The organism is Caballeronia sp. LZ003 (assembly GCF_031451465.1).
Taxonomy (GTDB): domain Bacteria; phylum Pseudomonadota; class Gammaproteobacteria; order Burkholderiales; family Burkholderiaceae; genus Caballeronia.
The window spans coordinates 1-113,415 of the sequence record NZ_JARUXJ010000001.1 but is presented as its reverse complement, the minus strand read 5'-3'; the positions used below and the strand labels follow the sequence as shown (position 1 = coordinate 113,415).

General features: G+C 62.0%; 104 protein-coding genes and 2 tRNA genes (1 of these 106 only partly in view). 60 read left to right on the top strand and 46 right to left on the bottom strand.

The genetic code is table 11. The features are described from left to right. The 4 genes in view from QCE79_RS00530 to bioB are tightly spaced (at most 4 nt apart) and all read left to right on the top strand, a layout consistent with a single transcriptional unit that may run on beyond the window. Positions 1-1,067 carry the 3' portion of an adenosylmethionine--8-amino-7-oxononanoate transaminase gene (locus QCE79_RS00530; RefSeq protein ID WP_309841120.1) on the top strand. The gene continues 247 nt to the left of window position 1, outside the view, so the window shows 1,067 of its 1,314 coding nt (coding positions 248-1,314); its start codon lies off the left edge, out of view; it ends in the stop codon at positions 1,065-1,067. Continuing rightward, the gene (bioF, locus tag QCE79_RS00525; RefSeq protein ID WP_309841118.1) at positions 1,064-2,269 is read left to right on the top strand and encodes an 8-amino-7-oxononanoate synthase; all 1,206 of its coding nucleotides are present in this window, start codon (positions 1,064-1,066) and stop codon (positions 2,267-2,269) included. Before QCE79_RS00530 ends, bioF begins: the two co-directional genes overlap by 4 nt. Continuing rightward, the gene (gene bioD, locus QCE79_RS00520; protein WP_250508471.1) at positions 2,266-2,967 is read left to right on the top strand and encodes a dethiobiotin synthase; all 702 of its coding nucleotides are present in this window, start codon (positions 2,266-2,268) and stop codon (positions 2,965-2,967) included. Before bioF ends, bioD begins: the two co-directional genes overlap by 4 nt. A 4-nt stretch (positions 2,968-2,971) precedes the next feature. Further along, positions 2,972-4,021 (top strand): biotin synthase BioB, encoded by a 1,050-nt coding sequence (gene bioB / locus QCE79_RS00515; protein ID WP_309841117.1) that lies wholly within the window; start codon positions 2,972-2,974, stop codon positions 4,019-4,021. 46 nt (positions 4,022-4,067) lie between these two features. On the opposite strand, the gene QCE79_RS00510 is transcribed toward bioB, so the two are convergent. Then, positions 4,068-5,045: a sulfate ABC transporter substrate-binding protein gene (locus tag QCE79_RS00510; RefSeq protein WP_250491775.1), complete on the bottom strand. Its 978-nt coding sequence runs from the start codon at positions 5,043-5,045 to the stop codon at positions 4,068-4,070. Positions 5,046-5,155: 110 nt separating this feature from the next. After that, a complete protein-coding gene (locus tag QCE79_RS00505) occupies positions 5,156-5,755 on the bottom strand; it encodes an alpha/beta hydrolase (RefSeq protein ID WP_244826782.1) in 600 nt (199 codons plus the stop codon). Between the two features lie 150 nt (positions 5,756-5,905). Between QCE79_RS00505 and QCE79_RS00500 the strand changes: the two genes are divergently transcribed. Further along, positions 5,906-6,847, top strand: a complete 942-nt coding sequence (locus tag QCE79_RS00500; RefSeq protein WP_309841116.1) for a glyoxylate/hydroxypyruvate reductase A — start codon at positions 5,906-5,908, stop codon at positions 6,845-6,847. Positions 6,848-6,903: 56 nt separating this feature from the next. Here the strand turns inward: QCE79_RS00500 and QCE79_RS00495 are convergent, their stop codons facing one another. After that, positions 6,904-14,172 (bottom strand): non-ribosomal peptide synthetase, encoded by a 7,269-nt coding sequence (locus QCE79_RS00495; RefSeq protein WP_309841115.1) that lies wholly within the window; start codon positions 14,170-14,172, stop codon positions 6,904-6,906. A gap of 293 nt (positions 14,173-14,465) precedes the next feature. Between QCE79_RS00495 and QCE79_RS00490 the strand changes: the two genes are divergently transcribed. From QCE79_RS00490 to QCE79_RS00465, 6 genes are all read left to right on the top strand, one after another. Next, a complete protein-coding gene (locus tag QCE79_RS00490; protein WP_309841114.1) occupies positions 14,466-15,389 on the top strand; it encodes a hydroxymethylglutaryl-CoA lyase in 924 nt (307 codons plus the stop codon). Between the two features lie 30 nt (positions 15,390-15,419). Beyond that, entirely contained in the window at positions 15,420-15,923 is a 504-nt protein-coding gene (locus QCE79_RS00485; RefSeq protein WP_309841113.1) for a YbaK/EbsC family protein, read from the top strand. 38 nt (positions 15,924-15,961) lie between these two features. Then, on the top strand, positions 15,962-16,516 hold the full coding sequence (locus QCE79_RS00480) for a MaoC family dehydratase N-terminal domain-containing protein (RefSeq protein ID WP_244828155.1): 555 nt from the start codon (positions 15,962-15,964) through the stop codon (positions 16,514-16,516). After that, complete coding sequence (locus QCE79_RS00475) at positions 16,513-17,424, top strand: MBL fold metallo-hydrolase (RefSeq protein ID WP_309841111.1); 912 nt, start codon at positions 16,513-16,515, stop codon at positions 17,422-17,424. The genes QCE79_RS00480 and QCE79_RS00475 overlap by 4 nt, the downstream gene beginning before the upstream one ends. Before the next feature lie 454 nt (positions 17,425-17,878). Continuing rightward, positions 17,879-18,361 (top strand): hypothetical protein, encoded by a 483-nt coding sequence (locus QCE79_RS00470; protein WP_250508463.1) that lies wholly within the window; start codon positions 17,879-17,881, stop codon positions 18,359-18,361. Between the two features lie 81 nt (positions 18,362-18,442). Further along, positions 18,443-19,345: a hypothetical protein gene (locus QCE79_RS00465; protein WP_309841108.1), complete on the top strand. Its 903-nt coding sequence runs from the start codon at positions 18,443-18,445 to the stop codon at positions 19,343-19,345. A gap of 31 nt (positions 19,346-19,376) precedes the next feature. On the opposite strand, the gene QCE79_RS00460 is transcribed toward QCE79_RS00465, so the two are convergent. Continuing rightward, complete coding sequence (locus QCE79_RS00460; protein ID WP_309841106.1) at positions 19,377-20,267, bottom strand: alpha/beta hydrolase; 891 nt, start codon at positions 20,265-20,267, stop codon at positions 19,377-19,379. 226 nt (positions 20,268-20,493) lie between these two features. On the opposite strand from QCE79_RS00460, the gene QCE79_RS00455 reads away from it, so the two are divergent. Then, positions 20,494-21,456: a nitronate monooxygenase family protein gene (locus tag QCE79_RS00455; protein WP_309841104.1), complete on the top strand. Its 963-nt coding sequence runs from the start codon at positions 20,494-20,496 to the stop codon at positions 21,454-21,456. An 83-nt stretch (positions 21,457-21,539) separates the two neighbouring features. Here the strand turns inward: QCE79_RS00455 and QCE79_RS00450 are convergent, their stop codons facing one another. Together QCE79_RS00450 and QCE79_RS00445 are read right to left on the bottom strand one after the other, a co-directional pair. Beyond that, complete coding sequence (locus QCE79_RS00450; RefSeq protein ID WP_309841101.1) at positions 21,540-22,634, bottom strand: porin; 1,095 nt, start codon at positions 22,632-22,634, stop codon at positions 21,540-21,542. 512 nt (positions 22,635-23,146) lie between these two features. Then, positions 23,147-23,545: a hypothetical protein gene (locus QCE79_RS00445; RefSeq protein WP_309841100.1), complete on the bottom strand. Its 399-nt coding sequence runs from the start codon at positions 23,543-23,545 to the stop codon at positions 23,147-23,149. 477 nt (positions 23,546-24,022) lie between these two features. Here QCE79_RS00445 and QCE79_RS00440 point away from each other — a divergent pair, with 477 nt between their 5' ends. The 9 genes from QCE79_RS00440 to QCE79_RS00400 all read left to right on the top strand — a co-directional run bounded on the left by QCE79_RS00440 (position 24,023) and on the right by QCE79_RS00400 (position 31,705). Continuing rightward, the gene (locus tag QCE79_RS00440; RefSeq protein WP_250508459.1) at positions 24,023-25,042 is read left to right on the top strand and encodes a bile acid:sodium symporter family protein; all 1,020 of its coding nucleotides are present in this window, start codon (positions 24,023-24,025) and stop codon (positions 25,040-25,042) included. Positions 25,043-25,313: 271 nt separating this feature from the next. Then, entirely contained in the window at positions 25,314-26,360 is a 1,047-nt protein-coding gene (locus tag QCE79_RS00435; protein WP_309841097.1) for an acyl-CoA dehydrogenase, read from the top strand. Next, the gene (locus tag QCE79_RS00430; RefSeq protein ID WP_244826769.1) at positions 26,348-27,154 is read left to right on the top strand and encodes a PIG-L deacetylase family protein; all 807 of its coding nucleotides are present in this window, start codon (positions 26,348-26,350) and stop codon (positions 27,152-27,154) included. The genes QCE79_RS00435 and QCE79_RS00430 overlap by 13 nt, the downstream gene beginning before the upstream one ends. Next, positions 27,151-27,759: a class I SAM-dependent methyltransferase gene (locus tag QCE79_RS00425; RefSeq protein ID WP_244826768.1), complete on the top strand. Its 609-nt coding sequence runs from the start codon at positions 27,151-27,153 to the stop codon at positions 27,757-27,759. Before QCE79_RS00430 ends, QCE79_RS00425 begins: the two co-directional genes overlap by 4 nt. Positions 27,760-27,953: 194 nt before the next feature. After that, positions 27,954-28,955: a LacI family DNA-binding transcriptional regulator gene (locus tag QCE79_RS00420; protein WP_244826767.1), complete on the top strand. Its 1,002-nt coding sequence runs from the start codon at positions 27,954-27,956 to the stop codon at positions 28,953-28,955. Positions 28,956-28,967: 12 nt separating this feature from the next. Further along, positions 28,968-30,212 carry an AGE family epimerase/isomerase gene (locus QCE79_RS00415; RefSeq protein WP_309841092.1) on the top strand — a complete coding sequence of 415 codons (1,245 nt, stop codon included), beginning with the start codon at positions 28,968-28,970 and terminating at the stop codon, positions 30,210-30,212. A gap of 5 nt (positions 30,213-30,217) precedes the next feature. Continuing rightward, positions 30,218-31,135 carry a carbohydrate kinase gene (locus QCE79_RS00410; RefSeq protein WP_244826765.1) on the top strand — a complete coding sequence of 306 codons (918 nt, stop codon included), beginning with the start codon at positions 30,218-30,220 and terminating at the stop codon, positions 31,133-31,135. A 63-nt stretch (positions 31,136-31,198) separates the two neighbouring features. Next, complete coding sequence (locus QCE79_RS00405) at positions 31,199-31,420, top strand: hypothetical protein (protein WP_244828154.1); 222 nt, start codon at positions 31,199-31,201, stop codon at positions 31,418-31,420. A gap of 42 nt (positions 31,421-31,462) precedes the next feature. After that, the gene (locus QCE79_RS00400; RefSeq protein WP_244826764.1) at positions 31,463-31,705 is read left to right on the top strand and encodes a hypothetical protein; all 243 of its coding nucleotides are present in this window, start codon (positions 31,463-31,465) and stop codon (positions 31,703-31,705) included. Positions 31,706-31,711: 6 nt separating this feature from the next. Here QCE79_RS00400 and QCE79_RS00395 read toward each other — a convergent pair whose 3' ends face one another. Then, a complete protein-coding gene (locus QCE79_RS00395; protein WP_309841089.1) occupies positions 31,712-32,359 on the bottom strand; it encodes a glutathione S-transferase family protein in 648 nt (215 codons plus the stop codon). Between the two features lie 234 nt (positions 32,360-32,593). Between QCE79_RS00395 and QCE79_RS00390 the strand changes: the two genes are divergently transcribed. Then, entirely contained in the window at positions 32,594-36,169 is a 3,576-nt protein-coding gene (locus QCE79_RS00390; RefSeq protein ID WP_309841087.1) for an indolepyruvate ferredoxin oxidoreductase family protein, read from the top strand. Positions 36,170-36,193: 24 nt separating this feature from the next. Here QCE79_RS00390 and QCE79_RS00385 read toward each other — a convergent pair whose 3' ends face one another. Continuing rightward, positions 36,194-37,513, bottom strand: a complete 1,320-nt coding sequence (locus QCE79_RS00385; RefSeq protein WP_244826761.1) for an EAL domain-containing protein — start codon at positions 37,511-37,513, stop codon at positions 36,194-36,196. 364 nt (positions 37,514-37,877) lie between these two features. Here QCE79_RS00385 and QCE79_RS00380 point away from each other — a divergent pair, with 364 nt between their 5' ends. After that, a complete protein-coding gene (locus QCE79_RS00380) occupies positions 37,878-39,542 on the top strand; it encodes a Na+/H+ antiporter (RefSeq protein WP_244828152.1) in 1,665 nt (554 codons plus the stop codon). Positions 39,543-39,597: 55 nt separating this feature from the next. Here the strand turns inward: QCE79_RS00380 and QCE79_RS00375 are convergent, their stop codons facing one another. From QCE79_RS00375 to QCE79_RS00355, 5 genes are all read right to left on the bottom strand, one after another. Then, entirely contained in the window at positions 39,598-40,899 is a 1,302-nt protein-coding gene (locus QCE79_RS00375; protein ID WP_250462612.1) for a solute carrier family 23 protein, read from the bottom strand. Between the two features lie 293 nt (positions 40,900-41,192). Further along, a complete protein-coding gene (locus QCE79_RS00370) occupies positions 41,193-42,752 on the bottom strand; it encodes a methyl-accepting chemotaxis protein (protein WP_309841083.1) in 1,560 nt (519 codons plus the stop codon). A gap of 484 nt (positions 42,753-43,236) precedes the next feature. Next, positions 43,237-43,779, bottom strand: coding sequence for a response regulator transcription factor (locus QCE79_RS00365; protein ID WP_244826758.1), 543 nt, complete (start codon positions 43,777-43,779; stop codon positions 43,237-43,239). A gap of 32 nt (positions 43,780-43,811) precedes the next feature. Continuing rightward, positions 43,812-45,104 (bottom strand): ATP-binding protein, encoded by a 1,293-nt coding sequence (locus tag QCE79_RS00360; protein ID WP_250462609.1) that lies wholly within the window; start codon positions 45,102-45,104, stop codon positions 43,812-43,814. Positions 45,105-45,194: 90 nt separating this feature from the next. Beyond that, positions 45,195-45,398, bottom strand: a complete 204-nt coding sequence (locus tag QCE79_RS00355; protein ID WP_309845093.1) for a cysteine-rich CWC family protein — start codon at positions 45,396-45,398, stop codon at positions 45,195-45,197. A gap of 148 nt (positions 45,399-45,546) precedes the next feature. On the opposite strand from QCE79_RS00355, the gene argB reads away from it, so the two are divergent. Then, positions 45,547-46,446, top strand: coding sequence for an acetylglutamate kinase (argB, locus tag QCE79_RS00350; protein WP_244826756.1), 900 nt, complete (start codon positions 45,547-45,549; stop codon positions 46,444-46,446). Positions 46,447-46,522: 76 nt separating this feature from the next. Further along, positions 46,523-47,293, top strand: a complete 771-nt coding sequence (locus QCE79_RS00345; protein ID WP_250491657.1) for a pyrimidine 5'-nucleotidase — start codon at positions 46,523-46,525, stop codon at positions 47,291-47,293. On the opposite strand, the gene QCE79_RS00340 is transcribed toward QCE79_RS00345, so the two are convergent. Continuing rightward, positions 47,283-47,603, bottom strand: a complete 321-nt coding sequence (locus QCE79_RS00340) for a type II toxin-antitoxin system RelE/ParE family toxin (protein WP_244826754.1) — start codon at positions 47,601-47,603, stop codon at positions 47,283-47,285. The two genes, QCE79_RS00345 and QCE79_RS00340, sit on opposite strands and share 11 nt — an antisense overlap. Further along, positions 47,600-47,881 (bottom strand): type II toxin-antitoxin system Phd/YefM family antitoxin, encoded by a 282-nt coding sequence (locus QCE79_RS00335; protein ID WP_309841079.1) that lies wholly within the window; start codon positions 47,879-47,881, stop codon positions 47,600-47,602. The genes QCE79_RS00340 and QCE79_RS00335 overlap by 4 nt, the downstream gene beginning before the upstream one ends. Before the next feature lie 293 nt (positions 47,882-48,174). Here QCE79_RS00335 and QCE79_RS00330 point away from each other — a divergent pair, with 293 nt between their 5' ends. Genes QCE79_RS00330 through QCE79_RS00315 form a run of 4 tightly spaced genes read left to right on the top strand, consistent with a single transcriptional unit; the run spans position 48,175 to position 52,191 of the window. Next, positions 48,175-49,320 carry a homoserine O-acetyltransferase gene (locus tag QCE79_RS00330; RefSeq protein ID WP_250508448.1) on the top strand — a complete coding sequence of 382 codons (1,146 nt, stop codon included), beginning with the start codon at positions 48,175-48,177 and terminating at the stop codon, positions 49,318-49,320. Continuing rightward, complete coding sequence (metW, locus tag QCE79_RS00325; RefSeq protein ID WP_309841075.1) at positions 49,317-49,925, top strand: methionine biosynthesis protein MetW; 609 nt, start codon at positions 49,317-49,319, stop codon at positions 49,923-49,925. The genes QCE79_RS00330 and metW overlap by 4 nt, the downstream gene beginning before the upstream one ends. A gap of 59 nt (positions 49,926-49,984) precedes the next feature. Beyond that, a complete protein-coding gene (locus QCE79_RS00320; RefSeq protein ID WP_250462597.1) occupies positions 49,985-51,271 on the top strand; it encodes an AmpG family muropeptide MFS transporter in 1,287 nt (428 codons plus the stop codon). Next, entirely contained in the window at positions 51,253-52,191 is a 939-nt protein-coding gene (locus tag QCE79_RS00315; protein ID WP_309841074.1) for a M48 family metallopeptidase, read from the top strand. Before QCE79_RS00320 ends, QCE79_RS00315 begins: the two co-directional genes overlap by 19 nt. 1 nt (position 52,192) lies before the next feature. Here QCE79_RS00315 and QCE79_RS00310 read toward each other — a convergent pair whose 3' ends face one another. The 5 genes from QCE79_RS00310 to gatC form a co-directional block, all read right to left on the bottom strand. Continuing rightward, complete coding sequence (locus QCE79_RS00310; RefSeq protein WP_244826749.1) at positions 52,193-52,975, bottom strand: exodeoxyribonuclease III; 783 nt, start codon at positions 52,973-52,975, stop codon at positions 52,193-52,195. Between the two features lie 19 nt (positions 52,976-52,994). Beyond that, positions 52,995-53,834 (bottom strand): PPK2 family polyphosphate kinase, encoded by an 840-nt coding sequence (locus QCE79_RS00305; RefSeq protein ID WP_250462594.1) that lies wholly within the window; start codon positions 53,832-53,834, stop codon positions 52,995-52,997. A gap of 138 nt (positions 53,835-53,972) precedes the next feature. Continuing rightward, positions 53,973-55,448 carry an Asp-tRNA(Asn)/Glu-tRNA(Gln) amidotransferase subunit GatB gene (gene gatB / locus QCE79_RS00300; RefSeq protein ID WP_250525272.1) on the bottom strand — a complete coding sequence of 492 codons (1,476 nt, stop codon included), beginning with the start codon at positions 55,446-55,448 and terminating at the stop codon, positions 53,973-53,975. After that, entirely contained in the window at positions 55,445-56,938 is a 1,494-nt protein-coding gene (gene gatA / locus QCE79_RS00295) for an Asp-tRNA(Asn)/Glu-tRNA(Gln) amidotransferase subunit GatA (protein WP_309841071.1), read from the bottom strand. Before gatA ends, gatB begins: the two co-directional genes overlap by 4 nt. A 90-nt stretch (positions 56,939-57,028) precedes the next feature. Further along, positions 57,029-57,328 (bottom strand): Asp-tRNA(Asn)/Glu-tRNA(Gln) amidotransferase subunit GatC, encoded by a 300-nt coding sequence (gene gatC, locus QCE79_RS00290; RefSeq protein WP_244826745.1) that lies wholly within the window; start codon positions 57,326-57,328, stop codon positions 57,029-57,031. 388 nt (positions 57,329-57,716) lie between these two features. Here gatC and QCE79_RS00285 point away from each other — a divergent pair, with 388 nt between their 5' ends. From QCE79_RS00285 to rodA, 5 genes are all read left to right on the top strand, one after another. Continuing rightward, positions 57,717-58,760 (top strand): rod shape-determining protein, encoded by a 1,044-nt coding sequence (locus tag QCE79_RS00285; RefSeq protein WP_004189550.1) that lies wholly within the window; start codon positions 57,717-57,719, stop codon positions 58,758-58,760. Between the two features lie 196 nt (positions 58,761-58,956). Next, entirely contained in the window at positions 58,957-60,075 is a 1,119-nt protein-coding gene (gene mreC / locus QCE79_RS00280) for a rod shape-determining protein MreC (protein ID WP_309841069.1), read from the top strand. Continuing rightward, positions 60,072-60,584, top strand: coding sequence for a rod shape-determining protein MreD (gene mreD, locus QCE79_RS00275; protein ID WP_309841067.1), 513 nt, complete (start codon positions 60,072-60,074; stop codon positions 60,582-60,584). The genes mreC and mreD overlap by 4 nt, the downstream gene beginning before the upstream one ends. Positions 60,585-60,661: 77 nt before the next feature. Continuing rightward, positions 60,662-62,983: a penicillin-binding protein 2 gene (mrdA, locus tag QCE79_RS00270; RefSeq protein ID WP_250508444.1), complete on the top strand. Its 2,322-nt coding sequence runs from the start codon at positions 60,662-60,664 to the stop codon at positions 62,981-62,983. Between the two features lie 12 nt (positions 62,984-62,995). Further along, positions 62,996-64,150 carry a rod shape-determining protein RodA gene (rodA, locus tag QCE79_RS00265; protein ID WP_244826741.1) on the top strand — a complete coding sequence of 385 codons (1,155 nt, stop codon included), beginning with the start codon at positions 62,996-62,998 and terminating at the stop codon, positions 64,148-64,150. A gap of 39 nt (positions 64,151-64,189) precedes the next feature. Here the strand turns inward: rodA and QCE79_RS00260 are convergent, their stop codons facing one another. From QCE79_RS00260 to queC, 5 genes are all read right to left on the bottom strand, one after another. After that, positions 64,190-64,879, bottom strand: a complete 690-nt coding sequence (locus QCE79_RS00260; RefSeq protein ID WP_244826740.1) for a tetratricopeptide repeat protein — start codon at positions 64,877-64,879, stop codon at positions 64,190-64,192. Then, positions 64,876-65,658 (bottom strand): HpcH/HpaI aldolase/citrate lyase family protein, encoded by a 783-nt coding sequence (locus QCE79_RS00255; protein ID WP_244826739.1) that lies wholly within the window; start codon positions 65,656-65,658, stop codon positions 64,876-64,878. The genes QCE79_RS00260 and QCE79_RS00255 overlap by 4 nt, the downstream gene beginning before the upstream one ends. Before the next feature lie 159 nt (positions 65,659-65,817). Next, positions 65,818-66,264, bottom strand: a complete 447-nt coding sequence (queD, locus tag QCE79_RS00250; RefSeq protein WP_244826738.1) for a 6-carboxytetrahydropterin synthase QueD — start codon at positions 66,262-66,264, stop codon at positions 65,818-65,820. 17 nt (positions 66,265-66,281) lie between these two features. Then, entirely contained in the window at positions 66,282-66,914 is a 633-nt protein-coding gene (queE, locus tag QCE79_RS00245; protein ID WP_244826737.1) for a 7-carboxy-7-deazaguanine synthase, read from the bottom strand. Positions 66,915-66,938: 24 nt separating this feature from the next. Further along, on the bottom strand, positions 66,939-67,673 hold the full coding sequence (gene queC / locus QCE79_RS00240; RefSeq protein ID WP_309841058.1) for a 7-cyano-7-deazaguanine synthase QueC: 735 nt from the start codon (positions 67,671-67,673) through the stop codon (positions 66,939-66,941). Between the two features lie 1,495 nt (positions 67,674-69,168). On the opposite strand from queC, the gene QCE79_RS00235 reads away from it, so the two are divergent. Then, complete coding sequence (locus QCE79_RS00235) at positions 69,169-70,080, top strand: lipopolysaccharide biosynthesis protein (protein WP_250508730.1); 912 nt, start codon at positions 69,169-69,171, stop codon at positions 70,078-70,080. A 175-nt stretch (positions 70,081-70,255) separates the two neighbouring features. Here the strand turns inward: QCE79_RS00235 and QCE79_RS00230 are convergent. The 9 genes from QCE79_RS00230 to def all read right to left on the bottom strand — a co-directional run bounded on the left by QCE79_RS00230 (position 70,256) and on the right by def (position 79,068). Further along, positions 70,256-70,331 (bottom strand) — tRNA-Phe (locus tag QCE79_RS00230). 95 nt (positions 70,332-70,426) lie between these two features. After that, positions 70,427-71,140 (bottom strand): response regulator transcription factor EsaR, encoded by a 714-nt coding sequence (gene esaR / locus QCE79_RS00225; protein WP_250462569.1) that lies wholly within the window; start codon positions 71,138-71,140, stop codon positions 70,427-70,429. Next, positions 71,141-73,570 (bottom strand): PAS domain-containing sensor histidine kinase, encoded by a 2,430-nt coding sequence (locus tag QCE79_RS00220; protein ID WP_309841055.1) that lies wholly within the window; start codon positions 73,568-73,570, stop codon positions 71,141-71,143. It lies immediately after the preceding gene. A 22-nt stretch (positions 73,571-73,592) separates the two neighbouring features. Further along, positions 73,593-74,189 carry a DUF4390 domain-containing protein gene (locus tag QCE79_RS00215; protein ID WP_250462564.1) on the bottom strand — a complete coding sequence of 199 codons (597 nt, stop codon included), beginning with the start codon at positions 74,187-74,189 and terminating at the stop codon, positions 73,593-73,595. Further along, positions 74,186-75,646: a 16S rRNA (cytosine(967)-C(5))-methyltransferase RsmB gene (gene rsmB, locus QCE79_RS00210; RefSeq protein WP_309841052.1), complete on the bottom strand. Its 1,461-nt coding sequence runs from the start codon at positions 75,644-75,646 to the stop codon at positions 74,186-74,188. The genes QCE79_RS00215 and rsmB overlap by 4 nt, the downstream gene beginning before the upstream one ends. A gap of 164 nt (positions 75,647-75,810) precedes the next feature. After that, positions 75,811-76,665 carry a zinc metalloprotease HtpX gene (gene htpX / locus QCE79_RS00205; RefSeq protein ID WP_309841049.1) on the bottom strand — a complete coding sequence of 285 codons (855 nt, stop codon included), beginning with the start codon at positions 76,663-76,665 and terminating at the stop codon, positions 75,811-75,813. Positions 76,666-76,794: 129 nt separating this feature from the next. Then, the gene (locus tag QCE79_RS00200) at positions 76,795-77,442 is read right to left on the bottom strand and encodes a LysE family translocator (RefSeq protein WP_309841047.1); all 648 of its coding nucleotides are present in this window, start codon (positions 77,440-77,442) and stop codon (positions 76,795-76,797) included. A gap of 94 nt (positions 77,443-77,536) precedes the next feature. After that, positions 77,537-78,529 carry a methionyl-tRNA formyltransferase gene (gene fmt, locus QCE79_RS00195; RefSeq protein ID WP_309841046.1) on the bottom strand — a complete coding sequence of 331 codons (993 nt, stop codon included), beginning with the start codon at positions 78,527-78,529 and terminating at the stop codon, positions 77,537-77,539. Between the two features lie 35 nt (positions 78,530-78,564). Further along, a complete protein-coding gene (gene def / locus QCE79_RS00190) occupies positions 78,565-79,068 on the bottom strand; it encodes a peptide deformylase (RefSeq protein WP_244826728.1) in 504 nt (167 codons plus the stop codon). A 201-nt stretch (positions 79,069-79,269) separates the two neighbouring features. On the opposite strand from def, the gene dprA reads away from it, so the two are divergent. From dprA to QCE79_RS00175, 3 genes are all read left to right on the top strand, one after another. Further along, complete coding sequence (dprA, locus tag QCE79_RS00185; protein WP_309841045.1) at positions 79,270-80,478, top strand: DNA-processing protein DprA; 1,209 nt, start codon at positions 79,270-79,272, stop codon at positions 80,476-80,478. A 72-nt stretch (positions 80,479-80,550) separates the two neighbouring features. Further along, the gene (locus tag QCE79_RS00180; protein ID WP_244826726.1) at positions 80,551-80,928 is read left to right on the top strand and encodes a thioredoxin family protein; all 378 of its coding nucleotides are present in this window, start codon (positions 80,551-80,553) and stop codon (positions 80,926-80,928) included. Between the two features lie 158 nt (positions 80,929-81,086). After that, on the top strand, positions 81,087-83,744 hold the full coding sequence (locus QCE79_RS00175) for a DNA topoisomerase III (protein WP_309841044.1): 2,658 nt from the start codon (positions 81,087-81,089) through the stop codon (positions 83,742-83,744). A 76-nt stretch (positions 83,745-83,820) separates the two neighbouring features. Here QCE79_RS00175 and QCE79_RS00170 read toward each other — a convergent pair whose 3' ends face one another. Further along, positions 83,821-84,906, bottom strand: coding sequence for a LysR family transcriptional regulator (locus tag QCE79_RS00170; RefSeq protein WP_244826724.1), 1,086 nt, complete (start codon positions 84,904-84,906; stop codon positions 83,821-83,823). Between the two features lie 335 nt (positions 84,907-85,241). Beyond that, positions 85,242-87,110, bottom strand: a complete 1,869-nt coding sequence (locus QCE79_RS00165; protein ID WP_309841043.1) for a phosphoenolpyruvate carboxykinase (GTP) — start codon at positions 87,108-87,110, stop codon at positions 85,242-85,244. A gap of 473 nt (positions 87,111-87,583) precedes the next feature. Here QCE79_RS00165 and QCE79_RS00160 point away from each other — a divergent pair, with 473 nt between their 5' ends. Continuing rightward, on the top strand, positions 87,584-88,600 hold the full coding sequence (locus QCE79_RS00160; protein ID WP_244826722.1) for a D-2-hydroxyacid dehydrogenase family protein: 1,017 nt from the start codon (positions 87,584-87,586) through the stop codon (positions 88,598-88,600). Positions 88,601-88,630: 30 nt separating this feature from the next. Here QCE79_RS00160 and QCE79_RS00155 read toward each other — a convergent pair whose 3' ends face one another. Genes QCE79_RS00155 through QCE79_RS00145 form a run of 3 tightly spaced genes read right to left on the bottom strand, consistent with a single transcriptional unit; the run spans position 88,631 to position 90,428 of the window. Continuing rightward, complete coding sequence (locus QCE79_RS00155; protein ID WP_309841041.1) at positions 88,631-89,107, bottom strand: OsmC family protein; 477 nt, start codon at positions 89,105-89,107, stop codon at positions 88,631-88,633. A gap of 16 nt (positions 89,108-89,123) precedes the next feature. After that, positions 89,124-89,993, bottom strand: coding sequence for a patatin-like phospholipase family protein (locus QCE79_RS00150; RefSeq protein WP_250462542.1), 870 nt, complete (start codon positions 89,991-89,993; stop codon positions 89,124-89,126). Positions 89,994-90,002: 9 nt separating this feature from the next. Beyond that, positions 90,003-90,428 carry a PaaI family thioesterase gene (locus tag QCE79_RS00145; RefSeq protein ID WP_309841039.1) on the bottom strand — a complete coding sequence of 142 codons (426 nt, stop codon included), beginning with the start codon at positions 90,426-90,428 and terminating at the stop codon, positions 90,003-90,005. A gap of 146 nt (positions 90,429-90,574) precedes the next feature. Between QCE79_RS00145 and QCE79_RS00140 the strand changes: the two genes are divergently transcribed. The 4 genes from QCE79_RS00140 to QCE79_RS00125 all read left to right on the top strand — a co-directional run bounded on the left by QCE79_RS00140 (position 90,575) and on the right by QCE79_RS00125 (position 92,730). Continuing rightward, positions 90,575-90,650 (top strand) — tRNA-Lys (locus QCE79_RS00140). A gap of 330 nt (positions 90,651-90,980) precedes the next feature. Continuing rightward, positions 90,981-91,658, top strand: coding sequence for a CsgG/HfaB family protein (locus QCE79_RS00135; RefSeq protein ID WP_309845090.1), 678 nt, complete (start codon positions 90,981-90,983; stop codon positions 91,656-91,658). A 25-nt stretch (positions 91,659-91,683) separates the two neighbouring features. Next, positions 91,684-92,049, top strand: coding sequence for a DUF4810 domain-containing protein (locus tag QCE79_RS00130; RefSeq protein WP_250491634.1), 366 nt, complete (start codon positions 91,684-91,686; stop codon positions 92,047-92,049). Positions 92,050-92,058: 9 nt separating this feature from the next. Then, positions 92,059-92,730, top strand: a complete 672-nt coding sequence (locus tag QCE79_RS00125) for a DUF799 domain-containing protein (RefSeq protein WP_309841036.1) — start codon at positions 92,059-92,061, stop codon at positions 92,728-92,730. A 35-nt stretch (positions 92,731-92,765) separates the two neighbouring features. Here the strand turns inward: QCE79_RS00125 and QCE79_RS00120 are convergent, their stop codons facing one another. Further along, on the bottom strand, positions 92,766-93,152 hold the full coding sequence (locus QCE79_RS00120) for a DUF488 family protein (protein ID WP_309841034.1): 387 nt from the start codon (positions 93,150-93,152) through the stop codon (positions 92,766-92,768). A 218-nt stretch (positions 93,153-93,370) separates the two neighbouring features. Between QCE79_RS00120 and QCE79_RS00115 the strand changes: the two genes are divergently transcribed. Beyond that, positions 93,371-94,756, top strand: a complete 1,386-nt coding sequence (locus QCE79_RS00115; RefSeq protein ID WP_250462446.1) for an MFS transporter — start codon at positions 93,371-93,373, stop codon at positions 94,754-94,756. 211 nt (positions 94,757-94,967) lie between these two features. On the opposite strand, the gene dbpA is transcribed toward QCE79_RS00115, so the two are convergent. The 5 genes from dbpA to dnaA all read right to left on the bottom strand — a co-directional run bounded on the left by dbpA (position 94,968) and on the right by dnaA (position 102,333). Further along, the gene (dbpA, locus tag QCE79_RS00110) at positions 94,968-96,356 is read right to left on the bottom strand and encodes an ATP-dependent RNA helicase DbpA (RefSeq protein WP_250462480.1); all 1,389 of its coding nucleotides are present in this window, start codon (positions 96,354-96,356) and stop codon (positions 94,968-94,970) included. Beyond that, on the bottom strand, positions 96,353-96,547 hold the full coding sequence (locus QCE79_RS00105; protein WP_250462444.1) for a hypothetical protein: 195 nt from the start codon (positions 96,545-96,547) through the stop codon (positions 96,353-96,355). Before QCE79_RS00105 ends, dbpA begins: the two co-directional genes overlap by 4 nt. Positions 96,548-96,783: 236 nt before the next feature. Then, the gene (gene gyrB, locus QCE79_RS00100) at positions 96,784-99,255 is read right to left on the bottom strand and encodes a DNA topoisomerase (ATP-hydrolyzing) subunit B (RefSeq protein WP_244826712.1); all 2,472 of its coding nucleotides are present in this window, start codon (positions 99,253-99,255) and stop codon (positions 96,784-96,786) included. Between the two features lie 114 nt (positions 99,256-99,369). Beyond that, positions 99,370-100,476 (bottom strand): DNA polymerase III subunit beta, encoded by a 1,107-nt coding sequence (dnaN, locus tag QCE79_RS00095; RefSeq protein WP_244826711.1) that lies wholly within the window; start codon positions 100,474-100,476, stop codon positions 99,370-99,372. A 270-nt stretch (positions 100,477-100,746) separates the two neighbouring features. Next, positions 100,747-102,333 carry a chromosomal replication initiator protein DnaA gene (gene dnaA, locus QCE79_RS00090; RefSeq protein WP_309841030.1) on the bottom strand — a complete coding sequence of 529 codons (1,587 nt, stop codon included), beginning with the start codon at positions 102,331-102,333 and terminating at the stop codon, positions 100,747-100,749. Between the two features lie 461 nt (positions 102,334-102,794). Here dnaA and rpmH point away from each other — a divergent pair, with 461 nt between their 5' ends. From rpmH to yidC, 4 genes are all read left to right on the top strand, one after another. Then, positions 102,795-102,929, top strand: a complete 135-nt coding sequence (gene rpmH / locus QCE79_RS00085; RefSeq protein WP_004198824.1) for a 50S ribosomal protein L34 — start codon at positions 102,795-102,797, stop codon at positions 102,927-102,929. A gap of 104 nt (positions 102,930-103,033) precedes the next feature. After that, entirely contained in the window at positions 103,034-103,510 is a 477-nt protein-coding gene (rnpA, locus tag QCE79_RS00080; protein ID WP_244826709.1) for a ribonuclease P protein component, read from the top strand. Positions 103,511-103,569: 59 nt separating this feature from the next. Continuing rightward, the gene (yidD, locus tag QCE79_RS00075) at positions 103,570-103,890 is read left to right on the top strand and encodes a membrane protein insertion efficiency factor YidD (RefSeq protein ID WP_244826708.1); all 321 of its coding nucleotides are present in this window, start codon (positions 103,570-103,572) and stop codon (positions 103,888-103,890) included. Positions 103,891-103,898: 8 nt separating this feature from the next. Further along, entirely contained in the window at positions 103,899-105,569 is a 1,671-nt protein-coding gene (gene yidC, locus QCE79_RS00070; RefSeq protein ID WP_250462440.1) for a membrane protein insertase YidC, read from the top strand. A gap of 94 nt (positions 105,570-105,663) precedes the next feature. Here the strand turns inward: yidC and QCE79_RS00065 are convergent, their stop codons facing one another. Then, entirely contained in the window at positions 105,664-106,080 is a 417-nt protein-coding gene (locus QCE79_RS00065) for a helix-turn-helix transcriptional regulator (RefSeq protein WP_244826705.1), read from the bottom strand. Between the two features lie 307 nt (positions 106,081-106,387). On the opposite strand from QCE79_RS00065, the gene mnmE reads away from it, so the two are divergent. The 12 genes from mnmE to QCE79_RS00005 form a co-directional block, all read left to right on the top strand. Next, positions 106,388-107,776: a tRNA uridine-5-carboxymethylaminomethyl(34) synthesis GTPase MnmE gene (mnmE, locus tag QCE79_RS00060; RefSeq protein WP_309841025.1), complete on the top strand. Its 1,389-nt coding sequence runs from the start codon at positions 106,388-106,390 to the stop codon at positions 107,774-107,776. 173 nt (positions 107,777-107,949) lie between these two features. Beyond that, positions 107,950-109,179 carry a tyrosine-type recombinase/integrase gene (locus QCE79_RS00055; RefSeq protein ID WP_309841024.1) on the top strand — a complete coding sequence of 410 codons (1,230 nt, stop codon included), beginning with the start codon at positions 107,950-107,952 and terminating at the stop codon, positions 109,177-109,179. A gap of 88 nt (positions 109,180-109,267) precedes the next feature. Beyond that, entirely contained in the window at positions 109,268-109,876 is a 609-nt protein-coding gene (locus QCE79_RS00050) for a hypothetical protein (RefSeq protein WP_309841023.1), read from the top strand. Positions 109,877-110,177: 301 nt separating this feature from the next. Further along, positions 110,178-110,435: an AlpA family phage regulatory protein gene (locus tag QCE79_RS00045; protein ID WP_309841020.1), complete on the top strand. Its 258-nt coding sequence runs from the start codon at positions 110,178-110,180 to the stop codon at positions 110,433-110,435. After that, entirely contained in the window at positions 110,432-111,085 is a 654-nt protein-coding gene (locus tag QCE79_RS00040; protein WP_309841018.1) for a KilA-N domain-containing protein, read from the top strand. The genes QCE79_RS00045 and QCE79_RS00040 overlap by 4 nt, the downstream gene beginning before the upstream one ends. A 392-nt stretch (positions 111,086-111,477) precedes the next feature. Further along, on the top strand, positions 111,478-111,657 hold the full coding sequence (locus QCE79_RS00035; protein WP_309841016.1) for a hypothetical protein: 180 nt from the start codon (positions 111,478-111,480) through the stop codon (positions 111,655-111,657). After that, positions 111,650-111,856 (top strand): hypothetical protein, encoded by a 207-nt coding sequence (locus QCE79_RS00030; RefSeq protein ID WP_309841014.1) that lies wholly within the window; start codon positions 111,650-111,652, stop codon positions 111,854-111,856. The genes QCE79_RS00035 and QCE79_RS00030 overlap by 8 nt, the downstream gene beginning before the upstream one ends. Beyond that, positions 111,849-112,277 (top strand): hypothetical protein, encoded by a 429-nt coding sequence (locus tag QCE79_RS00025; RefSeq protein ID WP_309841013.1) that lies wholly within the window; start codon positions 111,849-111,851, stop codon positions 112,275-112,277. The genes QCE79_RS00030 and QCE79_RS00025 overlap by 8 nt, the downstream gene beginning before the upstream one ends. Further along, the gene (locus tag QCE79_RS00020; protein ID WP_309841012.1) at positions 112,270-112,494 is read left to right on the top strand and encodes a hypothetical protein; all 225 of its coding nucleotides are present in this window, start codon (positions 112,270-112,272) and stop codon (positions 112,492-112,494) included. The genes QCE79_RS00025 and QCE79_RS00020 overlap by 8 nt, the downstream gene beginning before the upstream one ends. Further along, positions 112,491-112,721 carry a transcriptional coactivator p15/PC4 family protein gene (locus tag QCE79_RS00015; RefSeq protein WP_309841010.1) on the top strand — a complete coding sequence of 77 codons (231 nt, stop codon included), beginning with the start codon at positions 112,491-112,493 and terminating at the stop codon, positions 112,719-112,721. The genes QCE79_RS00020 and QCE79_RS00015 overlap by 4 nt, the downstream gene beginning before the upstream one ends. A gap of 131 nt (positions 112,722-112,852) precedes the next feature. Next, positions 112,853-113,164 carry a hypothetical protein gene (locus QCE79_RS00010; RefSeq protein ID WP_309841008.1) on the top strand — a complete coding sequence of 104 codons (312 nt, stop codon included), beginning with the start codon at positions 112,853-112,855 and terminating at the stop codon, positions 113,162-113,164. Continuing rightward, a partial coding sequence (locus QCE79_RS00005) for a PriCT-2 domain-containing protein (RefSeq protein WP_309841006.1) occupies positions 113,161-113,415 on the top strand: 255 nt, incomplete at its 3' end. The genes QCE79_RS00010 and QCE79_RS00005, both read left to right, overlap by 4 nt.

Genomic DNA, 113,415 nt, shown 5'->3' with positions numbered 1-113,415 from the left:
ACGCGATGCTTGCGGGCTGCACGCATGCGCCCGCCGTCGAACTGGCCGAACGGCTGTCCGCGCTCACACGGCACACGCTCGGTCATGCTTTTTTTGCGTCCGATGGCGCGTCCGCCGTCGAGATCGCGTTGAAGATGAGCTTTCACTTCTGGCGCAACCGTGGGCAAAGTGAAAAGCGCGAGTTCGTGTGCATGGCGAACAGCTATCACGGCGAAACCATCGGCGCGCTCGGCGTGACCGATGTCGCGCTCTTCAAGGACGCATACGATCCGCTGATCCGTCACGCGCATGTGGTCGCATCGCCGGCGGCGAGTGGCGAAGACGAAGCCATCGACGCCATGCGCGCGCTCTTCGAACAACGCGCCGCGCATCTCGCCGCCGTGATCGTCGAGCCGCTCGTGCAATGCGCGGCCGGCATGGCGATGTACGACGCGTCGTATCTCACCCGCTTGCGCGCCCTGTGCGATGAACACGGCGTGCATTTGATCGCCGATGAGATCGCGGTCGGCTGCGGCCGCACCGGCACCTTCTTCGCGTGCGAGCAAGCGGGCATCTGGCCGGACTTCGTGTGCTTGTCGAAGGGCATCAGCGGCGGTTATCTGCCGCTTTCCATCGTGCTCACGCGCGATGACATCTACGCCGCTTTCTACGATGACGACGTCACGCGCGGCTTTCTGCATTCGCATTCGTACACGGGCAATCCGCTTGCATGCCGCGCCGCGCTCGCGACGCTCGATCTGTTCGAAAGCGCCAACGTGCTCGCGGAGAATCGCCGCAAGGCCGCGCTTTTGCGCGAGGCCTTGCAGCCGCTCGTGAGGCATGAACGTGTGCGCAATCTGCGCGAGCGCGGCACGATCTTCGCGTTCGATGTCGTCACCGAAGATCGCGCGTTCTCGCGTCGCTTCTTCGAGTTGGGGCTGCGGCGCGAACTGTTGCTGCGTCCTATCGGCAAGACGGTTTATCTGATGCCGCCATACGTGCTCACCGACGACGAACTCGCGCTGCTCGCCAAGCGCACGCGCGAAACGCTCGATGCCACGCTGGCCGCCGCCGAGGCCACCGCATGAGCGATACATCGAAAGCGCTCTACGAAACGCTGCAGCAAGGACTCGCCGATATCGACGCGCGCGGTTTGCGCCGCCGTCGCAGAACCATCGACAGCGCGTGTTCGGCCCATATGACCGTCGATGGCCGCGCGATGATCGGCTTCGCGAGCAACGACTATCTCGGTCTCGCCGCCCACGAAGCGCTGCGGGAAGCGCTTGCCGAAGGCGCGTCGCTGTATGGCGCGGGCAGCGGCGGCTCGCATCTGCTGGGCGGCCATTCGCGCGCCCACGCGCAACTCGAAGACGATCTCGCCGCGTTTTCCGGCGGCTTCGTCGACAACCCGCGCGCGCTTTACTTCAGCACCGGTTACATGGCCAATCTCGCCGTGCTCTCGACGCTCGCCGGACGCGGCACGATGGTGTTCTCCGACGCGCTGAATCATGCGTCGCTGATCGATGGCGTCAGGCTCTCGCGCGCGCAAGTGCAAATTTATCCGCACGCCGACATGGAAGCGCTCGACGCCATGCTCGATGCATCGCAAGCGGACGCGACGACGAAGCTCATCGTGACGGATACCGTGTTCAGCATGGACGGCGATATCGCGCCGGTGCAAAGTCTCGTGGAACTCGCGGAGAAATACGGTGCGTGGCTCGTCGTCGACGATGCCCACGGCTTCGGCGTGCTCGGTCCGCAAGGTCGCGGCGCGCTCGCGCAATTCGCGCTGCGCTCGCCGCATCTCGTCTATGTCGGCACGCTAGGCAAGGCGGCGGGCGTTTCCGGCGCGTTCGTCGCGGCAAGCGAGACGGTCATCGAATGGCTGGTCCAGCGCGCGCGGCCTTATATCTTCACGACCGCGTCGCCGCCTGCCGTGGCGCACGCCGTATCCGCGAGCATCGGGTTGATCGGCAGCGAAGACGGCGATGCGCGACGCAAGCATCTGGCATCGCTCATCGAAACGACGCGCGGCATGTTGAAACGCACACGCTGGTTGCCGGTCGAATCGAAGACGGCGGTGCAGCCGCTCGTCATCGGCGGCAACGACGAAACGCTCGCGCTCGCCGCCGCGCTCGACAAACGAGGCCTCTGGGTTCCCGCGATCCGCCCGCCGACCGTGCCCGCGGGGACATCGCGCTTGCGCATTTCGTTATCGGCCGCGCATGGCGACGACGACCTCGCCCGACTCGACGAAGCACTTGGCACGCTCAGTAAAGAAACGACATGACCGCTTTATCGCTATTCGTCGCCGGCACCGATACGGAGATCGGCAAGACCTTCGTCTCGTGCGCGCTGTTGCATGGCTTCGCGCGCGCGAACTTGCGCGCCGCCGCGATGAAACCCATCGCGTCCGGCGCAATCGAACGTGACGGCGTGCTGCATAACGAAGACGCCGATCAACTCGATGCCGCCGCCAACGTCGCGCTGCCGCCCGCCATTCGCACGCCGTTCATGATGCGCGAGCCGATTGCGCCGCATATCGCCGCCGCGCGTGAAGGCATTGCGCTGGATATCGGGCGCATCGTAGAGGCGCATCGCGTGGCGTGCGATCATGCGGATATCGTCGTCGTGGAAGGCGTGGGCGGCTTTCGCGTGCCGCTAGACGATACCCATGACACCGCGGATCTCGCCGTCGCGCTGAAGCTGCCGGTCGTGCTCGTGGTCGGCATGCGGCTCGGCTGCATCAGCCATGCGTTGCTGACCGCCGAGGCGATCACGTCGCGCGGCTTGCGCATCGCGGGCTGGGTGGCGAATCGCGTCGATCCGCACATGCTTTATCCGGAAGAAAACATTCATTCGCTGCAACACCGGCTCGAAGCACCGCTCATCGGCGTGATTCCGCATTTCGCGCCATCCGACGCCGCGCGCGCCGCCGATCATCTCGACACGCGCCTTCTGCTCGGCCGGCTTTTACTCAAGGACTGAATTCATGACGCAGACCATCACTGCCAACCCATCGTTGCAAACTGCCGCGCAAACCTCCGCGCCGACGCAAACGCCCGTGCAGGCGCGCTGGAAAGTCGCCGATATCGTCGCGCTTTACGACCTGCCGTTCAACGACCTGCTGTATCGCGCGCAAACGGTGCATCGCGAACATTTCGATCCGAACGCCGTACAGCTCTCCACGCTTCTGTCGATCAAGACCGGCGGCTGCGAGGAAGATTGCGCGTACTGTCCGCAGTCCGTGCATCACGACACTGGCCTGCAAGCCGACAAGCTGATGGCCGTGGATGAAGTGCTGAAGGCCGCCGAAGCCGCCAAGGCCAACGGCGCGACGCGCTTTTGCATGGGCGCGGCGTGGCGCAATCCGAAGGATCGCCATCTTGAGCCGATCAAGGACATGATTCGCGGCGTCAAGGCAATGGGACTGGAAACCTGCGTGACGCTTGGGATGCTGGAGCCGCATCAGGCAGAAGGCTTGCGCGATGCCGGCCTCGATTACTACAACCACAATCTCGATACGTCGCCCGAGTTCTACGGCCAGATCATTTCGACGCGCACGTATCAGGATCGTCTCGATACGCTCGAACGCGTGCGCGATGTGGGCATCAACGTGTGCTGCGGCGGGATTGTCGGCATGGGCGAATCGCGGCGTGAACGCGCCGGTTTGATCTCGCAGCTCGCCAACATGGAGCCGTATCCGGAGTCGGTGCCGATCAACAATCTCGTGCAAGTGGCCGGCACGCCGCTCACGGGCACCGCGCCGCTCGATCCCTTCGAGTTCGTGCGCACGATCGCGGTGGCGCGTATCACCATGCCCAAGGCGATGGTCCGTCTTTCGGCCGGACGCGAGCAGATGGATGAAGCGTTGCAGGCGCTTTGTTTCGCGGCGGGCGCGAACTCGATCTTCTACGGCGATCAGTTGCTCACGACGAGCAATCCGCAAGCCGAAGCGGACCGCAAGCTGATCGAGCGTCTGGGAATGCGCGCGGAATCGGCGCAGAACGTCAGCGCGGAAGAACGCGGCTGCTCGAACTGAGCGGAGAGTAAAAAGAAAAGGGCTCGCGCGTGGCGAGCCCTTTCGGTTATTTCTTCTCGACCACCTGATCGAAAGTCCCGCCATCGGCGAAATGGGTTTGCTGCGCCTTCTGCCAGCTACCGAAGATCTGCTCCACCGTGAACGTCTTGAGCGGCTTGAACTCGCTTGCATGCTTGGCCAGCACCTCCGCGTTACGCGGCCGCAAATGATGCTGCGCGATGATCTCCTGCGCTTGCGGCGTGTAAAGAAAGTCCACGTACGCCTGCGCTTCCTTGCGCGTGCCGCGCTTGTCCACCACCTTGTCGACGATGGAAACCGGCGGCTCCGCCAGCAGGCTCGATGACGGATACACCGCATCGAAGTCCTTCGCGCCGACGCCTGCTTCGATCAGACCGACTTCGTTCTCGAAAGTCACGAGCACGTCGCCGATATTGCGCTGCGTGAAGGTCGTGGTCGCACCGCGCCCACCGGTGTCGAGCGTCGGCACGTTGGCGAGGATCGCTTTCTCGAAGTCCAGCGCCTGCGCATCCGTTGCGCCCTGCTGCTTCTTGTAGCCCCACGCCGCGAGATACGTGTAGCGGCCATTACCCGAAGTCTTCGGATTCGCGATGATCACTTGCACGCCCGGCCGCGCGAGATCGCTCCAGTCCTTGATGTTCTTCGGATTGCCCTTTCGCACGAGGAACACCATGGTCGTCGTGTAGGGCGCGCTGCCGTTCGGAAGACGCGTGCGCCAGTTGGCCGGAACGAGTTGACCGCGTTCGGCAAGCAGGTCGATGTCGTTGGGCTGATTCATCGTCACGACATCGGCTTGCAGTCCCTGAAGCACCGACAGCGCCTGCGCGCTCGACGCCCCATGCGACTGCTTCACCGTCACCGTTTCGCCCGCGCGGCTTTTGTAGTCGGCGATGAACGCCGTATCGATGTCCTTGTACAGTTCGCGCGTCACGTCGTAGGAGACGTTGAGCAACGAAGTGTCGGCATGCGCGATGCCCGCCGTCATATAGAGCGCCGCGGCTGCCATCAGCACGCGCTTACTGTATCCCGCCATATCGTCCTCAAGAATGCGATTGCAAAAGAAAGGCCGCGCGATGGCGGCCGGATGGTTCATGTTCGTCGATGAAACCGGGCGCATCAGCCATACGCGTGCTCGTGCAAGGAGACTTCGCCCGCGAAACTTTCAGCAGGGTAAGCATATTGAGCCAGCGTGTCGATGAAATATTTCGCGCGCGGCCACGGACCGAAACCCGCCGCCGTGTTGATATGACCGGCATCGCCGAGATTCACGAACGCGCTCGAAAGCCGTGCTGCAAGATCGCGCGCGTGGTCGAGCGGCATCCACGGATCGGTTTCGCTGCCGACGAGAATGGAAGGCACGGCAAGACGCGTCGGCTCGAAGTGACCGGCGAAACGGAACTTCTCCGGGCTCGCGGGCGCGACGAACAATACGCCGACGACTTCGGCATCGGTTCGATTCTGCGCGAGCGCGTGCGCCGTCGCGAGACAGCCGAAGCTATGCGCGGCAAGCACGACAGGACGGCGAATGGTCGCGAGTTGCGCGAGCACGGCGTTTGCCCAGATGTCGAGATGCGGTGCGTCCCAGTCTGCCTGTTCGACACGCGATGTATCGGCATACTGATGCTCGAGCCAGCTTTGCCAGTGCGCGCCCTCGCTGCCGTGCAAGCCGGGCACCGTCAGCAGCGCGGGGCGCGGTGTTCGATTGCTGGTCGTCATGTGCGGTTCTCGCTGACATTGTTCACCTTGCATTTTCGCGTGGCGCGCGGCAAGGACGAACGAATCAATCGTCATGTCGATATGCTCGCGGATGCAGCCGCACGCTTTTGCACCCTTTAGAATGGGTGGATCGAACGACGGAGGCGGACGTTGAAAATCATCTTCTACGAAGAGCACGCGGACACCGACGCATGGCTCGGCGGTTTGCGCCGCGAACTGCCGGACGCCGATCTGCGCATCTGGCAGCCTGGCGACACCGCGCCCGCCGATTACGCCATCGTCTGGCGCGCGCCGCGCGAACTCTTCGCGAACCGGCCGGAATTGAAGGCCATCTTCAATCTCGGCGCGGGCGTCGATGCAATCCTCGATGTCGAGCGCAAGGAACCCGGCACGCTGCCGCCGAACGCCACGCTCGTGCGTCTGGAAGACACCGGCATGGCGCAACAAATGGTCGAGTATTCGACGTATGCCGTTCTGCGCTATCTGCGCCGCTTCGACGAATACGAAGCGCTGCAAAGGGAGGGACGCTGGCAGAAACTTACGCAGCATGCGCGCGCATCGTTCACGGTGGGTGTGCTGGGTCTCGGCGTTCTCGGTGGTGAAGTGGCGCGCGGGCTTCTCGAGCTCGGCGTGCCGGTGCGAGGCTACAGCCGCACGGCGAAGACAATAGAAGGTGTCGAGGTTTATGCGGGTCCCGAGCGCTTCGATGCGTTTCTAGATGGCGTGCACGTGCTCGTCAACTTGCTGCCGCATACACCGGACACCGAAGGCATTCTCAACGCGCGCACTTTTTCGAAGCTCGCGCGCGGTGCTTATCTCGTGAACGTGGCGCGCGGTCCGCATCTCGTCGATGACGACCTTCTCGCCGCCCTCGATAGCGGCCAGCTCGCCGCCGCGACGCTCGATGTGTTTCATGTCGAGCCGTTGGCCAAGGAGCATCCGTTCTGGAAGCATCCGCGCGTGTCGGTCACGCCGCATATCTCGGCGGAGACGTTGCGCGAGGAGAGCATCGTGCAGATCGCGGCGAAGATCAAGGCGCTGTCGCGCGGGGAAACCATTGGCGGTATCGTGGATTTTTCGCGAGGGTATTGAATGCGAAAACCGTAGCGGCGCTGCCGTCTTGCTTGAAGGAGACGGCAGCGCCGGCCTCACATGGTTTTTGCCTCGATCGGCATGAAGCCTTCATTGCGCAAATACCGCACATAGACGCGCATCAACCGCGCACGGTCGATTGTAAGACTCACATCGAACCGCGCGAGCCGGCTGATCGTGCCGATCTGTTCGACCGGCATGTCGTGCCAGTCGAGGTCGCCCGTGTAGAAATCACGGAGAAGCGCCAGACCGTTAGTCGGGTCTATCGTCGCGAGGCGCTGCTTCCACGCTTCCGGCGTTTCCGGATTCGCGCGCAGACCTTGCCTGGCGAGCGCATCGAACCATTCCGCCTGTTCAATACGCTCCGGGTTCTGCAGATTTGCCACATGCAATCCATCTCGCGGATGCAGCGCCAGCGCGCATACGGCGCGGGCGAGCAAATCGACCGGCGTCATTTCCACGGGCTGCCCCGTGGCAGGATACGCGCCCATCTGAATGCATCCCTGATTGAAGAGCCAAAAGTGGTTATGCCGATAGTTGCTATAGCCGCTCTCCCCGTGCCCCGTGACGTTGCCCACGCGCACGACCGTGGCCGGCAAGCCGTATGCGCGGCTATACGCCAGCACGCGCTGCTCGCCGACCCATTTGCCAAGCAAATAGCCGTTGTCGGACTGCGGCCTCGCGCCGTCGATACGCTCTTCGACGCGTGTCGCGCCTTGTTGCATCATCGGCACGGACATGGTCGAAAGGAAGCACAACGGCTTCATGCGCACCGATAACGCCAGTTGCAGCAACGCCTCGGTGCCGCCCACGTTCGCGGCCTTCAAACTGCCGTAACCGTGCAGATGATGTACGAGCGCGCCGCAATGCAGGATTGCATCCGCACGCTCGGCGAGCTGCTGCCAGTCGGCATCGGACAGACCGAGACGCGGCCGCCCGAGATCGGCGCACAGCACCTGCACGCGCGAAAAATCGATTGCCAGACCGGCTGCACGCGCTTCATCGACAAGACGCGCAAGGCCCGCTGCGGGATCGGCGCAGCGTTGAAGACAGAAGATCGTGTCGGTCCGACGGCTCAGTTCGGCCAGCAAATGAATACCGATAAACCCGCTCGCGCCCGTCAGAACGACGCTGCCGATGCGCGCGCCGTTTTTCTCGTGCCACGGCGGCAGCGCAACGTCGGGCGCCGCGAGCGGCAAGGCGGCGTCCGCGACGGCGCGGGCGATGTCGTCGTAACCATCGCCATTGGCGAGAGCCGCGATGGTCGGCGCGCGATAAAACGCCGGAATCGCGAAATCGATGCCCGTCTCGGCGCGCACGCGCGCATGCATGCGCATTGCGAGAATGGAGTTGCCGCCGAGATGAAAGAAGTCGTCTTCGCGGCTGACGGTATCGAGATGGAGCAGCGCACACCAGATCGCGGCGATGTCCGCTTCTACTCCCGCGCGCGGCGGTGCGCCGCTCGATCGTGCCGCCGGCTCGGGCAGCGCTCGGCGATCGATCTTGCCGGAACCCGAAACGGGCAGAGCCGTAAGCTCGGTGTAGCGCGCGGGCGCCATGTAATCCGGCAACGCGGCCGCAACCTGCGCGCGCAGCCTGTCTTCATCGACGTACGCATCCGCTTGCAGCACGTAATAAGCCGCGATGTAGCGTTGCTCGCCTTCGCCGCGCATCGCGCAGGCCACGCTCTCCACGCCCGGCACGCTGGCAAGCTCGTTCTCGATTTCGCCCAGCTCGATCCGAAAACCCCGCAGCTTGATCTGTTCGTCGTTGCGGCCGAAGTACTCGATTTCGCCATTCGCGAGATAGCGGCCGAGGTCGCCGGTCTTATACATCCGTGCATAGGGCTTGCCCGCAAACGGATCGGCAACGAAGCGGCGCATGGTCAGTGTCGATTCATTGCGATAGCCGCGCGCGAGATTCGCCCCGCCGATACAAATCTCGCCGATGGAGCCCACCGGCACGCGTTGCGACTGCGCGTCGAGCAGATAGACGTCATAGCCGGGCAGCGGCTTGCCGAGCACGCGCACGCGGCCATCGGGCGCGATCTGGCCGCAGGTTGCCATCACCGTGGCTTCGGTTGGGCCATAGAGCGCGAAGAGGCGCGTCTGGCCGGACCACCAGCGCGCGGCGGTTTCGTCGAGGGTATCGCCGCCGAACGCAAGCATCTGCATGGCAGGCAACGGCCTCTTCGGCAAGCCTTGCAACAGCACCGGCGCGAGAATGGCGTGCGTCACGCTTTCGCGCTCGAGCAGGCCGTGCAGGACTTCGGGGTCGCGCCGCGCCGCTTCGGGGGCGATGACGAGCGTGCCGCCATTCAGAAGCGCCAGGAAAATTTCGAGCACGCTGGCGTCGAAATTCGTCGATGCCACGAGGGTGCTGATGCAGCCAGCCGCATAACCGAGCGCCGTCGCCGCGCCCGCGACCATGCGCGCGACGCTGTGATGTTCGATCAGCACGCCCTTCGGTTTGCCCGTCGAGCCGGAGGTGTGGATGACGTAAGCGAGTGCATCGGGCGATACATCCGGGCGCGCGCGCGGGACGGCTCGCGCGAGCATTTCAGCATCGAGAAAGGTGAGATGCGAGAGTTGCGCGGCTTCGAGGCCGGCGCGGCCGTCTGCATCGGCGATACATGCGGTAAGCGCGCAGTTGGTTGCGAAGTGCGTGAGACGCTCGGCGGGATAGGAAGGGTCGAGCGGCACATAAGCGCAACCGGCCTTGAGCACGCCCAGAATCACGGCGACGAGAAGCGGACCTTTCGCCATCGCGAGACCGACGCACGAGCCCTCCGTCACGCGTTCCAGCAAGCCGCCGGCAATGCGCTCGCTCAGAGCGTCGAGTTCGTCATAGCGCAGTGTTTCGTTCTCGAAGCGAATGGCTTCGCGATCGGCAAAGCGCGACGCTATCGATGCGAAGCGCGCCGGTATCGACGAAGCCGCGTCGTCGAGCGGCGCGCCGCGCGAAAAGCCTGTGATGAGCGCGCGTTGCGCATCGCTCAGATAGGCGAACTCACCGACGAGCGCGGAAGGCTGATTCGCGGCGGCGTCGATGAGGGTGTCCAGCACGTCTTTCATTGCGTGGGCCGAGCGCGCTTCGAAGAGCGAACCATCGTATTCGATACGGCCATCGATTTCCCCTTGCTGATTCGCGTAAAGGATCACGGAAATATCGGCCTTCGAGGTCTTCGTCGGCAACTCCTCCACGCTGACGCTGCCAGCGCCGATGCGCGCCTGCAAGTCGATGCCGCTTTGCAAGCTGAACAGCGTGTTGAGCGCGCCGATATCTTCGATGCCGGCCTCGTAAGGCGTGGCGAGCAGATGATCGCGGTCTTCGAGCATTTGCGCGTGCACGGCCGAGACGAGTTCACCGAAACTCTGACGCGGATCGATGCGCACTTTCATCACGGCCATCGACACGAGCATGCCGTAGACGTTCTCGCTGCCGGGAATGTCGCGGCCCGCCTGAGGGTAGCCGCTCACAATCGTCGGCTGCCCGCTCAGGCGCCATAGCCAGGCGAGGTGCAGCGCGAACAGCACGGGCGATAGCGTCGTGCCTCGATCCTGCGCGATACGGCGCAGCTTGTCGGCGCGTTCTCGCGTGAGGTGAACGGGAACGATGCGGTTCGCGTTGGCATGGCGCGTGGTGAAATCGAATGGCAATTCGAGGCGCAGTGGCGTGCCCCGCAGCTTGTTCGTCCAGTAGTTTCGTGCGCGCGCATGCGCCGGCGTTTTCGCTATCTCATGCATCCACGCGCAGTAGTCGAACCAGTTCGGCGTGCGCTGCGCAAACGGCTTACCTTCGTAAAGCGCCGCGAGTTCATCGAGCAGAAGCTTGAGCGACCAGCCGTCGAACAGCGCGTGATGGACGCCGATAAGGACCGTGCTCACGCCGCTTTCGGCATCGAGCAGCATGTGCGCGCGCCAGCAAGGCGCTGCGTCCGGATGAATCGCTGCCGTGGTCCATGCGTCGATGTGCGCGCGGATCGTCTCCGCCGTGGCGCTTTGGATCGGAATGAGCGCGGAGTCGCGAGACGCCACCGACATCAGACGCAGTTCACCGTGAGCATCCGTGAGGGTGGAACTGAAGAGCGAATCGCGCGAGAAAAGCCGTTTGAGCGCCGCATGCAGTTCGAGTGGATTCACTTCGCGCGAGAAGTCGGCGCGCACGACGATGTTGTACGCGTTGTCAGTCCGGTCGATGCGCGCGCGATGAAACAGCGCCTCGACGATGCCGCTCGTTATCGCGACGCTCGGCGCGGCTCGTGCATCGTGAAGCAAGGGCGTCAGAGCGTCGTCGCCATCGAGCGTATTGCGCAGGGCGTGGCAGAACGCATCGAAACCGGGATGGGCAAGCAGAAGGCCGGGCTTCACGTTCACGCCGAGCGCCGCGCCAATACGTCCGCAAGCCAGCGTCGCCAGCAACGAATGGCCGCCTGCCTCGAAGAAGTGACTGCTTTCGTCGATGGCATCCGGCGTCACGTCAAGCGTCGCGGCCCACGCCGATTGCACAGCGCATTCGAGCGAATCGAACTGGCGTGCGCTCGCTTGCGATGAGGGCGTCGAAGGCGCGGGCAAGCGCGCGCGATCGATCTTGCCGTTCAAGGTGAGCGGCCAATGTGCAATCGGCACGATGAACGCGGGAACCATATAGGCCGGCAAAAGCGTCTCCAGCCGCTGACGCAGCTCGGCGGCGGCGAGCCCGTTCGCCGTGTACCAGGCGACCAGCGCGTTGCTGCCCTGATGCCTGTGCGTGCCGATACACACCGCGCTGACTTCCGGCTGCGTCGCGATCACATGCTCGACCTCGGCGATCTCGATCCGATAACCGCGCACCTTCACCTGAAAGTCGCTGCGGCCGAGGAACTCTATCTCTCCATTGGGAAGGAAGCGGCCAAGGTCGCCGGAGCGATACAGCCGGCCTTCGTTTGCGTTTGCGTCATCGATGAACTTTTCCGCCGTCATTTCCGGACGACGCAAATACCCGCGCGCCACCGACTCTCCGCCAATGCATAGCTCGCCGATACCGCCGAGCGGCACGCCGCGCCCGTTGGCATCGAGCAAATGAATGGCGTAGCCGGGCAGCGGGCGGCCCAGTTGATTGGCAAGCTTCTGGTCGCCGAAGGTGTTCTCCGTGCAGAGCACGGTCGCCTCGGTCGGGCCGTAGATGTTGGACAAGCGCACGACCGAGGACCAGAAGCGCACGGTGTCGTCGTCGCTTGCTTCGCCGCCGCACATGATCGTGTCGAGTTCCGGCAACGGGCGGCGCGGCAGCAAGCGCAAGACGGCCGGCGGCAGAAATGCGTGCGTGATGCGCGATTGCGCGAGAAAGTCGAACAGCGCGGCGGGATCGGCGCGAACCGAGTCCGGTGCAACCACGAGTTGTCCGCCATGTGCGAGCGGATTGAAAATCTCGAAGACACTGGCGTCGAAATTGACGGATGCGAACTGCAGCCAGCGCGTGCCCGGATTGCGTGCGTAACGGCCTTCGAGCGACGCGATCATGTGCGCGAGCATGCCGCGCTCGATCACGACGCCCTTCGGCCGGCCCGTCGTGCCGGAGGTGTAGATGACATACGCAGCGTGCGACGGATCGGTCCCGCGAAACAGCGCCGATGGCCCGCCGCTCGGTGTATCAAACATGTCTTCGATGAGCAGCGCCGGGCAATCGAATGCGGCGCGCACTCGCGCTTGCGTCGCGGTGTCCGCGATCACGGCGCACAGTTGCGCATCCTCGGCCATGAAACGCAGCCGCTCTTCGGGCATCAACGGATCAAGCGGAACATATCCCGCGCCGGCCGCCAGCACGCCGACCATGGCCGCCACGACTCGCGCACCGCGCGACACGCATACGCCGACAAGACCATTGGCCTTCGCGTGGGGCGCAAGCGCGTCCGCGATACGCGCCGATGCTTCCGCCAGTTCCGCGTAGGTGAAACGCGCATCGGGGCCACTCAGCGCTGGCGCATCCGGCTGAGTTCGCACCATCTCGTCGATGCACGCAAGCACATCGCGCGGCGGCGATGCAAGCGGCGCGCCAAGCGACCACGCGCGACGGCGCGCATCGAGCGATGCGGTGTCGAAACCGAGCTCGCCGACAGGCGTATCGAGTTGTACCGCGAGTCCCGACAACAATGCCGCGTAGTGTTCGAGGACGATGGAAAGGCCGTTCGAGGCTTGCGGATGACGCAATTGCACATGCAGCGTGATGTCCTCGCTCACGTGCAGATAGATCGCCACGTCCTGCCGTTCGGGCCGGCGGCAGAAGCGCGTGAGCAGCACGCCGCGAGCGCCGCCGAGAACGAGCGCGTCATGCGGCAGATGATCGCGCTCGCACAGCACGTTGGTCGCGCGATCGTATTCCGGACGCAGGCGCTTGAGTTCGTCGAAGATATCGCCTGCGGGAATGTTGCCGTGGAAATCCGCCATCGCCAATTGCGACGCCGCATGATGCAGATACTGGCGCAACGTCATGGCGTCGTCGAACTCGCTGCAGATGAAGCGCAGACGCTCGTCGTGCCCCATCGTCTCGTATGGCTGCTCCCGCCCGCGCCGATGATGCGCCGTAATCACCGCCGACTGTCGCGACATCTTCTGCAGCAGCACATGCAGGCAACTCTGCAGCAGAAATTCGATACTCAGTCCGAGCACGCGGGCCTGTTCACGCAACGCTCCACTCGTAGCGGCGCCGAGCGCCATCGTAAAGCTCGCTTCGCCGGGCGCGCCTTCCACGCGCGGCGGCTGCCAGGCGAATTCGCCATCGGCCAGTTGCCGAACCCAGAACGCGAGATCGCCGCGCCATTGCTCCGCTTCCATCGACGCGCGCTCCGCAACGAGCACGCCGCGCTGATCCAGCGAAAGCTCGCCTGCGAGCGTCTCGCCCGCGTACGAGCGCGAGATCGCCGCGAACAACGGCTGCAATGAGAAGCGGTCCAGCAGCGCGGGATGGCAGGCGAAGACCAGATAGCCGCGAGATGCGCCGCGCAACAACGTGAGCGCCCAAGGCGCGCCGGCGTCTATCCGAAGCGGACGTGCGCACAGCATCTGAATGATGGAGGATGCGCTGGCTTCATCGGCATCGTCGATATCGACGACTTCGAGTTCTGCCAACCCGATTTCATGCAGCAGATAGCGCGGACCATCGTCGCCGTGGATCACGCGCCAGCGCAACGGTTGCGAGTGCCGCGCCACGCGCGCCACCGCGCGCGCCAGTCGCGCGCTGTCGGGAACGTTGTCCAGTCGAAAGACCGCGCACAGATTGCGTGCCGCGGCGGTTTGCTTCGCCGCACGCGCCTGCGTTCGGGAAAGCGGATAAGTTTCGAACTTCATGATGACCTTCTGCCGTTCGGCGTTGTTCCTTGGGACTAAGTGACCGAGCCAGTCGCCTCGCCTCGTCGCGCTCGCCCGGACCGGCTGGCATTCTCGGCTGCCCATGATAGTTAGCAGGCCTTTCGTTAAAGGAGTGAAACGCCAAAAAACTACAATTCAATCAAAGCATTAACTGCCATCCGGCAATCAATACATCCAAGCTACTTGAATCAAGCAGACATTTGCGCTCGCTTCCGATGTGGCAAACTGGCTGACGCAACGAACCGACGCCAGAGAATCGCAAGGAGACAGGCATGATCCCCACTCAAGTAAAAATCGTCGAAGTCGGGCCGCGCGACGGCTTGCAGAACGAGAAGGAATTCGTCGCCACGGAAACCAAGATCGAGCTCGTGAACCGGCTCGCGCGTGCGGGCATCGTCAATGTGGAATCGACTTCGTTCGTCTCGCCGAAATGGGTGCCGCAAATGGCGGATGCCAGCGCGTTGATGGCGGGCATCGAGCGTCGCGCGGGCACCATTTACTCCGTGCTCACGCCGAATTTGCGCGGCTTCGAGGGCGCGCTCGAAGCAAAGGCCGACGAGATCGTCATCTTCGGCGCGGCGAGCGAGGCGTTCTCGCAAAAGAATATCAATTGCAGCATCGCGGAAAGCATCGCGCGCTTCGAGCCGGTCGCGAAAGCCGCGAAGGACGCAGGCTTGCGTCTGCGCGGCAGCATCTCGTGCGCGCTCGGCTGTCCGTATCAGGGCGAGGTGAGCGTGGCGTCGGTGGTGGATGTCGTCGAGCGCATGAAGGCACTTGGCTGCGACGAAATCGATATCGCGGATACCATCGGCGTCGGCACGCCCAAGCGCACGCGCGAAGTGCTGGCGGCGGCGTCGAAAGCGTTTCCGCGCGAACGCCTGTCAGGACATTTCCACGATACTTATGGGCAGGCCGTCGGCAACATTTATGCGGCGCTGCTCGAAGGCATCGAGATATTTCATGCGTCGGTTGCGGGGCTCGGCGGCTGTCCGTATGCCAAGGGCGCGACAGGCAACGTCGCGACCGAAGACGTCGTGTATCTGATGAATGGACTCGGCATCCAGACGGGCATCGACCTGGATCGACTGGTCGAGACAGGCGACTTCATTTCGCGCGCCATCGGCAAGCCGAGTTCGTCGCGTGCGGGCAAGGCGCTGCTCGCCAAGCAGCGCGACGCCGTTGCCGCCTGCGTCTGACCCGTTGATCGTTCGATGGAAAGGAAAGCAATGACCGAAGTACAGAATCTCGATGACCTCCCCGATTCCGCGCGCCGCGTCGCGCTTCTGTTGCAGGAACGCGGTCACGCGCGGCCCGTCGTAATGCTGCCGGAAACCGGCAAGACATCGGCGGAAGCGGCGGCGGGACTGAACTGTTCCGTGGCGCAGATCGCCAAGTCCATTCTCTTCCGGCGCCGCGACGACGACGCGCCCGTGCTCGTGATCGCAAGCGGCGCGAATCGCGTGGACGAAGTGAAGGTCGCGGCGCACGTCGGCGAACTGGCGCGCGCGGATGCGAAGTTCGTGCGCGAGAAAACCGGCTATGCCATTGGCGGCGTATGTCCGATCGGTCATGCGACCGAACCCGTGACGCTCATCGACGAAGACTTGCTCACGCTCGAAAGCCTGTGGGCGGCGGCGGGTCATCCGCACGCGGTGTTCAATCTGACGCCGCAAGAACTCGTGTCGCTGACGGGCGCGCCGGTTGTCGATGTCGCCTTGCGCGCACCATGAAAGGCGAGGTCGCGTCGCCGTGCGTGGACGTCTGCCGCATGAATCCGGAGACGGGCTTTTGCGACGGCTGCCTGCGCACCATCGACGAAATCGCGGCGTGGTCATCCATTGACGATGACGCGAAACGCGACGTGCTCGCGCGTGGCGAAAGCCGTCGTCGCGGCGCGCGCGTGGTGCGTATCGGCGAATCGTTCGAAGCGACGCTTGCCTTGCCGGCGGACTCCATTCGCCACTTCGCCACGCTCGTCAACGACACCAACCCGCTGCATCACGACGAAGCGTATGCGCGCGCCAGCCGTTTCGGCTCGCTGATCGCGTCGGGCACGCAACCGACCGCGCATCTCATGGCGATGATCGCCGAACACTTCTCGACTTACGCGCAACCGCTTGGACTGGAGTTCGGCATCAAGCTCACGCGCGCGGTGAAGGCCGACGACGTGCTCGCCATGCGCTGGCAAGTGCTCGATGCAAAGTGGAAGACGAGCCTTCGCGGCGACCTGGTGAAGCTCGCGGGCCGCGCGGTGAATCAGCTTGGCGAGACGGTGATCGAGGCGACGGCGACTATCGTCGTCATGCCGAAGGAGCAAGCGTGATCGCGCTGCCCGCTTCCATGACGGTGTTCGAGCGCGGCTGGTTGTCGTCGAACAACGTGCTTTTCGCGAGCGATGAGGGCACGGCCTTGATCGACACGGGCTACGTCTCGCACGCGCCGCAAACGCTGGCGCTCGTGCAGCACGCGCTCGGTGCGCGCAAGCTCGATCTGATCGTCAACACGCACTTGCATTCGGATCACTGCGGCGGCAACGCACTGCTGCAACGCACCTATGCGTGCAATACGCTGATCCCGCAAAGTGAAGCGCACGCGGTGCGTGTCTGGGACGAAGAGGCGCTGACGTTTCACGCCACGGCGCAGCGTTGTGATCGGTTCACGTTCGACGGCACGATCGAGAATGGCGCCACGCTCATGCTCGGCGGCTTCGAATGGTCCGTGCTGGGCGCGCCGGGCCACGATCCGCACTCGCTCATGCTGTATTGCGCCGAGGCGCGCATCCTCATCAGCGCGGACGCGTTGTGGGAAAACGGCTTTGGCGTGATTTTTCCGGAACTCGAAGGCGAAAGCGGTTTTGCGGAAGAACGCGCGGTGCTCGATCTCATCGCGCAACTCGATGTCGATGTCGTCGTTCCGGGCCACGGCGCGCCTTTCACCGATGTCGCGCGCGCACTCGACGTGGCCGCGTCGCGGCTCGACTATCTGCGTGCCGACCCTGCCCGCAACGCAAAGAACGCGCTGAAAGTGTTGATCGTCTTCAAGTTGATGGACGTGCGTTCGATGCCCTTCGACACCTTGCTCGCGATGACCGCATCTGCCCGCGCCATGCGCGCCGCCGCGAACGCGCTTGCCGCGCCCGCGCAGCATCGCGCATTGCTGGAAAAGATCGTCGGGGAATTGGCGCGCGGCGGATCGCTCAACATGGAAGGCGACATGCTCTCGGCGGTATGAACTCCGCGCGCAAAAAGAAAGCCGCTTGTCAGCTACGGCAAGCGGCGGAATAGTATGGACGTGATCAACGTCGACGCCATCGTAACCCGCCGCTATATCACGTGCATCGGTGCTTTCCCTACAGTAAGTTGACGACACGCGCACACTAAAGGCAACCATGTTCGCGCTATCGACACTCATTTTTATGCCATTTAATGCGATTTGCATGTGTGGCAAAGCGATGCATAAAGCCGTAAGCTCAAGGACAAAACAGGCATGACTTTGCTCAAGTAATAAGAAAAATCGGCATTGATGCAGGCAATTGCTTCCGCTACGATTAAAAACGCCCGAGATTACTTGAATTTAAGTAATTTTGAGCCTCCATTTTTACAACTCAATACAAATCATAATGGACATTAATCGTAGAAAAATCGTATCTGCATCCACTGTAGCGGTCCCGTTACTAGCGGGGTTAATGACATCCACGGCAAGCCAGGCACAGACGACAACAGCTCAGGGGCGTTATCTCAGTATTCGTTTGAGAGACTCCGAGCTGCTACCCACCACGCAGATTTCGAACGCGAAAAGATGGAATTTCCTGCATTTCGGTTTGCCTTATGACCAGGTAAGCCATGTTAATCCCGATGGTTCATTGAGCCTGCCAAATGGCGTGTACGCTGTCGCGGGGCAAATGGTCGTTTCGGTGGCGGACGCGAACCTGGCTCAGGTGTCGATCAACAGAAGCGAGCCGAACCTGGCCGCAAGCGGCAAGGATGCATTCTACGACGACCCCTACTATTTCAAGGTAGCCACCGATCATGGGGGCAAGGCCGGCAATGTTATTATTCCTTTCAGCGGCATGCTTCAGTTGACTACCTGGACCGATTTTGCAATCTACACTTCGACCAACGTCTCTCTGCAGTCTGGCACTACGCTATTTATCTTTCCCGTGATCTAAGCGAGCAGAAGTGCCAAGTGCCGGCAAGCGCAGGCCCACTTCGCCGCTGGCACTGAATAAATGTATCGTTAAAGGTCTTTCTTGAATCAAGCACGAAAAGATATCGGCATACTGGTATATGTAGACAATGTTCCGAGTAACATCGAGGAATTTAGCTGGCTCTATAAGAGCATCATCCATACTGGCTTGTTTGACCGAAGCACGTTAATCGTTGCGTGCCATCCGGAAGCAACATCTAAACTGCCGCGAGACAGTAATATAGTCGTTATTCCGAGCGTTCCTTATTCTCAGAAAAACAGCGAATGGTCGGATTATGGATACATCAATTCTGTCGCCAATCTCTGCGATAAAGCAGTTTTAGACGTTTGTCGGCAGTTCGATTACATTCTGAAAACAGATTGCGACACCTTTGTGACGCCCGCGCTGTCGAAGTTTCATCCTGCCGGCATTTGCTTTGGTTTCGGAGCCTACGCATATGAGGCGTCGGTCCGACAGAAACTTAACGAATGCAGTGCCCGGTGGGGATTTCCTCATTCCGGCTTACACAATATCGGTGCGTCGGTGCTGGGGCCATCGACAATGGTGTGCGACTTCCTGCCGGCTCAAATGGACTGTTGCATCCGCCTGCTCGACGAGGAGTTCAAAGACTTCCGTGGAGAGTGGCCAGGCTGGTGCAGAAACGTGATCACCATGTATGCAGGAGAACTAGCGCTACGCCGCACGTATCCGCAGCGTTGCTCCATAGGACTTCTCGACCATTTCCCCTACGCGTCGCTTACGCTTGGCAGCGATGTCCTGCATATTCATGCGTGGCAAACAGACGAGTACTGGTCGAAATTGAAGTATCGCGAAGGCGCATACGATCACATTGCGCTGCAGGACATCGATAGGTCCACGCTGGGTGGTTATTGCCACTGGCTGGCGGCGTCCGATATAGAACAAGTCCGGGCCGAAGCCAACCAAGCACTTTCGACGCATGCGTAAGGCCGCCGCACCTGGGATCATCGGCTCTTTGTCAGCAGAACTCTGCTTCGAAGAACGCACGCATCTCCACGAGTAACTCCTGCGGCACTTCCTCTGGCACGTAATGGCCGCAATCGAGCGCGCGGCCGCTTACGTCGCGCGCGACGCGCCGCCATTGACCAAGCACATCGAACGCGCGCTCTAGCCCGCCTTGCTCGCCCCACAGCACGCGCACGGGGCACGCAATCTTCACGCCGCGCTCGGTGTCGTCCCGGTCGTGTTCGAGGTCGATGCCCGCCGACGCGCGATAGTCCTCGCATGTCGCAAACACCGCATCGGGCGCGGCCAGCGCATCGCGATATGCCTGCAGCGCGTGCGGCGCGAACGGCGCAAGACCCGCACGGCCACGGCCCATCAAGTGTTCGATGAACCCGGTCGTATCGGCGCCGATCATCTTTTCCGGAAAGGGCGATGGCTGGTTCATCAGGAACCAGTGGAAGTTGGCGCTCAACAACGCGCGGTCAGTGGCTTCGAACATCGCAAGCGTCGGCACAATATCGAGCAGCATCAGGCGATCGACGGCATCGGGAAAATCGATCGCCATCCGATGCGCGACGCGCGCTCCGCGATCGTGCGCGCACACGAGAAAACGTTCGAAGCCGAAGTGACGCATGACCGCGACCTGATCGGCGGCCATGGCGCGTTTGGAGTAAGGCGCGTGGCGTTCGTCGCTCGGCGGCTTGGCCGATGCGCCATAGCCGCGCAAGTCGGTGGCGATCACGGTGAAGTGCCGCGCGAGTTCATCGGCGCATGAATGCCAGATCTCGTGCGTTTGGGGATAGCCATGCAAAAGCAAAAGCGGCGGGCCGTCTCCGCCCTTCTCGCCGGCAATCTCGACGCCCGCCGCATTCACGCGAAACGGCTCGTAGCCTCTGAAGGACATGGTGTTTTCTTGTTCGTGGCGTAGCGGTCCATTGTAGGCGCGGCATTCCGAATGCTCGATGAGCAACGTGCACACAAACGGTGAAACCGAGGATTTCCTCGGGAATCGGAGGATGACAGGGCTGCGGCGCCTGTGCCTATAATCGAACGATCGTGCGTCTCAATTTAGCCGCTCGAAGACGACTCCCCAACCGTAAAATAAGTACGAAATCCCGGAGACTCGCGCCATGGCACTTCCCGCCGTACTGCAGAACCTTGCATTGCCGGTCGTCGGCTCGCCAATGTTCATCGTCAGCTATCCCGAACTCGTGCTTGCGCAATGCAAGGCGGGCATCGTCGGTTCGTTTCCGGCGCTCAACGCGCGTCCCGCCGAATTGCTCGACGAATGGCTCACGCAGATTCAGGCATCGCTCGCCGAACACAAGTCCGCGAACCCGAATGCGGTCATCGGGCCGATCGCGGTGAATCAGATCATCCACCAGTCGAACGCGCGGCTCGAACAGGACGTGCGCGTGTGCGTCGAGCACAAGGTGCCGATCTTCATCACGAGCCTGCGCGCACCGGTAAAGGAAATGATCGATGCGGTGCATTCGTACGGCGGGATCTTGCTGCATGACGTGATCAACTTGCGGCACGCGCAAAAGGCGCTCGAAGCGGGCGTCGACGGGCTGATTCTCGTGGCGGCGGGCGCGGGCGGCCACGCCGGCACGATCTCGCCGTTCGCGCTCGTCGGCGAAGTGCGGCGCATGTTCGACGGCCCCATCGTGCTGTCAGGCTCCATCGCCAACGGCGGCTCGATTCTCGCCGCGCAGGCCATGGGCGCGGACCTCGCTTACATGGGCACGCGCTTCATCGCGACGCGCGAGGCGCACGCGCTCGACAGCTACAAGCAGGCTATCGTCGATGCCAACGCCGCCGACATTATCTATACGAATCTCTTCACCGGCGTGCATGGCAACTACATTCGCCAGAGTATCGTGAATGCGGGACTCGATCCCGAAGCGCTGCCGCAGTCCGACAAGACCGCGATGAATTTCGGTGACAGCGCGGCCAAGGCGAAAGCGTGGAAGGACATCTGGGGCGCGGGCCAGGGCGTAGGCCTGATGGACGATGTACCGAGCGTCGCGCAACTGGTCGCGCGCTTGCGTCAGGAATACGACGAGGCGAAGTCGCGTTTGCGGATCGGCTGAAACGCTCGTCGCAGAGATTCAGATGAAAAAAAGCGCGTTCCGGTGATTATCCGGAACGCGCTTTTCGTTTGCTGCCGCAAGACTCAGAACTTGGCGCGGATGCCGACGCCGAAGGTATCGCCCGAAGACATGCTAGTGTACTTGTCGTTCAGGTACGCGGCATAGACGTCGGTGCGCTTCGACAGCGGGTAGTCGTAGCCTACGGCCCAGCTCTTATGCGTCTGGTCCAGACCGCCGTTGCTGCGCGAATACGCATAGGACGCCATTACCAGGCCCGGGCCGAGCGGCACCGTCACACCGCCCTGCCCCGTGTTCACGTGGAACGTGCCGGGGTCGATGTCGTTCTTCGTGTACATGTACTGGGCGAAGAACTTCACGTACTTCAAGTCGTACGACGCACCCAACTGGGCAACGCTCTGGCTCTTGTAGCCGGGAATGGCGAAGGCGTTCGAGGTGACCAGATCGCCCGGCGTGTTGTTGAAGTTCACATATTGATAAACGCCGGTCGCGGCGAACGGGCCGTGGAAGTACAGGAACTGCGCGCTGTACTTCTTCGAGCGGCCATCGCCCGCGTTGTTGCCGAAGCTGTACATCGCGCTGCCAGACAAGCCGTTGAAGTCGGGCGTCGTGTACTGCAACGAGTTGTTCCAGCCCGAATCGCCCGTCACGCCCTGATCCGTCGTGTAGGTCGGGAACGTGCCCTGACCGAGGAACACGTGATAGACCATCGGCGAGAAGACATACGAGTCGACGAACGGGTTGAACAGAATCGTCGAAACGAACAACTGCGTCGTCAGGCGGCCAGCGGTGAACGTACCGATTGGCCCTTGAATACCGACATACGAGTTACGTGCAAAGAACGTGTCGCCATTGAAGCGGCCGTATTGGCCACTCTGCGCGCGGAAAAAGCTTTCCAAGGTGAAGATCGCCTTGTAGCCGTTGCCCAGATCTTCAGCGCCCTTCAAGCCCCAGTACGACGTGGACATACCGCCGCCGCTCACATTCCAGGCGCGATCGCCGCCGGGAAACTTTTGTGCGCCGACCCATTCGTCGACCTGACCGTAAAGCGAGACGCTCGATTGCGCCTGCGCCGCGCCCGCGGCGAGAAAGCCGAACATGGCGGCGACTACGGTGGCCTTGACCGTGGTCTTCATCGCACGGTTGACGGTTGGCTTCATGAACTCTCCTGTCGTTTGTCAAAAATTGAATGCTTGGCGGGCGAGGAACGGTGCACTCGCCTCTTCTGTCGGCTAATGATTTCGGCGAGAGCGGTGTCGCTAGTAGAGCGGCACCATCTTTACGGACCATTTTTCCGGTCAAAAATGTTTTTGGTTATTGCGGGTATCACGGTTTGAATAGGCAGGCGCGCCTTTTCACGCTTCGATGCGCGTCGCTTCTCGCGTCAAAGCTGAATCGTTCCGAGCGGTCTTTATAGGAAGCCGAGCAACGGCGCGCCTTTGAAGGCGATGAAAGGGAAATCGAAACTGCTTTGGATTGCGAAATCCCGCGCAGGGCGCATTGTCCGTGCAGCGCGAAAAGAGAGGAATGTTTATGCGGTCACGAATGAACAACTGTGGCGTGATTGCGTCACCGTCACGGCGCAACTAGACGCGCAATTAATTTTTAGTTAACCACGAAGTTAACGCGCAAGCATTGCGGAATTGCAACAAGACGTCGCAGCAGATGAAGCTCAGTTGCGGAAGTTGGCGTTGCCGGAGGTGCGGCCATCATCGACCGGGCGGCCGGGTTGACGTGGCAGGCTGCGCTCTTCGTTATAGCGGGCGATGTCCGCGCGAATGGAACCCGCGCCTCTGAGCGACGCCGCCTGTTCGGCGCGCGGCACGGGCCGCACTTCAGCGCTCACTGGCGTGAGACCGTCCTTGGCGGCAACTGGCGTATGGTGCAGCGACTGACGGCTGCTCGCGGAATCTTGAAACACCGCCGACGACAGCCATTCGACACGCGGACCGGCAAGCGCGAGCGAACCCGCGACCGCCAGCGAAGAGATCGCGATGGCTGCAAGAAAGCGAGTCGTAGTGCGTATGCCGATGAGCGCCATGTCGAGAAAACAGCCAGTGTCCGACACCATTCCTGCCCGCTGGCGACGCAAAAAGAGAAGTCGACGCCCAACGGACAACCGGTCAAAGTCGGACCAATGGCGACGGCGAGGAGATCTCGCGCGCACTCGTCGACCGGCATGTTCCACAATTTATTTCGCCTGGCGTCGGCCGTCGAGCCAAAAAGTGTTAGGCCCGATTCATGGTTGTAACACCATGTTACGTCGGAGTTTTTCCGCTGCATCCTGCTGATTTGAAAGACAAATCGTCCGATGAAAAAAGTCGCTCACGGAGGATTTGCGCACTGTCGAAGTGACCAGTCTGGCGGCCCGGTTGATGCTTCTGCATCGAAGGAAAACAAGCGCGCTCATGCGCGGTGGTAATCAATCAATCCTGTAAATGAATTTGCCTTTTCAATCGCCTACGAGCGAAAATCATGGTTTTTACTGACTTGACGCGCGCGGTACCCGAATACTTCGGCCCGTAAGCACGAGTGCGAGATCCAACCGATGGCGCGGCCCAAACTTCTTCCCGATAACTTTACGCTGGCGCTCGTCAGCACGGTCATCCTCGCGAGCTTTTTGCCTTGTCGCGGCAACGTGGCCACGGCGTTCAACTGGATCACCAACGTTGCTATCGGGCTGCTGTTCTTTCTGCATGGCGCAAAGCTATCCCGCGAGGCGATCGTCGCTGGCGCAACACACTGGCGGCTGCATCTGCTCGTTCTGTTGAGCACTTTCGTGCTGTTCCCGTTGCTTGGCTTCGCGCTCAAGCCGTTGCTCATGCCGCTCGTCACGCCTGCCCTTTACACCGGCATTCTGTTCCTGTGCACATTGCCCTCCACGGTGCAGTCGTCGATCGCGTTCACATCGATGGCAAAAGGCAACGTGCCTGCGGCGGTGTGCAGCGCGTCGGCGTCCAGCCTGCTTGGCATCTTCATCACGCCTGCGCTCGTCGGCTTGCTCGTGACGAGCAATGGGGCGACAACGGGTTCGCCGTGGCATACGGTTGGCAGCATCGTCATGCAATTGCTCGTGCCGTTCGTGGCGGGGCAGCTGCTGCGTCCGGCTATCGGCAAGTGGATCGACCGGCGCAAGGCGGTGCTCAAGTTCGTCGATCAAGGCTCGATTCTGCTCGTGGTCTATGTCGCGTTCAGCGAAGCCGTGAACGAAGGCATCTGGCATTCGATTTCCGCTTCCACGCTTTTGGGCCTTCTCGTCGTCAACGTGCTGCTGCTCACCGTCGCGCTCCTGGTAACGGCCTTTACCGCGCGGCGTCTCGGTTTCAGCCGCGCCGATCAGATCACCATCATCTTCTGCGGTTCGAAGAAGAGCCTTGCTTCCGGCATTCCAATGGCGAAGGTGATTTTCGCGTCCCATACGGTTGGCGCGGTCGTGCTCCCGTTGATGCTGTTCCATCAAATTCAGTTAATGGTGTGCGCGGTCCTGGCGCAACGCTGGGGCGCACGCAAGACCGCGGCTGAACCCCCACGCGAAGGCAAGAACATCGCCGCAACGGCGCGGCGCTGACACGTCCATCATCGTTTCCCCGACAAAGGCCGCCTCGTGCGGCCTTTGTGCATTTGAACCCGTCTGATCGATACCGTCGACTCGGCCGGACGGCGTAAGTCGATTTGCCTGACTCCTGTCCGGCGCTTTTGCTTATCCCGTCTGGCTGAATGGCGTCCGGGCATGTCGCTTGCCACACTCTTGTCCAAGTAATGCGCAAACGAGAACAGGAGATGTCCATGCGGAACGCTAGCGCCCTCCAGCACAGCGAAGATTGGGAGTGAGTCACGCCATGTCACTCGCCTCGGCCGCCGAGCCGCTTGTATCGGCATCCGCCCTGCAAGCATGTCTCGGAGATTTGTCTTTTCAGCGCGGCAACGCAGACGACACGGCTCGCGCCCTACGCGTTCTGATCGACGCGCGCCTCGACCGGCTGCCCTTGCCCGGACGCGGCGCCACGCGTGAGCGCTGGCGCGCGCTCGGCGCCGTCGCCGCTTTCGACCTCGCGCTCGTCAAACTGTACGAAGGCCATACGGACGCGCTCGCCATCCTCGCCGAACTCGACGAAAAGCATCACGCCTCGAACGAAGCGTGGGGCGTATGGGCCGCCGAGCCGCCGAACGCCCGCCTTGCGGCCATAGGCAACCCGGAGTCGGACGATGTGCTTCTTCACGGCGTCAAGGCGTGGTGTTCCGGCGCGGCTTCGGTGACACACGCGCTCGTGACGGCTTGGAACGAGCGCGGAGAGCCGATGCTCGCCGCCGTCGATATCCGCCAGCCGGGCGTCAAGGTGACGCGCGAAGGCTGGTTTGCCGTCGGCATGCAAGCAAGCGCGAGCGTCGATGTCCACTTCGACAACGTGCCTGCGCGGCGAATCGGCAAGCCGGGAAGCTATGTCGAGCGTCCTGGCTTTTGGCAAGGCGGCGCGGGCATTGCAGCGTGCTGGTTCGGCGCGGCGGCGGGCATTGCGCGCTTCGTCGAAAAGGGCGCGCGACGCGGCGCCGATCCGTACAAGCTCGCGCATCTCGGCGCTATCGACACCACGCTTTGCGCCACGGCCGCGCTGCTGCGCGAGACGGCGGCATTCATCGACCGCGAGCCGCAGGCCAACGCCATGCTCGCCGCCATGCGCGCGCGTCTGGCGGCCGAACGCTGCGCCGCGCATGTCATCGAGCATGCGGGCCGCGCGCTCGGAGCGGCGCCGCTCTGCCGCGACGATCACTTCGCTCACTTGATGGCGGATTTGCCGGTCTTCATCAGACAAAGCCACGCGGAACGCGACGAGGCATCGCTCGCGGAACATCTGCCCGGACGGGAGCCTGACTCATGGAAAGTTTGACGACGCAAGAGCCGAAGGCGCTCGCCGAAACCGGTGCGCCGGAGCACGACAGGGTAATCGAAGGGCGAGGCACGCCCGAGAAAAGCTGGCAGGACTGGGGCAAGCTGAGCGCGCTACCGGAAGTCGATCCCGCCGATCTCGTCCCGCTGGGCGGCCGCGCTGTCGTCGTGGCGCCACACCCGGACGACGAAGTGCTCGGTACGGGCGGATTACTTTCACGCCTCTCGGAATTAAGCCGGAACGTGTTGATCGTCGCCGTGACGGACGGCACCGCGAGCCATCCGGAATCGACCGAATGGACGCCGGATCGCCTTGCCAGCGTGCGTCCGCAAGAAACGCGGGACGCCTTGCAGCGGCTGCATCTGCGTAACGCGCAAGTCGTCCGGCTGGGCTTGCCGGATGGCGGGGCGCGACAAATCGAAGCGGATCTATCAGTACTTCTGGCTAAATTTCTTCAGCCTGGTGACATCGTTTTCACTACGTGGCGGTACGATGGCCATCCCGATCACGAGGCCGTCGGGCGCGCCACGTGTCTGGCCGCGAACGAGCTTGGTTTGCCGTTTGTCGAAGTGCCGCTTTGGACTTGGCATTGGGCGTCGCCGGACGATTCGCGCGTGCCGTGGAGCCGCGCGCGGCGCATCGCACTGGACGCGGCAACGCACACCAGGAAGCTTCGGGCCGTGCAAGCCTTCAGAAGCCAGACCGAGCCGGATAAGACGACCGGACAAGCGCCGGTTCTGCCCGAGCATGTCCTGGCCCGCCTGACGAGGCCCTTCGAAGTCATTCTCATATGAGCAACATCAACGATCCGAAGCAGTACTTTGACCAGCTTTACAAGGACAACGACGATCCCTGGAAGATCAGGAACCGTTGGTACGAACGCCGCAAGCGCGCGTTGACGCTAGCCACGCTTCCCAACGACCGCTACGCGCGCGCGTTCGAACCGGGCTGCGGCAACGGTGAACTAACGGCGCTGCTTGCGGCGCGCTGCGACGAAGTCGTCGCCACGGACATCAGCGCGGACGCCGTCGAGCTAACGCGGCAGCGCATCGCGCAATTCGACAACGTGACGGTCGAGCACATGCTGCTTCCGGACGCGTGGCCCGAAGGCAAGTTCGATCTCGTGCTCCTCAGCGAAATCGGCTACTACCTCGACGAGCCGCAGCTGTGGCATATCGTCGAACATGTGCGCCGCACGCTTACGCCGGACGGAACGGTCGTGGCATGCCACTGGCGAAAACCCATGGAAGGCTGGACGCATACCGGCGAAGACGTGCACGCGCGCTTGCGCGGTCGAATGGGCTTGCCACTCTTGTGCCACTACTGGGACGACGACCTTCTGCTCGACGTTTGGACGCCCGACAAGCGTTCGGTACACGAGCGCGAAGGCTCGATGTAAATGTTTTCTGCTTTTTACTAAACAAACAAAAAGGCTTCAAACGCCATACAGTATTGGTCTTAGTGGTTTCCCCACCCTGTCTCCACGGTTCGTTTTGCGGTTTTTTACTATACAATCGCCGCAAAACGAATGTAGCCGGTTCGCGCTAAACACCGCGCGCGCCGCAGGAAATCCGCGGAGACAGAATCACCACGATGGCCACCACCATTCGCGATGTCGCGCGCGCGGCAAGCGTCTCGATCGGGACGGTGTCACGCGCGCTCAAGAACCAGCCGGGGCTGTCGGAAGCCACGCGCGTGCGCGTCGTCGAAGTCGCGCAGCAACTCGGTTACGATGCCGCGCAATTGCGCACGCGCATTCGCCGTGTCACGTTTCTGCTGCATAGGCAGCACAACAACTTCGCCGCCAGCCCGTTTTTCTCGCATGTGCTGCATGGCTTCGAGGAAGCCTGCCGAGAACATCGGCTCGTGCCGTCGGTGTTGACCGCGGGTCCCACGCTCGATCTCGCGCAGCAAATGCGCCTGCACGCTCCCGACGCCATCGCGGTCGCGGGCTTCGTCGAGCCGGAACTGCTTGCGCATCTGCACTCGCTGGCGCGCCCCACGGTGCTCATCGACCTGCGCGCGCCGGGCTTTCGCTCGGTGAATATCGACAACGTTAGGGGCGCGTCGCTTGCAATGCAGCATCTGTTCGCGCAGGGGCGGCGGCGCGTGGCGTTCATCGGCGGGTCGCTCGCGCATTACAGCATCGCGCAGCGCGCGCTTGGCTATCGCAAGGCGTATTTCGATGCCGGCCTGCTGTTCGACCCAATGCTGGAACTCGTCACGCACCCTGGATCGCCTCCCGATCTCGCCGCCGCCGACGCCATGCAGCGGCTGATCGGCGAGTCGCGCGCGCAATCCATTCCTTTGCCCGACGCGGTTTTCGCCTATAACGATGCAGCGGCCCTCGCCGCCATGCGCGTATGCCTCGCGCACGGCATGCGCGTGCCGGAGGACATCGCCTTCGTCGGTTTCGACGATATCCCGGCCGCCGCGCAGAGCACGCCGCCGCTTTCGACCGTGACGGTCGACAAGGAAGCGCTCGGCCGTCGTGGCGTCGACTTGTTGCTGGAGGACAATGCGAACCCGCCGGGGCAGGCCGACACGCTGGTGGGCGTCGATTTCATCGCCCGCGCGAGCTCCGGCCAGATATGAGATGAGCGATACATGAACCTGACCGCATCCCCCGTGGAAACCGCGCCGCAAGCGAGCGTCGATTTCCGCAGCCGCGACTTCCTGCTCTCGCACGTGCGCGACACGCTCGCGTTCTACGCGCCCACCGCGCGCGACGAGTCAGGCGGCTTTTTCCACTTCTTCAAGGACGACGGCCGCGTCTACGACCGCACCACGCGCCATCTCGTCAGCAGCACGCGCTTCGTCTTCAATTACGCGATGGCTTATCGCCATTTCGGCGATCCGTCGTATCAGGATTGGGCGCGCCACGCGTTCCAATTCCTGCGCGACGCCCACTGGGACGCGAAGCACGAAGGCTACGACTGGGAAATCGAATGGCGCGACGGCCAGGCGAACACGCTCGACGGCACGCGTCATTGCTATGGCCATGCGTTCGTGCTGCTTGCTTGCGCGCACGCAGCCATGGCGGGCATCGACGAGGCGAAGCCGTTCATCGACGAGACTTTCGCGCTGATGGAGCGCCGCTTCTGGGACGCCGAAGTCGGTCTCTACGCCGACGAAGCCACGCCCGACTGGCAGTTGTCCGACTATCGCGGGCAGAACGCCAACATGCACGCGACCGAGGCGCTGCTTGCCGCGTATGAAGCCACCGGCCACGTGATTTATCTGGATCGCGCGGAGAAGATCGCGGGCAACATCACGCTGCGGCAGGCGAAGCTTTCGCACGGCCTCGTCTGGGAACACTTCAAGCGCGACTGGTCGGTGGACTGGCATTACAACGAATCCGACAGCTCGAACATTTTTCGTCCGTGGGGTTTTCAGCCGGGGCATCAGACCGAATGGGCGAAGCTGCTGCTGATCCTGGAGCGGCATCGCGCGCTGCCGTGGCTTGCGCCGCGCGCCATCGAATTGTTCGATGCAGGCTTCTGCCGCGCCTGGGACGATCGTCATGGCGGCCTCTATTACGGCTTCGGCCCCGACGACACCATCTGCGATCACGACAAATACTTCTGGGTGCAGGCCGAAAGCTTCGCGGCGGCGGCGCTGCTCGGCGCGCGCACGGGCCGCGAGCGCTTCTGGGACAGCTACGACGAACTCTGGCGCTATAGCTGGGAACACTTCGTCGATCACGAGTACGGCGCGTGGTATCGCATCCTCACGTGCGACAACCGCAAGTACGGCGATGAGAAAAGTCCTGCCGGCAAGACCGACTATCACACCATGGGCGCGTGCTACGAAGTGCTGAACGCGCTCGGGTCCCATTCGACACAACGGTGACGCGCATGGCAACCGAGAAGACATCCGAGACCTTTCCGCAATTCGTTTCCGCAGGCGACATCCTCACGGACATGATCCGCACCGACGTGTCGAGCTGGCTTTCGCGTCCGGGCGGCGCGGGCTGGAACGTGGCGCGCGCGGTTGCGCGTCTCGGGTTGCCGACGGCGGCGGCCGGGTCGCTCGGCACCGATAATTTCTCCGACGATCTCTGGGACGCAAGCGTCGCCGCCGGCCTCGACATGCGTTTCCTGCAGCGCGTGGAACGTCCGCCGCTGCTCGCCATCGTCCACAAGACGCAGCCGCCCACTTACTACTTCATGGGCGAGAACGGCGCGGACCTCGCGTTCGATCCGTCGAAGCTGCCGCAAGGCTGGATGGAGCGCGTGAAGTGGGCGCATTTCGGCTGCATCAGCCTCGTGCGTCAACCGCTCGGCAACACGCTCGCCGCGCTCGCCGCGCAACTGCGTCAGCACGGCGTGAAGATCAGCTTCGATCCGAACTATCGCAACTTGATGGAGCACGGCTACGAGCCGACGCTGCGCAAGATGGCCGCCCTCGCCGATCTCATCAAGGTCTCCGACGAAGACCTGCACATGCTGTTCAAGGGCTTGTCCGAAGCGGACGCGCTCGCGCAAATCCGCGCGATGAACCCGCAAGCCACCGTGCTCGTCACGCGCGGTTCGGACGAAGCCACGCTTTATGCGGATGGCCAGGAATATCGCGCGCGGCCGCCGAGCGTCGAAGTGGCGGATACGGTCGGCGCCGGCGATGCGTCCATCGGCGGCTTGCTCTATAGCCTGATGGCGCGTCACGGCCAATGGCCCGATCACCTGAAGTTCGCGCTGGCGGCAGGCGCGGCGGCGTGCCGGCATTCGGGCGGGCATTCGCCATCGCTCGAAGAAGTGGAGGAGCTGCTCCGGTAGCACGGCGTCATACGCGTTCCATGACCGCGTGCTAGCATGATTTCGTCCTTGCCGGAGGCGCTCATGGAAGACACGACGTACACGAAAGGCATCTATACCGCGACGATCGGCGTGCGCGCCATTGACGGGGACAAGTATCAGGGTCTCGTCTCACTCGAACGCGACGACGGCGAAGACACCGAGCCGACACTCTACGAAGTGGAAGCCGCATCGGAGAACGAGCACGAAGCGCTGGAAGAAGCGCGCGCGCTTGCGCATCGAATTCTCGGGGAAATCGAACTGTAGGAGCAGCGGCGCGCCGCTGCTTATCCTGATCGGGAGGGCATCATGCCGGAGCAGGTCTTCCTCTATGGCGTCTACGCAATCCACGTCAAGCCGCTCGAGTTGCAAGGCGCGCGGTGGGATGCGGAGTACGAAATCCGTCATAACGACAAACCCGTGCAAGCGTGGTCCACGGTCGGCGGCGACGGCCTTGCCGATTCCGCCGCCGCGGTCGAGCTTGCGCATCGACGCGCGGTAGCGGACATCGAAGCCGGTGCGGGAATTCCTAAGCCGCGCACCTTTCCCTAATCACATTCAATGCGTGGGCGGCGTGATCGCGCCGGTATGCGGCCGTAACGCGAGCCGCTCCGCTTCCCGATGTTCGATCGCCGCCGCGCGTTCATGACCATCGCGCGCCACCGCCCGTTCGACATAATCGAAGAGCACGCCCTGCGGCGCGATCAGCTTCGCCATGAACGCAATCTGCAGCGTGCTCGCCGCGAGGATGTCGGCGGCGCTGAACTGTTCGCCGAGCAGCCACGGGCCTTCTTCGAGCGCGCCTTCGATGGCACGCTCCACGCGCGCCAGATCGCCCCAGCCGAAGCTCACCGTGTTTCCTTGTGCGCCGGTCATGCGTTCGGCCATCGCGGGTTCGAGACATGAACCGGTGAAGAACATCCACTGCAGAAAGCGGCCGCGCAACGGGTCGTGCGGCGAAGCGCCGAGCTTCGTTTCCGGATAGCGATCCGCGAGATACAGCAGCAGCGCGCCCGACTCCGCCACCTTCACGTCGCCGTCTTCCAGCGCGGGCAGTTTCGACATCGGATTGACGCGGCAGAACGCGGGCTCGTTCTGTACGCCCGCGCGGATGTTCACGAACTCGAGGTCGTAAGGCACGCGCATTTCCTCGAGCATCCACAGCGCGCGAAAAGCGCGGGTCTTCGGCCAGTAATAGAGCTTCATCGGCATCCTTCTTGGGGCGATCGTCGGGCGTTCAGGTTAGACCCAAAGCATGCGCGATCCCGCTTCGGGTATACGTGAGCACACCGGCAATCGAGAAGATTCCGCTCAGTTATCTCGAAATTAATCTAATTACTTTCCGAGAGAACGCGATAGTCGGGAAGTGCGCAAAAACTTTCCGCCTTCGACAGCGAAAAATGGAGGCCTGCCCCGCGTACCCAAAAGAACGGAGACTCCATGAACGCGCGTGTTCCCGCTGACTCATTCGCCTCGCACTCTAAAGAACCGGCATTGTCGGGCTATCGACTGACCGACAACCTGAGCGCCACGAGCGGCCGCATCTTCCTCACCGGCACGCAGGCGCTCGTGCGGCTCGTCCTGATGCAGCGCGAACTCGACCGCGCGGCGAATCTCAACACGGCCGGTTTCGTGAGCGGCTATCGAGGCTCGCCGCTCGGCATGGTCGATCAGCAATTGTGGAAGGCGAAGAAACTGCTCGCGTCGCACGACGTGCGCTTTCTGCCCGCGATCAACGAGGAACTCGGCGGCACGGCGGTGCTCGGCACGCAGCGCGTTGAATCGGACCCGGAGCGCACCGTCGATGGCGTCTTCGCGATGTGGTACGGCAAAGGCCCTGGCGTGGACCGCGCGGGCGATGCGCTCAAGCACGGCAACGCCTACGGTTCTTCGCCGCATGGAGGCGTGCTCGTCGTCGCCGGCGACGATCACGGCTGCGTGTCTTCGTCGATGCCGCATCAGAGCGATCAGGCGATGATCGCGTGGCACATGCCGGTGGTGAATCCGTCGAACGTGGCCGACATGCTGGAGTTCGGTCTCTACGGCTGGGCGTTGTCGCGCTTTTCGGGCGCGTGGGTCGGCTTCAAGGCGATTTCGGAGACGGTCGAATCCGGCTCGACCGTCGATCTGGACGGCATCCGCCGTGACTGGCCAGCGCCGCAAGACTTCACGCCGCCGCCGGGCGGATTGCACAACCGCTGGCCCGATCTGCCAAGTCTCACCATCGAATCGCGCCTCGCCGCGAAGATAGAAGCGGCGCGGCACTTCGCGCGCGAAAACAGCATCGACAAATGGATTGCGCCGAGCCCGCGCGCCAACGTGGGAATCGTGACGTGCGGCAAGGCGCATCTCGATCTCATGGAAACGCTGCGCCGCCTCGATCTCACCATCGCCGATCTGGATGCGGCGGGCGTGCGCATCTACAAGGTCGGGCTCTCGTATCCGCTCGAAACGACGCGGCTCGAATCGTTCGTCGAAGGGCTCGCGGAAGTGCTCGTGATCGAGGAGAAAGGGCCGGTCATCGAGCAGCAGATCAAGGACCATCTCTACAACCGCGCGCAAGGTGCGCGTCCCGTCGTGATTGGCAAGACGGCGCAAGATGGCGCGCCGCTTCTGTCCGCGCTCGGCGAGTTGCGGCCCTCGCGCGTGCTGCCGGTGTTCGCGCAATGGCTCGCGCGTCACAAGCCCGCGCTCGATCGCCGCGACAAAGTGGTGGATCTCGTCGCGCCGCAAATTCTGTCCAATATCGCCGATGCCGTGAAGCGCACGCCCTACTTCTGCTCGGGCTGTCCGCACAACACGTCGACGAAGGTGCCCGAAGGGTCGGTGGCGCAGGCGGGCATCGGCTGTCACTTCATGGCTTCGTGGATGGAGCGCGACACGACCGGTCTCATTCAGATGGGCGGCGAAGGCGTCGATTGGGCTTCGCATTCCATGTTCACGAAAACGCCGCACGTGTTTCAGAACCTGGGCGACGGCACCTATTTCCACTCGGGCATTCTCGCGATTCGTCAAGCCGTGGCCGCGAAGGCGAACATCACGTACAAGATTCTCTATAACGACGCCGTCGCGATGACCGGCGGCCAGCCCGTCGATGGCAGCATTTCCGTGCCGCAAATCGCGCGGCAAGTGGAAGCCGAAGGCATTGCGCTGCTCGTCGTGGTCAGCGACGAGCCCGAAAAGTACGACGGCCACGAAGATCAGTTTCCGCGCGGCACGACGTTTCATCATCGCGACGAACTCGATGCCGTGCAGCGCCGTCTGCGCGACACGCCGGGCGTCACCGTGCTCATCTACGACCAGACCTGCGCCGCCGAAAAGCGCCGCCGCCGCAAGAAAGGCGAATTTCCCGATCCAGACAAGCGGCTCTTCATCAACGAAGCGGTGTGCGAAGGTTGCGGCGACTGCGGCGTGAAGTCGAACTGTCTATCGGTCGAACCGGTGGAAACGGAGTTGGGAAGAAAGCGCCGCATCGATCAGTCGTCCTGCAACAAGGACTATTCGTGCGTGAATGGCTTCTGCCCGAGCTTCGTCACGCTCGAAGGCGCGAAGCTCAAGAAGGCGGAAGGCCACGCGTTCGATCCAGCCGAACTCGCGCGAAAGGTCGATTCCCTGCCCTTGCCGCAAGCGCACCTCGGCGCTGCGCCCTATGACATCCTGGTCACGGGCGTAGGCGGCACGGGCGTGGTCACCGTGGGCGCGCTCATCAGCATGGCGGCGCATCTGGAAGGCAAGAGCGCGTCGGTGCTCGACTTCATGGGCTTCGCGCAGAAAGGCGGCTCGGTGCTGTCGTTCGTGCGCTTCGCCGCGACCGATGCGCTTCTGAACCAGGTGCGCATCGACACGCAACAGGCCGACTTGCTGCTCGCTTGCGACATGGTGGTGGGCGCGAGTCCCGAAGCCTTGCAAACGGTGCGGCACGACAGAACGAAGATCGTCGTGAACACGCACGCCATCGCCAACGCGAGCTTCGTGCAGAACCCCGAGGCGAATCTTCACGCGGATGCGCTCATCGACAAGATGCGGCACGCAGCCGGGCCCCATGCCGCCGACGCGCTCCGAAGCTGCGATGCACAGGCGCTCGCCACGCGCTTTCTCGGCGACACCATCGGCGCGAACATTCTGATGCTGGGCTTCGCGTGGCAGTTGGGGCTCGTGCCGTTGTCGCACGCGGCGCTCATGCGCGCGCTCGAACTGAACAACGTTGCGGTGGCCGCGAACAAGCTGGCCTTCGCCATCGGACGGCTCGCGGCGGCGGATGCGAGCGCGCTGGAAGCGCTGGCGGCATCGAAGGAAAACAAGCGTGTCGCGATGGCGGACATGCCCTTGCGCGAGCTGATCCGCGACCGCGAGGAACGGCTTCTCGCGTATGGCGGCGCGAAGTGTGTCGCGCGTTATCGCAAGCTCGTCGAGGCCGCATCGGGCGATGACGTCCTCACGCGCGCCGTTGCGGTCACGTTCTACAAGCTGCTCGCGGTAAAGGACGAGTACGAAGTCGCGCGCCTCTACACGGACCCGGCGTTTCGCGCCGCGCTCGCCGCGCAGTTCGAAGGCGCGGCCGGCGACGACTACACCGTGAAGTTCAATCTCGCGCCGCCCGCCATGTCACGCGCGCCGAAAAAGAAGGTGTTCGGTCAATGGATGTGGTCCGTGCTCGGCGGCTTGTCGAGATTTCGCGCGCTGCGCGGCACGGTGCTCGATCCGTTCGGCAAGACGCTCGAACGGCGCATGGAGCGTCAACTCGCCAGCGATTACGAACTCACGATGCAACGCGCGCTCGCCAACCGCGATACGCACAACGCGCAAGACGTGCTGGCGCTTGCCGCGCTCTTCGAACGCGTGCGCGGCTACGGTCACGTGAAGCTCGCCAGCCTCGCGATGGTCAAGCGCGGCGAACGCGATATCGCGGCGCGCATCGGCATTGAAGCGGCGACGGGCGACGCGGTGCGCGCGTCCATCGAAACGATGAAGGGCGCATCGAGCCTGAAGGGAATTCCGGTCGTCGTGGCGAAATGATCGGGACGTGTGACGCCTCGGCTCTCAGACGAGCTCGTCGTCCGAGATCCAGTCGATGTCGCCGCACAGCACGCAGCGCTTGCCGTCGAGCCGCGTCTCCACCGACAACGTGACGCAAGGCATCGCCTCGTTGATCGACAGATACGGCTTCGTCACGTGCACGCGCTCCGGCTCGCCGAGTGCCGCCCGAAAATACGGCCGGCGCAGCCAGTTCGCGCCTTGCGCGTCGATCAGCGGGAGAAATCGTGCTTCGTGCGCCGCGCGGTCGGCGCGCAGCACGACATTGCGGCCCGCCTGGCGACCGTTGGCGTCGAGCAGGAAGCAGCGGGCGGCGTTATCGAGCGCGAGGAAGTTCCAGCACACTTCGTCGAGCGGCTCGCCCGCCGCAAGCCGTTCCGCCGCGCGCTCGAAGGCACGCACGTAGGGTTGCAGACGCGTCGCCACGCGCCGTTCGCGCGCCTCGGTCTGCAAGCGGTAGCGCTCGGTGAGTTCGCCGATGACGGTTTTCGCGTGGTCGCCATCCGCGAGACCCGGATGCGGCCGCGCGAAGAAGAAGCCCTGCACGAAGTCCGCGCCGCTCGCAAGCGCCAATTGCGCCTCGTGTTCGGTCTCGACGCCTTCTATCAGCACGAGCTTGCCCGCTTCGTGCAGCAAGGACACGATGCCCGAGAGCACCGCTTCCATGTTCTGCCGCTGCTTGATCGTGCGCGACGACGAAGGCGCGTGCACGTTCTGCCCGGCGTGCGACAGCATCACGCGATCTAGCTTCACGATATCCGGATCGAGTTGCCAGATGCGTTCGATGTTCGTATGTCCCGCGCCGAAGTCGTCCAGCGCAATGAGAAAGCCCTGATCGCGGAACTGCTGCACGGCGAGCGCGAGCCGTTCCATGTCTTCGGCGCTCTGCTCCAGCACTTCGAGCACGACGCGGCGCGGCTCGATATGCAGCCGCTTGAGGTTGGCCATCAACGCGGCGGCGTGATACGGCTCGGTCAGCGCGCCGGGATGCACGTTGAGAAAGAGCCATTCGGTCTGCGCGCCCAGCATCTTGAAGTTTTCCAGATGCAGCGCCTGCGCCAGCCGGTCGATCAGCATGGCTTCGCCAATACGCGATGCTTGCCCGAAAACATCGACCGGAGGAACCGGACGATCGAGCGAGTCATGCGCGCGCAACAAGCCTTCGTAGCCGACCGCGCGCATATGCGAAAGGCTGAAGACCGGCTGGAAGACGCTCGAGAGCGTCAGGTCGCCATGTTCGACGGAATAGCGGTCGAAGCCCGAGGTCACGCCCAGTTCGAAGCTACGCGTGGTGACCGTCGCCTTTTCCGGATTCGCGATCACCATGTCCGTGCCCTCCCGCAAATCGCCGAATCTCTTGCCTGGCCAAGCCTGACCGGTCCCGCCCCGGCCCCGTCCAATACCGATTTCATAGAACAGCCCTCGTTGATCTGCCGGGAGTCTTGCGTCCCCCGTGGCTGACGATAAAGCAAGCTCCATGCGAGCAATGCATGTGGATTTGTCGGCGTTTTAGGTGGAATGTGCACCGCTATCAGGCGATTTCGCGTGCATGCGCACCACCGCGGTGCGAGCGTCGTATATCACCGTATATCAACCCTGACCGGCTCACGCGATAAACTTTCGCGTCGCCCGAACAATGCTAGACGCCATCAGGGGCTTTCGCCTCTTTGCGTCGTGCAGTACCGCACATATGGAAATCGTCTTCACCGTACTCATTCTTCTGATGGTGGTCGCGCTGTCCGGCTTCGGACTGAGCCTGCTTCCGGTCAAGCTGCCACTGCCGCTGATCCAGATCGCCATCGGCGCGGTGCTGGCGTGGCACGGCTTCGGGCTTCACGTCACGTTCGATCCCGAACTCTTCATGCTGCTGTTCATTCCGCCGCTGCTTTTCGCGGATGGCTGGCGCATTCCGAAGCGCGAGCTCTACATGCAGCGCCGCGCGATACTCATGCTCGCGCTCGGCCTCGTGTTCATCACGGTCGGGCTGCTCGGCTACTTCCTGCATGCGATGATTCCCGAGATGCCGCTGCCCGTCGCGTTTGCGCTCGCGGCCGTGCTTTCGCCGACGGATGCCGTCGCGCTGACGGGCATTGCCGGGCGCAATCGCATTCCGCCGAACCTCATGCATATCCTCGAAGGCGAAGCGCTGATGAACGACGCGTCCGGCCTCGTCGCGCTGAAGTTCGCCATCGCGGCGGCGCTCACCGGCGTGTTCTCCCTGCGCGACGCGACCATCAGCTTCTTCATCATCGCGGCGGGCGGGCTCGCCATCGGCGCGGCGATCAGTTGGGCGATCACGGAGATACCCGCGCGCATCCTCAAGTTTTCCGAGGACGACGACCCCGCAGCGGGCGTCATTCTCACCGTGCTGATTCCGTTCGCCGCCTACGTGATCGCCGAGCGCGCGGGTTGCTCGGGCATTCTGGCGGCGGTATCGGCGGGGATGATGATGAACATCCAAAGCCTGCGCGACAGCATTCCGAGCGCGGTGCGTATCCGCATGACGAGCACCTGGGCGATGATCGAGTTCGTCTTCAACGGAATGGTGTTCATTCTGCTCGGCCTGCAGTTGCCGCACGTGATCGGGCAGGCGCTGATCGAAGCGCATCACGATGGCGACGCGCAAGTAGGCCTTTTGATCGGCTATGTGCTTGCGACCGTCGTCGCGTTGTATGCGTTGCGCTTCGTGTGGGTATATTGCCTGCGCTGGGTGGCGAGCCGCAACGCCGCGAAACAGGGCATTGGCGCGGCGCCCGGTTTTCGCACGCTCGCCATGACCACGATTGGCGGCGTGCGCGGCGCGGTCACACTCGCGGGCGTGCTCTCGCTGCCGGTCACGCTCGATAACGGCACGCCGCTCGCGGGTCGCGACGTGGCAATCTTCATCGCGTCGGCGGTGATCCTGGTGTCGCTCATCATCGCGGTCATCGGCTTGCCTATTCTCTTGCGCGGCACCGCGCGCATCGACAAGCCCTACGCGGCGGAGGAGCGCATGGCGCGGCGGCGCATCGCGCAGGCGGCGATACGCGCTATCGACGACACGCACGAGACGCTGATCGAGCAGATGGACGAAACGGCGGCGGCGCGCTGCACGGATTCATCCGCGCGTGTGATGGGCATTTACCGGCGCAGGCTGGAATCCCTCGGCGATGAGGAAGCGCCACGCGTGGCCGCGAAGAGAAGCGAAATGGTCGAGACACGGCTGCGCATGGCCGCGATGCGCGCCGAGCGGGCCGAGTTGTTCAGGTTGCGCGCCGCTCAGACGATCAACGACGAGACGTTGAACAAGCTCATCCGGGAGATCGATCTGGCGGAGACCGCGCTGGTGAATCGGAAGCGGGGGTTGTCGGCTTGAGAGCATGCTCTCTTGCCTGCGCGTGCGTTCCACCGGGCGCGCAGGCGCTTTGTCATCAGACCACGCCCGACCCACGCCGGCGCAGCAGCGCATACAGAATGATCGCGCCGAACGTCGCGGTGCCGATCCCGCCAAGCGCGAAACCGCCGAGTTTGAGCGTGAAGTCGCCCGCGCCGAGCACGAGCGTGACGGCCGCGACGATCAGATTGCGGTTATCCGAGAAGTCCACCTTGTTGACCACCCAGATGCGCGCGCCCGTCACCGCGATCAGCCCGAACACCACGATCGACACGCCACCGAGCACCGGCCCCGGAATGGTTTGAATGACCGCGCCGAACTTCGGCGAGAAGCCGAGCACGATGGCGAACAATGCCGCGATGGCGAACACGAGCGTCGAATAAATCTTCGTGACGGCCATCACGCCGATGTTCTCCGCATAAGTCGTCACGCCCGTGCCGCCCGCGAAACCGGAGACGATGGTCGCCAGTCCGTCGCCGATGAACGCGCGTCCGATGTAACGGTCGAGACTCTGTCCCGTCATCGCGCCGACCGCCTTGATGTGGCCGAGGTTCTCGGCGACGAGAATGATCGCGATGGGCGCGAGCAGGGTCATCGCCTGCGGTTCGAACACGGGCGCGGTGAAGTGCGGCATGCCGAACCACGCGGCGTTCGCGACGATCGAGAAGTCGATCGGTTTGCCCATGCTCATGCCATTGGTCAGCACCGCGTAGATGATGTAGGCAATCGCCAGCCCGATCAGAATCAACAGGCGCTGCGCCATGCCGCGCGCGAACACGGCCACGCCGCCCACGCAAAGCACGGTGACGAGCGCCATCCACGAATCGAAGTTGCTGGCGCTCACGCCTTTCACGGCGATAGGCGCGAGATTCAGTCCGATCACGCAGACGATCGCACCGGTGACGACGGGCGGCATCAGCGCTTCGATCCACTTCGTGCCGACCGCCGTGACGATTGCACCGATGATCGCGTAAGCCACGCCGCACGCCACGATGCCGCCGAGCGCAACGGGAATGTTCATGTTCGGGCCGTGGCCGCTGTAGCCCGTCACCGCTATGACGAGCCCGATGAACGCGAAGCTCGAACCGAGATAGCTAGGCACGCGTCCGCCGACCAGCACGAAGAAGAGCAGCGTGCCGATGCCCGACATGAAAATGCACAGATTGGGATCGAAGCCCATGAGAAGCGGCGCGAGCACGGTCGAGCCGAACATGGCGACGACGTGCTGAATGCCCATGGCGAACATCTGCGGCCAGGGCAGGCGCTCATCGGGGCCGACGACGCGGCCGCCTTGCGCATCCGGCTGGACGGGCCAGCGCGGGAAATAGGGATTGGACATGGGAAACAACTCCTTCTCGACATTGACGCCGTTTCGTGCGGCGCGGGTGTTCTGGAAACTGGCGCGAGTTTACGGAGTGGGATGCAGGGTGGCAAGCGAGGTGATATTACGGGAGGCTTGCGGTGATGAGCGCTTCGCACGAATCGTTGCGAAAGGCGCATTGGCGCCGAGATTCATGCGCGGCCCGCTCGACCGCGACCGCACGATGAGCACCGAAACGCTAGCGCGTCCGCTGCTTGCCGTCGGCGACATTCGACGCTGGCCGCCATCGCAAGCGGCCAGCGCGAACCGAATTACCCGCGCCCGTCCAGTTCGAACACCGCGACCGCGCCCTTCAGTTGCTCGGCCTGATCGGCCATCGCGCCCGCAGCGGCCGCCGCTTGCTCGACCAACGCCGCGTTCTGCTGCGTCACCTGGTCCATTTGCGCCACCGCGCGATTCACCTGTTCGATGCCCGCGCTCTGCTCGTGCGAGGCCGCCGAAATCTGCGCCATGATGTCCGTCACGCGCTGCACGGCTTCCGTCACTTCGGCCATGGTCGAACCCGCGCGCTCGGCGATCGCCGCGCCGCTGTCCACCCGCGCCGTCGACGCTTCGATCAGTTCCTTGATCTCCTTCGCCGACATCGCGCTGCGTTGCGCAAGCGAACGCACTTCACCGGCGACGACCGCGAAACCGCGTCCTTCCTCGCCCGCGCGCGCCGCTTCGACAGCAGCATTCAGCGCCAGGATATTGGTCTGAAACGCGATGCCTTCGATCACCGCGATGATGTCCGTCATTCGCTTCGAGCCCGCCGCGAGTTCGCGCATGTTGTCCACCACTTCGCCGACGAGTTCGCTGCCGCGCGTCGAGACATTCGATGCGCCGCGCGCCAGGCCGCTGGCTTCATCGGCGTTGCTGGCGTTCTGACGCACGGTCGCAGTGAGCTGCTCCATGCTCGACGCGGTTTCTTCCAGCGACGCCGCCTGCTCTTCCGTGCGTTGCGACAAGTCGGTGTTGCCTTGTGCGATTTCACGCGATGCGAACAGAATCGATTCGCTCGAATGCCGGATGCCGCCGACGATCTCCGCCAGCTTCACGCTCATGTTGCCGAGGCTGTGAAGCATGCTGCTGTCGTCGCCCGGACGCGTTTGCACGCGCGCCGTCAGATCGCCTTCCGCGATACGGTTCGCAATTTGCGCCGCATAGCCCGGCTCGCCGCCGAGCTGCGCCGACAGCCGCCTGCCGATCAAGACCGCGAGCAAGCCGCCGGCCGCCATCGCGCCGAGCACGAGTGCGAGCATCACGACGCGCATCGTCTGGTACTCGGACGCCGCGTTGTTGCGTGCGCCGGTTGCGCGCTCACGCTTGAAGTCGGCGAGACGTTCGAGCGATGCGCGCGCTTTCTCGCTGGCATCGATCGCACGGGCGATGAGACCCATCTGATCGACGTCCGTCGGCATGGGTTTCGTACCGATCTGCATATGCACGATGTCTTCCCATCCGGCGATAGCCTGCGCCGCCGAGTCGTAGAGCGCGCGGCCATCCGTCGTCGTCATCGTGGGGCGCAGGTTGTCGAGCGCCTGATGCATGCTTGCGAGCGAGGCGGTCATGCCCTCCTTGAGCTTCGCCTTGCCGGCATCGTCGGCGAAGGTGAGATTCGCGGCGGCAAGGTCGGTGTTCAGCTTGTGCTTGTTGGCTTCCTCGACCCAGTAAAGGCCGTCCATGTGTTTCGCGCCGATCTCGCCGATCAAGCTGTTCATCTTCGCCAGCGATACGACGCCGGTCACGCCCACGCATGCGGTAAATACAATCACCACCGCGAATGACAGCACGAGCTTGCCAAACACGGAAAGGCGGTCAAACCAGTTCATCGATGTCTCCTCTGTCGACCAGCGCTTCATCGACCGGCGTTCGAGCGTCGAGCTTTCCGCGCCGGTCCGTCTGGTCCCACGCCCCGCAGACGACGCCCACGGACGGCGTGGTGCGAACTCAGGTTCGCGCACAGAGAGCTTTACGGCGCGGGTTGCGGCCTTCTTGAGATCGAATGCGGAGAATACGGCGGATGAGATGTGAGGCGAAAGGCGGACGAAAACTGGCGTTGTCGTGCAAGCGCCGGACGCTTGCGTTGCGCGTGCGCGCTCGCTGTCGTTCAGTGCTGCGCCGAGGATGCTCGCCGCCTTCAAGTTCCTGCTGAATCGCAGCTTTCTAGGAGTCTTCCTAGATTCGGAATAATCGTATATTTGGCCGCAACGAGTCGACGTATTCTTTCCCTGTGCGTATTCCCCTGTATATGCACGTAGTCGTTGTAACTCTCCGATTACCGCCCTCGTTCCCCCGGCTTGGGCGGTTCTTTTTTTATTGGCGCACGGGCTTCTTCGCCAGCTTCCGCTGCAACGTCCGCCGGTGCATGTTGAGCGCACGCGCCGTCGCCGAAATATTGCCGTTGTTCTCGGCCAGCGCCCGCTGAATGTGCTCCCATTCGAGCCGCGCCACGGAAAGCAAAGTCGGATTCTCAATCGCTTCTTCCGCCGTCTGCTCGCTCGCCTGTTCATGCAGCGCGGCGAGAATGGACTCGACGTTCGCGGGCTTCGCCAGATAATTGTCCGCACCGTCCTTTACCGCCTGAACCGCCGTCGCAATGCTCGCGTAGCCCGTCAGCACGAGAATGCGCGCGTCCGGCTGCAAGTCGCGCAGCGGCGAGACAAGACGCAAACCGGAATCGTTGCCGAGGTGAAGATCGACCGTGATCTGGCCGAACTTGTGCTGATTGGCGAGCTTCAGCGCTTCGCTCGCGTCGTGCGCCTGATGCGCGGTGTAGCCGCGCCGAACCAGGCCGCGCGCGAGAATGCCCGAAAAAACCTCGTCGTCGTCGATGATCAGGAAATTCATGTCGCTCATGCTTCTTTCTCCAATGTTGGCCGGCGTCGTGCTCACGCCGCGCCGCTTGATTCGGTTCGTGCTTCATCGGCGGGCGATGCGCCGAAATTTGGCAGGCGCAAGATCGCGCGCGTGCCGCGTGGCTGATCCGCCGCGAGTTCTATCGATCCCTGCAGGCGCGCCGCCGCCGCGAACGCAAGGTATAGCCCGACGCCGTGGCCGCCCTGCGTGCTGTCCACTGGCGCGGCGCCCAGGCTCGAACGCAGCGCGGGCGGAATGCCCGGCCCGCGATCGCAGATATCGAAGCGCACCATCTGCACGCCTTCCACCCTTTCAGCCGATGCCTGCAAGGTCACGAGCTCGCTGCTCGCGCGCGCTGCGTTGTCCAGCAAGATCGTGAGAATCTGACCGATGGCAACGGAATCGTCGATGGACATGGACTCCGGCGTCTTGCCCGCGTGCTCGAACTTCACTTGCGGATGCCGCAGCCGCCATTGCTCGATGAAGCTCGCGAGCCATTCGCGAAGCGGCTGGCGATTCGACGGCCCCGTCGCGCGGCTGCGCAAGCGCGCGAGCGCCGAGGTGCACAGCGCCATCTGCTGTTCGAGCAATTCGAAGTCGGCCGCATACGGCGCGAGGTTGCGGTCGTGCGCGGCGGAATCGCGCAATTCCTCGCTCAGCATTGCAATGGTGGACAGCGGCGTGCCCATTTCGTGCGCAACCGTGGCCGCCTGCACGCCAAGCGCAACGGCGCGTTCGTCGCGCAGATGGCGTTGCTGGGCGTCGGCGAGCGCGGCGTCACGCACGCGCAGCGCCCGCGACATGCGCGCGACGAACCAGCCGATCAGCCCGACGCTCACCATGAAGTTCACCCACAGACCCGTGCGGAAGTAGTCGAACAGATTCGATGGATTCTCTATGTTGAGCGGAACGTAGTTGTAGCTCAGGAGCGCATAACAAGAGACCGCGAAGAGCGCGAGCCACGCGGTCATGGTCCACGGCAGAATGGCCGCGGAAATGGCCAGCGACGGCAAATACAAGGTGACGAACGGATTGGTCGAGCCGCCCGAGAGAAACAGAAGCGCGGAGAGCGCGCCTAAGTCGACCCACATCTGGCCGAAGAGTTCGACATTGGTTTCCGGCTGAGCCCGCGCCACGCGCAGCCACGTCAGCCCGTTGAAGAACATTTCGAGCGCGACGACGAGGAGCATGGCCGGCAAGGGCAGCTTCGCGCTGTAGAAAATCTGCACGACGGCGATGGTCGTCAACTGGCCGATGATCGCCAGCGAGCGAAGCCAGAAAAGGTGACCGAGGTTGACCCGTCCGGTATTGGTTATGCGATGCATCGGGTGATTGAGTGCGTGCGGTCCATGCGACATTATCCCGCTTGCGCCTATAGTGAAACCGAACGTGGCGCGATTTGTCGCACCCTAATATCAGCGTGACGCTTGGCCTGTTTCCGCCGCCAGGCATGCGCGGCACAGGCAAGTCGAGTCCGGCCGCAAGCGTTCGCGCGGCAGCGCGGGCAAGGTTGCGCACCAGCACGTCGCAGCGCCGGCGAGCGCGCCGCAATGAAACGCCGCGCCGCAGCGCGTGCACCGTTGCGTCGCGTCGGAGCCTGATTGAAGCGATACGTTCATCATGGTGTCATCGACATTGATAAGCGATGATCGCATGCCCGGCCGCCATGCCGGAAAACGAGACGGCGCGCGGGGAAAAACGACCTGTCGTGTAGCGTCACTCCTGTACAATCCGCGTGTTTAAACGCTCCTCGCCTCATTTGCCGCCATGTCCGAGCTACCTGACCTCACGCAGATCGCGCCTACGCTGAAAGCCGAAATTCTGGCCGAGGCGCTGCCTTATATCCGTCAGTATCACGGCAAGACGGTCGTGATCAAATACGGCGGCAACGCAATGACCGAAGAGCGCCTCAAGCAAGGCTTCGCGCGCGACGTGATCCTCTTGAAGCTCGTCGGCATCAATCCGGTGATCGTGCACGGCGGCGGTCCGCAGATCGACCAGGCGCTCAAGAAGATCGGCAAGCAGGGCACCTTCATTCAGGGCATGCGCGTCACCGACGAAGAGACCATGGAAGTGGTCGAATGGGTGCTCGGCGGCGAGGTACAGCAGGACATCGTCACGCTCATCAACCATTTCGGCGGTCAGGCGGTCGGCTTGACCGGTAAGGACGGCGGGCTCATCCACGCACGCAAGCTGATGATGCCGGATCGCGATAATCCGGGCCAGTTCATCGATATCGGTCAGGTGGGCGAAGTGGAGTCCATCAACCCGGCGGTGGTGAAGGCGCTGCAGGACGACGCGTTCATTCCGGTCATCTCGCCTATCGGTTTCGGCGAAGACGGACTCTCCTACAACATCAACGCGGATCTGGTCGCGGGCAAGCTGGCGGTCGTCCTGAACGCCGAAAAGCTCGTGATGATGACCAACATTCCCGGCGTGATGGACAAGGAAGGCAATCTTCTCACCGACCTTTCCGCGCGCGAAATCGACGCCCTCTTCGCCGACGGCACCATCTCCGGTGGCATGTTGCCGAAAATTTCCTCCGCGCTGGATGCGGCGAAAAGCGGCGTGCGTTCGGTGCATATCATCGACGGGCGTATCGAGCATTCGGTGCTGCTCGAAATTCTGACCGAGCAGCCGTTCGGCACGATGATCCGCTCGCATTGAGCTTCGTCACTCTTCCTCCAACGCCCGCTGCGGTTTGCTCCGCGCGGGCGTTTTTATTTGCCGAACGTAATCGCGCATGAGTTCATCTCGCAGTGCTCGCCGCCGTCATGTCAAAACGCGCGGCCCAGTTTGGCTCTTCGATCTCGACAACACGCTGCATCACGCGTCGCACGAGATTTTTCCGGCGATCAATCGCGCGATGACGCAGTACATCATCGACCGGCTGGGCGTGGATATCGACGAAGCGAACCGGCTGCGCGTCGGCTACACGGTGCGATACGGCGCGACCTTGCTCGGACTCGTGCGGCATCACGGCATCGATCCCGCAGATTTCCTGCGCGAAGTCCACACCTTCCCCGATCTGCCGTCCATGCTGCGCGCCGAGCGCGGCCTGAAGCGCATCGTGCGCGCGCTGCCGGGCCGCAAGATCGTGCTCACCAACGGACCGACGCTCTACGCGCGCTCGGTGCTCGCGGAACTGGGTATCGGCAAGCTGTTCGAGCGCGTGATCGCCATCGAGGACATGCGCGACGGCGAACGCTGGCGCGCCAAGCCCGATGCGCCCATGCTTCGTCGCGCGATGCGCCGCGCGCACGTGCATTTGAAAGACGCGATTCTGGTGGAAGACACGCGCGGGCATTTGAAGCGCTACCGGCGGCTCGGCATTCGCACAGTGTGGATCGTCGGCCATTTGCCGATGGCGCGCACGTCAAGTGGCGGCATTTCGCAGCGCTTGCCCGGCTCGGGCCGGCCGCATTACGTGGATCGCACCGTGCGTTCGTTGCGCGCGCTCACGCTCGGCATGCGCGGCGGCGGCTTTCGAGCGGCGAAAGCGACTACATCCTGAAGAGGCGCCGCGCGAGCATGTCTTCGAGGTCCGAGCGCTGATCGACGACGAGATGCACGTAGATGGTTTCGCCATCCACCTTGTAGATGACGCGGTTGGTGCCGCTCGCCACTTCGTAGTATCCCGTCATGCGGAAGTCGACCAGTTCGGGCGGCGTCGCGCCACGGCGCGGTGACGCTTCTATCTCGGCGATGGTGTCGGCCAGGCCGTCGCGCGTGGCCTTCCACGCCATCTTGCCGAACTTGTTGATGACGTAGCGTCTATAGTCGCGCAACTCCTGCTGCACCGGATCGAGAAAGACGGTTTTCACTTGACGCCTTCTTCCCTGTCGAGCCGTTCGAGTTCGCCGAAGAGGTCGATTGCGTCTATGCAATGCCCCGCCTCGATGTACTTCTGCCCCATCGCCAGAATCTTGAGCAAATCCACGGTCTGATGCAGGTCTTCATAAGACTGCACGTCCTGCACGACCACCCGGCCTTCGCCGTTTTGCGTGATGAGCATGGGCTCGCGGCTCTCGACGACGTTGCGGATCATTTCGGCCGCGCGGCTCTTGAGATGGCTCAGCGGCCTCACACGACTCGGTTTCATTTCCGCTCCAGGGCCCACGCGCAGATTAGACAATATAGACACAAACTCGGGCCATATCCAGAACGCCCGGGCACCGCTATTGGCGGCTTTATTACGTTTTCCGCTATACTTCTTCGCTCAATCTGAATTCGAACACGCGCCGATTTGCTGACTCGATTGCGGGCGCGCGAACCTTCCCAAGGGGTATTGCCGGGAGGTTCAATACAAATGCGGCTAAAGAGGTCGTCAGCCGCGCCGTCAATCCACACGCGCATCGCCGACACCCGTTTAGCCGCTATTTCAAGGCGGAATGAATGGAATCAATCGGCATCGTCACTCCCCAAACCTTGCGCTTCACCGAGCCGCTCGTCATGCAAAGCGGCTCGACGCTCAACGACTACGAACTCGTCGTCGAAACCTACGGCGAACTCAACGCCGCGCGCTCGAACGCCGTGCTCGTTTGCCACGCGCTCAATGCGTCGCATCACGTGGCGGGCGTCTATGCCGACAACCCGAAAGACGTAGGCTGGTGGGACAACATGGTTGGTCCCGGCAAGCCGCTCGATACCAACCGCTTCTTCGTGATCGGCGTGAACAATCTCGGTTCGTGTTTCGGCTCGACCGGGCCGATGAGCATCGACCGCACAAGCGGTAAGCCCTACGGCAAGAGCTTTCCCGTCGTGACGGTGGAAGACTGGGTGCATGCGCAGGCGCGCGTGGCCGACCGCTTCGGCATCGAACGCTTCGCGGCGGTGATGGGCGGCAGTCTCGGCGGCATGCAGGCGCTTGCCTGGAGCACGATGTATCCGGAGCGGCTCGGGCATTGCATCGTGGTGGCATCGACGCCGAAGCTTTCGGCGCAGAACATCGCGTTCAACGAAACGGCGCGCTCGGCGATTCTCTCCGACCCCGACTTCCACGGCGGCGACTACTACGCACACGACGTGAAGCCGCGCCGCGGCTTGCGCGTGGCACGCATGATCGGCCATATCACCTATTTGTCGGATGACGACATGGCCGTGAAGTTCGGCCGCGCGCTGCGCCGTGCCGAAGGCGCGCTCGACGCGTACAACTTCAACTTCGACGTCGAGTTCGAAGTGGAGTCGTATCTGCGCTATCAGGCCGACAAGTTCGCCGAATACTTCGACGCCAACACGTACCTGCTCATCACGCGCGCGCTCGATTATTTCGATCCCGCCAAGGCCTTCGAAGGCGACCTGCGCCGCGCGCTCGCCAACACCACGGCGAAGTATCTGATCGCGAGCTTTACGACCGACTGGCGTTTCGCGCCCGCGCGTTCCCGCGAGATCGTCAAAGCGCTGCTCGACAACAAGCGCACCGTGAGCTACGCGGAGATCGACGCGCCGCACGGCCACGACGCCTTCCTGCTCGACGACGCGCGCTATCACAACTTGATGCGCGCCTATTACGAACGCATTGCCACGGAGATCGGCGCATGAACCAGCACACTCTCGATTCCCTCCCGCTGCGTTCGGACTTTCGCGCCATCGCGCGCTGGGTCGAACCGCGTTCCTCCGTGCTCGATCTCGGTTGTGGCGACGGTTCGCTGCTCTCGCTGCTCGGCGAAGAACTCGAAGTGCACGGTTACGGCATCGAAATCAACGACGCCGGCGTGCTCGCATGCGCGCAAAAGGGCGTGAACGTGATCCAGCAGAATCTCGAAGACGGCCTGCGTCTTTTCGAAGACGACAGCTTCGATTTCGCCGTGCTTTCGCAGACGCTGCAGACCATTCATCAGACCGCGGCGATCCTGCGTGAAACCGTTCGCGTGGGTCGCGAATGCATTGTCTCGTTCCCGAACTTCGGGTACTGGCAGCATCGGCTCTCGGTTATTCAAGGGCGCATGCCGGTTTCGAAATCGCTGCCGTATCAATGGCATAACACGCCGAACGTGCGCGTTCTGACCATCAAGGACTTCGAGGCGCTCGCGCCTGAAGTGGGCATCGAGATACTGGACCGCGTGGTGCTGCACGACGGTCAAACGGTCCGTTGGGGCGCGAACTGGCGTGGTAGTCTTGCGGTCTATCGCGTGAAGCGCCGTTGAGTTCGAATCGGCCCGTCACGCATCAAAACGCACCACCACGACGTATTACCCACATCGATATGCCCGAAACGCCACGCGAGGCGCCCGCTCTTACAGCTCACGAAGAAGATCCTGGCTTGCACGCGTTCCTCAACGCGCGCATCCTCATTTGCGTCTTTCTGGGCTTCACGTCCGGACTGCCGCTCTTCACGCTCTACAGCCTGTTGCAGGCGTGGCTCTCGACTGCGGGCGTCAACGTCAAGGAGATCGGCCTCTTCGCACTGATCGGGCTTCCCTATACGTGGAAGTTCGTCTGGTCGCCGTTGATGGACCGCTTCATTCCGCGCTTTCCGGGCTGGCGTCCGGGCCGACGGCGCGGCTGGATGTTCGTCACGCAAGTGCTCGTGATGGTGGCCATCGGCTCCTTCGGGTTCTTTTCGCCCGCGCAGAATCTGTGGGCGGTTGCGGCCATCGCCGCGCTCGTCGCGTTCTTCAGCGCGAGTCAGGATATCGTCATCGATGCCTACCGCCGCGAGCTGCTCGCCGATACCGAGCAAGGTCTCGGCAACGCGGTTCATGTCAACGCGTACAAGGTGGCGGGACTCGTGCCTGGCTCGCTTTCGCTGATTCTCACGAACGTTCTTCCGTGGAAGACCGTGTTTCTGATCACCGCCGCGTTCATGCTGCCGGGCCTCATTATGACGCTCGTGGTCAAGGAGCCGGCCATTCACGGCGCGCCACCCAAGACGTTGCGCGAGGCGATCGTCGAGCCGTTCCACGAGTTCATCACGCGCAACGGCTGGCAATCCGCGCTGCTGGTGCTGGGCTTCATCTTCCTCTACAAGCTCGGCGACACCATGGCGACCGCGCTCGCCACGAAGTTCTTCATCGACGTAGGCTTCACGCTCACGCAGATCGGCGTGATAGCGAAAGCGGTGGCGTTCTGGGCGAGCATCGCGGGTGGCTTGATCGGCGGTATCTGCCTCGTGAAGATCGGCATTGCGCGCGGACTCTGGGTCTTCGGCTTCTTGCAGATCATCGCGACGCTCGGCTTTGCGTGGCTCACGAAAATCGGGCCGTCGCCCGCCGCGCTCGCGGTGCTTTACGGCTTCGAAACGTTCGCGACGGGCCTCACGCTCGCCACATTCACGGCATATATCGCGAGCACGACCGATCCGCGCTACACCGCGACTCAGTTCGCGCTCTTCACGAGCCTCGCCGCCGTGCCACGGACTTTCGCGGCGGCGGGCAGCGGCTTTATCGTGAGTGAAACAGGATGGTTTCCGTACTTCATGGTGTGCGTCGCGCTGTCCATACCCGGCATGCTACTGTTGCCGAAGATCGCGCCATGGAGAACGCCACGATGACGGTATCGATGCCGGCCCGGCCCACGCTTGGCGCGCTCATCTGCGCGCTCATGCTGGCGACGCTCGCGCCCATGTCCGCGCGCGCGCAGGACGAAGAGCGCGCGCCGCCTTACACGGCGCCGAACAGCCAGATCCGCTTCGGCAATTCGGCGTTGTTCCGCAATCTGATTCCACCCGCGACGCTCGAACAGCAGGCGAGCGATGAATATGCACAGATCATTCACGACGCCGAGCGCAACAAGACACTGCTCGGCAATGACAATCCGCTCGTCAAGCGCGTGCGCGATATCGCCACTCACGAGATTCCGTTCGCGCTCAAGTGGAATGACCGCGCGAAGAACTGGAAGTGGGAAATCAACGTCATCAAGTCGCCCGAAGTGCGCATGTACTGTTTGCCGGGCGGCAAGATCGTGGTGTATAGCGGGCTCATCGACAAGCTGCATCTGAACGACAACGAGATCGGCATGATGATCGGCCATGAGATCGCGCACGCGCTGCGCGAACATGCGCGCGAACGGCTCGGGCGGCAGCAGGCGCAGCAGTTGTCGTCGGGTACCATGCCGCAGCTTTTCGGCTTTACCGATTACGGTTCGCAGCCGCTTGGCATCGGCGATCAGTTGCTGGCCATGAAATACGCCCCCGCCGACGAGACCGAAGCGGATGTCATCGGCAGCGAGATCGCTTCGCGCGCAGGTTACGATCCGCGCGCGGCCATCACCTTGTGGAACAAGATCGATACCGCCACGCGACGTTCCGACAACGGTTTCATCTGGATGCATCCGTATGGGCCGGAGCGCCGGCAGGACTTGCTCAAGCGCCTGCCGGACATGATGCCGCTGTATGCCAAAGCGGTGGGAAAGAGCATCGACCAGTTGCCGAATTACGGCGGGTTGGGGCGGTTTAAGAAGGGGGGGCGTTAACCTACTTCTTCCCAATCTTCCAGTTGTAATCGATAGTCAGCGGCGCGTGATCGCTGAATTTGATGTCGCGGAAAATGGAAGTCTTCTTGGCGGTCGCCGCGACTTCCTGCGTCGCGATTTGATAGTCGATACGCCACCCCACGTTCTTCGCGTACGCCTGCCCGCGATTGCTCCACCACGTGTATTGCTCAGCACGCTGGTCGAGCGTGCGAAAGACATCGACGTAACCGACATCGTCGAAAAGCTTCGTGAGCCACTCGCGCTCTTGCGGCAGACAACCCGAGTTCTTCTGGTTGCTCTTCCAGTTCTTGATGTCGATTTCCTTGTGCACGATATTCACGTCACCGCACACGATCACCTCACGCTCTTGCGAAAGCCCGGCGAGATGCGGCATGAATTCGTCCATGAAACGATACTTCGCCTGCTGCCGCTCTTCGCCGCTCGACCCGGACGGGACATACACCGACACCACGGACAGCTTGCCGAAACGCGCTTCCACGTAACGTCCTTCGGGATCGAACTCCGCACTGCCGAAGCCGATCACGACATCGTCCGGCTCGTGACGCGTGTACAAACCCGCGCCGCTATAACCCTTCTTCACCGCGTGCTGGAAATAACCCTTGAAACCGTGCGGCGCGAGAAACTCCGGCGTGAGATCGTCCTGCGAACACTTGATTTCCTGCACGCACACGACGTCCGATTTCTGCTCGCCGAACCAGTCGAAGAAACCTTTCTTGGCCGCCGAACGGATGCCATTCAGATTGGCGGTAATCACCCGAAACATACTTGTCCTCTTTCCTTGTTTATTCGACCTTCACGCCCTTGAGCGATTCCTTGGCGGCCGGAAATTCGAGTTTCATGCCCTGCATCGTGCGCAGCAAAAGCTCCGCGACCATCACGTTGCGATGCGGTTTCGAATCGCCGGGAATGATGTACCACGGCGCGTATTCGGTCGAGGTCGCGCCTAACGCCAGCTCATACGAGCGCTGATATTCGTCCCACAGCTTCCGAGCGTCGAGATCGGAGACATCGAACTTCCAGTGCTTGGTCGGATCGTCGATACGCGCTTGCAAGCGCTCGCGCTGCTCGTCCTTCGAAATATGCAGAAAGCATTTGACGATGGTCGTACCGCTATCCGCGAGCAACGCCTCGAACTCGCGAATATGCCGGTAACGGCGCTCGCATTCGTCATCGTCGATAGACTTCATCACGCGCGGCACGAGCACGTCTTCATAGTGGCTGCGATTGAAGACAGCGAACTCGCCGGCCATTGGCGCCTGCGCGTGCACGCGCCAGAGGAAATCGTGCGAGGCCTCGCGCTCGGAAGGCGCGCGAAACGGCACGATGCGCAAGCCGAGCGGATCGACGTCATGGAACACCGCGCGCACCGTGCCGTCCTTGCCGCTCGTGTCCATGCCTTGCAGCACGAGCAGCACGCGCCGAAGACGCTGTGCGTGCAGCTTCTCCTGCAGGTCGTCGAGCTGCGCGCCGATTGCCGCGAGCCGGTCGCGGTCTTCGTCTTTCGAGCCGTTCGAAAACGGCTTGCCGGATGGATCGATCGAACTCAGATCGAAGGGCTTGAGCTTCTTGTCGTCATCGAAATACGGGACGAGGAAGTCGTCCAGAGACGGTTTCTTTGCCATGTCGCCAACCTTTTGTTCTATCTCGAAACGCCAATGAAAACGGGCCGCTGCCAAGCTAGACGGCAACAGCCCGTTCGTCGTGCTACTTCCAGGCGACCGGTTCTCCGTCGACGCGGAGGACTTCGCCCAAGTGCTCGCTCAGGATAGCTTTTTCTTCAGAAGCTCGTTCACCTGCTGCGGGTTTGCCTTGCCCTTGGTCGCCTTCATTGCCTGGCCGATCAGCGCGTTGAACGCCTTTTCCTTGCCCGCGCGGAATTCTTCCACCGATTTCTGGTTCGCCGCGAGCACCTCGTCGATGATCGCTTCGAGCGCGCCGGTATCGGAAATCTGCTTGAGCCCCTTCGCCTCGATGATGCGGTCCGCCGCGCCCACGTCGGTCGCCTTCTCGTCCCAGATCGCCTGGAAAATGTCCTTCGCGATTTTGTTGGAGATGGTGCCATCCGCAATGCGTTGCAGAAGCAGCGCGAGTTGAGCCGCCGCGACCGGCGACTCGCCGATGTCGAGCGATTCGCGGTTCAGTTGCGCGGAGACGTCGCCCATGAGCCAATTGGCGGCGATCTTCGCCTGCGCCGCGCCCGCCGCCTGCACGACGGCTTCGAAATAGGAAGCCATTGCCTTCGACGACGTGAGCACGCCGGCGTCGTAAGGCGTCAAGCCGTACGTTTCGGCGAAACGCTTCTGCATGTCGGCTGGCAACTCCGGCAGTTCCGACTTCACGCGCGCCACCCAGCTTTCCTCGATAACCAGGGGCATCAAGTCCGGGTCTGGGAAATAGCGGTAGTCGTGCGCGTCTTCCTTGCTGCGCATGGAGCGTGTTTCGCGCTTGTCGGGATCGTAAAGACGCGTCTCTTGCACGACGGTGCCGCCGTCTTCGATCAGTTCGATCTGACGGCGCACTTCATATTGAATCGCTTCTTCGAGGAACCGGAACGAGTTCAGGTTCTTGATCTCCGCGCGCGTGCCGAATTCCTTCTGACCGACCGGGCGCACCGACACGTTGGCATCGCAACGGAACGAGCCTTCCTGCATGTTGCCGTCGCAGATGCCGAGCCACACGACGAGACCATGCAACGCCTTCGCATACGCAACCGCTTCCGCCGCGCTGCGCATTTCCGGCTCGGTGACGATCTCGAGCAGCGGCGTGCCCGCGCGATTCAAATCGATGCCCGTCATGCCCGCGAAGTCTTCGTGCAGCGACTTGCCCGCGTCTTCCTCGAGGTGAGCGCGCGTCAGATTGACGGTCTTCTCGTATGCTTCCTTACCGGCCTTTTCATTGGCCGGAACCTGGATGGTGAGCTGACCGCCCTGCACGACAGGAATCTCGTACTGGCTGATCTGATAGCCCTTCGGCAAATCCGGGTAGAAGTAGTTCTTGCGCGCGAAGACGCTGCGCGGCGCGATATGAGCGCCGATCGACAAGCCGAAGCGAATCGCGCGTTCGACCGCGCCGCGATTCATCACGGGCAGCACGCCCGGCAACGCGAGATCGACGGGACAGGCTTGCGTGTTCGGCGCTGCGCCGAACTGCGTTGCCGCGCCCGAGAAAATCTTGGAAACGGTGGATAACTGCGCATGCGTTTCCAGACCGATGACGACTTCCCACTGCATGCTCATACTCCCGCTGCCGATGGTGCCTTGGCATGCCAGTCGGTCGCGCGCTGGAACGCGTCGGCGACCTGAAGCATCCGGGCTTCGTTGAAATAGTTGCCGACGATCTGCAGACCGACCGGCCGATTCGCATTCGCGCCCGCGCCGAAACCGCACGGCACGCTCATGCCGGGCAGACCCGCGAGGCTTACGGAGAGCGTGTAGATATCGGCGAGATACATCTGCACGGGATCGTCGGCCTTCTCGCCAAGATTCCACGCGACCGACGGCGCGACCGGTCCCATGATGACGTCGCACCGCTTGAACGCTTCCTGGAAATCGCGCGCGATGATGCGGCGAATCTTCTGCGCTTGAAGGTAATACGCGTCGTAGTAGCCATGCGACAACACGTACGTGCCAACCAGAATGCGCCGCTTCACTTCGGGACCGAAGCCTTCCGCGCGCGACTTCTTGTACATGTCGAGCAAGTCCGTGTAGTGCGCCGCGCGATGCCCGTAGCGCACGCCGTCGAAACGCGACAGATTCGACGAGGCCTCCGCCGGCGCAATGATGTAGTACACGGGAATGGAAAGCTCGGTCTTCGGCAACGATACTTCGACGAGCGTCGCGCCGAGCGCTTCGTATTGCTTCAACGCGGCGTCGATGGCGGCGCGCACGTCGTCGGCAAGTCCTGCGCCGAAGTACTCCTTCGGCATGCCGATACGCAAACCGGCGAGCGGCTTTTGCGCATCGCCGCCGTTCCACGTCTGGCCGAGATGGCGCGTGTAGTCTTCGCTGTCGCGGTGCAGGCTGGTGGAGTCGCGTTCGTCGAAGCCGCCCATTGCGTTGAGCAAGAGCGCGCAGTCCGCGGCGGTCTGAGCCATCGGCCCGCCCTGATCCAGCGACGACGCGAACGCGATCATGCCGTAACGCGACACGCGGCCGTAAGTCGGCTTGATGCCGGTGATGCCGGTGAACGACGCGGGCTGGCGAATGGAGCCGCCCGTGTCGGTGCCGGTGGCGGCGGGCGCAAGACGCGCGGCGACGGCAGCGGCCGAGCCGCCCGACGAACCGCCCGGCACGGCCTTCAGGTCCCACGGATTTTTCACCGCGCCGAAGTACGAATTCTCGTTGGACGAACCCATGGCGAACTCGTCCATGTTGGTCTTGCCGAGACAGACCATGCCCGCTTGCTTCAAGCGATCGACGACGGTGGCATCGAACGGGCTCGCGTAGTTTTCGAGCATGTGCGAACCGGCCGTGGATGCCCAGCCGCGCGTCACGAACACGTCCTTATGCGCAATCGGCAAACCGGTGAGCGCGCCCGCCTTTCCTTCCGCGATGAGCGCGTCGGCGGCCTTAGCCTGAGCGAGCGTGAGGTCGCGGTCCATGCCGATGAAGGCGTTCAGATTCTTTGCGGCCTCGATGCGCTGCAGATACGACTGCGCCAGCTCGACCGCGGAGATTTCCTTGGAGTCGAGCGCGGCGCGCAGTTCGGTCAAACTTTTCTGATGCATTGCAGTTCCCTGATGAGCGCGGCGGTGAACGCCGCGCGGGAGTGTCGTTTCGGCGCTGGATACGCCCGACGCGTTACTTGTTCGATTGCGTTATTCGATGACCTTCGGCACCAGATACAGCCCGTCTTGAACGGCTGGCGCACTGCGCTGGAACTCTTCGCGCTCGACGCGCTCTGAAACTGCGTCGTCGCGCAGGCGCAGCGCGACTTCCTCGATCTGTTCGATCGGATGCGCAAGCGGTTCGATGCCGGAGGTATCCACGGCCTGCATCTGTTCGACGAGACCGAAGAAGTCATTCAGGCGCGCGAGCGTGGGTTCTGCCTCGTGTTCGGGCAACTCGAGCCGCGCGAGATGCGCGATACGTTTTACGTCGGTCAGGGTCAAAGACATGAAAATCACCGGAGATAAGCGTGGACTTCTCAATCTCAAAAACACACTGCGCCGCGATCGTTTGCGGCGCGCGTTGCGATCCTGGAAAAAGCGCTAAAAAGCAGACTGGCGACGGCAAAAAGTGCCATCCTTTTCCTATAGATACGCCCAAATTATAAGGTATCATTACACGTTCGACTCACATCTGGATTGACCTGCCAGCGGCTTTCTCCTTGAATCGTTAAATTGCGAGAAACGTTTACGCGACACGTCTCATCCTGCGGTAGATTTCCTCGCGGATTTGCACTTCACGGCGAACCTTCGCCGCCCCGGCAAACCGTTATTTTTTCCGCTGCCGTCCCCGGCGCTCATAGCGACGCACGGCCACCCAGCGAGACAGGATTTTTGAATGTTCGGTTTTTTGCGCAGCTACTTTTCCAACGACCTGGCGATTGACCTCGGCACCGCCAACACGCTGATCTACATGCGCGGCAAGGGCATCGTTCTCGACGAGCCATCGGTCGTTTCAATTCGCCAGGAAGGCGGCCCGAACGGCAAGAAGACCATTCAGGCAGTCGGCAAGGAAGCCAAACAGATGCTCGGCAAAGTGCCGGGCAACATCGAGGCCATCCGCCCGATGAAGGACGGCGTGATCGCCGACTTCACCGTTACCGAGCAGATGATCAAGCAGTTCATCAAGACTGCACATGAATCCCGCATGTTCTCGCCGTCGCCGCGCATCATCATCTGCGTGCCGTGCGGGTCCACGCAAGTCGAGCGGCGCGCCATCAAGGAAGCAGCGCACGGCGCGGGCGCCTCGCAGGTTTATCTCATTGAAGAACCCATGGCCGCTGCCATCGGCGCGGGTCTGCCGGTTTCGGAAGCCACGGGCTCCATGGTCGTCGACATCGGCGGCGGCACCACGGAAGTCGGCGTCATCTCGCTTGGCGGCATCGTGTACAAAGGCTCGGTGCGCGTTGGCGGCGACAAGTTCGATGAAGCCATCGTCAACTACATCCGTCGCAACTACGGCATGTTGATCGGCGAGCAAACGGCTGAAGCCATCAAGAAGGAAATCGGTTCGGCGTTCCCCGGCTCCGAAGTGAAGGAGATGGAAGTCAAGGGCCGCAATCTTTCCGAAGGCATTCCGCGCAGCTTCACCATTTCCAGCAACGAAATTCTCGAAGCGCTGACCGACCCGCTGAATCAGATCGTCTCGTCGGTGAAGATCGCGCTGGAACAAACTCCGCCGGAACTCGGCGCGGATATCGCCGAACGCGGCATGATGCTGACTGGCGGCGGCGCGCTGTTGCGCGATCTCGACCGTCTGCTCGCGGAAGAAACCGGCTTGCCGGTGCTGGTCGCGGAAGATCCGCTGACCTGCGTCGTGCGCGGTTCGGGCATGGCGCTCGAACGCATGGACAAGCTCGGCAGCATCTTCTCCTACGAGTGATACGGCCGTGACCTTCAGACTTCGCTGTTCCACGACCTCACGGTCTTCAACGCACAGTCTGAACGCACCCGCGTAACGCGACGCGCACACGGCCCGGCTCATGTCCGGGCCGTTGTTGAAACAGCGTAGGGCAGGCTCAGCCGAAACCGGCAAACCTGCAGCATCGATCCACCCGCTCACGCCCTCGGCGCCGACCATGGAATACAGTCCGCCGCCACTTTTCAAGCAAGGCCCTTCCGCGCTCGCGCGACTGATCTTCTTTGTGGTGCTCGCCATCGCATTGCTCGTTTCGGATGCGCGGTTCAATACGCTGGAAATTGCGCGCGGCATGCTCGGCGCCGGCCTCTATCCGCTGCAACGCGCGGCGCTCGTGCCACGCGACATCTTCATGGGTGCGGCCGACCTCGCGGTTACGAGCGCCACCTTGCGCAGCGAGAACCGCAAGCTCTCCGACAAGAATCTGGACCTGTCCGTCAAGGCGGGCGATGCCTCTCAGCTTTCGGCTGAGAACGCGCATCTGCGTGCATTGCTGAATCTGCAATCGCGCGCGACGACGCAAACCACGCCCGTCGAAATCCAATACGACACGCGCGATCCTTTCACGCAGAAAGTCGTGATCGGCAAGGGTTCGCAGCAAAACATCCAGGATGGCGCGCCCGTCGTGACAGAAGACGGCGTGATCGGTCAAGTCACGCGCGTGTTTCCGTTGCAATCGGAAGTCACGCTGCTGACGGACAAGGATCAAGCGGTGCCGGTGCAGATCGCGCGCACGGGTTTGCGCAGCGTGATTTACGGCACGCCGAAAGGCGACACACTCGACCTGCGCTTCGTGCCGATCAGCGCCGACGTCCAAGCTGGCGACGAGCTCGTGACGAGCGGTCTCGATGGCATCTATCCGCCGGGACTCGCGGTGGCCAAAGTGTTGCGCGTCGACAAGCAGGCGGATACGGCATTCGCGCGCGTCGTCTGCGTGCCTATTGCCGCTGTTCGCGGCGCGCGTCAGTTGCTCGTACTGCATTACAACGTGAACGTGCCGCCGAATCCGATCGAAGTCGAAGCCGCCGCCGCTGCAAAGGAAGCGAAAGAGAACAAGGGCAAGAAGAAGCCTATCGCGAAGGCCACGGTCTCCACCGAGGGTGCAAGCGGCGCATCGGCGACGTCGGCCGCGTCGGCTGCCGCTCCGGTATCCGCTCCCGCTGCCGTGGAAAAGCCCGGCGCGAAACCTGCCGCGCCGAAAGCCGGCTCGGCCGCTACCGCCCGGCCATCGCGAAAAGCGCATATGCCTAAGCCCGCATCCGCGAGGGCCGCGCAATGAACCGCCCGCAATACATTCTTCAGCCGGTCAATCCGTACTTCATCACCTTCAGCCTCGCTGCAGCGTTTCTGCTGAATCTGGTGCCTTGGGGCCGGCTTATCGGCATACCGGATTTCGTCGCGCTCGTGCTGCTGTTCTGGAACGTCCATCAACCGCGCAAGGTGGGCATGGGCATCGCGTTTCTGCTTGGGCTGTTGATGGACGTGCATAACGCGAATTTGCTCGGCGAACATGCGCTGGCTTATACCTTGTTGTCTTATGGCGCGATTACCATTCACAGGCGTGTCCTGTGGATGTCCCTGCCTGTACAAACCTTCGTCGTCGCGCCGCTTCTGGTGGGCGCGCATCTCGTGCCGTTCGTGATCCGCCTGATGACGGGCGCCGCGTTTCCCGGCTGGAGTTATCTCGTCAACGGATTTGTCGAAGCCGCGCTCTGGCCGATCACGAGTTTTCTTTTGCTGATACCGCAACGACGCGCCGCCGATCCCGACGATACGCGCCCGATCTGAGCGCCACCGCGCGCGTGCCGCCCCCGATGCGAACGCGCGCGGACTACACTTGAATCGCGACCCACCGCGAAAGCTGCATGACCGAAATAAAGAACACCGAGCAACAGTTGTCCAGATTCCGCCTGCGCGTCGCGGCGGCGGGAATGTTCGTGTTCGTCTGCTTCGGTTTGATCGGCCTGCGTTTCCTCTATTTGCAGGTCTGGAACTTCAGCAAATACTCGTTGCAGGCAAACGAGAACCGCATCTCCGTGGCGCCGATCGTGCCGAACCGCGGCATCATCACCGATCGCAACGGCGTGGTGCTGGCGAAGAACTATTCCGCTTACACGCTCGAAATCACGCCGTCCAAGATCACCGCGTCGCTCGACGACACCATCGACGCACTCTCGCAAGTCATTCCTATCGATTCACGCGATCGCCGGCGTTTCAAGAAGCTGCTGGAAGACTCGAAGAACTTCGAAAGCCTGCCAATCCGCACGCGTCTCACCGACGACGAAGTCGCCAAGTTCACCGCGCAGCATTACCGCTTTCCGGGCGTCGAAGTGCGCGCGCGGCTCTTCCGGCAATATCCGCTCGGCATGACGGCCGCGCACGTCATCGGCTATATCGGGCGAATTTCGCAGCGCGATCAGGAGCGTATCGACGACGCGAGCGACGCCAACGACGAAGCCTCCGATCACTACGATCCGCGTCTCGACGCCAACAACTACAAGGGCACGGATTACGTCGGCAAGATCGGGGTCGAGCAGAGTTACGAAACCGAGCTGCATGGTCTGACAGGTTTCGAGGAAGTCGAAGTCACGGCGGGCGGCCGCCCGGTCCGCACGATGTCGCGCACGCAGGCGACGCCCGGCAACAACCTCGTGCTGTCGCTCGATATCGGGCTGCAGCAGGTCGCCGAGCAAGCATTCGCGGGCAAGCGCGGCGCGCTCGTGGCTATCGAGCCATCGACGGGCGACGTGCTCGCGTTCGTGTCCGCGCCGAGCTTCGATCCGAATTCCTTCGTAGATGGCATCGATCAGCAGACGTGGGACGCGCTCAACAACTCGCCCGATCATCCGTTGCTGAATCGTCCGCTGCATGGCACGTATCCGCCGGGCTCGACCTATAAGCCGTTCATGGCGCTCGCCGCGCTCACGCTGCACAAGCGCACGCCCGGCTGGGGCTTTCAGGACCCCGGGTTCTTCACGTTCGGCGGTCACACGTTCCGCAACGACGTGCGCTCGGGTCAGGGCTGGGTGGACATGAATCGCGCGATCGTCGTGTCGAATGACACGTACTTCTACATGCTCGCGCGCGACCTCGGCGTGAACGCGATGGCCGGCTTCATGAAGCCGTGGGGATTCGGCCAAATTACCGGGATCGACATTTCGGGTGAGGCGCGCGGCATTCTTCCGTCGACGGAATGGAAGCGCAAGGCGTATCGCAAGCCGGAGCAGCAACGCTGGTACGAAGGCGAAACGATCAGCCTTGGCATCGGGCAGGGCTACAACTCGTTCACCATCCTGCAACTCGCGCACGCCACGGCGACGCTTGCCAATAACGGCGTCGTGATGAAGCCGCACCTGGTGCGCGACATCGAGAATCCGCTGACGAAGGCCATGCGCGTCGTGGTGCGCGACCCGAGCGACAAGATTCCCGTGCGCCAGCAAGACGTCGACTTCATCAAGCGCGCAATGGAAGGCGTCATCACGAACGGTACGGCCGCGAAGCTCTTCGTGGGCGCGCCTTATCAGGCAGCGGGCAAGACCGGAACCGCGCAGGTTTACTCGCTGCAGGGCGCGAACTATCACGGTCACGCGACGGCAGAGCATTTGCGCGACCACGCGTTGTTCATCGCGTTTGCGCCGGCCGAGCAGCCGAAGATCGCGCTTGCGCTGATCGTCGAAAACGGCGGCTGGGGCGCGGAATCGGCGGGGCCGGTCGCGCGCAAGGTGCTCGACTATTATCTGGTCGATCGCCTGAAGCCTGGCGCCGAGGCGGCCGCGATCGAAGCCGCCGCATCCGCGACCACGGACGCCGGCCTGCCGATGATCGGCGGCACGCAATCGCCCGTCGCGGCGGCGCTGCCGGCCTCGGTAGTGAACGCGTCGCCGGCGTTCTCGCCGCTGGCGGCATCGAATCCGGCGGTGGCTCGGGCTGCATCGGCGCCGGCGTTGCCTGCATCATCGCCGAAAGCAGCGAACGCGCGCATCGCTTCGGCGCCAGCGGCGGCGTCTGCAGCACGGGCCGCGAATGCGCGCGTCGCTTCGGCGCCTGCCGCGGCGTTGCCCGCGTCCGCGCCGGGCCGCAAGCCCGCGCCGAACAAACGACCCGCCGAGCCCACGCCGACGATGGTCCGCAGCAACCCGAACGACGCCGTGCGCACGCTGGCGCCGTCCGGCGGTATCGACGAATAAAGGATGACCGGCATGCAACTCACCTTCGACAAGCACGTCTGGAAAGAGCACGCAAAGCGCATGTTCGCGGGCTTCGACAAGCCGCTCGCGCTGATCGTCTTCTTGTTGCTGTGCGTGGGAATCGTGACCCTGTATAGCGCGAGTATCGACATGCCGGGCCGCGTGGAAGACCAACTGCGCAACATCATGCTGACCTTCGGGTTGATGTGGGTGCTCGCCAATATCCCGCCGCAAACGCTGATGCGCTTCGCCGTCCCGCTGTACACCGTCGGCGTGGCGCTGCTGATAGCGGTCGCGGCGTTCGGGCTCACGCGCAAGGGTGCAAAACGCTGGCTCAATGTCGGCGTGGTGATCCAGCCGTCGGAGATCATGAAGATAGCGATGCCGCTCATGCTCGCGTGGTATTACCAGCGGCGTGAAGGCAACATTCGCTGGTGGGATTACGTTGCCGGGTTCGTCATTCTGCTGCTGCCCGTTGCGCTGATCGCCAAGCAGCCGGACCTCGGGACGGCAGTGCTCGTGTTCGCGGCGGGCATGTTCGTGATCTATTTCGCGGGACTCAGTTTCAAGCTGATCGTGCCGGTGCTCGCGGCGGCCGTGGTCGTCATCGCGTGCGTGGCGGTGTTCCAGAACCGCATCTGCCAGCCCGAAGTGAATTGGCCGATGATGCACGACTATCAAAAGCATCGTATCTGCACGCTGCTCGATCCGACTTCAGACCCGCTCGGCAAAGGCTTTCACACCATTCAGGCGGTGATTGCCATCGGCTCCGGCGGCACGCTCGGCAAGGGCTGGCTGAAGGGCACGCAGGCGCACCTGGAATTCATCCCCGAAAAGCACACGGACTTCATCTTCGCGGTGTTCGCCGAGGAATTCGGCCTCGCGGGCGGGCTCGTGCTGCTCTTTCTCTATATGGCGCTGATCGCGCGCGGACTGTTCATCGCGGCAAACGGCGCCACCTTCTTCGGGCGATTATTGGCCGGTTCGCTCACGCTCGCGTTCTTCACCTACGCGTTCGTCAATATCGGCATGGTGAGCGGAATTCTGCCCGTGGTCGGCGTGCCGTTGCCGTTCATGAGTTACGGCGGGACGGCGCTCACCACGCTCGGCGTCGCTGTTGGACTCATCATGAGCGTCGCGCGACAGAAGCGATTGATGCAAGGCTAGCCTCAAATCCCGTGTCCCGAAAAAGCCGCAGTGTCATGTTCACTGCGGCTTTTGCTTTTCCAGCTCCGCGCTCAGTTGCAGGTACTTGAGCTTCGCCGCCGGATCGCCTTGCGCGGCCGCCGCCGCGTAATAAGCACGCGCGACGTTGAGATTGCGCTCGACGCCATCGCCGCCACGTTCGTAGAACGATCCCGCCACGTATTGCGCGGTCATGTCGCCGCCTTCCGCCGCCTTCTTGTACCAGGTGAATGCCTGCTCGTTGTCGCGCGTGGTGCCGCGTCCATCGAGGAACTGGTTGGCGAGCGCGAGTTCCGCCTGCACGTGTCCCTGACTCGCGGCGCGCAAGAACCAGCGATGCGCTTCCGCCGGGTCCTTGTCCACGAACTGGCCGTCGTCGTACATCTTGCCGTACACGAACTGCGCGTGAGACATGTTGGCGTCGGCGGCGCTACGCAACCACTTCTTGCCTTCGGGGACATTGGCGGGACCGCCTTCGCCGTTCAGCAGCATCATCGCGTAATTGAATTCGGCGAGGCGGCTGCCCTTTTGCGCGGCGCGACGGAACTGCGAACGCGCTGAGACGAGATTGCCCGCGTTGTAATCGGCGACGGCGTTTTGCGTCGCGAGGTCCGTCGGCTTTGGCATCGTCTGCGACTGCGCGTTGGCCGCGAACGCCGCGCCGAACATCAGACAGGCCGCAGCGATGCCGCCACGCCAAGCCGTGTTCATGCTCTCGCCTCCTGCAAAGCCTGGCGCGTCGCCTTCAGGAGCCACATGACATCGGCGGCGAGCGCGATCAGGTTGATGCCGGCTTGCGCATATTGCCGCGCGCCAGCGACATCGATCGCGAAAATGCCGCTCGCGATGCCCGCGCGCTTCGCGGCTGCCGCAACCTTGTCGATGGCTGCCTGCACATCCGGGTGCTTCATGTCGCCGAGATGGCCGAGGCTTGCCGCGAGATCCGCGGGCCCGATGAAGAGGCAGTCTATGCCCGGCGTCGCCGCGATCTCGTCGACGGCTTCGAGCGCCGCCACCGATTCGATCTGCACGATGGTCGCGATCTGCGCGTTCGCGCCCGTCACGTAGTCGCGCCGCATGCCGTACGCAGCCGCGCGCACCATGCCCGCGACGCCGCGCAAGCCGTCGAGCTGGGCTTCGGTCGGATACTGCGTGAGCTGCACGATGCGCGCGGCATCCTCGGCCGATTGCACGTTGGGGAACATCAGCGTGCGCGCGCCCGCGTCGAGCACGCGCTTGACGAGCCAGCCATCGGAGAACGGCACGCGCACGATCGGCTCGCTCGGCAGATGCGCCGCCGCGATCGCGCGCAATTGATCGACGACGTCGCGGCTATCGTTCGGCGAGTGCTCCATGTCGATACACAGCCAGTCGAAGCCCGCGTGCGCGAGCGCTTCGGCGGCATCGGCGCTGCCGAGCGACAGCCACAGGCCGAAGAGCGCGCCGGGTTCGGCGAGACGTTGCTTGAGGGGATTCGTGAAGGTGCTCATTGCGCGGCTCCTGGAAGTTGGGCGCGCTTCGAGAAGCGGAAAAACGGCGGAAGGAATGACGGCATTACTCGCGCTCCGTTTGTGTCGCCGCGGAAGACGGGCGATTCAACGAGCGATGATACCGTGACGGCGACGCAGGCGTGGGCCGCGCCGGATGCGTCAGGCGTGTTCCACGTCGGCCCAACAATTGGGCGTTTCGTACAAGCGAAGGCGCTTGAGCTTGAGATTGACGCCGTAATGCGCGTCGTAGACTTCCGCGAGAATCTTGAACGCGACCGCCGCCATATTCTCGACCGTCGGAATGCGGTCGAACACGACGGTCTTGTGATCGGCCATCGACTGCAAGAAATCGCGTACTTTCACGTCGCCTTCGTAGACGATGAAAGCGTGATCCCACTTGTTGACGAGATGCTCCATGGCGAGCGACTTTACATCCGCGAAGTCCATGACCATGCCGCGATCGGGCGCGCCTTCGACATCCACGAGATCGCCTTGCAGCGTGATTTCGAGCACGTAACGATGCCCGTGCAAATTGCGGCACTGACTGCGGTGATCGGGGATGCGGTGGCCCGCATCGAATTCGAGTTTTCGGGTAATCGTCTGCACGTCGGCGGGACCGTCTGTCAGGGAATGTTCAAATATTTATGCGTCTGCATCGACAGCCGCCACTTGGGATGCCGCTTGCACCAGTCGACCGCGAGCTTCGTGTTGATGTCGCGCGACGGGCCGTCCATTGGCTGGACGAGGAAGTACTCGAAATCGAGCTTTTCGTAATCGGCGAGGCGCTGGTTGTCCTGCGGCACGACGACCTTCAGCTCATGGCCCTTGGTCACGACGAGCGGTGCGTCGGCTTTCGGACTCACGCAAATCCAGTCGATGCTGTCGAGTACCGGCAGCGAGCCATTCGTTTCGATAGCCATTTCGAAGCCGGCGCCGTGAAGGGCATCGACGAAAGGCTGGTCGATTTGCAGCATCGGTTCGCCGCCCGTGCAGACGACGAACTTGTTCGCCTCGCCTTCGGGCCAGAGCGAGGCGATCATCGCGACGAGTTCGGCGGGCGTGCGGTATTTGCCGCCGTTCTCGCCATCGGTGCCGACGAAGTCGGTATCGCAGAACTGGCAGACGGCTTCAGCGCGATCCTGCTCGCGACCCGACCACAGATTGCAGCCGGCAAAGCGGCAAAACACGGCCGGACGCCCTGCGTTCGCGCCCTCGCCTTGCAACGTGTAGAAGATTTCCTTCACTGCGTACGTCATGACTGCTCTGTGATCAATTGAAGTTCAAACCGGCGCGATAGTGACTTGCTCGCCCGCGCGGTATGCCTCGTAACCGCGTTTGCGCAGCTTGCACGCCGGGCACTGGCCGCAGCCGAAGCCCCAATCGTGTAGCTCGGCGCGCTCGCCTACATAGCACGTGTGCGTTTCGACGCGGATCAATTCGACGAGCGCGTCGCCGCCGAGCGTTTCAGCCAGACGCCACGTGTCGGCCTTGTCGAGCCACATCAGCGGCGTTTCCAGCGCGTAACGCGTCTCCATGCCGAGATTGAGCGCCACTTGCAGCGCTTTCATGGTGTCGTCACGGCAATCGGGATAACCGGAGAAATCCGTCTCGCACATGCCGCCGACGAGAACTTTTAATCCGCGCCGATACGCCACCGCCGCCGCGATCGTCATGAACAACAGATTGCGTCCGGGCACGAAGGTGTTCGGCAGGCCGCTTGCGGTCGACTGAATCTCGATTTCGCGTGTCATCGCGGTATCGCTGATGGCGCCGAGAACCGATAGATCGATTGTGTGGTCTTCGCCGAGCCGCTCAGCCCAATGCGGAAAATCGCGCAGCACGGCGGCGCGAAAACCGTCACGACACTCGAGTTCGACGCGATGCCGCTGACCATAGTCGAAACCCAGCGTCTCGACGGTGTTATAGCGTTCGAGCGCCCAGGCAAGGCATGTGGCCGAGTCCTGTCCGCCGGAAAACAGCACGAGCGCGCTGTCCTTAGCGTCTGTACGAGTCACCGTGAAACTCCGTGTTTGAGATTGGCCTGCGGGCCATGTCGCCGGTCGGTAAGAGAGACATGCTTTTACCCCGACGTTTCAGTATAGGCCGACGACCCTTTCCCCACGTGCGGCGACTCTTATGTCCCATATACGAAGGCGTCGCCAGAATTGGCACGCTTTTGACCGGCCGCACCTGTGAGCCACAACGTCGAAAAACAAAAAGGACCTGCGGTCCGAGGACAGGCAAGTCCTTAATTCGATGCGGATTTTATCACGCAGCGCGATTGTTTGCCGATCGTTAGGCTGGCTGCGTCGAGCGAAGAGTCACCCAAAACGCTTCGAAGATTCAGCACGGATTATCGGTAAGAGCCGGCGATACGCACCGAACTCTGGTTGCGGGAGACATACCACCACGCGGCTGAAGGTCATTCTTCTATAAGGAAACGCCGTCACTTGAATGGATCATCTTTTCCACACACGCGATCGTGGATGACCTCCCGGTTATTCGTCGCAACTGCGTGCGACACACTCTAATTCGGAAATATATACTTATTGGCCAAAATGAAATCGGCAAAACTGTCTATAAAAGCTAAAGGTCCGCGCCGAGGAGCCGTAATTCTAGGTAATCGTCTAGAAAGACGGTTTGCGTTAAGTAACAAGTTCCGCTTCACCAGAATTCGCGCCTGAAGGCGAATTCAACGCGCAAACGTTTAAACGCAGCAAGCGCGTGGCTTTTTCTTCGTGCCGGTCCATAGGTTAATACGCCGCAATCGCTCCAGGCGCTCGAAACGTGTGGACGACCGGCGCTGGTCCGGCTGTCTGGCAGCGTCCGGCATTGCCGTTGGACTGACCTGCCCACCCTTCGGGGCAATTTCATTCGGCATCCGAATGAACTCGCTCCCGGCACCCATCCGCAGGGTTAAGCGGGACGCAGGTCCGTAACCGATTTGCCGATTCACTTCCGGCGCTTTGGTCAACGCACTCATTTTCTTAGCCGACGCACAACACATCATTAGTAACACTAACTAATAATATGAAGAATTCGACCCATACCCCTGCCCGTTTCGCCTTCACCGCTCCCAAGGCAAGTTTGATTGCCGCCACGATCGTCGCCAGCGTGCTGCTCACCGCGTGCGGCGGAGCCGGCAACGACGCCTTCGACCTCGCATCGACCGCGGAAGCTTCGAAGCGCAACACATCGGCATTCGTCGTGACGGCGCCGACGGTCAACGCAACCGCGACCGGCACCGTGACCGTGAAAGGCACGACCGGATCGAAATGGACCACGGTTTCTGTCGTCGACATGACGACGGGCAACAAGGTAGCGCGCGATGCCGTGCCCGCAAGCGGCGCATTCTCGACGACCGTCGATACCACGCGTCAGGTCAACGGCGTGCATACGTGGCAGATCACGGCGGCGAATGCATCGAACAGCGTGCGCTCGGTGCAAAACGTCAGCGTGACGGTGTCGAACACGAAGGCCACGACGCCTGCCACGCCGACCACCACCAAGATCTTCTACGGCGCGAACGGCCACAATAACGAAGGCGGCGCATACGACATTTCCAGCCCCGCGCTGCAACTGTCGCAACTGCAGGATCTCGGCGTGAAGCTGTACCGCAACGAGGTCTATAGCCAGGCTGCGGCGACCAAGCTCGCGGGCATTGCGAAGACGATGGCGGCAGGCGGCGTGACCGTGTATCCGGTGATGCTGATGGGTATCGACTTCAACAGCGAAACCGATGCTTATAACGCAGGCTTCGCGCTCGGCCAGCAAACGGCCGCCGCGAACAAGTATCCGTACTATGAAGTCAGCAACGAACTCGAAGCGGACTGCCTCACGGGCAACGTGGATGGCGTCTATCCCCAGCACTTCGACAACAAGAAGTTCCAGATTGCGCGTGGCGTGATCCGCGGCATGATCGCCGGCGTGAAGTCGGTGGATACGGCGGGCAAGATCATCATGGGCGGCGGCGCATGGATGCACTACGGCTTCGACCAGATGCTCGCGGCCGGCACGCAGCCGGACGGCACGACGGGTCACCCTGTTGTGAGCTGGGACGTCACCGCATGGCACTGGTACTCGGACCAGGGCGACATCACGAACGCATGCGGCGGCACGGGCTGCCACGACATCCTCGCGACGCTGCAGGCAATGGGCAAGCCGATCTGGATCAACGAATTCGGCGTGCGTCCGAACATGGGCACGGATCAACAGATCGCGTCGTACCTCGTTGGCAACAAGATGATGGCGCAGTTCGTCTCGGTGGCGACGAAGTACAACATCCAGGCTATCCAGACGTACGAACTGTACGACGATCCGGCGGGCGGCGAAGGTGCTTACGGTCTGATTAAGAACGACGGCAAGACGGTGAAGGCGGCTTACACGGCATTCAAGAACTTCGTCACGGCAAACCCGAAGTAAAGATGTTCTTCCAAGCGGCTCGCAGTCGGGGCCGCAAGAAGCAAAAAAAAACGGACAGGCAAATCAAACGCCTGTCCGCTTTTTTCGCTTGTTTCGTGCAGATACCGAGCCTGACAAAAGCCCGGCCGCAAAAGAAAAAGCCCGAGAGTGATGACACTCTCGGGCTTCTTAATTCTGGTGGCCTGGGACGGAATCGAACCATCGACACGCGGATTTTCAATCCGCTGCTCTACCAACTGAGCTACCGGGCCATCGGAGAAGTGAGACTATATCAGAGTGATGCACGAGGCTCAAGCCTTGAGCCGAATTTTTCTCTAATTCGACGCAATCGGCTCGATGCCGCGGGTCAAACGTCGTTCTTGTTCTTTCCGAGATCGACGCCCAATTGCTTGAGCTTGCGATACAAGTGCGTACGTTCGAGCCCTGTCTTTTCGGCGACGCGCGTCATGCTGCCGTTCTCGCGCGCGAGGTGATATTCGAAGTACGCGCGCTCGAAAGCATCGCGGGCGTCGCGCAAGGGAATATCGAACGAGATCGATGCCGTCTGTCCCGCGTTCGGCGATGCCCCGCCCGAAGCCGCGTCGCCGGGTGTGGCGTTCAACGCCGACGCGCTCGGCAGCGCAGCGGCCACCGGCACGCCGGATGCCCCCGCGCTCGTCAGCGGCTTGGTCGATGACACGACCGCGGGCGCCGCGCTTCCATGCGCCAGGCCCTGCTCGACGGCCTTCAGCAGTTTCTGCAACGCGATCGGCTTCTCGAGAAAATTGAGCGCGCCGATCTTCGTCGCTTCGACGGCCGTGTCGATGGTCGCGTGCCCCGACATCATGATGACCGGCATCGTGAGCTTGCCCTGCGCGGCCCACTCCTTCAGCAGCGTTACGCCGTCGGTGTCGGGCATCCAGATGTCGAGCAGCACGAGGTCGGGCGTCTGCTGCAAGCGGTAGTCGCGCGCGTGTTGCGCGTTCTCCGCCACGTCCACCACGTGGCCTTCGTCGCTCAGGATCTCGGAGAGCAGTTCCCGGATCCCCATTTCATCGTCTACTACCAGGATGGTCGCCATTTAAGCTGCCCTTGTCTGCACTGTTGCTTTTGTCGTTCCGTGATTCGCTGCCGTGCCCGTTCCCCGCGTCGTCGTGCCGGGAGCGGCGGTATCGTCCGCGAGTTGAAGAAACAGAATCGATATCTGCGCGCCCTCGATGACATCCGCGTTCTTCGACCGATTGCGAATGTCGATGCGCGCGCCGTGCTCGTCGACGATCTTCTTCACCGTTGCAAGTCCTAGTCCCGTGCCCTTTGCTTTCGTCGTGACGTACGGCTCGAAAGCGCGTGACAAGATGCGCGCCGGGAAGCCCGAACCGTTGTCCGACACCGTGAGCCGTACCGCGACACGCGCATGGCCCGATGCGTCAGGCTCGCCATATTCTACTGTTCTCGTTTCGAGAAGCACGCGCGGCTCCGCGACATCGGCCACGGCGTCCTGCGCGTTCTGCAACAGGTTGTGAATCACCTGTCTTATCTGCGTGGCATCGCCGCGAATTACCGGCAGTTTCGTGAGGTCCACCTTGATCGCGCTCTTGCCTTCCTCGATGCCATACAAGGTCAGCACTTCGGCGACCAATTCGTTCAATTGCAGATTACCGAGGACGGCCGGCGGCGTGCGCGCATATTCACGGAAATCGTCGACCATCTGCTTCATCGCCTGCACCTGATTGACGATGGTCGTCGATGCGCGCCTCAGCACTTCGGCGTCCGGCGCGGCGAGTTTGTCCGCGAGCTTCATTTGCAGACGTTCGGCGGAAAGCTGAATAGGCGTGAGCGGATTCTTGATCTCATGCGCAAGGCGCCGCGCCACTTCGCCCCAAGCCACGGAACGTTGCGCGGAGATCACGTCGGAGATATCGTCGAACACGACGACATAGCCGGTGGTTTCCGCGTCGTCGGAGTCGGCGTCGGTGGCGCTCAGCAACTGCGTGCCGCGCACGAGCAAGGTGAGCGGCTCGTTCTCGCCAGGCACCGTCACCGCGACTTGTTGCTGCCAGTGTCCGCGATCGCCAATGGGATGCCCGCTGCCGACAGCGGCGGCATCGCGTTCGGCGAAGGCTTTCTTGACCATCGCGCCGAACTCGCCGAGGGCATCGATCTGATCGAGCGGCTGATTCAGCAAGCCGATAAACCGCTGCCGGAAGATGCGTTCCGCGCCGCGATTGACAGTGGTGAGCCGAAACTGCCGGTCGAACACGAACACGCCCGCCGTGAGATTCGCGAGAATGCTTTCCAGATACGCCTTCGAATGCTCCAGCGCGATGCGGTTGTTTTCCACCGCCGCGCGCGCCTCGGAAAGCTGCCGCGTCATCGCGTTGAACGACTGCGTGAGAAAGCCGAGCTCATCGCGCGAATTGATCTCGCGTTTTGGCGTGTAGTCGCCTTCGGCCACCTCCTTCGTGCCTTGCGCGAGCAGAAACAGCGGTCGCGCGAGCTGATTGCCAAGCGCGAGCGCGAGCATCATCGCGATGAACGTGGCGAGAAAGAGCGCGAGCGTCAGCGTGCCGATATACATCTTGCGCAAGCCCGTGCGCCCCAGCCGCTTTTCCTGATATTCACGATACGCGCGCTGCACGGCATCCGCGTTGCGCGCGAGTTCCTGACTCACCGGCTGCTCGATCTGCAGGAACCGATCGACGTGCTGAAACTCCGTGGTCGTCGTGGGATCGGGGATCTTCGTGATCACCCGCAATCGCAACGCGCCTTTTGGCCCGGTGGACGATGGATCGCCGTCGATCTCGCCTTCTATTGCGCCATATGGATGATCTTGCGCCTCCTTCAGCATCGAGCCGGTCGGCTCGTTCGTCGGCAACAGCGAATAGTAGTTGCCCGAGGCCTGCGCGATAGTGCGCAATCCCGACACGCGCTGCGTGCCGTTGTTCGCGGACAAATCCTCGCGGTTGTACTGATCGCGCGGACGCTCGAACACGACCGCGTCCTGAATGTTGTATTGATCGCGCAACCGCAGGAGCGAAAGCGTGAGACTCGACTGATCCGCGCTAGCAAGCTGATCGCTCATTTGCCGGCCGCGCGCCTTGAAGTCGGCGAGCGATGTCTGCAACATGCCGCGCCCGAGCGTGAGACCCGACGTGAGCGCGGTCTCGACGTTCACGTCGAACCATGATTCGATACTGCGCGACACGAACTGATACGACACGACGTAGATGATCGCGCCCGGCAGCACGCCGACCAGCGCGAAGATCAACGCGAGCTTGGCCAGTAGCCGCGTGCCGAAGCGGCCCTGCCGCACGCGCGCCACGATGATCGCCGTGAGGCTGATCACGATCAGCATGAAGATGAGCGCAATCGCCACGTTCGCCGCGTAGAGCCAGCCGTAATAGCGGTCGAAGAATTCGGTATTGGCGCTGGCGAGCGCGAGCATCACGAGCAGCAGAACCGCCGTGACCGCCACTGTCGAGACCAGCAACCGGACGACGAGACTTTTCATGTCCGTGCGGCCGCGTCGAAATCTATTTCGCACGTTCTGCCGCCGTAAAAGTAAAACGCTTCCAGTCCGATGAAAGGTTCCAGTCGCGGTTGTTCACCGCGTCGATTTGGAACGGCTTGGGCATCAGCGCGATGTCGAGTTGCATGCGCACCGATGCGTTATAGGTTTCGCCGGGATGCACCTGATTGCGGTCGAAGACATGCCACGATGTCACGTGCTTGATCACCGCCATGGCTTCGTTGAGCGATGCAAAGCGCAATTGCAGGCCGCCTGTCGACACGCGATATTCATTGGTCAACGGCTGATAAGACAGCCGGATGCTCTGCGAAACATTCACCGGCTCCTCGTCGAACCAGTACCAGCGCGGCCGGGACAAGTTGAAGTCGATGGTGAAATAGAGCGGCACGCTGCGGTTCACGGCTTCTTCGAGGCTGCTGTTGAGGTCGAAGTCGAAATGGGCATCGAGATTCCAGCCGTTATTGTCCGACTGCAACGAAGCCCGCTGCACGGAAATGGTTTCGGCGAAGGCGGAATCCGCTGCCGCGAAATACAGGCAGAACGTCAGCGCGGTCCAGACGACGAGCGCAAGCCGAAGCGGAAAAAGGCGTTTGATCGTCACCGTTTCTGAAAGCGCGCGTAGAAGAATCCGTCGTGGTCCGCGCGGTAACTCGATGCAGCTTCCGCGTTCCCGTTCGATGGCTGGCCGGCCACTTGTGTACTGTCCCGTGACCCGTTTGCCGCGCCCGCGCCCGCACCGGCACGCGCCCTGGTCGGCAGCAACTGGCCCGGCGCGTCCAATCGTACCGCATCTTCATGCGTGCTTCCAAACCAGCGAGCCTGCTCTTCGCCTTCCTCGGGAAAGATCGAGCAAGTCACGTAGAGCAACTCGCCACCCTTGGCGACGAGCGGCCAGAGCGCCGTGAGAATGCGCCGCTGTTCTTCGACGAGCGTCGCGATGTCCGAGGGCCGCCGCAACCAGCGGATGTCCGGATGACGCCGCACGATGCCCGAGGCCGAACACGGCACGTCCGCGAGAATGCGATCGAACGGCGCGCCATCGAACCATTGCGAAGGATCGCCGGCATCGCCCACGCAAATCTCGGCGTGCAGCTTGAGGCGCGCGAGATTTTCGCCGATACGTCCCGCGCGAGTCGCATCGCTTTCCAGCGCGACGAGTTCGACATTCGCGAGTTCGAGGATATGACCGGTCTTGCCGCCAGGCGCGGCGCACGCGTCGAGTACGCGCATGCCGTCACGCGCGTCGAGCGCTTGTGCCGCGAGTTGCGCGCCCGCGTCCTGCACGGAGACGACGCCATCCGCGAAGCCCGGAATACGCTCGACCGGCAGCGGTGTTTCAAGGCGCACCGCGTGCAGGCCGGCGGCTTCCGCTTGGATATGCTCCTGCCGCAAGCGTTCGAGATAGGCATCGACGGTGACGTGACGCGCGCTCACACGCAGCGTGAGCGGCGCCTGCACGTTGCCCGCATCGAGAATGTCTTGCCACGCGTCCGGCTGACCGCGCTTCACGGCGTCGATCCACCATTGCGGGTAATTCCAGCGCGCGACTTCGCTCACACGCGCTTCTTCGAGGAGCGCATCGCGTTCGCGCAGAAAGCCGCGCAGCACGGCGTTGACGAGGCCCTTCGCGAAAGCAAACTCGCGGCGCGTGGCGATGGCGGTCACCGCCTGATCGACGACGGTGAACGGCGCGTAGGCCGCGTGCGCTTCGTCGTCGGTGAGCAGCGTGAACGCGCAGACCAGCACGTCGGTCACGTGCGGCGGCGGCGCCTTGCGGACGAGCTTATGCAAAAGCGCATCGGCAAGTGCGAGACGGCGCATCGCGCGATACGCAATGTCCTGAATCGCGCCCCGCGCCGCCGGCTGCCTGCCCGCGGCGACAACCGTCTGCAAGGCGGCCGGCAACGCCGATCCCGCGCGCACGGCACCGACCGCCTGCGCCGCGCCGTCGAGCGCGAACGCAAGGGAATCGGGAGCAAGATGCAGCGCACTCAAATGAGTCGCTCCGCGCGCCGAGTGCGGCGCGGTGGAAAGTCGCCGGGAAGGCTTTTCGGTCATGTGTAAGGTCGTGCGACTTCGTGTGAACATCGATTCGAACGACGATTGTAACGTGCAAGGCTTCGTGGCCCGGTGCTTGCGCGTTTCGCACCACAAAAGGAAAAAGGCCGCGCCAGCGTGACTGGAACGGCCTTCGGTGTTACGCGTCGTGACGACGCCCCGGATTACATGCGCCCGGTGCGCGCCATTTCCATCAAGCGCGCGACGCGTTCTTCCGTCGCCGGGTGCGTCGAGAACCAGTTCGCGATGCTGCCGCCCGACAGCGGATTCATGATCATCATCTGCGCCGTGGCCGGGTGCGCTTCCGCCGTGGGGAACGGCACGCCGGACGCGTACGCGTGGATTTTCTCGAGCGCGCTGGCGAGCGCTTGTGGATCGCCGGAAATCTCCGCGCCGCCGCGATCCGCCTCAAATTCACGCGCGCGAGAAATGGCCATCTGGATCAACGCGCCCGCGATAGGCGCGAGGATAGCCACCGCGATGCTCGCAATCGGGTTCGACGGGCGCCCATCGTCATCGCGGCCACCGAAGAACATGGCGAAGTTCGCGAGCGCGGAGATTGCACCGGCCATCGTCGCCGAAATGGTCGAGATGAGAATGTCGCGATGCTTCACGTGCGCCAGTTCGTGCGCCATCACGCCGCGCATTTCGCGCTCGGACAGCACGCGCAGGATGCCGGTGGTCGCCGCGACGGCCGCGTGTTCCGGATTGCGACCGGTTGCAAACGCGTTCGGCGCGTCTTCGTTGATGAGGTAGACACGCGGCATTGGCAACTGAGCGCGCGTGGCCAGGTCGCGCACCATGCGATAAAACTGCGGCGCAGTGGTTTCGTCGACCTCCTGCGCGTTGTACATGCGCAGGACCATCTTGTCCGAGAACCAATACGAAAAGAAATTCATGCCGAGCGCGACGACGAGCGCGAGCATCATGCCCTTCGACCCGCCGATCATCCCGCCGATCACGACGAAGAGGGCCGTGATCGCAGCCATCAGCATCGCCGTTTTGACCCAGTTGAACATGTCAGGAACTCCTATCCCTAATACGGCGCGCAATTTGCGCGATGGTCCCGACCACATTGGCCAAGACGCTCATTGTAAGCAAATCGTTAGATAGGGGCATCCGCGAAAAATTCAATCGGGTTGTTGCGTTCAGCGTTGTGACGTTGCGAGCTTCAGTCCCAGGCCGACGAACGCCGTGCCCACGCCGCGATCCAGCCACTTTTTCATCCCCGGTTTGCCCGAAAAACGTTCGGTGACGCTGCCCGCGATCCACGCAACGAAGCTGTTCCAGACCGTGCTCATGGCGATAAACACGAGTCCGAGCGTGAGAAACGCGAGCGTCTTGTGCTGGCTGTCCGCCGCGACGAATTGAGGAAAGAACGAGACGAAAAACAGCACGACTTTCGGATTCAGCACGTTCGTGACGAAGCCTTGCGCGAATAATTGATGCAGCGATTTTGGCGCGGCTTGCGCGCTGGTTCCGTCTGCGTGGGCGTCTACGGCCTTGTCGTGCTTCGTGAGAATGAGCCGCACGCCGAGATAAATCAGGTAGATCGCGCCAGCGATCTTGACGACGGTGAACGCCGTGGCCGACGCCGCGAGAATCGCCGTCAATCCGAATGCGCACGCGAGCGTATGAACGATGCAGCCCGCCGAGATGCCGAGCGCGGATACGATTCCCGCACCGCGTCCCTGCGCGACGCTGCGCCCGACGATATAGGCGGTATCGGAGCCGGGCGTGACATTCAGCAGAAAGACGGCGACGAGAAAGAAGGCAAAACCGGTAATGCCGAGCATCGGAAACTCCAAGCGTGCGCGTGTTGAAGATTCACGATTCTAGCGCCGCGCGACGCATGCGTTACATGTCCGTCGCGCGTGCTTCAAGCCTGGGTCAAGCGTCCGGATCGGTTTCCTGCAGCGCGAAACGCTGACCTCGGGCAAGCGGCGCGCCCGCGAGAAACTCGCGCACGGGCAGGCGCTTGCCACCGGGCTTTTGCAACTGCGTGAGCCTGAGCGCGCCCGTTCCGCAGGCGACGACGATTCCTTCCGCCGACACATCCACGATGGTGCCCGGATCGGCTTGCCACTCGCCGCTCACCGGCTGCGCGGACCAGATCTTGATCGCGACGCCATCGAGCGTGCCGACCGCGCCGGGGAACGGGTCGAACGCGCGCACCTGACGCGCAAGCGTTTCTGCCGGACGCCGCCAGTCGAGCGCGGCCTCGTTCTTGGCGATCTTCTGTGCGTAGGTCGTGCCGTCGTCAGGCTGCGGTGTCGATGGCAGCGCGCCGTCGCGTTCGAGGTCGCGGAGAGCCGCGACGATCAGATCCGCGCCAATTTTCGCGAGGCGGTCGTGCAGCGTGGCGGTGGTGTCGTCCGCGCCAATAGCCGTGCGGCCCTCGCGGATCATCGCGCCGGTGTCGAGGCCCGCGTCCATTTGCATGAGCGTAATGCCCGATTCGGCGTCGCCCGCTTCGATCGCGCGATGGATCGGCGCGGCGCCGCGCCAGCGCGGCAACAACGAAGCGTGGATGTTGATGGCGCCGCGCGGCGGAATGTCGAGCACTTCCTGCGGCAGGATGAGCCCGTAGGCGGCGACCACCATCACGTCGTGCGGCGTGGCGCGCAGCAACTCGATGGCATCGGCGGCTTCTTGCGGATACTTCCCCGCGCGCCTGAGCGACGTGGGCTGCGCGACCGTTAGCCCGTGTTCGACGGCAAAACGCTTGACGGGGCTGGCGGTCAGCTTCATGCCACGGCCAGCGGGCCGGTCGGGCTGGGTCAGAATCAGCGGCACGGGAAATCCGGCCGCGTGGATAGCCGCGAGCGCGGCGGCGGCAAATTCCGGCGTACCGGCGAAAACGACACGCAGCGATTGAGTCATCGATTGTTACTACCCTTGAGACAACATAAAGCGCTTTACAGCGCCTTTTCGAGCTTCTTCATCTTGCCGCGAATGCGCGTTTGCTTGAGCGTCGAGAGATATTCGACGAACACGTGACCCGCCAAATGATCCATTTCATGCTGGATGCACACGGCAAGCAGGCCATCGCAGTCCAGTTCGTAGCTTTCGCCTTTCTCGTTGAGCGCCTTCACGCGCACCTTGTCCGGCCGTTCGACGAAGTCGTAGATGCCCGGCACCGAGAGGCAGCCTTCTTCCCACTCTTTCTTGACCTCGCTCGCCCAGACGATCTCCGGGTTGATGAACACGAGCAGTTCGTCGTGCGCATCCGATACGTCGATGACGATTACCCGCTCATGGACGTCCACCTGAGTCGCAGCGAGGCCGACGCCGGGTGCCGCGTACATGGTTTCGGCCATGTCGGCGACGAGCTTGCGAATGCGGTCGTCCACGACGGCGACGGGCTTCGCCACCTTGTGCAGCCGCTTGTCCGGGTAGTTCAGTATCTTGAGCAGAGCCATGATTCGGATTATCTACGCGCGCCGCGACGCGTGTGAAGTCGGCCATTCGGCCAGGTTGCGGGTGGATGGCGGCATGCCGAAGATATGCAGATGAATCCGCTGGATTCAACGCCGCCGGCAAGCGGCCAACCGGCGTCGCTCGGCCTGAACACACGGGCGGGCGACACTTCTTAATTACGTTCCGGGACCAAAAATCTTAACATGACGACCGCCTTACCGCCGACCGAGCCTCAACCGGAAGCGCTCACCACGGACCTCGACGAACTTTCCGCCTGGCTGCGGCTCACGCATGCAAAGGGACTGCGTCCCGCCGCCCTGCGCGCGCTCTTGAGCGCGTTTGGCGGACCGAATGACGTTTTAGCCCAAAGTTTCGCCTCGCTCGCCGAAGTCACCAACACCGATGCCGCGACCGCCGCGCTCGCGCCGCCCGCCGAAGTCGAAGGCGTGCCATTCGGCAACTATATTGAACGCGTGCTGGAATGGGCCGCCGAACCCGGCAATCACATTCTCACTTTCGCCGATACCGCGTATCCGCAAGCGCTCCTCACCATGCCCGATCCGCCCGCGCTCTTGTACGCGAAAGGGCGAACCGACTTGCTGCAAGCGCGCGCGGTGGCGATCGTCGGCAGCCGGAACGCCACGCCGCAAGGACTCGAAGACGCGCGCCGGTTCGCGCGCGCGCTCTCGGACGCCGGGCTTGCCGTGGCGTCAGGGCTCGCGCTCGGCATCGACGGCGCGGCGCATCGGGGCGCGCTGGATGGCGCCACAGGGACGATTGCCGTCATCGGGACGGGCGCGGATCTGGTGTATCCGTCGCTGCATCATCAGCTCGCGCACGAAATCGCCCGCGATGGCGTGATCGTGTCCGAATGGCCGCTCGGCACGCCCGCGCGCTCCGCCAACTTTCCGCAGCGCAACCGGCTCATCGCGGGCCTGGTGCAGGGCGTTTTGATCGTCGAGGCGGCAATGCGCTCCGGCTCGCTCATCACCGCGCGGCTTGCCAACGAAATGGGCCGCGATGTTTTTGCCATGCCCGGTTCGATCCACGCGCCGCTGTCGCAGGGTTGTCATCGCATCATCAAGCAGGGCGCGAAGCTCGTGGAAACGCCGGAAGACGTGCTGGAGGAATTCGGCTTTCCCGCCACACCTCGCAAAAAGCGCGGCAAGGCGCCGGCGCCGGCTCCGGCAAACGCCTCGTGGGCTTCGGCGCGTCTGCCCGGCAAACCCGAGACCGACGAAGCCGCCCGCGTGCTCGCCGCGCTCGGCCATGCACCCGCGACGCTTGAAAATCTCGCTGCCCGCACCGATCTCGACGGAGCCGCGCTGCAAAGCGCCCTGCTGCAACTCGAATTATCGGGCTTGATCGCGGCCTTGCCGGGCGGACGCGTGACGGCGCTCGAACGCTCGTGAAGTGGCGTCGTGCTACATTCGCGAAAAATGAGTACGACGCCAAACCCCAGACGAAAGGACGCCAGAAACGCCATGTCCGCGCTGAATCTCGATACCGATGCCGATGAGATCGCCGAGCGCATCGCCGTGCCCGGCACCTTGTTCGTCGCCTGTCTATGCGCCGAATGGTGCGGAACCTGCCGTGAATATCGCGACGGTTTCGACAAACTGGCGGCGGCGCACCCGGAAATCTGCTTCGCGTGGATCGATATCGAAAATCACGCGGACCGTTTCGATGACCTCGATGTCGAGAATTTCCCGACCATTCTCATCGAGGACTCGGTGACGACCCGCTTCTTCGGCACCGTGTTGCCGCAGGCTTCCATCGTCGAACGCATGCTGGTCGATCTGACCGCGCTGCCGAACATGGCGGGCGCGCCGAAACTGCGTCCGGCGCTTGCCACGGCGTAGAAAAGTGCGGGCGCGCGGCGTCGCGAAACGAAGCTCGCGGAACTAAACGGCGAGCGTCGCAATTCGTGCTTCGGCGCGCATCGAACAAAGCCTGTGCTATAAAGCGGCGTTAATGCAGTCCAAATCGGACCGCTGCCAAATACCTACTATATTGAGTCATGTCCAAAGCCCTGATCATCGCTGAGAAGCCTTCCGTCGCGAACGACATCGCGCGTGCGCTGGGCGGCTTCACGAAACATGACGAGTATTACGAGAGCGACGACTACGTGCTCTCGTCCGCGGTCGGCCATTTGCTCGAAATCGCGGCCCCGGAGGAATACGACGTCAAGCGCGGGAAGTGGAGCTTCGCCAATCTGCCGGTCATTCCGCCGCATTTCGACCTGAATCCCATCGCGAAAAGCGAATCACGGCTGAAGGTTCTGACGAAGCTGCTCAAGCGCAAGGATGTCGACCGGCTCATCAACGCCTGCGACGCGGGGCGTGAGGGCGAACTGATCTTCCGTCTGATTGCGCAGCACGCGAAGGCGAAGCAGCCGGTCCAGCGCCTGTGGCTGCAGTCGATGACGCCCGCCGCCATCCGCGACGGATTTGCGCATCTGCGTAGCGACGCCGACATGCAACCGCTCGCCGATGCCGCCCGTTGCCGCTCGGAAGCGGACTGGCTCGTTGGCATCAACGGCACGCGCGCGATGACCGCGTTCAACAGCAAGGGCGGCGGCTTCTTCCTGACTACCGTGGGCCGCGTTCAGACGCCAACGTTGTCTATCGTCGTGGAACGTGAGGAAAAGATTCGCCGCTTCGTGCCGCGCGACTACTGGGAAGTGCGCGCCGAATTCGTCGCGGCGAAAGGTATTTACGAAGGCCGCTGGTTCAACCCGAAGTTCAAGCGCGTCGAGAACGATCCCGAACAGCGCGACTCGCGTCTGTGGAGTCTCGCCGCGGCCGAGTCCGTGGTGGCGGCTTGTCGCGACAAGACCGGCACCGTGACGGAAGAATCGAAGCCGTCCACGCAAATGTCGCCGCTGCTCTTCGACCTGACGAGTCTTCAGCGCGAAGCCAACAGCCGCTTCGGCTTTTCGGCGAAGAACACGCTCGGCCTCGCGCAAGCGCTGTATGAAAAGCACAAAGTCCTGACCTATCCGCGTACCGATGCACGCGCGCTGCCGGAAGACTATCTCGGCACGGTCAAGGACACGCTGACCATGCTCAAGGACAGCAACAACTATCTGCCGTTCGCGAAGCAAGTGCTCGACAAGGGCTGGGTGAAGCCGAACAAGCGCATCTTCGACAACTCGAAGATCAGCGATCACTTTGCCATCATCCCCACGCTTCTGGCGCCCAAGGCGTTGTCCGAGCCCGAGCAGAAGCTGTATGACCTCGTGGTCAAGCGCTTCCTCGCCGTGTTCTTCCCGGCGGCGGAATATCTGGTGACGACGCGGATCACCGAAGTCTCGGGGCATCACTTCAAGACCGAGGGCAAGGTGCTCGTCGAGCCGGGCTGGCTGCAGGTCTACGGTCGCGAAGCGGCGGGCGAGGAAGGCAATCTCGTGCCGGTGCAGAAAAACGAACAGGTCGATGTCGACAAGGTCGCCGCTCACGGTCTCGTCACCAAGCCGCCCGCGCGCTACAACGAAGCGTCGTTGCTCTCGGCCATGGAAGGCGCGGGCAAGCTCGTCGAAGACGAAGAGTTGCGCGAAGCGATGGCTGCGAAAGGGCTCGGCACGCCGGCCACGCGCGCGGCGATCATCGAAGGTCTGTTGGGCGAGAAGTACATGGTGCGCGAAGGCCGCGAACTGATTCCGACTGCCAAGGCATTCCAGTTGATGACGCTCCTGCGCGGTCTGGGCGTGGAGGAACTGACGGCGCCGGAACTGACCGGCGAGTGGGAGCACAAGCTGTCGCAAATGGAGCGCGGCAATTTGCATCGCGATGCGTTCATGCAGGAAATCGCCCGCATGACGCAGACCATCGTCAAGCGCGCGAAGGAATACGACTCCGACACGATCCCAGGCGACTACGCCACGCTCGAAACGCCGTGTCCGCACTGCGAGTCGCAGGTGAAGGAGAACTATCGCCGCTTCGCGTGTACCAAGTGCGAATTTTCCATCTCGAAGATTCCGGGCGGACGTCAGTTCGAGATTCCTGAAGTCGAGGAGTTGTTGCGCGAGAAAACCATCGGACCGCTGTCGGGTTTCCGCAGCAAGATGGGCCGTCCGTTCTCGGCCATCCTGAAGCTCGCTTTCGACGACGAGATCAAAAACTTCAAGCTCGAGTTCGATTTCGGTCAGGACAACGGCGGCGAAGACGGAGAACCGCCCGACTTTTCCGAGCAGACGCCGGTCGGCGCGTGCCCGAAGTGCCAGTCGCGCGTGTACGAGCACGGCATGAGCTACGTCTGCGAGAACTACGTCGCGAATCCGAAGACCTGCGACTTCCGCTCGGGCAAGGTCATCCTGCAACAGGAAATCGCGCGTGAGCAGATGGAGAAGCTGCTGAACGAAGGACGCACCGACTTGCTGACCAACTTCAAGTCGTCGCGCACGGGCCGCAACTTCAAGGCGTTTCTCGTCAAGCAGCCCGACGGCAAGATCGGCTTCGAATTCGAGAAGAAGGAAGCCAAGCCCGGCGCGAAGACGGCAGCGAAGCGCGGCGCGGCAACGGAAGCGCCAGCCGATAACGGCGACGAAGGCGATAGCGATGTCGCCGTGGCCGCCAAGACGACGCGCGCCAAGCCCGCGACCAAGACGGCCGTGGCGAAGAAAGCGCCTGCGAAGAAAGCCGCGGTGAAAAAGACCGCTGCGCGCAAGACGAGCTAGCTTTAGCTCGCGTCGAAAAGAAAAAGCCCCGCGAAGCAATTCGCGGGGCTTTTTGTCATTGGCGGCGCAGCCGTGTTCAGTATGGCGACGCCGCCGGCAAGCGGCCACGCGGACGCGTCGGCTTGGCCAGCTTCGGGCCGAGTTCACTCTGATTCGAACGCGAACGCGACGCCACTTCCTCTTCGGCGCGCCCGTAGTGCGGCGGCGGCGCAGTCGATACCGCGGGCCGGCCCATGCCATCGCGAATCCACTGTTCGCCGAGCTGATGATTCGGCGTCTGGCTGAAATACTCGACGAGGTGATCGATGAACGTGCGCACCTTCGCCGGCAGATGCCGACGGCTCGGATAAGCCACGTTGATCTCCACTTGCGGCAACTGGAAGTCGCCGAGCAGGCGTACGAGCTGGCCGCGCGTTGTATCGTTGCCGATCAGATAGCTCGGCAAAATCGCGATGCCCATGCCGAGCAGCGCAAACTGGCGCAGCATTTCCGTGTTGTTCGCGATGATCACGTTGGTCGGCCGCACCCGCACTTCGCCGTCCGGGCCGGTGAACACGCGTTCATCGCCCCAATACTCAGCGGGCAAGCTCAGACACGGATGCTCGAGCAGATGTTCGGGGCGCGTTGGCGTGCCGTGCGATTCGAGGTAAGCGGGCGTGGCGCAGACGGTCATGCAGCCGGTGGTCAGACGCCGCGTAACGACGCTCGCGCTTTTCACTTGCCGCGCGATCACGATGCCCACATCGAAACCTTCCTCGACCAGATCGACCTGACGATCCACGAGCGTCACGTCCGGTACGACTTTGGGATAGCGCTGTGCATATGTCTGCAACACGGGCGCGAGATTATGCAGACCGAACACCACCGGGGCGACAATTCTCAACGAACCCATTGGCTCGTGATTCCGCGCAACCACCATTTGCTCGACATCTTCCAGTTCATCGAGAATCTGCCGCGCACGTTCCAGATAAACCTGCCCGGACTCCGTGAGCGAAAGGCTGCGCGTCGTGCGGTTCAGCAAACGCGTGCCGAGGCGACCTTCGAGGTCGGCGACATGGCGCGTTGCCACCGCATTGGAGATATCCATCGCGTTCGCCGCGCGGGCGAAGCTGCCGAGATCGGCCACGCGAATGAATACTCTCATCGACTGCAAATGATCCATGGGACAACTCCTGCCGCGAGGCGGCTTTCAATTTCTGCTGAAAAGCTATTCAGAATTATCCTAGGACTAGCGATTTCGTGCAGAAGTTGCGAGGGCGCGGAGTTTTTTCGGAAATTTCCGATGAAAATCATGGCTTACGCGAACGAAAGATCGCCGATTGTTGTCGGCCGCACAACACTCGAACGCACGCGCCACAAGCCGAGATTTTTGGTCAAGCTGGCCGCGCCAATTTTGGCGGGTTAGCGGAAGAAAATGCGAACCGGCATCGGCAGATTCGCATTTAGGGATTTATGCGCTCCGTGAGCGTAATCACGGAGCGCTTGCAACGACGGAAATCAGGCTGCCAGACGCCGTTCGATGTCCGCCTTGGCCTCCGGAAGCGCATCCGGCAAGCCTTGATGCAGCTTCGCGAAAAGCTCGTCGTGTAGGGCGAGTTCGTCGCGCCAGGCGGTATCGTTGACGGAAATGACCTGCTCGAATTGCTCGCGCGTGAAGTTCATGCCGCCCCAGTCGATGTCCTCGTAACGCGGCGAGATGCCGAACGCGTGTTCCTCGCCCGCCGCCGTGCCTTCGATACGCCCGACCATCCAGTTCAGCACGCGCATGTTTTCACCGAAGCCGGGCCACGCGAACTTGCCGTCCGCGCCCTTTCTGAACCAGTTCACACAGAAGAACTTCGGCGACTTCGCGTTCATGCCTTCAAGGCGCTCGCCCATCTTGAGCCAGTGATCGAAGTAGTCGCTCATGTTGTAGCCGCAAAACGGCAGCATCGCGAACGGATCGCGGCGCACGACGCCTTGCTGGCCGGCAGCGGCCGCCGTGGTTTCGGAGCCCATGGTCGCGGCCATGTAGACGCCCTCTTTCCAGTCACGTGCCTCGGTCACGAGCGGCACGGTGTTCGAACGCCGGCCGCCGAAGATGAAGGCATCGATTGCGACGCCTGCTGGATTCTCCCAGTCCGCGTCAATCGACGGACATTGCGATGCCGACACCGTGAAGCGCGCGTTCGGATGCGCGGCTTTAGCGCCGGTTTCCTTCGCGAGTTCCGGCGTCCAGTCGCGGCCTTGCCAGTCGATGAGATGCGCGGGCGGCTTATCGGTCATGCCTTCCCACCACACGTCGCCGTCATCGGTGAGCGCGACATTGGTGAAGATCACGTTTTCCTTGAGCGTCGCCATTGCGTTGAAGTTGGTCTTCTCGCTCGTGCCCGGCGCGACGCCGAAATAGCCGGCTTCCGGATTGATCGCGTAGAGACGGCCATCGCGGCCGGGCTTGATCCAGGCGATGTCGTCGCCGATGGTCGTCACCTTCCAGCCGTTCATGTCTTGCGGCGGAATCAGCATCGCGAAATTGGTCTTGCCGCACGCCGAGGGAAACGCCGCCGCGACGTGGTACTTGCGTCCGGCAGGCGACGTGACGCCGAGGATCAGCATGTGTTCGGCGAGCCAGCCTTCGTCGCGGCCCATCGTCGATGCGATACGCAACGCGAAGCACTTCTTGCCGAGCAGCGCGTTGCCGCCGTATCCCGAGCCGAAGCTCCAAATCTCGCGCGATTCCGGAAAGTGCACGATGTACTTTGTGTCGTTGCACGGCCAGGGCACGTCCTTGCGGCCATCCGAAAGCGGCGCGCCGACCGAATGCACGCACGGCACGAACTCGCCGTCGTCGCCGAGCACGTCGTACACTTCGCGGCCCATGCGCGTCATGATCCGCATGTTCGTGACCACATACGGGCTGTCCGACAACTCCACGCCGATGTGCGCGATCGGCGAACCGAGCGGACCCATCGAGAACGGCACGACGTACATCGTGCGGCCACGCATCGAGCCATCGAAGAGGCCATCGAGCGTCACGCGCATTTCCTGCGGGTCGATCCAGTTGTTCGTGGGACCAGCGTCTTCGGGGCGTTGCGAGCAGATGAACGTGCGGTCTTCGACGCGCGCCACATCCGTGGGATCGGAACAGGCTAGAAAAGAGTTGGGGCGTTTGGCGGGGTTGAGCTTCTTCATCGTGCCGGCGGCGACCATCTGTTCGCAAAGGCGGTCGTATTCCGCTTGCGACCCATCGCACCATTCGATGCGATCCGGCTTCGTGAGGGCCGCGACCTGCTGCACCCAATCGATCAATCTTCGATGTCGTACATAGGCCGGTGCTTCAAGATCTGCGGCGGTTTTGTTGTCTTCGACTACTGCGGGCTGGTTCATCGAGCTTCTCCGTTCTCTGCAATGAAAACCGGTAGCCCAACGACGCTGCATGCGAGAGGCTTTTTGCGACTGAACCGCCGGGCGCTTCATGCGCGTTGGCGCATGAAGAACGGTTCGTGAGCCGTTTGCGCGTCGTGGGCGTGTGTCCCTCAGGCGCTCAAGCGAGCGACTTTGCGCCTTGCGCCTTAAAGGAACAAACTGTTAAAAAGAGATACTAAGTGGCCTGTCTCCTCCTGCCTAACCGCGTTTTCCGCAGTGTGCGCTGTGATTCTTTATTTTTAGCGCATTCGTTCGCGGTCGTTCAAAAATTGGGAGTCAAGCATAACACCGCGTCACACGCCTACCGTGATGCAGCGCGTACATGGATGAAGCGCATATTTATCGGTAGTTACCCGAAGTTAGTGCGTGATTCATTGTCTCGCGAGTTCAATCGAGCAGCACGTTTGATGCCCAACAAAAGCTAATCAATGCACATGAAAATCGCCATTCTCGACGACTACCAGGACGCCGTTCGGAAGCTCGATTGCTTCCATTTGCTCGATGACCATGAGGTGAAGGTCTTCAATAACACGGTGCGCGGGCTCGGACAGTTGGCTAGCAGACTGTCGGAAACAGATGCCCTCGTGCTCATTCGCGAACGCACGCGCATCAGCTCCCAGCTCCTCGACAAGTGCCCGAAGCTGCGCATGATCAGCCAGACCGGGCGCGCGGGCGGCGGACATATCGACATCGACGCTTGTACCGAACGCGGTATCGCCGTACTCGAAGGCACGGGTTCGCCGGTCGCGCCGGCCGAGCTTACTTGGGCGCTCATCATGGCGGCACAGCGGCGCATTCCTCAATACGTCGCGAATCTCAAACAGGGCGCGTGGCAGCAATCTGGATTGAAAACGTCTGCACTGCCGCCGAACTTCGGCTTGGGACAAGTGCTGCGCGGACAGACGCTCGGCATCTGGGGATACGGCAAGATCGGCCAGTTGGTCGCGGGCTACGGCAAGGCGTTCGGCATGAATGTGCTGGTGTTCGGCCGCGAGCATTCGTTGCAGGCAGCACGCGACGATGGCTTCGCCGTCGCCGAAAGCCGCGAAGCGCTCTTCGAACAGAGCGACGTGCTCACCGTCCATCTACGTATGAGCGATGAAACGCGCGGCATCGTTCGAACGGAAGACCTCATGCGCATGAAGCCGACCGCGCTCTTCGTCAACACGAGCCGCGCCGAACTGCTCGAAGAGAACGCGTTGCTCAATTCGCTGCATCACAACCGGCCGGGCATGGTCGCCACCGATGTCTATGAGAGCGAGCCGATTCTGCAAGGCTACGGACTCTTGCGCATGGAGAACGTGATCTGCACGCCGCACATCGGCTACGTAGAGCGCGAGAGTTACGAGCTCTACTTCGGCGCGGCGTTCAGGAACATTCTGGCCTTCGACGCCGGCGACAAGTCGAGCGTGTCGAACCCGGAAGCGTTGCAGCACGCGCGGCGGCGTTGAGCGCAAGAGCGACCGGCCGCGAGGCTTTAGCTAAAGCGTCGATACCTCGATCGAAGGCTCGCATCGCACCAGAAAATTCACCGAGTTCGCGATGAAGCAATAGCGATGCGCGTCTTCATGCAGACGCGCGGCTAACTCGGCGTCGTTCCCCGCGCCGATGGTCACGCGCGGATGCAGCGTCACGTCGATGAAACGGCCGCTGCCGTCCTTATCTTCCTGCATCGTGCCGATGGCTTCATCGACATATCCGGTCACGACGATCTTGTTGGTCGCGCACAAATGCAAGTACCAGAGCATGTGACACGACGACACCGACGCCACGAACAACTCCTCCGGATTGTGGCGCGCGGGATTGCCGCGAAAGGCGGGATCGCTCGACGCTTCTATCGCGGCCTTGTTCGCCACGCGCACGAGATGGTCGCGCGAATAAGCGTCGTAGGCGGACGTGCCCGAACCGAGATCGCCCGTCCACGCCACGCTGAGCGTATAGGTGTGCTTCTTCGCCACGTTCTGCTCCTTGGCTCTAGTCGAGATGTGAAGCTGCCTCCAGAAGACGCGGCAGATGCGCGAGGAAATCGTCGGCATCGGCGCGGCCCAGATCGTACGCGTGTTGCATCTGCGCGGGGCTCGTATAGTCCCAGCTCGAAATTGGCACCTTGCGCGACGGCTGAACGTAGATGCGTCGCTGCTCGCCATGCGGCACCACGAACATGCGCTCGCGCGGATACAGCCGCGTGACCATGACGAGCACCGTTCCCGGCGATGCATCGAGCGCGGAGACGGGCACGTTATCGACCATGCCGCCATCGAGCACGGGACGACCGTTGCGCCGCAAAATCGGCGTGAAAGGCGGCGTGCTCGACGACTGCAGGATGAGGTCGGCGAGATCCTCCAGCGTCGCGCACTCTTGCGCGGTGACGAACTCCGGATGAAAACCGAGCGCGGTGCCGAGCGTCGGATGCAGCGTCTTGCGCACGTACTTTTCGATGTTATACGCGATGATGCCCGCCGCCACCGCGCTGCGCGCCCCGAGCCAGCGCGGCAGATGCGACACGCCGATGCGAATCTCCGGCGCCGTTTGCAGCGCGCCGAAGCGTTCCGCGAAAATATCGAGCAGCGCCTGACGGTAGATGCGGTAATGCGGGAACACGGACTGACCGCGCAGCAGGTTGCCCCAATAGGCGTTCTTCGTGTTGCCGCTCAGGGCTTTTGCGTAGTACTTCATCACCCATTGCGCGTTGTTCGTGTAGAGCATGCAGGCGGTGGCCGCGCCCGCCGAGATGCCCGCGATGATGCGCGGCTTGAGATCGAGTTGCGGCTGGATGACGTCCCAGAAACCTGCCTGCCACCAGCAGCGATTGCCGCCGCCTGCGAATACGACTTGATCGAACATGTCTGCTGCTTAAGCCTTTTGCTGATGCGTCGGGTTGATGAGTGCGTAGGTCGTGGTCGCGTGAGCGGCGAGTTCGCCGTCGTCGCCGCGAAGCTCGATTTCGCCGAAGACGAGATTGCGGCCGCGTCGCTGGATTTTCGCGGTGACGAGGACATCGCCGGACTTGACCGGGCGCATGAAGGTCGTGTTGAGCGAGACGGTGGTCATGGGAACGAAGCCGCCCATTGCGTGGGAGATGGCGACGACCATCGCGGTATCGGCGGCGGCCATGAAGACCTGACCGCAGATGACTCCGCCCGCGTGCCGCAGATGATCGGCGTGCGGCAGACGCAGCGTGATCGAATTTTCCGTGGAAGATTGCGGCGCGAGATGCAGTTCGCGGACCCACGGCGCGAGGATCGTGTCCAGCAGATTGCGAATGGCGGAGTCGTCCATGGCTGTGAGTTTTTATGCTGTGTGCGTGATGATACCGGGCGGGACGTTTTTGATTCGCGGGCTGGCCGTTGGTGCGATGCGAAAATTTTCGGGCTAAGGACTTGCGCTTTTCGAAATAACCCCGCTATAATTTCACTTCTGTGTTGGGGGCGTTAGCTCAGTTGGTAGAGCAGCGGACTCTTAATCCGTAGGTCGAGTGTTCGAGTCACTCACGCCCCACCAAAGAATTAATGCAAAAAGCCCGGTCCTCGTGACCGGGCTTTTTGCATTCTGAGCCTTGCGACTCTCTCACTCGCATCCGCAGCGGACGGTCGGTCATGTCTGCCGCTTCCGCCTCATCGCGCCAAAAATTAAGAATTTTCGCGCTAGCCCTCGCTTTCAAATCGCTGAACAATCCTTGCCTCTTTCGCTCTCGATGCAACAAGGGCGCTGGTCGATCCGTTACCGTTCACACGAGTCCGCGAACGCAACTGTCGAAACATCGTGACGCGAAAACCCGCGCTGTTCGTCACCGCATCGAATGCGTCCGGCACGCTGTCTCGCAAGGTTCCAATGGTCTTCACAAAACAACACTTAGTAGTCGCCCTCGCTTCCGTTACCGTCCTCCTGAGCGGATGTGCGACGGAAGCATCCAAATCACTGCCCGTTCAGGCGGTCAGCATCGCTCAGACGCCCTATGCGGGCAAGCCGGTAGCCGTCGCCGTTGGCAAATTCGACAACCGTTCGAGCTATATGCGCGGCCTTTTCTCCGATGGCGTCGACCGCGTCGGCAGCCAGGCCAAGACCATTCTCGTCACGACGCTGCAACAGAGCCGGCGCTTCTCCGTCCTCGATCGCGAGAACATGAACGAGACCAAGCAGGAAGCCGCCATCGCAAACAAGCAGCAAGCGCTTAAAGCGGCCAACTACGTCATTACCGGCGACGTCACCGAATTCGGGCGCAAGGAAGTCGGCGATCGCGAGTTGTTCGGCATTCTCGGCAGCGGCAAGAGCCAGGTAGCCTACGCCAAGGTGAGCCTGAATATCGTCGATACATCGACCTCCGAAGTCGTCGCGTCCAGCCAGGGCGCCGGCGAGTACAGCCTGTCCAACCGGGAAATCATCGGCTTCGGCGGCACCGCGAGTTATGACTCCACGCTCAACGGCAAGGTGCTCGACCTGGCAATTCAAGAAGCGGTGAACCACCTGTCCGAACAAGTCGACGCGGGCGCGCTACGAGCCTCCAAGTAAGCATCACTCATCAACACTCAGAAGCATGAATCACAAGAAACTTTTCTCGACCGGCATTCTCTTGCCGGTCGCGGCAGCGTGCGCGCTGCTGACCGGTTGTGCCACGCAATCCACGCCGCCGCTTTACCAGTGGGACGCGTATCAACCGCAGGTGTATGCCTTCTTCACGGGCGACAAATCCGTCCCCGAGCAGATCGACGCGCTCGAAAAAGCTCGCCAGCAAATCCTTGCGAAGAATAACGCGCTGCCGCCCGGCTTCCGTGCCCACATCGGCGCACTGTATGCAAGCGTCGGCCGTTCGGACGAAGCCAGAAAGGAACTCGAAGCCGAAAAGAACGCGTTCCCCGAGTCGTCCGCCTACATGAACCTTTTGTTGAGCAAACTTCATTAAACGCCGGCCATGATCAAGTTCCTCTCTCATAAACTCTTCGCGGCGCTGTCGGTTTTGTGCCTGTTGAGCGCGTGCGCGTCCACTCCGCAACAGAGCGACTACACCGCATTTCGCAACAGCAAGCCGCGCACGATTCTCGTGTTGCCGCCGGTCAACGAGACGTCGGATATCAAGGCGACATACGGCATGCTCGCCCAAATGACGATGCCGCTCGCAGAAGCGGGCTACTACGTCGTGCCGGTCGCTGAAATGGACGAGACGTTCAAGCACAATGGCCTGACTACGCCTACGGACATCCAGAATGTCGCGCCGGCCAAGCTGCGCGAGATTTTCGGCGCGGATGCGGCGTTGTACACGACAGTCACGAACTACGGCACCAAGTTCGTGGTCTTCGACAGCAGAACCGTCGTCACCGCAAACGCGAAGCTCGTCGATCTGCGTTCAGGCGACGAACTCTGGAAAGGCTCCGCGAGCGCGAATGGCAAGGAAGTGGGCGTGAACGTGGGCGTAGGTTACGGGCTCATCAGCGCGATTGCGCAGAGTGTCGTGACGCAGGTCGCGCATACCTTAACCGACAAGTCCTTCGACGTGGCAGGCCTCACGAGCCAACGTCTTCTGGCATCGGGCGGCAAGACGACCGTACTCTACGGACCGCACTCGCCCAAATACGGCACGGACTGATCGCATGCTCGCCTGAGCCCCACAGCCCAGGCGAGCTAAATCACCACCGCGCCTCTTTCCGCCAGCAACTCCCGCAGCACCGACCGGTGGCACCGCGACTCGTCCTCGCAATAACATCCGACCGACAAATTCGTCGAACGCGATAACGCCGCAAGCAAGTCCAGCGATCGGCTCGCCTCGGAAACCGCCATCTCCGCCTTGAATTTCCTCACGAACGCGCGCCATTGCTTGTCGTCTTCGGCCGCGAGCGCTTCGGCGACAAGTTTTGCCGATGGCGCCAGATTTGGATACCACACATCGTAAAAGTCGCGGCTCGCGAACTCGGCTTTCGGCACGCCGCGCGGCGGACGCCGAACCGTGCCGATACGCAGCCCTTCGTCCACCGCGCGTGGCGTGCCGAGCCGCACGATTCGAATCGCCATGATCGTTTTCCTTCGAATGTCACCGGCGAAGGATAACCGCGCCGAAGCAACGCGCGATACACGCTGACAACGCTTTGAAAGCTCCCGCGACCGTGGCGAGCGGAATGCGCCGGGTTCCCGTATCGTTTCGGATTATTCCTCTTCCGCTTACATCCGGAACCGCCGACGTGCCCTCCGAAGAACATCCCCAAAACGCGCCCCGTAACCCCGACGCACCCATGTCCTCGCTCGAGCGCCGCGGCATGCTCGCGATCCTGCTGTCCGTCGCGCTCGCCACGCTCGATACCGCCATCGCCAACACGGCGTTGCCGGCCATCGCGGCCGATCTGCATACGACACCCGCCGCGTCGGTCTGGATCATCAACGCGTATCAGCTGGCAATGGTCGCCACGCTGCTGCCGCTTGCCGCGCTCGGCGGCATCCTCGGACACCGGCGCGTGTATCTCGGCGGGCTCGTCGTGTTTCTCGTCGCGTCCGCGGTCTGCGCGTTCTCGTGGTCGCTGCCGACGCTCGTCGCCGCGCGCCTGCTGCAAGGGCTCGGCGCGAGCGCGATCATGAGCGTCAACGCGGCGCTCATCAGCGCGATTTTTCCGCCGCATCGGCTTGGGCGCGGCGTGGGACTCAACGCGCTCGTCGTGGGGATCGCGTTTGCGGTTGGGCCGACGGTCGCATCGATCGTGCTCTCGCTCGGCACGTGGCCGTGGCTTTTCGCCGTGAACTTGCCGATCGGCGTCTTCGCGCTCGCCATCGCGGTGCGGTCGTTGCCGCAGACCAAGCGCGCCGAACACGGCTTCGACCGTGTCGCCGCCTTGCTCAACGTGATCACGTTCGCGTCGCTGATCTTCGCGCTCGGCGAAGCGGCCCAGCGCGCGCCCGCGCATACCGTGCTCGCGTCGTTCGGCGTCACGTTGATTGCGGGCGTTCTGCTTCTGCGACGCGAGCGCGGTCATCCCGCGCCGATGCTACCCGTCGATCTCTTCCGCCGCCCGATGTTCGCGCTCTCCACGATGACCGCGATCTGCTCGTTTGCCGCGCAAGGGCTCGCGTTCGTGTCGTTGCCGTTCTTCTTCGAAAGCGTGCTCGGCCGCAGTCAGGTGGAAACCGGCTTTCTGATGACGCCGTGGTCAGCGCTCGTCGCGTTGATGGCGCCGATCGCCGGGCGCTTGTCGGATCGGCACGCGCCGGGTCTGCTGGGCGGCGTCGGGCTCGCGATTCTATGTGTGGGAATGGTGTCGCTCGCGATGCTGCCAGCGCAACCGCATGTGCTCGAAATCTGCATCCGCATGGCGATCTGTGGCGCGGGCTTCGGCTTCTTTCAGTCGCCGAATCTGAAGGCGTTCATGTCGAGCGCGCCGCGTGAACGCGCGGGTGGCGCAAGTGGCACGATCGCGACTTCGCGGCTGATCGGACAGGCCACCGGCGCGGCGCTCGTCGCGTTGTGCTTCAGCATCGCGGGGAAGCATGGTCCGGCGCTCGCGTTGTCGCTTGGAGCGGCGTTCGCGGGCGTGGGAAGTGTGGCGAGCGGATTGCGGCTGGTGACGGCGAGAACGTCGAAGGTGACGTCGTCGGATGGGATATCAGTCGAGCCGCAGAGGAAGATCTGAGGGTCGAGCACGGCGCCGTTGCGCCGCACGTTTGCAGTTGCTTGGAAACCCGCGCGAAGGCCGGGATACGCTGAATCTGCAAAGCTTTCGCGCGCGCGGCTCGCTTCCGTGAATTCGCGGTGCCGCGCTGCGGGGCGCATCGGCGGGCTCGCTTGGAGGACAACCCTTCACGCTACATTTCCTTAACTAGCTCCTTGGCGACTCACCGGACTCACATCCGCCGCACCTTGACCTTCCGCCCCTTCAACTTCCCCGCTGCCAGCTTGCGCTCGGCATCATCGGCGATACCGCGTTGAACGGCCACGTACGTGACCATGTCCATCACGTTGATCTTGCCGATCTCCTCGCCCTTGAAGCCCGCTTCGCCGGTCAGCGCGCCGAGCACGTCGCCGGGACGGATCTTGTCCTTGCGGCCGCCGAGGATTTGGAGCGTCGCCATGGGCGGCTTCAGATGCCCAGGTTCCGCCGATGTCAGCTCCGTCAGCGGATACCACTCCACTTCCTTGCGCTGCGCCACTTCGATCGCGCCGACGCGTCCCATCTCGTCCATGCTCGCAAGCGACAGCGCCCAACCTTCCTCGCCCGCACGCCCCGTGCGCCCGATGCGATGCACGTGCACCTCAGGGTCCGGCGTCACATCGACATTGATGACCGCTTCGAGTTGCGTGATGTCCAGCCCGCGCGCGGCGACATCGGTCGCGACCAGCACCGAGCAACTGCGATTGGCGAATTGCACGAGCACCTGATCGCGTTCGCGCTGTTCGAGTTCGCCATGCAGCGTGAGCGCCTCGAAGCCTTGCGCGCGCAGTACGTCGAGCAAGTCGCGGCATTGCTGCTTCGTGTTGCAGAACGCAAGCGTGCTGACGGGACGATAGTGGTCCAGCAGCAAACCCACTGCATGCAGACGCTCGTGATCCTCGACCTGATAGAAGCGTTGTTTGATCTTCGCGTTGCTGTGCTGTTCGGTGAGCTTGATTTCGCGCGGATTGCGCAGGAACTGCTGACTCAATTTCGCGATGCCCTCGGGATACGTCGCCGAAAACAGCAAGGTCTGACGGTCTTTCGGACACAGACGCGCGACTGAAGCGATATCGTCGAAAAAGCCCATGTCGAGCATGCGGTCGGCCTCGTCGAGCACGAGCGTGCGTACGCCATCCAGCGAAAGCGTTTCGCGCTGAAGGTGATCCATGATGCGTCCCGGCGTGCCTACGACGATATGCGCGCCGTGTTCGAGACTTGCGATCTGCGGACGCATGGGCGTGCCGCCGCATAGCGTGAGCACCTTCACGTTGTCTTCTGCGCGAGCCAAGCGGCGGATTTCCTGCGTGACCTGATCGGCGAGTTCGCGCGTCGGGCAAAGCACGAGCGCTTGCACGGCGAACTGACGCGCATCGAGTTTGGCGAGCAGCGGCAACGTGAAGGCGGCGGTCTTGCCGCTACCCGTTTTCGCCTGCGCGATGAGATCGTGACCGGCGAGTGCGAGCGGCAGGCTCGCGGCCTGGATGGGCGTCATCGATGTGTAGCCGAGCTGCTGCAGATTCGTCTGCATCGCTTCGTTGAGCGGCAGGCTGCTGAATGAGGTATCGGTCGCCATGGTTATTGCGCGCCTCGCGGCGGGGTTTCGGTGACCTGCTCGTAGGTGATGACGCCATCGGGTGCGTCGTGGCGCGTCACGTAATTGCGCGCGCCGCACATCGGGCAGCGGAACAGCAGTCCCTGACCTTCATTCTTGATGACGACGTCTGAGACGTCCCACGTTGCGTCGCAGGACTGGTTTCGGCAGGTGAACATGTCGGATTTCTCGTTGTTGCGTGATGCACGTAGCCGCGATGGAATGCGGCGAAGTGATTTTCGGTTCAAACCGAAAGTGTACGCGGGTCTGCGGGTGGCGCGGCGGAACCAGGTCCGTGTGTTTTGGGCGGGGGTATGGCGTTGGCGTTCAATAAAAAAACCGTAAGTGCCAGCGCGTTGAAACCTCGCGCGTGGTACTTACGGTTTCGGTGAGATAGCGTCGCGCTACCTACCCCTCAAACATCAATATTCCCCGCCCGCAACGCGTTACTCTCGATAAACGCGCGTCTCGGCTCCACATCGTCGCCCATGAGCGTCGTGAAAATGCCATCGGCCGCAATTGCGTCCTCGATCTGCACGCGCAGCAAACGCCGCACGGCCGGGTCCATCGTCGTTTCCCAAAGCTGTCCGGGATTCATCTCGCCCAAGCCCTTGTAACGCTGCTTGCTGACGTTGCGTTCCGCATCCGCGATCAGCCACTTCATCGCGCTCTTGAAGTCCAGCACGGCCATCGAGCGCTCGCCGCGCTTGATCAACGCGCCTTGGCCAATCAAGCCCTTGAAGGTATCGGCAGTGGAAACGAGTTGCTTGTAGTCGGCGGTCAATTGAAGATCTTCATCGAACACCGAAACCTTCACGTTGCCATGGTGACGCCGCTTGATATGCAACGAACGCAGCTCGCGAACCTGATCGTATGCCGCCTCGACCGTCACTTCCGGCTTCAACGGGTCCGAACGCAACTTCGTTTCGAGCGCCTTCGCCGATGCCTCCGCCGCTTCCTGCGTCGACAAATCGATGACCGTGCCATCCATCACTGCTTCGAGCGAGGCGGCATCGTAAATACGGCTGATGCGATCGATCACCGCCTGGGCCAGCAAATACGCACGCGCGAGTTCGCCCAAGGCATCGCCCGAAATCGGGTCCGCGCCTTCGCTCGGCACCAGTTCAGAACCCTGCAGCGCGAGCTTCAGCATATGCTGGTTGAGCTCGTGCGCGTCCTTCATATACCGCTCGTCCTTGCCTGCCTTGATCTTGTAAAGCGGCGGCTGCGCGATATAGATGTACCCGCGCTCCACGATCTCCGGCATCTGCCGATAGAAAAACGTCAGCAAAAGCGTGCGGATGTGGGCGCCGTCCACGTCCGCGTCGGTCATGATGATGATGCGGTGATAGCGCAGCTTGTCCAGGTTGTAATCATCCTTGCCGATGCCGCAACCCAGCGCCGTCACGAGCGTCACGATCTGCTCGGATGAAATCAGCTTGTCGAAGCGCGCCTTCTCAACGTTCAGCACCTTGCCGCGCAACGGCAGGATTGCCTGGAACTTCCGGTCGCGCCCTTGCTTGGCCGAGCCGCCCGCCGAATCACCCTCGACGATATAAATTTCCGACTTCGCCGGGTCCTTCTCCTGGCAATCCGCGAGCTTGCCCGGCAAGCCGACGCCGTCGAGCACGCCCTTTCGCCGCGTCATCTCGCGCGCCTTTCGAGCGGCATCGCGTGCACGCGCGGCATCGACGATCTTGCCCGTGATGATCTTCGCGTCGATCGGCGTCTCTTGCAGATAATCTTCCAGCGCCTTCGCGACGATTTCCTCGACCGGCGCGCGCACTTCCGACGACACCAGCTTGTCCTTCGTCTGCGAACTAAACTTCGGCTCAGGCACTTTCACCGACAGCACGCACGACAAGCCTTCGCGCATGTCGTCGCCGCTCGTCTCGACCTTCGCTTTCTTCGCGATGTCGTGGTCGGCGATGTACTTGTTCATCACGCGCGTCATCGCGGCGCGTAAGCCTGTCAGGTGAGTGCCGCCGTCGCGCTGCGGAATGTTGTTGGTGAAGCAGAGCACGCTTTCGTTGTAGCTGTCGTTCCACTGCATGGCCACTTCTACGGTGACGTTTTCACGCTCGCCCGTTGCATGGAACACGTTCGGATGCAGCACCTGCTTCTGCTTGTTGATGTATTCGACAAAGCCCTTCACGCCGCCCGCAAAAGCGAAGTCGTCTTCCTTGCCGGTGCGCAAGTCGGTCAGGCGAATGCGCACGCCGTTGTTCAGGAACGAGAGCTCGCGCATGCGCTTGGCGAGAATGTCGTAATGGAATTCGACATTGCCGAAGATGGTCGCGTCCGCCAAAAAGTGCACTTCGGTGCCGCGATTTTCGGTGTCGCCGACTACTGGCATGGGCGAATACTGCACGCCGTTCTCTTCGATAAGCTCGCGGTTCTGCACCACGCCGCGCGCGAACTCCATGAAGTGTTTCTTGCCGTCGCGGCGCACGGTGAGGCGCAGCCATTCGGACAGCGCGTTCACGCACGACACGCCCACACCGTGCAAGCCACCCGACACCTTGTAGCTGTTCTGGTCGAACTTGCCGCCTGCGTGGAGTTCGGTCATCACGATCTCGGCGGCGCTGCGCTTCGGGTCGTGCTTGTCGTCGCGTTTCAGGCCGGTAGGCACGCCACGGCCGTTGTCCGTCACCGAAATGGAGTTGTCCGCGTGAATGGTCACGTGGATGTCGTCGCAATAGCCGGCCAGCGCTTCGTCGATGGAGTTGTCCAGCACTTCGAAAACGAGGTGATGCAAACCGGTGCCATCCGACGTATCGCCGATATACATTCCCGGGCGCTTGCGCACGGCCTCCAGACCTTCGAGGATCTGAATGGACGATGCGCCGTAGCTGTTGTCGGGTTGCGAATTTGTGTTTTCAGTCATGGAATTTTCCGGTTCTGCGTCGCTGCTTCGGTTACTGCTCGAAACTTTTCAAAACACCTTAAAAACGCCAAAGGGGCGAGCCGCCCCTTGGTGTGTTCGTGGTACCTGAACGCGTCAGATGCGCATCGGCATCACGACATACTTGAATTCCTCGTTTTCCGGAATTGTGATGAGCGCGCTGGAGTTGGCGTCGCCAAGGCTCACTTGCAGCGTGTCGACCTTCAGATTCGCGAGCACGTCGAGCAGATACGTGACGTTGAAACCGATGTCGACGGTATCGCCCTGATACGCGATTTCCAGTTCTTCCTGCGCTTCTTCCTGGTCGGCATTGGTCGACATGATCTTGAGCTGACCCGGCTCGACCAGACACCGCACGCCCTTGAACTTGTCCGACGTGAGAATGGCCGCGCGCTGCAGGGAGCGCTGCAGTTCTTCGCGACCGATTTCGAACGTGTTCTTGTGCGCCTTGGGAATCACGCGCTGGAAGTCGGGGAACTTGCCTTCGACGAGCTTCGACACGAGTTCGACCTGGCCAAAACTGAACTTCACCTGCGTCGCGGCGATGTCGATCTTGAGCGTGTCGTCGATGTCTTCGAGCAGACGCTGCAATTCGAGGATGGTCTTGCGCGGGATGATGACTTCCTGACGCGGGAACGTGCCGCCGTCGATCTTCATGGACGAGAACGCAAGACGGTGACCGTCCGTTGCGACGGCCATCAACTGGTCGCCATCCACCACGAGCAACATGCCGTTTAGGTAATAGCGAATGTCCTGCTGGGCCATGGCGAAATACACCATGCCGAGCAACTGGCGAAACGTTTTCTGCGGAACCGAAAGGCTTGCGCCGAAGTCTGTAGCCTGGTTGACGGTAGGAAACTCGTCCGCGGCGAGCGTCTGCAGCGCGAAGCGGCTCTTGCCGGAGCGCACGGTCAGGCGCTTGTCGGACAAGTCGAGCGCAACCTCACCCGGCGGCATGGCGCGCAGAATGTCGAGCAACTTGCGCGCGGCGACCGTGGTGGCGATCTGGTCGCTGCCGACGCCGAAATCGGCGCGGGTGGTGATCTGGAGTTCGAGATCCGTCGAGAGGAACGACACATCGGCGCCGTTCTTGGTGATCAGCAGATTGGCGAGGATCGGCAAGGTATGGCGGCGTTCTACGATACCGCTCACGGTTTGCAGCGGCCTTAGAAGATTGTCTCGTTCGGTCTTGACCAGTTGCATAGAGTTCCTTCGTTGATGTGACGGCCTGTCCGCCGGTTTTGCCACCGCTGGTTTTGTCACCAGCGGTTGGTTCGCCGCGCTCGCCGGACAACCTCGTAACACGCGTTGCCGGCCCCCCGCCGGTCACTCGCGAATGCTTGACGCCAGCCGCCCAGGCCACGGACAGCTAAACCTATATTGTGCCTTAAAACGGAACCGCCCCCGAAAATTGGGGGCGTTTTTACCAATAAACAGGTCCGGTGGCGCAATAATCGACGCGTTCGCGCCGGCTCAACCCTTCAGCGTTTGTTCGAGCACGTGAAGTTCGTGATTGAGCTGCGCATCCGTGCCGCGTTCGGCCGCGATCTTGCGCACGGCGTGCAGCACGGTGGTGTGATCGCGACCGCCAAAAAGCTCGCCGATCTCGGGCAGACTCTTCTGCGTCAGTTCCTTCGCCAGATACATCGCGATCTGGCGCGGGCGCGCGATATTGGCCGGCCGCTTCTTCGAATACATGTCGGCGACCTTGATGCTGTAGAAATCCGCGACGGTCTTCTGAATGTTCTCCACCGAGATCTGGCGGTTCTGCACCGTCAATAGATCCTTGAGCGCTTCCTTGGTCAGCTCGATGGTGATGTCGCGGCCATGGAACTTCGAATAAGCGAGGATCTTGCGCAGCGCGCCTTCGAGTTCACGCACGTTCGAGCGCAGATGCTTCGCGACGAAGAACGCGACGTCTTCGGACAGACTCACGCCTTCGGACTGCGCCTTTCTCATCAGAATGGCGACGCGCATTTCCAGCTCGGGCGGCTCGATGGCGACCGTCAAACCGGAATCGAAGCGCGAGATCAGACGGTCGTCGATACCGGAGATTTCCTTCGGATACGTGTCGCTCGTGATAATGACTTGCGCCTTGTTCGCGACCAGCGCCTCGAACGCGTAGAAGAACTCTTCCTGCGTACGCGACTTGCCCGAGAAGAACTGAATATCGTCGATCAACAAAAGATCGAGCGAATGGTAGTAACGCTTGAAGTCGTCGAACGCCTTGCGCTGATACGCCTTCACCACGTCGGAAACGTACTGCTCCGCGTGAATGTAGCGGATGCGCGCGCCCGCCTTGTCCATCAGCAACTGATTGCCGATAGCGTGGATCAGATGCGTCTTGCCCAGGCCCACGCCTCCGTAAAGAAAAAGCGGGTTGTACGAGATGCCGGGATTGTCGGCGACCTGAATGGCCGCCGCGCGCGCGAGCTGATTCGCCTTACCGGTGACGAAATTGTCGAAGGTCAGCACGGGGTTGAGCTTCGAACGTTCGTAAGCGGAATCGGTTTCACCGCTGGCCGATGGGTTGCCGCCCGGACGCCACGTGCGCCGGCCAGCGGCGGCCTCGTTGGCGTCGAGGCTCGGCAAGTCGAAATCGGCTTGTTCGTCCTGCATGGCCTGAGCTTGCTGGGCGGCTTCCGCCGCCAGCGCGTTCACGTGCGCGGCAGCGTTCGCGTGCGCGACGACCGAAGGCGCTTGCGGTGCGGCGGCCGGCGCGGGCGGACGCGGCGCGCCGTCGGCGACACCCGCGCCGGCCGCCGGCCGCGGCGCGGCGTTCGGCGCCTGACCGATAGCGCTGCGAGCGGTCGCTTTCGGGTCGAGTACGAACTGGACGTCGATCGTCGCGCTAAAGTATTCGCGCGCCATATCGGCAATGCGTCCCGAGAACTGGCTCTTCACCCAGTCGAGCTTGAAGCGATTGGGAGCGGCTATGCGCAAGGTGCTCGCCTCGGCATCGAAGTCGACCGGGGCCAGCGGCTTGATCCACGTGACGTACTGCTGCGGCGTGAGTTCACGCTCCAGCAATGCCGAACAGTGTTCCCAGAAATCGTTCATCGAATGCGGTCGTTTTATGGTTGGCTCCGCGCTCCTGACGGCCGTGCTTGCCGGATGCGCAAGCGCCTCGGCAAGTCCCGGCACAGCCATGCAGGCATGCTCCGGAGGCTTACGCCGCAAGGGTTTGCGGGCGAACGGCGGGCCGAAGCAGTAGGCGGATATTTGGGAGTAAGGCGAGATTCTAACGCCAAACGGGACCGGCGCGCGAGTTATCCACAGGGTCAAATCAGCGCGTCCGACAGGCTGGAAATGAACATGATGCGAGCATGGCGAGCTTCACTATTACGCTAACCTATTGACGGTCAATAGGAAAACGGTTTAAATAGCGGGTTCCGCGAAAACAGAATTCCTGAACCTCCGGTCGTTGCGCCCGTTGTGCCTCTCGTGCCTGCGGTTATCCACAGTCGGAACACGGTGGCGCCAAAGCCCGCGCGGTCGATCAATACTCAAGTGAGAGCATCATGAAACGTACTTACCAACCTTCCGTGACGCGCCGCAAGCGCACCCATGGCTTCCGCGTTCGCATGAAGACCGCTGGCGGCCGCAAGGTCATCAACGCTCGCCGTGCGAAGGGTCGCAAGCGCCTGGCAATCTAAGGCTTTCCGGTGGCTGGTCGCGCACGTGTGGTACAGGCCGTATCTGTCCTGAAGCCGGGCGCGCATCACGAACCGGCAGGCTGCTTTAGCGCCGCACAGAAGTCTTGAAACAGGACATCGTTCAGTTGCCGGCGCAGGCCGCGTTCCCCAAGGCCGCAAGGCTACTGAAAACGGATGAGTTCTCATCCGTTTTTCGTTTGCGCCCATGGCGACGTTCGCCGCATTTCGTGCTGTACGGGAAACCGACTGGGCAGGAGGCGCGTCTCGGCCTCGTGATCGGCAAGAAGCAAGCGCCGCGTGCAGTCACGCGCAACCTGATCAAGCGGCACGCGCGTGACGCGTTTCGGTTGCGTCGCGAAGCGTTGAGCGGTTTCGATATCCTCGTGCGCTTGCACGCGAAGATCGACCGCAAGGCCATGCCGAGCGCCAGTTCGCCGCCGCTCGGCGCGCTCGTGCGAGGCGAACTTGAAGCATTGCTGGACCGTGCCGTGCGCGAAGTCGCGCGCCGCGCGGCTGAAACCGTGGCGGCGCCGCCTGGCGTGCCCGCCGTAGACGACACCTCCGGCCCTTCCGGGTCATGAAGCGCAGTCTGCGTCTCGAATCGCCGGTCACGGCGAACGGGGCGCGCGGCGCGAAGCTTATGCAAACGGCACTAATCGCGTTGTTGCGCTTCTACAAGGTTGCTGTGAGCCCGCTGCTCGGCAGCCGGTGCCGTTTTTATCCCTCCTGTTCCGATTACGCGCGCGAGGCAATCCAGTATCATGGCGCCGCGCATGGCACGTATCTCGCCGCCAAAAGGCTTTGCCGCTGCCATCCGTTTTCGGCGGGCGGCGTCGATCTCGTGCCGCAGCCTTCCGATTCGCGATCAGATTCCACGCGGGTTTCCGAGCCGGCCGCGGAATTCGCTCAAGAAAAGCATTCACCACTAAACGGCGCTGATGCGCTTACCGATCGACACTGAGACAACGCATGGATATCAAACGCACCGTCCTATGGGTCATCTTCTTCGTGTCAGTTGTCATGCTGTTCGACAACTGGCAGCGCGACCATGGGCGCCCGTCGATGTTCTTCCCGAGCGCGACGCAGCCGGCCAAGACCGCCAGCAACCCCGCACCGGGCACGGCCGCATCGGGCGCGCAGCCTTCCGAATTGCCCAACTCGCCGGCCGGTACCGCCGCGCCGGGTTCGACGACGCCGCCCGCCACGGCGGCCGCGCAACTCGTCAAGTTCACGACGGACGTGTATTCCGGTGAGATCGACACGCGCGGCGGCACGCTTTCGAAGCTCTCGCTCGTGAAGGAAGGCGACGGCAAGCAGCCCGACCTCTACATCACCCTCTTCGATCACACGCCGACCCACACGTATCTCGCGCGCACGGGCCTGCTCGGCGGCGACTTCCCGAACCACAACGACATCTTCACGGCGGTGCCGGGCCAGACGTCCTTGTCGGGCGACGCCAAAACGCTGACGCTCGCGTTCGAATCGCCGGTGAAGGGTGGCGTGAAGGTCGTAAAGACCTACACGTTCACGCGTGGCAGCTACGTGATCAACGTCGATACGAAAATCGAGAACGTCGGTAGCGCGCCGGTCACGCCGAAGCTCTACATGGAACTCGTGCGCGACAACACTCCGGTGGAGACGCCGCGCTTCTCGCACACGTTCATCGGGCCGGCGGTCTACACGGACCAGCATCACTTTCAGAAGATCGACTTCAGCGATATCGACAAGAACAAGGCTACGTTCGCGCCTTCCGCCGACAACGGCTGGATTGCGATGGTGCAGCATTACTTCGCGTCGGCGTGGATTCCGCAGCAGGGCGCGAAGCGTGACATCTATGTGCAGAAGATCGATCCGGATTTGTATCGCGTGGGTGTGCAGCAGGCCGTGCAGACCATTGCGCCGGGACAGACCGCGACCGTCGATGCGCGTCTTTTCGCGGGTCCCGAAGAAGAGCGCATGCTGGAAGGTATCGCGCCGGGGCTCGAGCTCGTGAAGGATTACGGCATGGTTACGATCATCGCCAAGCCGCTTTTCTGGCTGCTCGAAAAGATCCACAGCTATGTCGGCAACTGGGGCTGGGCGATCGTACTGCTTACGCTGCTCATCAAGGCTGTGTTCTTCCCGCTGTCGGCGGCGAGCTATAAGTCGATGGCACGCATGAAGGAAATCACGCCGCGCATGCAACAGATTCGCGAGCGCTTCAAGAGCGATCCGCAGAAGATGAACGCGTCGCTGATGGAGCTTTACAAGACCGAGAAGGTGAATCCATTCGGCGGCTGTCTGCCGGTCGTGGTGCAGATTCCGGTGTTTATCTCGCTGTACTGGGTGCTGCTGTCGTCGGTGGAAATGCGCGGTGCACCGTGGATCGGCTGGATTCACGATCTGTCGCAACAAGACCCGTACTTCATCTTGCCGGTGCTGATGGCTGTATCGATGTTCCTGCAGACCAAGCTGAACCCGACGCCGCCGGACCCGGTTCAAGCCAAGATGATGATGTTCATGCCGATCGCGTTTTCGGTCATGTTCTTCTTCTTCCCGGCTGGTCTCGTGCTGTATTACGTGGTGAATAACGTGCTGTCGATCGCGCAGCAGTATTACATCACGCGCATGATGGGACAGCGGAAGAAGAAGGCGGCTTGAGGTTTCTTTAGGTTTGATGTGGAAGTGGATTTGAAAACGCCCGGCATGCCGGGCGTTTTTGTTTGGTGTCGATCTTAGTAGGTTCAGGTCAGCTTCACCGCTTCGCCGCCCCATAAAACTGCTGCACAAGCTCCTCGACCAGATACCGATGATGCGGCGACAACGCCTCGATCTTCGACACAAGCTCGAGCGTTTCCCCGGACGCCGGGTATTGCTCATCCCGTACGAGCGGCTTTGGCGTCCCCTGAGCGATACCGCCCGGCGACGGTCCATAGTGCAGCCAGTGCAACTCCACCTTGAACCATTCGGCCAATACTTCCAGCTTGTCGATGGTCGGAATCGAACGCCCGGTGAGCCACTTGTGCGCCGTTTGAGGGGAAACCGCTTCGCCGTGATAACGGAGACTGAATTTTTTGGCGAGATCGGTCGCGCCGCGCAGCTTCTCAGGTGCGCGGGTCATCGAGAACTTAAGCCGCTCGGAGAAATCGGCTTTTTCTTGTGGTGTAGGCATAGTGCAATTGTGCGAGGCAACCGTTGCCTATGCGTCAACCAATCGCGTTAGAAGTGGCGGAAATATTCGTCGTTTTATCTTGTGTAAGCGTTACCGATCACTGCCAAAAGGCAATCAAGCTTCACTCTCAGACCGTCGTCAGTACTGCCTAAGCTGCGAATTTGTTGTAGAAAATGGCGTGAGTCGCATGCGTTCGTCCGTATCTCAAATAAGATACGTCAAGAATTTTCCTAGCGGGCGTGATGTCCGGCAGCTACGCGTCTCAGCGCGATACAATCCCCGCACCCGAAATCCCTGCTTTCCTCACATGCTCAGCAACGACTCCGATCCGATTGTCGCCATCGCCACCGCGCCCGGACGCGGCGGGATTGGCGTCGTGCGGCTGTCGTTCGGACGCGCGGGTGAGCGCGCCGCGCACCTCGCGATGTTCGCGCTGTGCGGCCAATCGTTGCACGCGCGCCACGCTAGCTACGTGCCGTTTCTCGACGGCAACGGCGAGGCGCTCGATCGCGGCATCGCGCTCTACTTTCCCGCGCCGCACTCGTACAGCGGCGAATATGTTCTTGAATTGCAGGGTCACGGCGGGCCGATCGTGCTTCAACTCGTGCTGCAACGCGCGCTCGACGTCGGACGCGAGTTCGGCCTGAGACTTGCCGAGCCCGGTGAATTCACGCGACGCGCGTTTCTCAACGACAAACTCGATCTCGCACAGGCCGAAGCCGTCGCCGATCTGATCGAGGCCAGCACGGAAGCCGCCGCGCGCTCCGCGGGCCGCTCGCTCGAAGGCGCGTTTTCGCGCGAAATCCACGCGCTCGTCGAAGACGTCATCAATTTGCGGATGCTGGTTGAAGCGACTCTGGACTTCCCCGAGGAAGAGATCGACTTCCTGGAAGCAGCGGACGCGCGCGGCAAGCTCGCACGCATTCGCGAGCGCTTGAACACCGTCCTCGCCGATGCCCGGCAGGGCGCCTTGCTGCGGGAAGGCTTATCGGTCGTGCTGGCCGGGCAGCCGAACGTGGGCAAATCGTCGCTGCTAAACGCGCTGGCCGGCGCGGAGCTCGCTATCGTCACGCCGATTGCCGGCACCACGCGCGACAAGGTCGCTCAGACCATTCAAGTGGAAGGCATACCGCTGCATATCATCGATACGGCGGGGCTGCGCGACACCGAAGACGAAGTCGAGCGAATTGGTATCGAGCGGACTTGGGGTGAGATCGAGCGCGCCGACGTCGTGTTGCATTTGCTCGACGCCCGCAACGGGATGACAAGCGAAGACGACGCGATCGCCGCGCGTTTCCCCGATGGCGTGCCGGTCGTGCGCGTGCTGAACAAAACGGACCTGGCGGGCGCACCAGCCGCAAGCCGCGACGCGGACGGCGACGCGCGCCAAGTCAATCTCTCGGCGAAGACGGGCGAAGGCATCGCGCTCTTGCGAGAAATGCTGCTCAAGATTGCCGGATGGCAGGCAGGCGCGGAGAGCGTGTATTTGGCGCGCGAACGGCATCTCATCGCGTTGCGGGCGGCGCGCGAACATCTGGCGCTGGCGGCCGCCCACGCCGATCAGAATTCACAGGCGCTCGATTTATTCGCTGAAGAGCTGCGCCTCGCTCAAGAAAATCTCAATGCAATCACGGGTGAGTTCACTTCCGATGATCTGCTGGGCGTGATTTTCAGCCGGTTTTGCATCGGCAAGTAACCAGTCAAACAACGTTTCCCGGCTATTTCCAGCAAAGGCTTATCCGCCAAGCCTTTCAGGGATTATTTGCTATACTTTGACGTAGCTTGAAAACGCTAGTAATCGCGGCTTGTGGTACACAGGATGGTACACAGCGCCGCGAGCAGCGATTTTGTGTACCAAAAAACCCCTCTATGCCCCGCGCCACCAGGCCTCTCAACGATTCTCAGATTCGCGCGCTGAAGCCACGCGCGACCCGCTATTGCCTAGCCGACGGGAACGGCCTCATCCTTGAAGTGATGCCGACGGGAAGGAAAGTCTGGCGTTTCCGATATTCCCTCCATGGCAATCGGCAGCCACTAGTTACCATCGGTGAATACGGCAAAATTTCGCTGAAGGCGGCGCGAATCAAGGCACAGCACTACGCCGCGATCGTCGCATCCGGCGTATCGCCGGTTTCCACCGCTCGACAGGATCGTGGGGCGGAAAAGCGCATTGACACTCTGAAGGATTGCGCTGAACTCTATCTCGCCGCAGAAATCGACGGCAAGTCGGCGGACTACCGACGAACGACGCGACGGACGCTCGAAAAGGACATCTATCCCGCCATCGGCAGCATGCGTATCGGCGACGTAAGCGCGGCCGATGTGCTCGCAATCTGCGACAAAATCAAAGGGCGCGGCTCGCCGAAGATGGCGCTGCACACGCGAAATGTATTGAAGCGGCTTTACGAGTACGCGATCGCGCGCCAGCTCGCGAGCGTCAACCCCGCGTCGATGATCCCCGCACGCTTTGTGGCAACGACTGAGAGCCGGACGAGAGTGCTGGCACCAAATGAAATCGGCACGATGCTGCGCGCCATTTATGCATCAGATATTCGCCGTCCATTGAAGCTTGCTCTGCATCTGCTGACGCTGACGATGGTGCGCAAATCGGAATTGATTGAAGCAACTTGGGATGAATTCGATCTTAACGAGGCCGTCTGGAGAATCCCTGCCGCGCGAATGAAGAAGGATCGGGAGCACTGGGTATATCTGCCCCATCAGGCCGTCGTGATGCTCACAGAATTGTCGCAAACGCGCACGAGCCGCACCTTCGTCTTCCCCACAGTGCGCGGTCCAGATCGACCAATTGCGAAAAGCACGCTCAATCAGGCCGTCAAGGCGCTTGGCTTGGAGGTCGAGCACTTTGTGCTGCACGACTTGCGCCGAACCGCGTCGACGCACCTGCACGAGATGGGTCAGTCGTCCGATGCGATCGAAAAGGCGCTTGCTCACTCGATCAGAGGGATGAAAGGCGTTTATAACCGTGCCGAATACGGAACAGAGCGGCAGCGGATTTTGCAGCTATGGGCCGACTTCGTGGACGCTCAAATTGATGAAGGCCAAGGTGTTTTGATTGGCCGCTTCAAACGAGCGTCTTAAAAAGGGTCCGCGCCTGCCTCTGTGAGGTAAAACGGGGTTCCCCTCTCCGTGCGGCGCGGCAAATCAGCAAGGGGCGCGTGAAAGTGCAATGGACACTCCCGACTACCGATATTGGATGGCTCTCGATCGATGGAACCGCAGTGAGGCGGCGATGTTGCTGGATAACAAGGATCCGGATAAGCATCGCGGCGCAAAACTGTCGTCCCCCGACGCTGACCATATCTATCCCGACGCTCGAAAAATCTATCGCATGTTGGAGCGATTCAGTTGGGCTTCATATGGAGGCAACGAATACAAGACGAAGGAGCGCCCGCTATACATCATTGACGCAGCGCGTCGCATGGGGATAGCGGTGCCTGAGCCGCTCTTGCAAGAGGCAAAACGTCGCCAAGAGCGCGACCAACCGATCGCAGAGCAACCTGATTCGGTAAGTCGTCCTGCGTCGTCGCAAACAAAAGAACGCGCGACCATGCTTAAGTTAATCCTGGCGCTGGCGTGCGGCGGTTACGGAATGAAGGTTGATGCGACTCGCAATTTGCAAGCGAAGTCTATGCGGACCGATTGCGAACGGCTTGGAATCCCTTTAGATGATGAAACGATAAAAAAATATCTGGACGAGGCTAAAGCGCTCCGTCGGGCAATACTCGCCGAGCAGGGCCCGTATAACGCGCCAGCAGCATCGCGTGGATCGTCATAACGCTATACGCACTGAGACGGAGTGCGATGTATTGCACGCGAATGCGCTGTATTAGGGCGTATCGGTGCGAAACAGTGCATATCCTACCGGATTCCATTAGACAGAAAATCGCTCAAACCCTTTGTGCACAAGGGTTTGAGGGCGATAGCATAACTGACACAAAGAATCCTGAACCTCCCCGCAAAACCTTTCCACTAATAGATCCGCATCCGAATTCGGATATTGCCGCGGCCATCCGGACACTTGATAGCGAATAAAACTAAGAATTGCCACGCCTTCCCAACTACAGAAAGGTTTGAACGTGGCAAACAAGATCTCTCCGACGCGCGCTAAAGGCGCAAGGGACTCACACCCGATCTCGCTTCCGCTCGATGGTCTATCGCGCTGGAATGACATTAAACACTTTGTGCCGATGAGCCGAGAAAGCCTTCGGCAACGCGAGCTTTCCGGGCGTTTCCCGCGACGCCAATATCTGACCAAACGGTGCGCTGTCTGGTCAAATCGGGAAATCCATCAATGGTTCGCAGATCCGGTCAACTATCGGGCGGAGACTGTATGAAGACGAGCATCGCTAAATGCAGCCAGACGTCGATCCAAGCCGAATACGACGGCGTGCAGATCTCGTTCACCGGTGATGCATGGTTCAACGCTACTGCCGCTTCTAAGAAATACGGTAAAAGCCCGCATGAATGGACGCGCTTGTCGGACACGGTGCGATATGTCCGCGCCCTCGAGAATAGAAACGGGAAAATCCCGTTTCTAAAAGTCGTCCGTGGCGGCCGCGGTCGGCCAGACGCGACTTGGATGCACCCGAAGCTTGCGGTTCGCTTTGCCCAATGGCTGGATGTCGATTTCGCAGTTTGGTGTGACGAGCAAATCGATCACATTCTGCGCGGAGGACTGTCGTTGCTTTCGAAGAGCGGCACGCAGCGCAGCGACACACCGGACCGTGAGCCCTTGCTCACAACGGCCGCCGCTATCGTCGCTCGCCATCGCCTCCCCTTCTCCACCGTCTACGAAGCACTCAACACGTTTGCCGGCGTCGCGCATGCCCGCGAGATGAGCTGCGATCAGGTAGCAGACGCGTCTCTGTTCGGATCTCGGCTGTTAAACGGAACGGCAACCGCAGAAGACTTCGCGTTGCTGGAGCGGCGGCGCATTGAATTTGGCGCAACTGCAAGCCAAACCTCCCTTCTGGGAGGTCTGTGATGATAGGCAAAAAAAAGGCTGGCGCATTTGCCAGCCAAATGAACAACCCCGAAAGCGATATTAGGTCAGCGCGAGCACAGTCGCTATCTGTCGGGTACGAAAATGCACACGGCTTGACGAGGCGGGAATCCGTCGTCTATCCTGTGAAACGTGGGAGGAGACATCTCTCGCTCGGGTTTAGCAGCTCGACTTGCATATGGCGGACAACCGCCTCTCGGCGGTATTTTTTCGTCCGCTGCCATGTGTTCGCCTTCAATGGCCGGGCCTTGGTGGGGGAGCGTTCGCGCTCGCCGGTTTCCATATGCGCCGGTCTGCTAACCCTGCCTTGTGCCTGGCCACCCCGTTTAGCAGCGGGGGCCGGGTTCGCTAACTCTGCATATGGAGGCCGCACCATGCGACTCGCTATCCCCGCTCGTTCTGAGCAAATCAAAACTCCGCTTCAAATCCAAATCATCAATCGCGCCCTGCGCGATGCAGCGCTCGCGCCCAGTGCCAACGACGCGCTCGACTGCTGCGCCGAAGCACTTCTTCACCTTGCTGAAATCGCCCGTGCGGAGGCGCGCCATGACTAATCTCGTCCCTAGCGCCAACCGTGCACCTGACATTGGTGAACTCTTCATCGCAGTCCAGCAGCTTGATGCTCTGCTTGCCGTGATCGAAGAATGCGCATCCGATAACGAGTCTGGCCGTGCTTTCTTGCTCGCTCAGCTCGGCCAAGTCATGACAGCAGACTTGCTGAAGCAGTTCGATACGGAGGTTCGTCATGGCTAAGACCACAGAAGCGATCGTTTGTCGACACACGACGGCCGCAGGCTTGATTGACTTCTTCTTCGAGCGCTTCAACACCGCCCATGCGTCGGACAGTGAATTGCAATATCTCGCGGACTTCACAGGCACCGTCGCTGACATGGCTGAATCGCTGTCTACGCTGACCGCGGGCATCGGTATGTTGGTGAGCGCGGATAGTCGGTCGGAGAACAAGCACCTTCGCGTCGAAGCTTTGCAGGGTAAAGATGAACCGTCACTACTCTTTCATATCGCGGCTGAGATCGAGCTGATCGCTCGCATTGCGGAAGTAGCAGCCGACTCAAACGGCTATCTGCAACAACGGTTCATTGACCGTCTCAAGGTTGAGCGCTCTCGTCGTAGCTTTAACGATGAGTACTCCTCACAGGAGATTAGTCATGGCTAAGCACAGTGAAATGCCGACGAAGGTGCAACAGATCCACGACACCTTGCAGATGCTGCTGATCGCTATCAGCCATCTCCCTATCAGCGACGATCACCCTATTTATGGAGTCGTGCACATGCTGATCGATCAATCTCGCGATGTCGCCAATAAGCTGTCTGATCCTCAGTACGCGGGTGAAAGCACGAGCGATAAGAGCGGTTCGAAGGAGGACGTATGAGTACGGTCGATCAAGACAAGATGGTGATGGAGGTTCAGAAGAACGCGACGCAACGCGTTCGTATCTCGCATCGCTGGTACAAGGGCCGTCAGTACGTTGATGTTCGTCTGGTGGTCGTCGATATGGCGGGTGATTTTGTGCCGACTCGACAGGGCATCATGCTTCGCCCGGAATTGCTTGCGCAGGTCATTCAAGGGCTGACGCTGGCCGCGCGGGAGGTTGTATGAAAACCAGACAGAATATGGGCAAGAGGACGGTCATTCTGCGTAGCGCCCAAGAAATTTGGGACGAGCGCTGTCGAAAGCAAGCTTCCGCTAGCGGCGCGGATCGTCGCATAAACGAGAACTACGAACTGGGTATGCCCATCGCTGAGGGCGAGTATGCAAGCCCGACGCAATGTGTGCTGATGTGCGGCTTCCTCGTGTTTCAGAAGAAGAAGGTTGATGAAGAAGTGCGCCAGTACGCACGCCGCGTGCTCGATGTTGTATTTGCCGCAGCCGCCGAGAACGGATTTCGCAACAGCGATCTGCTTGAAACCATGATGTCCAAGCGTGAACCCTCGCCGCGCATGCGCGTTCTCGCAGGACAAGCGACGGCGGCGATCGGCGACAACCTTGCTTTCGCTCGCGTGGTTGCACGGGCAGGTGTCATTGCGGGAGGCAAGCAATGAGCACCGTCTTTGACCATCATCAGCGCATCCTCGAAGCACTGTCATACATCCCGCCGGACTGTGAGCGAGACGTATGGTTTCGAGTTGCTGCTGCGTTGAAAAACGAAGAGGGAGAAGCAGCGTTCGAGACCTTCGACATGTGGAGTAAGGCAAGCCCGAATTACTCGGCCGCTGACACGCGCGACACTTGGCGCTCGATCCGTCCCGACGCCGGAATCACGATCGCTACGCTGTTCGCGATCGCGAAGCGG

What these genes read in the sequence shown, in the direction of transcription:
- yidC (WP_250462440.1), top strand. Translation starts at nt 103,899, where the DNA reads ATGGATATCAAACGCACCGTCCTATGGGTCATCTTCTTCGTGTCAGTT.
- QCE79_RS00485 (WP_309841113.1), top strand. Translation starts at nt 15,420, where the DNA reads ATGACCGAAGTACAGAATCTCGATGACCTCCCCGATTCCGCGCGCCGC.
- QCE79_RS00310 (WP_244826749.1), bottom strand. Translation starts at nt 52,975, where the DNA reads ATGTTTCGGGTGATTACCGCCAATCTGAATGGCATCCGTTCGGCGGCC.
- QCE79_RS00365 (WP_244826758.1), bottom strand. Translation starts at nt 43,779, where the DNA reads ATGAGCGACATGAATTTCCTGATCATCGACGACGACGAGGTTTTTTCG.
- QCE79_RS00050 (WP_309841023.1), top strand. Translation starts at nt 109,268, where the DNA reads ATGGACACTCCCGACTACCGATATTGGATGGCTCTCGATCGATGGAAC.
- QCE79_RS00405 (WP_244828154.1), top strand. Translation starts at nt 31,199, where the DNA reads ATGGAAGACACGACGTACACGAAAGGCATCTATACCGCGACGATCGGC.
- QCE79_RS00260 (WP_244826740.1), bottom strand. Translation starts at nt 64,879, where the DNA reads ATGAACACGGCTTGGCGTGGCGGCATCGCTGCGGCCTGTCTGATGTTC.
- mreD (WP_309841067.1), top strand. Translation starts at nt 60,072, where the DNA reads ATGAACCGCCCGCAATACATTCTTCAGCCGGTCAATCCGTACTTCATC.
- mrdA (WP_250508444.1), top strand. Translation starts at nt 60,662, where the DNA reads ATGACCGAAATAAAGAACACCGAGCAACAGTTGTCCAGATTCCGCCTG.
- QCE79_RS00010 (WP_309841008.1), top strand. Translation starts at nt 112,853, where the DNA reads ATGCCCATCGCTGAGGGCGAGTATGCAAGCCCGACGCAATGTGTGCTG.
- bioB (WP_309841117.1), top strand. Translation starts at nt 2,972, where the DNA reads ATGACGCAGACCATCACTGCCAACCCATCGTTGCAAACTGCCGCGCAA.
- fmt (WP_309841046.1), bottom strand. Translation starts at nt 78,529, where the DNA reads ATGACTCAATCGCTGCGTGTCGTTTTCGCCGGTACGCCGGAATTTGCC.
- dnaA (WP_309841030.1), bottom strand. Translation starts at nt 102,333, where the DNA reads ATGAACGATTTCTGGGAACACTGTTCGGCATTGCTGGAGCGTGAACTC.
- QCE79_RS00130 (WP_250491634.1), top strand. Translation starts at nt 91,684, where the DNA reads ATGAATCACAAGAAACTTTTCTCGACCGGCATTCTCTTGCCGGTCGCG.
- QCE79_RS00390 (WP_309841087.1), top strand. Translation starts at nt 32,594, where the DNA reads ATGAACGCGCGTGTTCCCGCTGACTCATTCGCCTCGCACTCTAAAGAA.
- QCE79_RS00305 (WP_250462594.1), bottom strand. Translation starts at nt 53,834, where the DNA reads ATGGCAAAGAAACCGTCTCTGGACGACTTCCTCGTCCCGTATTTCGAT.
- dnaN (WP_244826711.1), bottom strand. Translation starts at nt 100,476, where the DNA reads ATGCAACTGGTCAAGACCGAACGAGACAATCTTCTAAGGCCGCTGCAA.
- QCE79_RS00320 (WP_250462597.1), top strand. Translation starts at nt 49,985, where the DNA reads ATGCCCGAAACGCCACGCGAGGCGCCCGCTCTTACAGCTCACGAAGAA.
- QCE79_RS00510 (WP_250491775.1), bottom strand. Translation starts at nt 5,045, where the DNA reads ATGGCAGCCGCGGCGCTCTATATGACGGCGGGCATCGCGCATGCCGAC.
- def (WP_244826728.1), bottom strand. Translation starts at nt 79,068, where the DNA reads ATGGCTCTGCTCAAGATACTGAACTACCCGGACAAGCGGCTGCACAAG.
- QCE79_RS00040 (WP_309841018.1), top strand. Translation starts at nt 110,432, where the DNA reads ATGAAGACGAGCATCGCTAAATGCAGCCAGACGTCGATCCAAGCCGAA.
- QCE79_RS00125 (WP_309841036.1), top strand. Translation starts at nt 92,059, where the DNA reads ATGATCAAGTTCCTCTCTCATAAACTCTTCGCGGCGCTGTCGGTTTTG.
- QCE79_RS00170 (WP_244826724.1), bottom strand. Translation starts at nt 84,906, where the DNA reads ATGGATCATTTGCAGTCGATGAGAGTATTCATTCGCGTGGCCGATCTC.
- QCE79_RS00135 (WP_309845090.1), top strand. Translation starts at nt 90,981, where the DNA reads ATGGTCTTCACAAAACAACACTTAGTAGTCGCCCTCGCTTCCGTTACC.
- gatC (WP_244826745.1), bottom strand. Translation starts at nt 57,328, where the DNA reads ATGTCTTTGACCCTGACCGACGTAAAACGTATCGCGCATCTCGCGCGG.
- QCE79_RS00395 (WP_309841089.1), bottom strand. Translation starts at nt 32,359, where the DNA reads ATGAAGCTCTATTACTGGCCGAAGACCCGCGCTTTTCGCGCGCTGTGG.
- QCE79_RS00255 (WP_244826739.1), bottom strand. Translation starts at nt 65,658, where the DNA reads ATGAGCACCTTCACGAATCCCCTCAAGCAACGTCTCGCCGAACCCGGC.
- QCE79_RS00480 (WP_244828155.1), top strand. Translation starts at nt 15,962, where the DNA reads ATGAATCCGGAGACGGGCTTTTGCGACGGCTGCCTGCGCACCATCGAC.
- QCE79_RS00200 (WP_309841047.1), bottom strand. Translation starts at nt 77,442, where the DNA reads ATGCTCGGCATTACCGGTTTTGCCTTCTTTCTCGTCGCCGTCTTTCTG.
- QCE79_RS00470 (WP_250508463.1), top strand. Translation starts at nt 17,879, where the DNA reads ATGACATCCACGGCAAGCCAGGCACAGACGACAACAGCTCAGGGGCGT.
- QCE79_RS00115 (WP_250462446.1), top strand. Translation starts at nt 93,371, where the DNA reads ATGTCCTCGCTCGAGCGCCGCGGCATGCTCGCGATCCTGCTGTCCGTC.
- QCE79_RS00410 (WP_244826765.1), top strand. Translation starts at nt 30,218, where the DNA reads ATGGCAACCGAGAAGACATCCGAGACCTTTCCGCAATTCGTTTCCGCA.
- QCE79_RS00450 (WP_309841101.1), bottom strand. Translation starts at nt 22,634, where the DNA reads ATGAAGCCAACCGTCAACCGTGCGATGAAGACCACGGTCAAGGCCACC.
- QCE79_RS00055 (WP_309841024.1), top strand. Translation starts at nt 107,950, where the DNA reads ATGCCCCGCGCCACCAGGCCTCTCAACGATTCTCAGATTCGCGCGCTG.
- gyrB (WP_244826712.1), bottom strand. Translation starts at nt 99,255, where the DNA reads ATGACTGAAAACACAAATTCGCAACCCGACAACAGCTACGGCGCATCG.
- mreC (WP_309841069.1), top strand. Translation starts at nt 58,957, where the DNA reads ATGGAATACAGTCCGCCGCCACTTTTCAAGCAAGGCCCTTCCGCGCTC.
- QCE79_RS00455 (WP_309841104.1), top strand. Translation starts at nt 20,494, where the DNA reads ATGGCACTTCCCGCCGTACTGCAGAACCTTGCATTGCCGGTCGTCGGC.
- QCE79_RS00425 (WP_244826768.1), top strand. Translation starts at nt 27,151, where the DNA reads ATGAGCAACATCAACGATCCGAAGCAGTACTTTGACCAGCTTTACAAG.
- bioD (WP_250508471.1), top strand. Translation starts at nt 2,266, where the DNA reads ATGACCGCTTTATCGCTATTCGTCGCCGGCACCGATACGGAGATCGGC.
- QCE79_RS00370 (WP_309841083.1), bottom strand. Translation starts at nt 42,752, where the DNA reads ATGAACTGGTTTGACCGCCTTTCCGTGTTTGGCAAGCTCGTGCTGTCA.
- esaR (WP_250462569.1), bottom strand. Translation starts at nt 71,140, where the DNA reads ATGGCGACCATCCTGGTAGTAGACGATGAAATGGGGATCCGGGAACTG.
- metW (WP_309841075.1), top strand. Translation starts at nt 49,317, where the DNA reads ATGAACCAGCACACTCTCGATTCCCTCCCGCTGCGTTCGGACTTTCGC.
- queE (WP_244826737.1), bottom strand. Translation starts at nt 66,914, where the DNA reads ATGACGTACGCAGTGAAGGAAATCTTCTACACGTTGCAAGGCGAGGGC.
- QCE79_RS00165 (WP_309841043.1), bottom strand. Translation starts at nt 87,110, where the DNA reads ATGAACCAGCCCGCAGTAGTCGAAGACAACAAAACCGCCGCAGATCTT.
- QCE79_RS00445 (WP_309841100.1), bottom strand. Translation starts at nt 23,545, where the DNA reads ATGGTGTCGGACACTGGCTGTTTTCTCGACATGGCGCTCATCGGCATA.
- QCE79_RS00335 (WP_309841079.1), bottom strand. Translation starts at nt 47,881, where the DNA reads ATGAAACCGAGTCGTGTGAGGCCGCTGAGCCATCTCAAGAGCCGCGCG.
- gatA (WP_309841071.1), bottom strand. Translation starts at nt 56,938, where the DNA reads ATGCATCAGAAAAGTTTGACCGAACTGCGCGCCGCGCTCGACTCCAAG.
- QCE79_RS00495 (WP_309841115.1), bottom strand. Translation starts at nt 14,172, where the DNA reads ATGAAGTTCGAAACTTATCCGCTTTCCCGAACGCAGGCGCGTGCGGCG.
- QCE79_RS00120 (WP_309841034.1), bottom strand. Translation starts at nt 93,152, where the DNA reads ATGGCGATTCGAATCGTGCGGCTCGGCACGCCACGCGCGGTGGACGAA.
- QCE79_RS00490 (WP_309841114.1), top strand. Translation starts at nt 14,466, where the DNA reads ATGATCCCCACTCAAGTAAAAATCGTCGAAGTCGGGCCGCGCGACGGC.
- rpmH (WP_004198824.1), top strand. Translation starts at nt 102,795, where the DNA reads ATGAAACGTACTTACCAACCTTCCGTGACGCGCCGCAAGCGCACCCAT.
- QCE79_RS00220 (WP_309841055.1), bottom strand. Translation starts at nt 73,570, where the DNA reads ATGAAAAGTCTCGTCGTCCGGTTGCTGGTCTCGACAGTGGCGGTCACG.
- QCE79_RS00375 (WP_250462612.1), bottom strand. Translation starts at nt 40,899, where the DNA reads ATGTCCAATCCCTATTTCCCGCGCTGGCCCGTCCAGCCGGATGCGCAA.
- gatB (WP_250525272.1), bottom strand. Translation starts at nt 55,448, where the DNA reads ATGAGCATGCAGTGGGAAGTCGTCATCGGTCTGGAAACGCATGCGCAG.
- dprA (WP_309841045.1), top strand. Translation starts at nt 79,270, where the DNA reads ATGACGACCGCCTTACCGCCGACCGAGCCTCAACCGGAAGCGCTCACC.
- QCE79_RS00025 (WP_309841013.1), top strand. Translation starts at nt 111,849, where the DNA reads ATGGCTAAGACCACAGAAGCGATCGTTTGTCGACACACGACGGCCGCA.
- QCE79_RS00330 (WP_250508448.1), top strand. Translation starts at nt 48,175, where the DNA reads ATGGAATCAATCGGCATCGTCACTCCCCAAACCTTGCGCTTCACCGAG.
- QCE79_RS00360 (WP_250462609.1), bottom strand. Translation starts at nt 45,104, where the DNA reads ATGCATCGCATAACCAATACCGGACGGGTCAACCTCGGTCACCTTTTC.
- QCE79_RS00505 (WP_244826782.1), bottom strand. Translation starts at nt 5,755, where the DNA reads ATGACGACCAGCAATCGAACACCGCGCCCCGCGCTGCTGACGGTGCCC.
- QCE79_RS00380 (WP_244828152.1), top strand. Translation starts at nt 37,878, where the DNA reads ATGGAAATCGTCTTCACCGTACTCATTCTTCTGATGGTGGTCGCGCTG.
- QCE79_RS00065 (WP_244826705.1), bottom strand. Translation starts at nt 106,080, where the DNA reads ATGCCTACACCACAAGAAAAAGCCGATTTCTCCGAGCGGCTTAAGTTC.
- QCE79_RS00020 (WP_309841012.1), top strand. Translation starts at nt 112,270, where the DNA reads ATGGCTAAGCACAGTGAAATGCCGACGAAGGTGCAACAGATCCACGAC.
- mnmE (WP_309841025.1), top strand. Translation starts at nt 106,388, where the DNA reads ATGCTCAGCAACGACTCCGATCCGATTGTCGCCATCGCCACCGCGCCC.
- htpX (WP_309841049.1), bottom strand. Translation starts at nt 76,665, where the DNA reads ATGTTCAACTGGGTCAAAACGGCGATGCTGATGGCTGCGATCACGGCC.
- QCE79_RS00440 (WP_250508459.1), top strand. Translation starts at nt 24,023, where the DNA reads ATGGCGCGGCCCAAACTTCTTCCCGATAACTTTACGCTGGCGCTCGTC.
- QCE79_RS00315 (WP_309841074.1), top strand. Translation starts at nt 51,253, where the DNA reads ATGGAGAACGCCACGATGACGGTATCGATGCCGGCCCGGCCCACGCTT.
- QCE79_RS00150 (WP_250462542.1), bottom strand. Translation starts at nt 89,993, where the DNA reads ATGTTCGATCAAGTCGTATTCGCAGGCGGCGGCAATCGCTGCTGGTGG.
- QCE79_RS00420 (WP_244826767.1), top strand. Translation starts at nt 27,954, where the DNA reads ATGGCCACCACCATTCGCGATGTCGCGCGCGCGGCAAGCGTCTCGATC.
- QCE79_RS00355 (WP_309845093.1), bottom strand. Translation starts at nt 45,398, where the DNA reads ATGAACGTATCGCTTCAATCAGGCTCCGACGCGACGCAACGGTGCACG.
- QCE79_RS00145 (WP_309841039.1), bottom strand. Translation starts at nt 90,428, where the DNA reads ATGGACGACTCCGCCATTCGCAATCTGCTGGACACGATCCTCGCGCCG.
- rsmB (WP_309841052.1), bottom strand. Translation starts at nt 75,646, where the DNA reads ATGACCGAAAAGCCTTCCCGGCGACTTTCCACCGCGCCGCACTCGGCG.
- bioF (WP_309841118.1), top strand. Translation starts at nt 1,064, where the DNA reads ATGAGCGATACATCGAAAGCGCTCTACGAAACGCTGCAGCAAGGACTC.
- rodA (WP_244826741.1), top strand. Translation starts at nt 62,996, where the DNA reads ATGCAACTCACCTTCGACAAGCACGTCTGGAAAGAGCACGCAAAGCGC.
- yidD (WP_244826708.1), top strand. Translation starts at nt 103,570, where the DNA reads ATGCAAACGGCACTAATCGCGTTGTTGCGCTTCTACAAGGTTGCTGTG.
- QCE79_RS00030 (WP_309841014.1), top strand. Translation starts at nt 111,650, where the DNA reads ATGACTAATCTCGTCCCTAGCGCCAACCGTGCACCTGACATTGGTGAA.
- QCE79_RS00385 (WP_244826761.1), bottom strand. Translation starts at nt 37,513, where the DNA reads ATGGTGATCGCGAATCCGGAAAAGGCGACGGTCACCACGCGTAGCTTC.
- QCE79_RS00400 (WP_244826764.1), top strand. Translation starts at nt 31,463, where the DNA reads ATGCCGGAGCAGGTCTTCCTCTATGGCGTCTACGCAATCCACGTCAAG.
- QCE79_RS00160 (WP_244826722.1), top strand. Translation starts at nt 87,584, where the DNA reads ATGAAAATCGCCATTCTCGACGACTACCAGGACGCCGTTCGGAAGCTC.
- QCE79_RS00175 (WP_309841044.1), top strand. Translation starts at nt 81,087, where the DNA reads ATGTCCAAAGCCCTGATCATCGCTGAGAAGCCTTCCGTCGCGAACGAC.
- QCE79_RS00415 (WP_309841092.1), top strand. Translation starts at nt 28,968, where the DNA reads ATGAACCTGACCGCATCCCCCGTGGAAACCGCGCCGCAAGCGAGCGTC.
- QCE79_RS00430 (WP_244826769.1), top strand. Translation starts at nt 26,348, where the DNA reads ATGGAAAGTTTGACGACGCAAGAGCCGAAGGCGCTCGCCGAAACCGGT.
- QCE79_RS00285 (WP_004189550.1), top strand. Translation starts at nt 57,717, where the DNA reads ATGTTCGGTTTTTTGCGCAGCTACTTTTCCAACGACCTGGCGATTGAC.
- argB (WP_244826756.1), top strand. Translation starts at nt 45,547, where the DNA reads ATGTCCGAGCTACCTGACCTCACGCAGATCGCGCCTACGCTGAAAGCC.
- QCE79_RS00345 (WP_250491657.1), top strand. Translation starts at nt 46,523, where the DNA reads ATGAGTTCATCTCGCAGTGCTCGCCGCCGTCATGTCAAAACGCGCGGC.
- QCE79_RS00180 (WP_244826726.1), top strand. Translation starts at nt 80,551, where the DNA reads ATGTCCGCGCTGAATCTCGATACCGATGCCGATGAGATCGCCGAGCGC.
- QCE79_RS00460 (WP_309841106.1), bottom strand. Translation starts at nt 20,267, where the DNA reads ATGTCCTTCAGAGGCTACGAGCCGTTTCGCGTGAATGCGGCGGGCGTC.
- QCE79_RS00105 (WP_250462444.1), bottom strand. Translation starts at nt 96,547, where the DNA reads ATGTTCACCTGCCGAAACCAGTCCTGCGACGCAACGTGGGACGTCTCA.
- QCE79_RS00015 (WP_309841010.1), top strand. Translation starts at nt 112,491, where the DNA reads ATGAGTACGGTCGATCAAGACAAGATGGTGATGGAGGTTCAGAAGAAC.
- QCE79_RS00435 (WP_309841097.1), top strand. Translation starts at nt 25,314, where the DNA reads ATGTCACTCGCCTCGGCCGCCGAGCCGCTTGTATCGGCATCCGCCCTG.
- QCE79_RS00035 (WP_309841016.1), top strand. Translation starts at nt 111,478, where the DNA reads ATGCGACTCGCTATCCCCGCTCGTTCTGAGCAAATCAAAACTCCGCTT.